The following is a 115,166-nucleotide window of genomic DNA, read 5'->3' as shown; positions in this document are numbered from 1 at the left end:
GCAGGAGTTCAGCCCTGTTGAGCTGACTGCCTATCAGAAAAAGTACAGGCAGGCGAAGATAATATACCTAGAGCGGAGGCTCTTTGAACTGAAAAAGGAAGCCGCTTAGGGGAGTTATATAGAAGTTGGTGGTAATACTAAAAAATGATAAAGCTCTTTATACTTTTATTCATTACTCTTTTTGGGTTTGAACCCGACACACCTAAGGTAAAGACTAAGGAAATAAGGAATTACTATCTGGAGAACGGCAAGAAAAACCTATCAGCCATCACTAAAGAGGAGTACAACAGTAATGGTGACCTTGAATACTACAGTATCTTTAAAACATCAAACAGTAGGTTAACCGAGGTATTCGTTCTGAACAGTTATGATTCCTTGAAAAGGAAGGTTAGCGTCAGGGAATATGCAATAGAGTTAAGAGATACGATTTGGACAGGAAGCAAAAAAATAGAATACTTCCCTAACCACACAGTGGAGAAAGCCTATGATGGGAACGGCAAACTTCTGTCTAGGCAAGAAAAGTTCTTCTCTGATTCTACTTCCTTACTGATTGCGAAAATCAGTTTTTCATTAGTACCTATTGAGCCTTGGAACACGGAATGGATGGAAAGTGAGAAGTATTATTACGATTCCCTAAAAAGACTAGCAAGGATTTCCCGAATAAACACCTTTGGTGCGGACAGCAAAGAGCTGGAATACGAATACACTGACGAGGCAACAACTATTTGTAGGCAGTACAGCAACAACGGAAAATTGGAAGCGGTTACAACTACATTGAAGACATTAAGGCAAAAGCTGGAGTTGTCAAAAGTCTTTTCCGACGGTGATACTCTTAAAGCTGGAACAAGAACAACCTATAACAAACATGGATTAATTGAATTCTCCCATAATTACCCAGACATTAACAAAGGTTTTTATGCAGAGTATTCCTATAAGTACAAAAAATAAAGTACTACCACCAACAAGGTGCATAAACCATTCTTCGGCCGACGGCCTTGCACGTCTCATGCACTAGACGTTGTATGGCATTTTAAAAATGAAAAATTTAGGCTTAGATAGCAGATAGCGCACTCACCGATAAACAAGCGAAAGTTAATTCAAGATGTTCCATATTGTTATTCATTGTCGGCCCAAAAAAGAAAACGAAGAGTTCTTTGGAAAAGTGATTGGAGCCTATGCTTCAATCTTACTTGACTTTAAAGACTATGATGGCGCTATGGTACTTTCAAAATATTATGTAGAAGAGAATGGGTGGGAGATTTTAGATATAGATGATGAATATTTTACATTCGACACCAAAGAAGATTTACCTGATGACTATCAACAATATTTCGATGAATTAGGTGAGTATGGATATTCTATAATATTTAATGCCTATGAGAAAGAAGAATAAAACAGCACCCGACTTTGACCACAAAGTGTTGCAGAAGTAAAAAATTAGAAAAAGAGGACGGACGGAAAAGTTGAGATTCTCCGGGAGCTGTTTTCGGGCTACTTTCCGCAAAACAGGCCAGAAACAAAAAAAACAATGCGCGTGGCAACCGCTAAAGAACAACACCATACAACAAGGTATAAACTGCACCTCGGCCGACGGCCTTCGGCGTCGTTTATACCAACCGTTAGGCAAAATAAGAATTAATGGAAATCCATAAAGGCTTCAAAATTGACTCTCCAGACTTATTCATCAATTGGGGAATAAAAAAAGCAGACTTTATCAGCTTATTCCCGGAGAGCAAGTTGAAAAAAGTGACAGGCGACTATTACACAGCCGAATGCATTTCTTTGGGCGGGCTTTCCTGTAATATTGGGTTCCACTTCGACGGGAACATCTGGGGCAAGAAATTAAAAGAGCTGGAATTTTTTAGAAACGACTATTCCAACCAAAGACAATCCTTCTATGAATTTCAGAAATACTTTGAGACCGCCTTTGGACAACCGACCACAACAACACAAGGAACAGAAGGATTCCCAAATCATAATTGGAACTTAGAATCTGGGGTGCAAATCGTCCATTACATCTTTGACCGTTTTGGGCCAGAAGAGCACATGAGAATAAGAAAGATTTAAAATAAATTACTTTGCCTAACGGACTGGTATAAAAATCATGCTACGGCCGACGGCCTAGCACGTTTTTTATACCAGTCCGTTAGTGCTAATTATAAAAATAAAATGAAGCGATACTTAACTTTTTTTCTTTTAGTCATTGGTTTGTCCGCATGCGACAAAGCGACTCAAGAAAAGAAAGTCGTTTATCATGTAATTAAAAAACCTATTGTTGATTCGACTGGCTCTACTCCACCACCACCGCCTACTTTATTTTACGGACACCACAATTTTATTGTCTCTTCAAATGGGAAAACATATTACTATTATCACAATATGCATATTTGGCCGTGTGGGAATGGAATAGACTTTTCAAGACCTGAGTTCCTCAAATTAAGACCAACCGACCTTGTTGTATTAATAGATGAAACAGTTGGTAATTTTGCAAATAATATTATTCAAGACACAAGTAGTATAGGAAAAAAAGTATTTGTATCAATTTCATCACCCAGCGACTCGATTTATAATAACCAATTTGAAATAATTCATAATATAATAGAACAAAAGAAACTGAGATACTACACAATTAGAAAAACCACCGAAGAAGAGTTAGCTGTTCTTGATGCAAAAATTAATAACAAAGAATATAATTCGGATTCAGTTGACTGGAAAGAAGGATTTGGAGGTATCCAATTTTTCCCACCAAAAGAAAAAATAACTAAGCACTAACACTGTATAAAAATCATGCTACGGCCGACGGCCTCGCTCGTTGTTTATACTAACCGTTAGCTGGAATTAAATTATGAAAGCATCATTTCCTGTTGATATTAACAGCACTAACAAAAGAATTGAGAGGCTATATATGGTGCTTTTGGGCATAGTACTTTGTAGTTGCGTGTTTTTCTATTTCATAGAACCCATATTACTACTTAACATACCATATAATTCTCCCATTTTTATCAACTCCTCTCTTGTTGTTTTTGCTATTGGCGGCTTAGCCTTAGGCTTAATGGTGATTAGTAGAAGAAATAGAAGCGCCATACTAAACATATATGGTGATTATATAGCAATCGTTTCAAAATCTAACCAAATTAAAATATTCTTTAGCGATTTGAAGAGGATTTCGTTCATTGTTCGCACATTAACTCTAAAGCCCTACAGGATTGAGTTCATATATCCAGACTTTCAACTCACCCGTTTACGATTAAAGACACAGGAGGACTTCTATGAGCTTATGGATAAAATTTATAGTATCACTCCTGAATCACTTGAAAAAAATGTAAGTCAGGTTGAGTCAAATGATTAAAAAAAACCAGCCGCTACCATTGTGCATAAGCCATGCGTCGGCCGACGGCCTCGCACGCTGTTTACACGAGACCGTTCTGTGCAATATTAAAGACTCCCTTGAAAAAACTGCTTCTGATATTCAATTTTTTTATTTCCGTTGGAAATGAGCCGATATAAGATTTTGTTTTTTTTGCGGGTTATAGCGGAGCTACGATCAGCTGGGAGGTAATTCACTTTTCAATTGACCTTAAGATGAATTTTTAAAAAATTTGGTTTATTAAATTTAAAATCGTGACGTTAAAACAATCAATTATATATTCCCTAGTCATTTTACTCTCATTCGCATTTCTTGGCTGCGATAATAATGCAATAGAACCAGACACTCAGCGAAACACCTCAGGTGCATATATGGCAGGTTATGAAATTAATTCAAGCGGAATAGCCATAGCTAAGTACTGGAAAGATGGTGTACCAACAGCCCTTAGCAATGGTACAAAAGATGCTTTTGCTACGTCTATTAATGTGTCAGGTGACGACGTATATGTGGCAGGGTATGAAATGAATGAACGTGGATATTGGGTGGCAAAATATTGGGAAAATGGCATTTCAACTGCTCTTACCGATGGAACAAAATTTGCTTACACTAATTCCATTTTTGTATCAGGTAGCGATGTGTATGTGGCAGGAAATGAATATGAAGCGAGCGGGCAAGTTGCTAAATATTGGAAAAATGGCATTGCGGTAAATCTTAATAAAGGAAATACCAATGCTGCTAAAGCAACATCCATTTATGTATCGGGCAGTGATGTGTATGTGGCAGGTTCTATTTGGGGACGTGCAATATATTGGAAAAATGGCATTGCGACAACTCTTACAGACGCCTCAAGAGAAGCTTATGCAAATTCTATTTTCGTATCAGGCAATGATGTATATGTAACAGGATATCAAGAGAATTTCAATGGAAATCAATTTGTCAAATACTGGAAAAACGGGACTGAAGTAAAGCTCACAGATGGAACAACGAAAGCCTATGCTCATTCCATTTATGTATCAGATAATAATGTGTATGTAACAGGAAACGAAGTCAATGGAAGCGGGAAAAATGCGGCTAAATATTGGAAAAATGGGGTTGGTATTAACCTTACTGATGGATCACATATAGCTAACGCTACTTCCATTTTTGTATCAGGTGACGAGGTATATATATCAGGTTACGAAGTTAATTCAAGCGGAAAATATGTGGCTAAATATTGGAAAAATGGAATTGCATTTAACCTTACCGATGGAACTAGGAACGCCGGCATCACTTCTATTTATGTAAAATATTAGTTATAAGCTAAGTGACAGGACTTGAAGTGGATACGGCAGAAAGTCGCCGAGAATGAATATTTTGGTTAATGGAACGTGCAAGAGGGAAGAATTAGCGGAATTAGAGTTTTAAGTTTTGCCAGCAGCACAATAATTTATGGAATTAAGCACTCTCAAGACGATTTATTAACGTTTAGACCAATTTCATGATACTCTAGCACAAACAAAATTTATTAAGAAGCTTAACCTTGGCTCCAAAGTAATGTTAATAACCATTCCAGCGGGAAATTGACCAGGTAGAGATTCTGTTTTATGATGGAACATGGCAAGAAACTACAATCAACTGAGGGCCTTGTTTCTTATTATTGGTAATGGAACGTCCAAACACAAATCCCATTTCATCAATAAGGGAAATAGATGCTGCACACAACATTGTATAATCACCATACCACGGCCGACGGCCTTGCACGGTTTTTATACTAGACGTTAGGCAATCAAAATACGATAGAAGTAAGAACACCTATGAAGAAGTACTTTATTCTGTTTTTGCTAACAGCTATTAGTTGGCAGCTATCTGCACAGAAAATCCAATTCGACATTTTTGGCCACCTGCAATATGAATCGAAAGAACAACGCTACAAAGCCTACTTGAAGAAAGACATTTTCAGCAATCTCATCTTCTCAGACAATCACAACAATGAGCTTACTTTCACCAAGAAGTACCTTGATTTGAAGCACCATGACTTGCTGGCGGAGGAGGAATCCCAGATAGACTTTTTCCGGAATGTAATTCGAAAATACAAATCAGACATAGGGTATAAGGCAAAATTTGAGGTGGATATATTTGAAAAGGTGGTCATGGAAGATAACCGGAACAACAAAGTGGAGATAGGGACAGACATCTTCGGCAATACTACTTATGAAGAAAAAAGAAATACTGAGAGACTCTCTATGAAAAGAGACCTTTCTGGCAATCTGGAATTCAGGTCAGGGAAAGAGCAGGCTTTTCTAAAAAGGGATATTTTCAACCGTTGGAGTTACAGCGATAGCAGTGGCAATAAGTTTGAATTCAGTGATAAAACCTGGAAGAGGCTAACCCAGGAACATGTAACCGAGGAGGATATTCTCTATTTCCTGGTGAATAGATTCCTTCACTTTTAGCCACCGCGCTTCCTTTATTACAAGGGCATTGCTGCCTCCTGCTGGGGTACACCCAGTTTATGCCTCTCTACATATAACAAGCCTCTCTTTACGCGCAGTGACACCATGTAGGGCATTCATATTAGGCGAAGCGTAAATTACATCTTCATCATTCCACCAGCACTTAGAAGCAAAGCTCGTACTTCCTCTGACATTACCGCAAAACCCGATTGCGGCCAGCAATAATCCCCACCCGCCACTTCAGCTAATACCACCCGGGCAAAAAGATTTCTCCCAACTTTGCTTAGGTTTAAGAACCCACTTTAGACACACCATGACTTTCAATTCCCAACTTGTGTTAGAGAACGAAAAAGTAATCCTTTATCCCCTGCAGGAAGTCGATTTTGAAGCCTTGTATGCGATGGCCTCAGATCCCAAGGTATGGGAACAGCACCCCAATAAAGACCGATGGAAGAAAGACGTTTTCCGCACCTATTTTGAGGGGGCCCTGCAAGGCAAAGGTGCCTTTAAGATCATTGATAAATCTACGGGGAGCGTGGCGGGCAGTACCCGCATCTATGATTACCAGGAGGAAGACAAGAGTGTCTTGATAGGGTATACGTTCTTCGGGACTGCCTACTGGGGCAAAGGGGTTAACCCCTCTGTGAAAGCTCTGATGCTGGACTACCTTTTTGGGTTTGTTTCCCGGGTGTTTTTCCATATTGGCGCCGTGAACGTCCGGTCTCAAATTGCTATTGGTCGCTTGGGCGCCAGGAAGGTGGGCGAACAGGAAGTAGCCTACTTTGGTGAACTGCCTAAACTGAATTACATCTACGTGATTGAACAAGAAGAATGGCTGGCAAACAGAAAACAGCAGCCTGACCAGCAGGTTTAAGTTGATCCTTCTAAAAAAGAACTAAAACGCGAGGTTCCTTAATTAGGCTATTCTCCAAGGGGTTTACCAATACAAGCTGTACACTTGTCTTCCAGGAAGACCTTATCTTTACCCAAGGCTGACGGCCCCTTGTGGCTCACGAATATGCCGCACTCCCTTAACAAAACATTCAAATAAAACAGAAATGACCGGCCCAGATAAGGACATCCGTTTCCCCTTGGAGCATTACAACAGGCTTTGTTTCTTGAAGAACATCATCACAAAGCCAAACATTATGGTAGGTGATTATACCTATTATGATGATTTTGAAGACGTTCACAACTTTGAGAAAAACGTCAAGTACCATTTTGACTTCGTTGGTGACAAGCTGGTCATCGGGAAGTTCTGCATGATTGCCTCCGGGGTGTCCTTTATCATGAACGGGGCCAACCACTTGACAGACGCTATCTCTGCGTACCCTTTTGCCATCTTCGGCCATGGGTGGCAAGAAGCCATGCAAGGAAAATCTTACCCCAGCAAAGGAGACACCATAGTAGGGAACGACGTCTGGATCGGGCACCAGGCCACCATCATGCCCGGGATGAAGATTGGGGACGGGGCCATTATAGCCGCGCATTCTGTGGTCACGAAAGACGTGGCGCCTTACACCATAGTAGGTGGAAACCCGGCCAAACCCATCAGGAAACGCTTTCCGGAGGAGCACATTCAAAAGCTGCTGGAACTGCAATGGTGGAACTGGGACCTAGAGAAGATAACCGCTCATGTCCATCTCCTCACAGGCGCCAACGTGGAGTCATTACCCCATTAGTAATACCCTGACTTACCTGGTACGCTCCCAACCCTCAGGCTCCTGGTTAAGCCAAAGCACCTCACCTGAATTTCCTGTTTCTTGGCTAGCTTTGCCAAACGAAGCGGTAATCGCTACCCTTCCCCACCATACCCAGAGAAGATTCTCCACTCATTTATGACGTTTTTACAAGTAGCGGGCATTCACAAACAAGGCGAGAAAGAGGAAGTTCTGAAAGATATCAGCTTTACCCAGCGGGAGTTCCAGAAGATGGCCATTGCCGGGGAAACAGGCTCAGGGAAAAGCACCTTGCTCAAGATCATCGCGGGCCTGATCCAACCCACATCGGGCATCGTCGTTTTTGAGGGCGATCGGGTCAGAGGCCCAGAGGAGAAATTGGTAGCGGGGCATCCGGGCATCGCGTATCTATCGCAGCAATATGAGCTGCCGGAGTTTCTGCGGGTGGAACAGGTTTTGCGGTATGCCAATTCCCTTACCCAGGATGAGGCCGAAGCCCTGTATGCCGTCTGCCAGATCAGCCACCTGCTTTCCCGCAGAACCGACCAACTCTCAGGCGGAGAAAGGCAACGCATCGCCCTGGCCCGCCTGCTCCTGACTTCGCCCAGGCTGCTGTTACTGGACGAGCCTTATTCCAACCTGGACACCGGCCACAAAAGCCTCCTGAAAACCGTGATCCAGGACATCAGTGATGAGCTGGACATCACCTGCCTCCTGATCTCGCATGACCCGCTGGACAGCCTTTCCTGGGCCGAGGAGATTCTGGTGCTGCAAGCGGGGCAGGTCTTACAGCAGGGCACCCCGCAAGAGATTTACCAAAAACCTGCCACTGAGTACGTAGCAGGCCTGTTCGGGAAGTATGACCTGCTTTCCCCAGCCCAGGCCAGGGCCTTCCCGGGCATTGCAGAAGATAACCTAGCAGGTAAAATGGTTCTGGTACGGCCGGAAAACTTTCAGTTAGGACGGGAAAGCCATCATGCCGTGGGCGGAAAAATACAACGGGTGACCTTCTTTGGCAGCCACTATGAAGTGGAAGTACTTTTGCCTACCGGATCCATCACCGCCAGAACCACCCTATCCCACTTCAAAAAAGAAGAAACCACCTTTGTTACCCTGGCCCCCGAAAAGGTGTGGTTTCTGTAAAAGAGCTTACCTAACAGCTGAACCGCTTCTCTTAAAAAAAACCACCAGGGGCAAAAAAGGCGTTCCAGGCCTGTTTTCTAAAAAACAGACCTGGAACGCCTTTCTATACCGCAAGCCGCAAGGAGCCTCCTTAGGGGAATAAGGTTACAGGGCCGCTACCTTGAAGGGTTTGATGTCCACCTTCTCCCACACCTTCTGTAGCAGATACGGCTCCTCGGCCAGCCATTGCTGGATGGCCTCTTCGCCCTCAAACTCCACCACCAGGGTAGAGCCAATCATCTTCTCTTCGGGGCTCAACATGGCGCCGCCTAAAATGAGGTTGCCAGACGCCTTCATCTTTTTGGCTAATTCCAGGTGGAAAGGCCGAGCCGCCATGCGTCTCTCCAGGGCTTGGGCATCAGTATAATCTAGGGCAGTAATCAAAAACTGTGGCACGTTGAATGGGTTTTGGTTCTACTGCGGAAGGTACAGAAAATAGCCTAACCTACCATAGGAACCAAGCAAACGTCAGCTGCTATTTAAAGGAAAGGCTTCTCCCGTTTCTTAATCCATCACTCAATTTGGAATGGTTAGTAGGGCCACCGCCGTTGGTTGAATCCAATTTTAGTTAGCCCTCAAATAGAGGCTTCCTGCCTTCTACCTTACTTTAAAAAAAAACCTTTTTAGTAAAGGCAAACCAAAGTACTCTAGCCCTTGCTGCGTGTGTTCACCAGCAAGGGCTGGGGTGCCTGCGTCTGGATTGTTAGTGAAAACACCAACAATGATACAGGACAGTGAAAACAGATAGACTGTCTTATGTCTTACTTTTTAAAAAAATTTAAAGATATACTAGGTGGGTTTGGGTTATCTATGGGCATTTGCAGATATTAGCCATCCAATACTTTCTCCTTTTAGTGTATGAAAAAAACTTCCCTCCTGCTACTGGTGCTTTGCACATGGCTAAGTGCCTGGCACACCGTGGCGGCCCAATCCTTCAAATTCGCCTTTGTCACCGATACCCACATTGGCTCCGCTACCGGCGGGGCCGAGGAAGACCTGGAACGCACCATTGCTGACATCAACAGCCAACCGGGCATTGACTTCGTGCTGCTTACCGGCGACATCACCGAGATGGGCACCGACGAAGAATTGAAAAAGGCGAAGCAGATCATCAGTCAGCTCAAAGTGCCTTACTACATTGTGCCCGGAAACCATGACACCGGCTGGTCAGAATCTGGGGGCGTGAGCTTTATCCGGGAGTTTGGGTCAGACAAGTTCGTGTTTGAGCACAAAGGCCTCAAGTTCATCGGGTGCGCCTCTGGCCCGTACGTGCGCATGTCAGATGGCCACATTCCCCGTGACGCCACCGTTTGGTTGGACAGTGTGTTGGCCAAAACACCCAAGAATCAGCCTATCGTGTTCATCAACCACTACCCGCTGGACAATGGCCTGGACAACTGGTATGACGCCATTGACCGGCTCAAAAAACACAACACCCAGTTCTCTATCTGCGGCCACGGCCACCAGAACCGCGTGGCAGACTCTGAAGGTTTACTGGGTACCATGGGCCGTTCCAACCTGCGCGCCAAAGCCGACATTGGCGGCTATAACCTGGTAGAGATGCGCCAGGACTCCGCTCTTTTTGCGGAGAGAACCCCGGGCGTAGGCACCAAACCGGTGTGGCGCAGAATTGCCTTGGGGTCCCGCTCCTACCAAGACGGCAAAACCTATCCGCGTCCGTCGTTTGCGGTGAATGACCAATATGCCACTACCAAAAAAGCCTGGAGCTACCACTCAGACGCCAACGTGATCTCTACTCCGGTGAGCAGCCAAGGCCTGGTGATCTTTGGGAACAGCGTGGGCAAGGTGGAGGCTTTACGCGAGAAAGACGGCCAGAAAGCGTGGTCGTTCCAGACTGGCGGGGGAGTATTCTCTTCGCCGGCGGCCTATAAAGACAAGGTGATCTTTGGCTCCGGCGACGGGCACATTTACGCCCTGAAGGCCAAAACCGGAAAACTAGCCTGGAAAACCAAAACCGATGCCTCGGTGCTGGGCTCACCGCTGGTGGAGAAAGGCATAGTGTACATTGGCGGCAGCGATGGCAAGTTCAGGGCTCTGGAAGCCGCCACGGGCAAGCAGCTCTGGGAGTTTACGGGGGTAGAAGGCGCCATTGTCAGCACGCCGCTGGCCTATGAAGGCAAGATCATCTTTGGCGCCTGGGACCGCCATCTGTACGCCCTGAACCAGAAAGACGGCACCCTGGCCTGGAAATGGAACAACGGCTCAGGTAACCGCATGTTCTCCCCGGCCATGGTGGTACCGGTGGCGCACGACGGCGTGGTCTATATTGTGGCCCCAGACCGCTTTATCACCGCCCTGGACAGCAAAACCGGGCAGGCCCTGTGGCGCAGCAAAGAAGCCACCGTGCGGGAATCCATTGGTATTTCAGCGGATAAAAAACTGGTTTATGGCAAAACCATGCAAGACGACGTGGTGGCGTTTGAAACGAACAAGACAGCGCCTAAGCTGGCCTGGCGCCTGAAAGCCGGTTTTGGCTACGAGCACATACCCTCTATGCTAATTGAAAAAGACGGCGCGGTGTTCTTCGGGACCAAGAGCGGCGTGGTCTACAGCATCAACCCCAAAACGCAGCAGGTGAACTGGGCCCACAAGATTGATAATTCCATGGTGAACACGGTAAACGTGCTGCCCAAGCGCCGCCTTTTGGCCGCCACCATGGACGGAAAAGTAGAGATGCTCACCTATTAAGGAGAATAGTTCTGGCCCTCGTTAAGCGCTCTTCTTTAAAAAAGGAGCCTGAAACCAGAAGCCTTTACAATCAGAAAATCCCTTCCTTTTTAGGAGGGGATTTTTTTGACCCAGCTAATTGATTTGGCGCCCTTTTTACCAAAACACCAGGAAAACTACCAGAAAAGAAACCTTGAATCCTCTGTTTTTCCCCAGCCAGGACCTGGTAAGCCAGGTGCGGTTCTTCAAGGCACTTTTTCTTCTAAGCTGTCAGCTAGACTTTCTGAGTCAATGGATTAAACCATTCGGCTTGGCGGGTGTCAAAGGAGCTCCGTCGGCCAGAGGAAAGAGAAGGAGAAATAGGGAATCACTGGTGTATGGTCTACCAATTGCTTTATTTAGTTCCTTGCCCGCCTTTTCAGTATGGCTAGAAGAAACCTGCTTTTTCTCCAATGCACCCTCGTGTCCCTCCTTCTGGCAGGGTCTCTCCTGCTTTCTTCCGGTTCGGCCGGGGCCGCTCCTGCTATCTCCAGCATGTGGCAAACAGGCGGGGTACTGGTGACCGGCACCGTGGTAGATGCGGCCTCTAAAGCGCCGGTAGACTTTGCCACCGTGGCGCTGCAAGACCAGGAAGGCAAACCCATTACGGGCGTTCCCTGTGATGCCCACGGCACGTTCACGTTGCCCAAAGTAGGCCCCGGTTCCTATATTCTGGCCATCAGTTTCATTGGGTATAAAACCAAGCTGCACCCCATTACCGTGCCGACGGGTACGGCTCCGGTACAATTGGGGCAGATTCTGCTGGAGTCTGACAGCAAGGCCCTGGAGGAAGTGGTGGTCACCGGCGAGAAAGACCTGATTCAGCAAACCGACGACGGCATGGTCTACAACGCGGAGAACGACATTACCAACATTGGCGGCACCGCCGCCGATGTGCTCAAGAAAGTGCCTTCGCTGGCCATGGACATAGACGGGAACGTGGAAATGCGGGGCAGCACCAAGGTCAAGATCCTGATCAACGGCAAACCCTCTACCATGCTCGCAGATAACCTGGCCGAGGCGCTGCAGCAGATCCCGGCTGACCTGATCAAAAGCGTGGAGGTGATCACGAGCCCCTCGGCTAAATATGATGCCGAAGGCACCGCCGGGGTCATCAACATCATCACCAAGCAAAGCTCCATGGAAGGCATGACCGGCCAGGTGACCGCCACCGCCGGAAACCGCTCCAACAACCTTAACACCAACCTGAACCTGCGCAGGAAGAAGTTCGGGCTTCGGGGCAGCGTGGGCGGCAACTTCAACGACCGGGTGGGTGATGCAGAATCTGACCAGGTGTATTTCAGGGAAGAGAACCTGATTCAGACGCCCACCAAACTCATTCAGCAGAGCAGCACCTTTGAAAACAACGGCCGTTCTCTTTTCACGCAACTGGGCGGCGACTATGATTTCAACGAGCAGAACAACCTCAGCGCCACTGTGCGCCTCAACCGTTCCCGCAACCTAAGTGACCGCACCCTTTCCACGTCCCAGTTCACGCCCGCGGGCGAGGAGCAGGTGCAGAATTACCGGTTCCGGGACATTGACAACCTAAACCACCACCACGGGGTTGAGACCAACCTACACTATAAGAGGCGCTTCCAGAAGAAAGGGCAGGAACTGGCCGTCATGGCTATTTTCAACCAGAACGGGAGCGAAAGCGAGTATTCCCTCACCGAGGAGAACAATACCCAGGCCATTACACGGCTGGAACAGAGCGACAACCACAGCACCAACCGGGAACTCACCTTCCAGGCGGATTACGCGCACCCCCTGGAGAAACTGGGCCATCTGGAAGGCGGGGTGCGGGCCGTGTTGCGCCACGCCGGCAGCGACTATGATTTCCTGTTCTCCCGCTCTGCCCAGGCACCTTTGGTGGAAGACCCCGCGCGCTCTAACCTGTTCACCTATGACCAGGATGTGTATTCCTCTTATCTGTCGTACACCTACCGCTGGAAGAAAACCTATACCCTGCGCGTGGGCGGGCGCTATGAATACACGGCCGTGACCGGCCACTTTACCACCAACCACGTGGAAACCGACCTGGAAAAGCCTTTCCATAACTTCATGCCCAATATCATGCTCATGAAGCGTTTTAAGAACGACCAGCGCCTGCGGTTCAGCTATTCCACGCGCATCCAGCGGCCGGGCATGCAACAGCTGAACCCGTACCGCAATGAGAGCAACCAACTCAACATCCGCTACGGCAATCCCAACCTGGACGCGGAGATCACCCACAACGCAGAGCTGAACTACAGCTGGCTTCTGAAGACCACTAATTTCAATGCCTCTGCCTACTGGCGGCAAACGAACAATGACATCTCGCAGTACCAATTTCCCATCAAAGAAAACAACGACACCCTGCACACCACCTTCGCCAATCTGGGCAAAAACGCCACCTACGGCTCCAGCCTCTCGGTCTCTTCCCGCTTCTGGCAGAAAGGGCAGGCCGGCCTCAACCTGAACCTATTCTACAACGACCTCACCAGTTTCAGGGGCCGCGAGGTCATCCAGCGGGCGGGGTTCATGTATAACCTGAGCGGAAACGTCTCTTACCGGTTCGTGAATGATTTCAGCGTGCAGACGGCTGGTTCCTTCAACTCGCCGCGGCTGTCCTTGCAGAGCCGAAGCACCTATACCTACTCTTACAGCCTGGGCCTGCGCAAGGAATTCTGGAAGCGCAAAGGCGGCCTGAGTTTGAACGTAGAGAACTTCCTGTTCAGCAACAACGCCATCAGAACCACGGTCAACAACACCAACTCCTACAATCACAACCAGAACAACAACTACAACCGCGTGGTGCGGGTGAGCTTCAACTACCGTTTCGGGAAAATGGAGTTTAAACGCGACAAGGCGCTGGAGCGGTTGACCGGCGAAGGCGGGAAAAAGAAAGGGTAACTGGCGTAAAAACTACACCATGCACTCCCGCGCATGCTCGTGCCGGTTTAGGAAAAAGAAAGGTTAACTGGGGTAAAAACCAGGCACCGCCTTGTCTCTTACTAGTCCTCCGGCAGTACCAAAGTTATAGCCCATATATAAAAATCGAGATTGACACTCAAACAAGAATATAGACAATTCCTTGAAGAGAATTTCAGAGGTTTGAAAATCAAAGCACCCTTGTTCTTCAACTGGGGCAATGCCTTGAGGTTTGACCTCCAGGTGGGTGAAACGAACACGGATGAATACTTTCAAGAAGTGGAGCGACGGGCAATAGCCTTGTTTGAGGCTGCTTTCAAGCTAAACGATAGAATTTACCTTGTTCTGCAGGAGCGCACTGACAAACGCGGGAAAATAAGGTTCTCCAATTACTGCTTCAAGCAAATCAAAGGGCTGACAAAGGAAGGATTGACGTACTTTAAAGTCCACAGGCTTTATGAGCCAGCCGATAAGACAGACATATGGAATGTTGCAGTCGCTAAACTCACAACTGACAGGGTGGACTACCGCAATATTTTAGCGGCCATTAGTGTTGTGGATTTCCCTCCTCGGCAACCTAGGTTGGATAGCAGGGGTTTTCTCACGCACAAAGAGGTTTTCTTCCTGAACATTGACAGAAAGTTAATCTACTACATGTATGATGACCGTGGGCTGGATATTGTGGCGAAGGACAGGGAAACTCTTTTGCCTATATACCATGAATTCAACGACTGGATTCTGGAATGTAATCGTGAGCAAATTGATAACGCCCTAAAGAAAAACGGGCTATAACAAGGTGCATAAGCCATGCTACGGCCGAGGGCCTGCACGCCTCATGCACGAGATCGATAGTCTGAAAAAGCCTAAGACAGAGGCGCCCTTCATGATTTGTCTCTTCCCCATCAGGTCTCCCGGCCTTATACCCAATCGGGATCATCTTTGCGTTTTTAATTATCCAGAACTGCTGATGACCACAACCATTACTGTTGTTAGCTCGCCCAAGGCACTTATTTTCTTTCTTATGCGCCTGCTTTCCTTCTTCTGCACACAGAAAGATTCCCCCTTTGAAGGGGGCGAAGGGGGAAATTTACTCCTGCCGGTCAAGGCGTTTTCTTTTGGCGAATTTCCCAATCTTTTCCTGCCAAACCAAGGATGGCCGTCGCGTTCTACGGGCGTTTGCCACTTCTCTCCTTGATGCTCAACGGAACCAAAAGAATCAAGAAGTTCCGAACCTCCGCCTCCCTCCAGGTGGCTGCCTTGCCAGAGGAGGCGCGGTTAGGCAGGCCTCGTTAACAAACTGCCTCTCTCCTGTTCCTCCCGTTAAATCAGGCCTATTTAAGGAGGGTGCCATGTAAATCGTTTTGGCCGCACTTTCAGAAAACAGCCCCTAAACCTCCTTCCCTAGTTAAAATCAGGGTCGCCTTCAACAGAGGTACAAGGCCAAAGGGAAGAGGTGAAAGGTTAAAATTTGCATCTCTGGAACATGCTTGCTTTTCTAATGCGTATACGTACTTTCGCGGACAGACAAATACGACAAACTATGACCAACAACGATATCATGAAAAAACTGCGCGTGGCGCTCCAACTCCGGGATGATGACATCGTCGATATCCTGAAGTTGGTGGACTTCAACGTGACCAAAAGTGAACTAGGGGCTATTTTCCGTAAAGAAGACCACCCCAACTACAAGCCCTGTGGTGACCAACTGCTGCGTAACTTCCTGAACGGACTGGTCATTCACATGCGCGGCACTCCGGAGGAAAAGAAACCCGCTGCTACTCCTGCCCCGGCCCGTAAACCCATGGCCTACCCTCCCCGCAAGAAATAGAAAGTAATCCATTTGCATCATGGCCGTTTCAGGGCTGCTTTATAGAAAAGCGCCCTGAAACGGCTTTTTTGTGTCTGTTTAGGGAGGTCCTATTTCCCTGCTGTTTCCTGAAAAGCAGCCAAAAACTTCCACCTTGGGCAGGACTCAAACTTAATTGTTGGTAAATTTTAAGGCAGCCCAAAACCAACCTTCCCATCCTTTTTAATCCTTTAAAAACGAGAGAAACCAAAGTCTGAAAAAAAAATTAACTTAAAGTTAAGTTGCATAACTAAATATTAAGTTATACGTTTAGTCAAGCAAACAACTTCCTCCTTATGAAAGAGTTAACCAAAGCCGAAGAGCAGGTGATGCAGATTCTATGGAGCCTGGGAAAGGGTTTCGTGAAGGATGTGATCGAGCAGTTTCCTGAGCCTAAACCAATCTACAACTCCGTCTCCACCATCATCCGGATCCTGGAAAAGAAAGGCTTTGTAGGCTACACGGCCTACGGGAAAACGCATGAGTATTATCCCCTCATCCAGAAGAGCGACTACCAGCGGTTTTTCCTGAAGAATTTTGTCAGCGGCTATTTTGGCGGCTCTTTTAAGCGCATGGTCTCATTCTTCGCCAAGGAAGAGGAACTAGATGTGAAAGAACTGGAAGACCTGGTACGGTATGTAAAGGATAACACAAAAAAAGACGACCATGCATCATAGCCTTGTTACCTACCTCGCGGAGTCCACGGTTTGCCTGCTGGCCTTTTACTTGCTGTACCTGCTTCTGTTGCGCAATGAGGCGTGCTTCCGGTACAACCGCTTCTATTTACTGGGTGCCACCGTGGTTTCTTTTCTGCTTCCTTTTATGGAAGTACCTTCTTTTCAGGAGGTAGCTGTCATTCCACCTTTAGTGCCTTCTCTCACGCCCTATGTAGTAAAGGTAGCGGTTGAAGGAGAACCTATCTCAAGTAGCACTATGGTAGGCTGGGATTCTGTTCTGCTGCTTCTCTATGGAATAGGGGTGGGCGTATTTGCTTTCCGATTCGTGCGGCAGTTGTACCACCTGTACAATTATATCCAGAAGCAAAAAGGGCGGGAAGAGAAGGTGCACAGCCTCACTGTTATTCCCACCCACGGAGAATGGCCCACGTTTTCTTTCTTCCGGTACATCTTCTGGGACAACTCACAACCGCTGACTCAGGAAGAACAGGCCCGCATTCTGCAGCATGAACGGGTGCACGTGACCCAGGGGCACAGCTATGATCTGGTGTTCCTGGAGCTTTTAGCCATTGTATTCTGGTTTAACCCCCTCCTCTTTCTCTACCGGAAAGCGCTCATGGTAACCCATGAATTCCTGGCTGATGCGCAGGTCATTCAAACCGAGGACAGAACAGGCTACGGACTGCTCCTGGCCAGACAGGTTTTACAAAAGAACAATTTTACCCTAGGGCATCACTTCAATAAATCTCTCACTCTAAAACGACTGAAAATGATTCACGAACCCAACCGCCGAACCTCCAAAGTGAAACAAGTCTTGGCCTTCCCGCTGCTGGGTTTGCTGGCTCTTTCGCTTTCTTCCAATCAATTGGCTACGCAGGAAAATGCCTCCTCTGCTGCCTCCACCCCGGCTGCCTCCACTTCCCCTGCAGAGCCTCAATTTCCCGGCGGAACGCCAGCTCTGGTGAAGTTCCTGGCCAACGAAATGAGGATACCGGCCAGTTCTCAAAAGAACAACGAATACGGAGGAGTATTTGTGCAAGTAACCGTCGCAAAAGATGGTACTCCTGGCAATTTCAAAGTGCTACAGGCCCGCCATGCCTCTTTAGAGCAGGAAGTGTTACGGGTGGTGAAGTTGATGCCCACCTGGGAGGCCCACGGCGCTACTTCCCCGGTGACTTATGTTATTCCTTTTGCCATCATTATTGATGGGTTTAAAAATGACAAGAACGCCATCAAGCAGGAATTTGAGCAAGACTTGACCAAGGTCACCGCACAGTTCCAGGGCAAAGCTTTCAAAATTGCTCCACCCATTTACCTTACCGGATACGGTCCTTTAGAATAATCTAAACGGGACAGGGTCTACCCTTAGTTAAAACACCTAAAAAAGCGCTAGAAATGAATCTAGCGCTTTTTGCTTTTAAGGCGGTTTTACAGAAATCAGGCAGTAAACCTACTCATCCTTTATGATGTTCTGCTTACCCCTGCGCCGCAGAAACCGTTTCCTGCTCTAACTGGCGCTCCCGGGTGTTGCAATGCGTGCAGCCACCAGAGCAGGCGGTTTTATGGGCCTGGTACAGGTTCAGCAGTGGGGTGTGCAAGTGGTAGGCGCTGGTTTTGCGGTAACGGCCTGAGAAATATTCGTGCAGCAGGTGCGTGTCACGGGTGGCTACCACAAACAGGTCTGGGGTGTACAGCTCTGAGAAATCATTGAAGCCCTCTAACAGGTCTTCCTCTTCCTGGCAGACAATGGTCGTGTTGCGGTACGTGAGTTCAGCCCGTAGTTGAGTTGCTGCTTTCTGCAGTTGGCACAGTTGCACTGCCTCTACGTTGCCGTGCAGGTGCAACAGCGTGAGGTGGGCAGAGAAGGTTCGGGCCAGCTTTTGCACCCGCTCCAGCACCCCGGCGTCCAGGTCTGTGAGGTCTACGCTGAGCACTATCTCTTTCAGGGGCTGGAACAGGGCCTGGGGCGGCACCAGCAGCATGGGACAAGACGCGAATTCAGGGAGGGAAAGCACCTGTCCGGGGGCAATGTCCTCCAGCAGCGCCTCCGGATTGGCCACCAGCAAATCTACCCGGTGGTTCTCTACCACCGAAGGCAGGTTCTCGCGCAGAAAGCCGCTCCGTACCACGCAGAAACGGGTGAGGCTTTTAAGGGCCGGGCCCATGTACCTATCCGTGAACGACCCCAGGCGCGACATGAGATGACTTTGGTAGGTGGCGGTCAATTGCGTATCACCGGCACAATGCAGCAGCACAATATCTGCACCGAGGTGGGCGGCCAACTGGCTGGCATATTGTAAGGCGGCCACGCAGGCATCTGTAAAATTAAAGGGCAGCAGGATTCTTGGGTTCGGCTTCATGAAGGTAAGGTTATAACGAACTATCGGGTTAGGGAACATGGCACACCGGGGCGGCCTGTTCAGTGGAAACTAGTTTGGGGCTCAGGTAGGGCACGCCCAGGTTCAGGCCCCGCAGAATGAACAAGACCGCCAGGCAGGCCGCTACGTAAGGCACGGCATTCCGCATGAGCGCCCGCCACCTGGGCTGGACCAGGCGGCCCGACAGTGATACGAGCCACATGAGCGGCAGCGTGCCCAGCCCGAACAGGGCCATGTAGAGCATGGCCCCGCCCACCCCCGGCGCACTCACGGCTCCGGCCAAGGCAAAGTAGACCATGCCGCAGGGCAAGAGTCCGTTCAACACCCCCACCATGAACAAAGCCCCCACTGATGGATTCTGAAACCGTTTGCCCATGGCCTTTCGCACCGCATTCCACCAACGGTGGGTGCCCAGCCACTGGCCGGCGTTTTCGGCGGGTATTTTAGGAAGGAGCACCAAAAGGAGCATGAGCAGGCCAGAGGCGATGGAGAGGACTTGTTGCCAGCCGGCCAGTTGCAGGGTACGGCCCAACAGTCCGGCGGCCAGGCCCAGGGTGGTGTAAGTAGTCACGCGGCCCAGGTTGTACAGGAGCCGGCCTCCCACAAAGGAAACGCCGGATCCCCTGCCAACGGGCAGCGCCATGGCAATGGGGCCGCACATCCCCACGCAATGGAAACTACTAATAAAGCCAATGATCAACCCTGCCCACCACATGCCCTATAGCGTAACCTCCTGCACGTGGTAATACTCTTTGCCGTCTTTCTGGACCATCAGCTGCACCCGCCACCGCCCTTTCTTCAGCGTAGCGGTAGACAAGAGCTGAAGCCCCTCGGCGTTCAGTTGAAGCGGCACAATCACGTCTAGCTTGCCGTCTGATGGCCGGAAGAGGTGTACCGTACCAGTGGCGTTGGCTAACTCCACCGGAAACCGGATAACCAATTGCTCTGCGGCCGGCACCGGCATAACATGGATGGGCTGTTCCAGCGCCCGGGCCTGGGTCATCTGTTGCATGCGTTGGGCATAGGCCAGTTCCTCAGCGTAATACTCCTGGCTCACCAGGTTCACATCACTCTGCATGGCACTGTACACCATAAACCCGATGTAGCTCGCGAAAAAGACAAAAACCATAATGATGAGGTAAGGCAGCAAAGAGCGCTGCTTGGTCTGGATAAAGGTGGTAGGGGTAGCCATAGTTGTTTCTGATAGTCAGTTTTTGGATGTTTAAAGGAAAAGGCAAGGAAAACGCTTCTTCCTTTTATTCTTTGTGCGAGGTTCTGTATATGCTGATCTGCTTGCCAGCTCTTGGATCCCGGCAGATCTGGAGACTCGCGTCCTCCTCAATCACAAGATTGTAGTCCCGCGCCAAAGGACCTTTTTCCATCCGCAAATTTTCAAATCTTCAAATTTTCAAATCCTATAGCACATTGAGCAATTAGCACATTACCTCCCCGGTCCCAGGAACTTGGTTTTTTCGGTGGCGATAAGTTTGTCGCCGCTGTACACCCCTATCTCAATCTTAGACGAGGCAGATTCCAGGCTGTTTTCAGGGATTTCGGCAAAAAACACCCCTTCCACCAGCCCTTGCCGGGGCAATACCAACTCATTGCGCACCACTTGGATTGATCCTTCGGAAGACAGCACTTTTAGGATGATGGGCAGTTCCTGGTCGGTTTTGTTGATGAGGGTGATGTTGTAGAGGTTGGTGACGGTGCCGTGGTCTGTTTGCTGGTAGAGCATGCCCGGCGTGCGCAAAATGGTGGCCTCAATGTTGGTGCGGGTAATGAGCAGCACAACGAACGCGCCTACCAACAGCACCAAAACCGCGGTGTAGGCTTTCATGCGGGCGGTGAACCTCCAGGGCATCTTCTCCGCGATGCTCTCTTCTGAGGCCACCCGAATAAGGCCTTGCGGTTTGTTTACCAGGTCCATGATAGAGTTGCAGACATCAATGCAGGCGGTACAGTTGATACACTCCATCTGCTGCGCGCCGTTTCGGATGTCTATTCCCGTGGGGCACACCTGCACGCACTGGTGACAGTCAATACAGTCGCCCTGGGTGCGCACCTGGTTTTTGCGGAGTTTCCCGCGGGGCTCACCACGCTCGAAGTCATAGGCTACCGTCAGGGATTTCTTATCCAGCATGACGCCCTGCAACCGGCCGTACGGGCACACAATGGTACATACCTGCTCCCGGAACTTGGCAAACACAAAGTAGAACACGCCCGTGAACAGTACCAGGGAAAACAAGCCGCCCACGTGGGCGCCAAGCCCATCAGTCATGATTTTCTGCAGTTGCTCTACCCCAATGATGTACGCCAGAAAGGTGTGGGCAATGAAGAAAGACACCAGCACGAACAAGGTGTGCTTGGCGGTTTTCTTCCAGACTTTCTCGGTGGTCCAGGGCGCTTTGTCCAAGGCTTTCTGTTTTGGGGCATCTCCTTCTATCCAGTACTCTATGCGGCGGAACACCATCTCCATGAATATGGTCTGGGGACACACCCAACCGCACCACACCCTGCCGTACACCACCGTGAACAGAATGATGAACAGGATGAAGGCCATGAAACCCACCAGCAGAATGAAGAAGTCCTGGGGCCAGAAGATCATGCCAAAGAGGACGAACTTGCGGGCCGGGATATTGAACAGCAGGAAGGGCAAGCCGCTCACTTTCAGGAACGGCCCCGAAAACAACAGCGTCAGGAGCGCGTAGCTCACGTACTTGCGGTACTGGTACAGTTTGCCGCAGGGCTTTTTAGGGTACAGCCACACCAGTTTCCCGTCTTTGCCTACCGTGGAGATGGTGTCACGGTAGGTTTCTGGATCTGTTACGGTTATACTCATGGTCTCTTACCGGTTGTGCGCCCGGCAGCGAGGAGGGGGTGTTGTTTTACTCTGCTTTGCTCAGGCGTTTGTTCCTTTATAGCATGGTGTAAAAGTACCGGGACCGGTAGCTGATTCCCATTTCAGGCGTCATTGAAGGATATGATCTTCGTCATGTTTTGAGGGAGAAGCTTTGTTTTAGAAGAAATTTTAGGAAAATAGGCTGGAAAGGAACGCCTCTTTTTAGGAGATGGCCGGGACCGCAGGTTGCCTATAACCATTGGCATGTGTATATAAGTTTGGAGCATGCAGTATGTAGTTCCCTTGGCTTTTCCGCTTCTAGCGTTGATCCATGAGCGGCTCTTTGCATTGCCGCCGCTAAGCGCTCACGGCCGCGAGGCCCCGCCTTCCGCCCTCGCGCTGTGCCCTCTACTCCGCCCACCTCGCTTCGCTCAGGGTCGGTCGAGTGCTAGGCGCTCAAGCGAAAGGCTGGAACATGGCTATGCGTAGGGAATGGTGGTAGAACTTGCGTCAGGAATGGTGGTAGAACTTGCGTCAGGAATGGTGGTAGACCTCACAGGTTTTCAAAACCTGTGAGGTCTTGGCTCCCTACGGTTCAGGTTTTCTCCTCCATGAGGAGGAGTTCCTTAAAGTATTCCTATCCTTCAACCTGAACTTACGCATCCTTCCTCCTCATTCACGCATTGCCTATTCCAGTCTTTCCCGAGCGCGCCTCGCTTTTGGCCCTAGATAAGCAGCAGCTAAGAGAGAGGAACGGTTAAGGCCGAAAGGGCAGTGCGAGAGGGGAAGACGGGGCCTCGCGGCCGTGAGCGCACGAAGGGTTACTATGCAAAGAGCTGCATAAGGGCCTTCGCCAACAGCCGCCGCTACGCTAGCCATGGCAAAAGGCATGCACAAGAAAGCATGGAAAGAGGATCAACAAGTGTCAATATCCCCCTTCGCCCCCTTCAAAGGGGGAGTTTCAGCCAAAAGAGAAACTACCAGTGAAAGCCACCATTAACCTCTCCACCAACTTTTAAAAACCAAAAGGCCTCTACCAGATAGTAGAGGCCACGGTGAAACTAAGCGAATAAAGGGTGTCATGTACTTTACTTCTTAGGCACGTATTTCTCGCCCTGTGGGGCTTTGGCGTTAGCCGGGTTGCTGCCCTGAATGCTGAGGATGTAGCTAGACACTTCCAGTATCTGGTCATTGCTGAGCTTTTTCTGCCAGGCCACCATGCCTTTGCTGGTCACACCGTATTTGATGGTTTTGTAGATGGCGTTCACGTCGCCGCCGTGGAGCCAGAACTCGTCGGTGAGGTTGGGACCTACGGTGCCCTGGCCTTCCTGGCCGTGACAGGCGGCGCAGTTCTGAATGAAGGCGGCCTTGCCGGCTTCCAGTTTAGGCGCCTCGGTGAGCGGCTGGAAGTTTGTTACCTCGTTCACGTTGCCTTCGTCGCTGCCGGCGGGGTTCAGGAGAGAAGCCTGTTGCACCTCGGCCTGGTACTCAGCAATCTGTAAATTCCCGCTCTGGAACACGTGGTAATGCAGCAGGTACCCAATCCCAAACACGATGGTGGCGTAGAACATGTACTTCCACCAGGGCGGCAGGTCGTTGTCAAACTCAAAGATGCCGTCATAGGTGTGGTCTTCCATGAGGATGTCTTTGTGCGTGCCGGTAATGGTAGAAGTATCGCCGCGCAGCAGGGCCACCAGGCGAGCCATGGGCGTGTGGCGCAGTTGGGGTTTGTCATATAGTTGCCCCAGCAGCGGCAGTGCTTGGAAGAAGGTCATGCCCAGCACCACCAACACTAGGAGCACCAGAAACCCGATGAGGGCCACCAATACCTGCGTAGTGGGCGGCAAGGCTCTCCAACTAAAGGTAGCCGCTGGAGCGATCCCGGTTCCTTTGCTGCCATCGCCGGTTGGCGCTACCTCTGGGGTTTTGGCTTCCGCGGGCTTTTCGCTTTCCTCTTTCACGTAGGCAATCACGTCTTTGATGTCGCCATCTGAGAGGGAGCCTTCAAAGCTGGTCATGGGCACCTTCCCGAATTTCTCATACACCTCCAGGGCCTGTTTGTCACCGCTGGCAATGACTTTAGTGGAGTTTTTCACGAAGGCCGTGATCCATTTCTCCTCCTTTCGCTTGTGTAGATCTTTGAGGGCCGGCCCCACCACCTGCTCTTGCACGGCATGGCAGGCGGCGCAGTTGGCGTAAAAGATCGCTTTGCCTTTTACGGCGTCCTGCGCAGCGGCAGGCGTCACGCTTCCCCCCGCTACGGTGAGCGCAAGGGCAAATAAGGGTATCAATCGTTTCATGACCGCAGGTCTAGAGGGTGGGTAGTTCCGTTCTCATTGGCCAGCGGCATTTCTTTCATGCTCTGGATGTATTCTTTCTTCACCACCACCACGTAGGCCAGCAAGCCCAGGAAAAAGGCGAAGAAAATGACGAAGGAGACAATAGGATAGATCTCTATGCCGTCTATGGATTGTAAAACACTTTTGTACATGGCTCTTTATTTTGGGACGTAAGACACAAGACATAAGATTTTTCAATCTTATTTTGGCTCGTCTTGTATCTTAAATCTTGCGTCTTATATCTTGTGTCTTGTGTCTCTTCTCTACTTCTCTTCTTGCACTTTGATATCAGTACCCAGGCGTTGTAGGTAGGCAATGAGGGCTACGATCTCTTTCTCGGGCTTTACCTCAATGTTCTCCTTTTTAAGATCAGCGGCGATCTCACGAGCTTGGCGCATCAGGTCTTCGTTCGCTCTTTCGGCGTAGCCGGGAGCGTACGGGGTACCCAGGTTGGTCAGCACCTCAATCTTGGCCTGGGTGTCTGAGGTGTCCAGGTCTTTCTCAAACAGCCAGGGGTAAGCCGGCATAATAGACCCCGGAGACATAGACGTGGGGTCCAGCATGTGGTGGTAGTGCCAGGAGTTAGGGTACTTCCCCCCTACCCGGTGCAAGTCGGGCCCGGTGCGCTTAGAACCCCACAGGAACGGACGGTCATACACGAACTCACCGGCTTTGGAGTACTCCCCGTAGCGCTCGGTCTCTGAGCGGAACGGCCGCACCATCTGGGAGTGGCAGTTCACGCAGCCTTCTTTGATGTAAACATCGCGGCCCTGTAACTCCAGCGAGGTATAAGGCTTCACCGAGGCAATGGTAGGCACGTTAGATTCTACCAGGAACGTAGGGATCATCTCTACCAGACCCCCAATCAAGATGGCCACGGTAGCCCACACGGCCATTTGTACCGGTCTGCGCTCAATCATGCGGTGCCAGTGGCCCCCTTGGTGCGTTTCGCCGGCTTTGATCACGGCGGCAGGCATCAACGGAGCGGCCTGGGCTTCCTCGTTGGCCAAAAGGTTACCGGCTTTCACGGTTTTGATGACGTTGTAGATCATCAGGAACACGCCGCTCAGGTACAGCACGCCGCCAATACCGCGCAGGTAGTACATGGGCACAATCTGCAGCACGGTCTCCAGGAAGTTAGAGTACTGGAGCATGCCTTCGTTGTTGAACTGTTTCCACATCAGGCCCTGGATAAACCCGGCCCAATACATAGGCACGGCGTAGAACAGGATGCCCAGCGTGCCCAACCAGAAGTGCCAGTTGGCCAGTTTCTTTGAATACAGTTGGGTTCTGAAAATGCGCGGCAGCAACCAGTACAGAATACCGAAGGTGAGGAAACCGTTCCAGCCCAGGGCGCCTACGTGCACGTGGGCTACTATCCAGTCGGTGTAGTGGGCAATGGCGTTCACGTTCTTCAGCGACATGAGCGGGCCTTCAAAGGTAGCCATGCCGTAGGCCGTGATGGCCACTACCATGAACTTGAGCACCGGCTCTTCTTTCACTTTATCCCAGGCGCCGCGCAGGGTTAAGAGCCCGTTGATCATCCCGCCCCAACTGGGTGCAATCAGCATCACCGAGAACACTACCCCCAGTGACTGCGCCCAGTCGGGTAAGGCGGTATACAGCAAGTGGTGCGGACCGGCCCAGATGTAGATGAAGATCAGAGACCAGAAGTGGATGATAGACAGGCGGTACGAGTACACCGGACGGTTGGCGGCCTTCGGTAGGAAGTAGTACATCATGCCCAGGTACGGGGTAGTTAAAAAGAACGCGACCGCGTTGTGGCCATACCACCACTGCACCAGCGCATCTTGCACCCCGGCGTAGCCAGAATAGCTTTTCATGAACGTCACCGGAATCTCATAGGAGTTCACAATGTGCAGCACCGCCACGGTTAAGAAGGTGGCAATGTAGAACCAGATGCCCACGTACATGTGGCGCTCGCAGCGTTTGATGATGGTCCCGAACATGTTCCAGCCAAACACCACCCACACCACGGTAATGGCCAGGTCAATGGGCCACTCCAATTCTGCGTACTCTTTAGAGGTGGTGTAGCCTAAGGGCAGCGTGATTACCGCAGACAGGATCACCAATTGCCAGGCCCAGAAATGGATCTTGCTCAGCACGTCTGAGTACATGCGGGCTTTACACAAGCGCTGCAACGAGTAGTACACACCCATGAAAATACCGTTGCCCACAAAGGCGAAGATCACGGCGTTGGTGTGCAGGGGCCGCACCCGCCCGAAGGTGGTGTACTCGGTGCCCATGTTGAGTTCAGGGCGCGCCAACTGAAATGCGATGATCACCCCTATGAGCATGCCGGCCACGCCCCAGAACAGGGTGGCATAGGCGAAATCACGGACAATCTTGTTGTCATAATAGAATGTCTCAACGGTGCGGACGCTGTTTTTGAGCGCCCCGCCCGGTGCTTTTAGAACCTCAGCTAACATGTGCGGTGTCCTCCATAGGTTTAGTAGAAATAGAAGTAATAGGCTGTTTTTTGGTTAATTCATTGTCAAAGAGAATGCGCACCGAAGGCGTATAGTCGTCTTCATATTGGCCCGAACGCACCGCCCATAGGAAGGCCCCCAGGAACAGGATGGCCACCAGAAGACTGATGCAGATTAAAAGGAAAATGATGTTCATGGCGCTGCCGGTGTATCTCTCCTGAAACAGGTGGCAGCGGTAAAGAAGTGAATGTGTCCGCTTCGGCGCTTACCTGGCCCTTTCAGTTGTGACAAAGGTCAGATGTAGGCCGAGGGAAAAAGATGATGGGCGTCAGTTTAGGCGGTGATTGATGTCAGAGGGGAGAACATGAGAAAGAATAATCCTATATTTAGGTCTATTATTAAAAAATTGTATAAACAGATATAAATTAAATAAAAATCGCTCCCTCCCTTAGAGGAAAGCTCTAGGCTCTATAACATCTTATGCATAGTAACATTTTTCCTGTCGATATTACCTTTGAAGATTTTCAGATTCAAAGAATACCTTTTAGTGAAGGACTAATCGAAGTTCTGAGAAACGAGCACAATAGCACTCATTCATTCTTTAGAAATGGCAATTGGATCTACATTTCACCTGGTGAAAATGATGCAATAGAAATTGGTGAGACCGTTACATTAAATATACAAGAGAATATCCTTTTAGTAGGATCTTTAATAAAGCATATCTTCTTCAGAGCTTTCATAAAAACATTTCCAAAAAGGTTACCTGGGTTTGATCCATTTATCTTACCTTCTCAAAATGAGAAAGACAATTTATTAACTTCTATAATTTCTACTCCAATACCAGAACTATCATTCAAGAAGGTGATTGAAATATCATTTAGACCAGTGAACCTAAATGGAAAATTTCAATACGGAATGGTTGTCAATACTTTTTACAAGTGGTTCCTAGATAAAAACTGCTTAGAACTAACAAAAAGTGGCTTTGATTTACTTAATCTTGAAGTAAATATCTTATCTAATAGTGATGCATCCAAAGGAGTAGTGGCTCCAGAAGAACAATCACTGGGAAGAGTAATAGGAATAAGGAACGGGAAAGCCTTCGTTGATACAAATTTTGGAAAGAATGAATACCCACTAAGTGACTTATATTTAAATCGCTCTACAGAAAACGTAAAAATATATTTATCTCACAAAATCGGAGAAAGAAAAAGTGAACAAATAGTTTCTTCACTGAAAGAAAAGAAAAAACTCTTAAATAACCCTACCAACGCCTATAAAGAGATAACACAAATAGCTAATAAAATCATCAACTTAGAATTTAAGAATTCTGATGGATTTGTATTTAATATTAAAAACACAAACCAATTACCACATAATGGCTTTCAATTAGTTAAACCTGAATATATTTTTAACTCATCAATGACTAGGGTACATAAATCCCCCAGTCAAGGCTTGAGTATGTTCGGTCCTTATGATTATGGTATCCGTGCTGAGTTAAGTTCTCCCAAAATCCTTGTAATCTGTCACGAAATAAATAGAGGTGGGTTTGAAACATTTTTGGCTCAGCTTAGAAATGGAGTTCTTAACTCAGACTATTTTCCAAATGGGATGACTGGAAAATATAAAATGAGGACTATAGAATATGTACTATACGAAATTAAAGAATACACAACAGAGTCCTATTTAGAACAATTTTCAAAATTTATTAGAAACAATAACAATTTAAATCCAGATATAGCTATAGTAGAAACCAGAGAAGAATTTTCAAGCAGACCTACACAAAGCAATCCTTATTACACTATTAAGGCACATCTCTATGCATTAGGCATTCCTGTTCAATTTATAAAAGCCGAAAATGCGAGAAAACCAGACTACATTATAGACTCCTTTGCTCTTCAACTATATTCTAAATTAGGAGGCACACCATGGACTATGCCATCTAACCAAACTGTAGATAGAGAACTAATTATAGGCATTGGCAGCTCCTTAATAAGGGAATCTAAATATAGTGGAACTCAAAAATCAAGAGTTGTAGGAATCTCAACCTTTTTCTCTGCAGACGGACAATACATATTTAGCAATAAATCACAAGATGTTAATTATGAAGACTATTTTAATGAGCTTTTACAAAGTTTAAAATACTCCCTTGAATTGATTGCCAAGGAATACGGATGGAGCGAAGGCGATAATGTTAGAATTATCTTTCACGTTTTCAAACCAATGAAAAATCTAGAAATTGATGTTGTGTCCTTATTAGTGGAACAAATAAGCAAATATAACATCAGGTTTTCATTTGTAACTTTTTCTCAAAAACATCCATTTTTACTTTTTGATTTAAATCAACCTGGATTACAAACTAAATATGGAGGCAAAAAGGGAACTTTAGTACCACAAAGAGGTGAAAACTTTGTTTTAGATAATAGATCATGCCTTTTCCAAACAAAAGGCCCAAGTGATGTTAAATCAGATAAGCAAGGCATCAGTTCCCCTTTGCTTATCAAAATTCACGAAAAATCGACATTTAAAGATTTAGAGTACATTGTTCAACAATCTTATAGGCTTATGAATATGTCTTTTAGAACTTTCATGCCTTCAAACTTACCTGCTACTTTACTTTACTCTACTCTAATAGCAAAACAACTTCATCAATTAAGATCATTACCAGGATGGAATCCCTTAGTTGTAACAACACATCTAAAATTTAAAAAGTGGTTTTTATGATGACTATCTCTAAAATATTAGAAAGAGTTAGTTCTCAACCTCTTCTTAAAGAGCTTTACGATTATGTATTTCATGGCCATGTCAAAAGCATCTTAAAGGCAGATTATTCTTCAATACCTCAAGCAAAACAAGCTATGCTATATAGCTTAGGCAATAATAATTCAGAAGAAGCTTCTAATATTTACTATACTTTATGTCAAAGGGTCCCAGAAAAAGATAGCACTTGGATCTATGATGACATTTTAGTTTTTTTAGTTACCTGTACTGTTGCTAAGTTCCATTTAAATAAAGATTGGATTCTAAAAATTCTTGACTTTTGGAAGCAAACAATTGATGAGGAGAGGAATCTATTATCAACCACATGTAGAAACTTTTTAGAAGGCCATAGTGATCTTACTAATACATATGCACCTTTGTTACTATTATTAGTAGACATCCGAGGAGACAAGGATATTAAACCATCACTAATACTTAAGGCTTTCCAAGAAGGATGGAGATCAGAACCAACATTTAATTTGGAAGTATTAAATCTAGCTCATATTAGAGGAACTGAACTAAGCATTTTATACTCAGATATAAATAATTATGAACACAACCGAAATATAAGATTGTTTGAAAATAATTTTATAAATAGAATTGAAAAACTATCCAAATTTTTAAGCCTGTTTGTTCATTTTATCATCACAATTATTGCTTACATTATCTTCATCAAATTCCCTTTGATCAAAGATTACTTTGGAATAAAAAAGATATTAGAGTTCTTAATTAGCGGTGGCATTGGAATCAGTTCCCTGTATTTTTTCAAAGATCGACTTGAAAATTATATAAGAAAAATTTTATATAATGCTTTAGGTTATATTAAAAGTTAATTTACGAACACATTTCCATTAACATCAAAGCACCATAGATATAGAGAATTAAAAAGTATAGGATACCAGATAGTTATCCAAGTATTACCAACAGTATTCTCAAAACCACTTGAGTGGAAAATGTGTTTCCAACCTATTTTCCAGAAACTAAGCCCTAAACGTCAAAGCCCATGTGGACCTGTCCCACCTGCACGCAAGCCTTCCTACGCGCCAACCAGACCCATTCCTGTCTGGAGAAAACCGAGGCTGATTTTCTGCGCGGCAAGTCTGACGTGACCATTGGGCTGTACCATCATTTTCTGGAACAGTACCGTACCATTGGGGATTTCAGGATTCACCCATCCAAGTCTATGCTCTCCTTGGCCAAGAACACCCGCTTCTGCATGATCTACAAACTGGGGAGAAACTTCATAGACATTTATATTCCGCTGAGCAAGGTGTATGCTGATACGCTGTGCTTCCATAAAATTGGACAGATAGGCGAAAAGCAAACCAATCACTGGCTAAGGCTTTATGAGCCCGAGGACATTAATGAGGAAGTGCTACACTACATGCGCCTGGCATATGAGGCTGATGCGGAGAAAGGAACACCGTCTTCACAAGGCCGAGGCAGCCATCCTAACCAAAAGAAAACAAGACCATGATGCAAGTTGATTTTGCAGAAAAAGCCAGAAAGATTCTGGCAGTTGATTCAAACGTGATCGGGCTAGCGGTGGGCGGTTCCTGGCTTACCAACGAGCTAGACGAATTCTCTGACCTGGACCTCGTTCTGGTCACCAAAGAAAAGGTGTCAGGCAGCAAAGACCACATGCTGGCGTACGCCCAAAAGCTAGGCAACCTGTTATCTGGCTTCACGGGAGAACACGTGGGCGAGCCAAGGGTCTTGATTTGCCTCTATGACAAGCCCCTGCTGCACGTAGATATAAAATTCCTGACCCTGGATGAATTTCAAACCCGGGTGGAAACTCCCACCCTCTTACTTGATCCCCAAGGGCAACTTCAGGAGGTCTTGAATAACTCCACCGCCCAGTTTCCCTACCCAGATTATCAATGGATAGAAGACCGGTTTTGGATTTGGGTCCATTACGCCTTGCTGAAGATTGGCCGGGGTGAAAACCTGGAGGCCTATGATTTTTTCGGATTCCTCCGGATGGTGGTGTTTGGCCCCTTGCTGCACATCAAAAACGGAAACCTGCCCAGAGGCGTCAGAAAAGTAGAACGCCACCTGCACCAGCAAGACCTGGCCCTCCTGCAACAAACCATTCCGCAGTATAACCGGCAAGCCCTGTTAGACAGCCTACACCATGCCGTTGACCTGTACAGAAAGCTAAGGACCGCGCTCTATGAAAACATCCACCTTCAAAAAGAGACAGAAGAAAAGGTGATGCGCTACTTTGAGGAAATGCAGGCCCAGAAAAAGTAGAAAGCCGCCGCGGAAGCAATGTTGTTTTAGCCGTACTTTCACGAAAACCGCCGGTAAACAAATGGCAGAAATCAAACGGTACGCTTTCAAAGCCGGGCTTCCCGTGGAGTTTGAGATCATGGGCATGCGCGACCTGTTTGAAGGCAACAAAAGCATCTTAGCCAACATCCACCGCACCGGCTTTTACCACATTCTCTGGTTCCAGCAGGGCGCACCCACGCACCTGGTAGATTTTAAGCCCGTCCCCATTACCCCAGAGACCATCCTGTTCCTGAACAAAGACCTGGTGCAGCGGTTTGATGGGCGGGGCGGCTTTGACGGGAAGATCATGGTGTTCACTGACAGCTTCTTTATAAGAACTGAGGCAGATGCCACTTACCTGAGAAGCAGCCCCCTGTTCCATGACCTGTTCTCCCCCTCCCTGCTACGCTTGCCCCAGGGGTCGCCCCTGCTCCGGGAGTACCTTGCCTTGATGGAAGCTGAACTAACCCACCCCCAAGATAGCGTTCAGCCCTTGGTTTTGAAAAACCTGCTCCACACCTTTCTGCTGCTGGCTGAACGGGAAAGAGAAAGCCAAGCTATGACGCAGGTACGGCCCTCTGTAGAGCTGGATTCCCTCTTGCTGTTCAGAGACCTGTTAGAGCAGAAGTTCCGCCGCCAGAAGCAGGTAGGGCTCTACGCCGAACAGTTGGGCATGACAGAGAAAAAGCTAAACCAGGCCACCTCCAAAGTACTGGGCAAGTCGGCTAAGCAGATGATTGATGACCGGGTTATGCTGGAGGCGAAGCGGCTTTTGGCGCACACTCCTGAAAGTATCAAAGAGATTGGCTTTGCGCTGGGCTTTGAGGAACCCACCAATTTCATCAAGTATTTCCGCCGTCACCAAGGCTCTACCCCCGCCGAGTTCCGTGGGCAAGCCGGGTTGGCGTAAAAGTATCATCTTTCCGCGCGTTCCTACCTTTCTGTTGGCCTGTCTTCGCCGGACCTTTGTGTTGTCTTCCATGGCAACCGCAAGGCCCCTGGCTGCACCCAAGCATTGGCCTGGGGTGCTACGGCGGTGGGTTCTCTCCAAAGAATGTTTTGGCAAGCCCAAACCACCTTCGCCAGCCCTTGCCCGTATCCATTTGATAGACAGCATAGATAACCTTAAAACCAAAAACCATGAACAAAATAGCCATTACCGGTGCCACCGGTCAGCTGGGCCGACTGGTCATAGAGAAATTACAGGAAAAAGGCGCCGCAGCTAACGTGGTGGCGCTGGTACGGTCGCCGCAGAAAGCAACTGACCTGGGCGTGGAGGTGCGGGAAGCGGATTATGAACAGCCGCAAACCCTGGGGCCCGCTTTGCAAGGCATAGATACCCTGCTCCTGATCTCTGGCAGCGAAGTAGGCAAACGGGCCGCGCAGCACCAGAACGTGATAGAGGCAGCCAAGAAAGCCGGCGTGAAATGGATTGTTTACACCAGCCTCCTGCACGCCGATACCTCCACCCTCAGCCTGGCGGGAGAACACCGCGCCACGGAAACCACCTTGAAAAACGCCGGTATTCCGTACACGCTGCTGCGCAACGGCTGGTACACCGAGAATTACACCGGTTCTATTGCGGGTGCCTTGGCCGGGGGTGCGTTCATAGGTAGTGCCGGCGACGGTAAAATCTCCTCGGCGCCCCGCGCTGATTTTGCCGAGGCAGCCGTAGTCGTGCTCACAAGCCAGGGCCACGAAGGCAAGGTCTACGAACTAGCCGGAGATGAAGCCTATACGCTGAGAGAGTTAGCCGCAGAGATCTCGCGCCAGACCGGAAAAGAGATCCCGTACAAGAACTTACCCGAAGCGGATTACGCCGCCGCCCTCCTTGGTTTCGGCTTGCCCGAAGGGTTTGCGCAGGCCATAGCCAACTGGGATGTTTCTGCCTCACAGGGCGCCTTGTTTGATGACAGCCGCCAGCTGTCTTCCCTGCTTGGGCGGCCTACTACCCCCATGGCTGTTACCGTGGCTGAGGCCTGCCGCTCTGTATCTGGCGTCTAACCAAAGCGGACTAAGGCTAAGATTACCAGATTAAATGACATTTCTCTCCTGGGTCTTAAAGCAAGAAAGGTGGGCTAGATGCCCACCTTTCTTGCTTTAAGACCCAGGAAAAAACGTTACGCGCCCGTTCTCTCCTGCAGCACTCCTAAAATACGGTTCAGTTCTTCTTCGTTTTGGTCCAGATCCCTTAAGCCAGTACGCGCTTCATCAATCTTTCCTAATTTATAAAGATTCACCAGCCCCTTTGCCTTGCTGGTGATGGCAAGGTTCTGTTTCTCGATTTCCCTTACTTCTGGAACAGTACCGTATTTCTTTAAAGCATCATTATAGAGCCACTGGCCCAGAGCGTTCTCCCGTGCAGAAAGAATGGATTCATCCATTCCCCCGCCGTACAAAATGGCCCGCAGCTTTGACTTGAATAAAATAAATTTGATTCTAGCTTGCTGGATATCAAACCGGTCTAGGTTCACCTGGTTATAAAGCATAGGGGACTAAAAGTAGTGGGATGGTACCCGTATTGGCGAACAAAGTTATTGGGCTGATTGGTTTCCATTTTTCTGTAAAGTTCGCTTTGCTTCTACAAGTTCTGTTACCTCAAAGGCGAAGGTAATGATACCCACTATCTTACCTTCTTCTCTGAAGGCCTGGTACACGAAATTGTAGTAGGTATCTATGAACTGCCCATTGCCATACCGATCTATTTTTGCCGGCAATTCATTTCCTACGTAAGGCTCTCCGGTGGTGTACACCTGGTCAAGCAAATCAAAGAAGCCTTGTTCTTTCAGTTCTGGCCAGGCGTCTGCTACTTTCTGGCCAATGAAATTCCGGCCGGGGGCTAACTTCTGGTAATTTGGGTTAACCATCTCGTACACATGCTCTGGTCCCCGTTGGATAGCAATCAGGGCCGGGGCCTGCATGAAGATATCGTGCAGCATCTGGCGCTGGTTTTCCACCTTCAAGGAGGCCGCTACCTCACGGTCAAAGGAAGCCGCCAGTTCTTCATTGGTGGAAACCAATTCCTCTACCAGGCCTTTCTGCTCATGGTAGTCGGTGGTGCTACCTACCCACATGATCACCTCGTTCTTTTCATTGAACCGCGGAAGTCCTTTGGTCAGGTGCCACCGGAACTTGCCATCGGCGCGCCTAACCCGGTACTCCACCTGGTAGTCTTCTTTGTTCTCTACCGCTTGCAACCAGGCAGCACTCGCCTTGTCTCTATCGTCGGGGTGCACGGTTTCCAGCCAACCATACCCATACAATTGCTCCAGGGACATTCCGGTGTATTCTACCCATTTCTGGTTATAGTAGTCACAGTACCCATCTGCCCGGGTGGTCCAGAACATCTGGGGCAAAGATTCCGCCATGAACCGAAACTTGTCTTCGCTGTCGCGCAAAGCCTTTTCCGCTTCTTTTTCCTCAGTCAGGTCTTTTACTTCAATCACGGTGGCCACGGGTACACCATTCTCAAAGATGGGGCTAGCCGCACAACTCACCGGGAAATAGGTGCCGTCTTTCCGGATGAAGACATCCTGGTGGGCCCGTACATTATTGTTGGTGGGAAGCGCCCGGTCAATGGGGCAGTCTTCCATGGGGTAAGGTGAACCGTCTGGGTGGTGGTGGTGAATGACGTAATGCAGGGGTTTTTCCTGCACCTCGGCAAACGTAAACCCGGTCATCTTTTCAGCGGCGGGGTTCATAAAGGTGCAGTACCCCTTGTCATTCATCATGAAAAGGGCCACCGTGGCGTTGTCTGTAATGGTATTGGTTATTTTCAGCTGATTCTCAAGGGCTTTCTCAATCTCTTTGAACGGTGTGCTTTCCTTAGATATCGACATAGGGGGTGCTTGTTTGATAGAGCTTACTGTTTCTTATTTGGTAAAGTTACTTCATTTTCCTTCCTCCGCCGCCGTTTTTATTTCCGCGCTCTTCGGCTCTTTTTACGCCTGCCCTCCAGCAAAGGGAAACTACCTGCCACGCGCCCTTCTAACCTGCTTTATTCCCTGATTTCTTTCCTTACCGTTAGGCAGTTGGGCGGCAGGAAACCCCCGTCGCAGGGGCAGTCTTTACCTTATTTTAACGATTTTTCCCATGAGCCTTTCAGAACCTGGCAATCAGTTCCTGCCGTCTATTTCTTCTGGCGGGGTTTCTTATTTTCTGGTTTGTTTCTATCTTCCTAGGAACAAGCCTGAAACAGCTTGCCTCCGTTGCCAGATACGGGTAGCTGGTCTTGGGCAGAAATACCTACCCAACCCCAGATTACCCGTACTACCCAGGAAAGTACCTGGCAGGCGGTTCCCTGTGGAAGGTTTTTTTTTGACACCCCGGCGGGGAGCTTCAGCCCGTGCCTATTGGCACCTGCTAAATGGCTCCTGTAAATTGACGTTTGTACCGTTCACCACCACTTCTTTCCACTCCTTCATCTTATGGAAGCACTCAGCACTGACATTACCGATGACATCAGAAGCCTTAACCTAAAATTCATCACGGCTTTCAACCACGGCGATGCCGCGGGCGTGGCCGCCCTCTACACCATCACTGCCTTGTTGCTCCCCGCCGGCAGCTATACGGTGAAAGGCAGAGAAGCCATTGGGCAGTATTGGCAATCAGAGATGAACCGGGGCGTGAAAGAAATGACCTTAGAAACCGTAGACGTGGAACTGCTGGAGCAGACGGCCATTGAACTGGGGAAGTACTCCCTTAAAGCCGAGGGCGGCCAGCCTCTGGATACGGGCAAATACATGGTGGTCTGGAAAAAAGAGAACGGCGCCTGGAAAATGCAGAAAGACATCTGGAACAGCAACCAGCCCCAACCAGATTAACCTTACGTGGAGAAATCCCAGCTATGCCCTGAAACCTGCCCCATAAAGCACGGTTTCAGGGCCTTTTTTTGGAAGTAGCCCTAAAACGCTATGCCAGTAAACCATACCTTCTCCCTACCGTCTTTCCTTGACAGCACATCCAGCGGGCCGCAATAAATCCAAGTAAATATAGTTTTATTCTATATGTACCTATTTTGGTTTAACCGCAGCTGCCATGGCCTTACCCTTCTGGAATTCTAAAAAGAAAGCACCCGCTCCCAGGCCAAAAAAATCTGCCCTGCGTGAATGGGCCGACGCCATGGTGTTTGCCGTGGTGTGCGCCACTTTTATCCGGTGGCTGACCTTTGAGGCTTTCGCCATTCCCAGTTCCTCTATGGAGAAATCGGTGCTCACGGGAGACTACATCTTGGTGAGCAAGCTCCACTACGGCTCCCGCACGCCCATCACCCCGTTGCAGGTACCGCTCACCCACCAAACCCTCTGGGGCACCCAACTCCCCTCCTTTTCAGACCTGGTGCAGCTGCCGTACCACCGGCTGCCCGGCTTCTCTGAGATACAGCGAAATGATGCGGTCGTGTTCAACCACCCAGAGGAAACCACGCGTCCCATTGACCTGAAAACCTACCTGATCAAACTCTGCATTGGCCTGCCCGGTGACTCCCTGGCCATCAGGAACAAACAGGTCTACCTCAACGGAACCCCGGCCCCACGGGGTGCTAATTTTCAATTCAGTTATTATATCAAAACCGATGGATACGTGCAGGAGAAGTTCTTCCGGAAGCAAGGCATCACCGAGGTGTACCCGGCCCAAGGCGGGTATTACCTGCATACCCTGCCCCAGACCGCCGACCAACTCCGCACCTTTGATTTCATCAAAGAGGTGGTCCTTTTAGAGGCTTTGCCGGGCGAGGCAGACCCGCGGGTTTTCCCCCAGGCCCCGGCTACCTATGCCTGGAACCAGGATAACCTTGGCCCGCTCTACATTCCGCGGGCCGGCGCCACGGTCGCCATCACGCCCCGTACCTTGCCCCTGTACGAGAAGGTGATCAGGGTGTATGAGCACAACCCAGACCTGGAGGTAAAAAACGGCCGGCTGTACCGGCAGGGAAAAGAGATCACCCGCTACACCTTCCAGCAGAACTACTACTTCATGATGGGCGACAACCGCGACAATTCCCATGACTCCCGCTTCTGGGGTTTCGTGCCGGAGGAATACGTGGTGGGCAAGGCCATGCTGGTCTGGCTGTCTACTGATTCCAGCACCCACTTCCTGGATAAGATCAGGTGGCAGCGACTGTTCAGCCGGGTCCACTAGCTGGGTCCCTTTCTGCCTTCTTTTCATAGTCCTGCCTCAACACTCCTGGTAAAGCCTGACTGCACCTTGTTGGGCAAAGAAATGGCTTATTGTTTTCTGCCTTTTTTTAGAGAAAAAACCTGAAAACATTAACGTCTGTGGCGGACCTTAAGTCTTCCCCAAATCCTCTTACCTACAAGGGTAGTTCTTTAAAGGGGACCTTCAGGTAAGGCGGTTAAGGTTTAAACCCTGAAGGAGCGTCTCGCTAGCTATTATATTAAACCAAAACTATATAGAAAAGGGGTCGTAAACAAAAGAGACACGTTCATTCTCAAAGGTTTACCTAAAAGGCATTTCATTAATAGTCCAAGGTTATGGAAAGAATCATAGGCAAGTATTCCCCTGTTTTTTACGCGCTTCTCCGCATTGTGGCGGGGCTGATGTTCGCCATGCACGGCACCCAGAAACTGTTTGGGTGGCCCGGCGGCAGTGATCCTATGCCGTTGGCCTCGTTGATGGGCGTGGCCGGAATCATTGAACTGGTGGCAGGCCTCTTGATTGCCCTTGGCTTGTTCACCAGTTGGGCAGCCTTTATTGCCAGTGGCATGATGGCGGTGGCCTATTTCATGGCCCACGCTTCTCAGGGTTGGGCACCCCTCTTGAACCAGGGCGAACTGGCGCTGCTCTACTGTTTTCTGTTTCTGTATATGGCGGCGCAGGGCTCCGGAATCTGGAGCGTGGACAACAGCCGCAGAAGTGGCTCCCGCACCACCTTTGCCCGGTAACTCAGCAGCTGACTACCAGGCAGAAAGAAGAAGAAGAAAGCCTCCGTTGGGTAAATCCTGCGGAGGCTTTTTTATGGGTTGAGCTCTTTGCTGTTGCTCTTTTTACTATTGCTAGTGGCCTTCTAGCTGGTTTGTTTCTGAAAGACTTCCCGCTAAAGTTCCTGGCCCTTGGGCGTATGGCTTTCTTGATTGACCTGTATGCTGCCGCGGGTGTATAGGCCGGTTGAGACGAAAGGGTCACGGAAGTTGGAAACTTCCGGATAAGGGTAGGTCCAAGTTGAAAACTTGAACCAGAGGAACTACTGATCAGGGTGATTACTAATCTGGGTGACTGCTAATCAGGGTGATTACTGAAGATTATAATACAAGATGACTTCTTAGGATGAAACACCATTCACACCTTTATGGGTGAAGGAATTAACTATTGGGGGAGGAATCACCCATATCCAGGAAAGGGTTCGGTCTAAACGTACCTCCTTATACCCAATTAAAATGAATTTTATAGGTTCATCAGCAGTCACAGGTGAAATCACGGCTGCTGAAGTTACTGGAGGCTACATCACCCACCTTCACCAATTGGTCAAAAGGAATCTCCTGGCCGGTGACTAGTTCCAGGTAATGCACGCCCCCTTTTTCCTCCACTTTCTTGATCATAGAGGTGACCGTCAAAAACTCGTTCAAATCGGTGCGGTACTGTATTTTCAGGAACTTCCGTTTGGCGGCGGCCTCGGTGACCGCCTGCATTAAAGGCTCATCCATGGTCTTAGATTTACTCGGTTTACTCTAAAGTATACGGTTGGCGCAGGGAATCAGCCCTAAAACAATCGAGGCGATTGTACTGCCCGGTTCCTGCTTCCGCTGTTAGGGGATGGGCTTACCGTTCCTCCTCCGGCCTGGCTGCAGGCATTTTACTTGTAGCATCTACCAGTTGCTGCAGGACCTCTACCACCCCGTTCTGGCTGTTGCTTTTGGCTCTGAACCGGGCTGCGGCTTTGATGTCTGGGTGGGCGTTTTCCATGGCGTAGCTGTAGTAGGCTTTCTGCACCATTTTAAGGTCGTTGAGGTAATCACCGAACACCATGGTCTCTTCCGGCGTGATGTTGAATTTCTCCTGGATCACCTCCATGGCCCGGCCTTTGTTTGCGTGTTTATGGCAGAGGTCCAGCCAGATCTTTCCGGAGACGGTCACCTGCAGGTGCTCCCTTTCTGCCTGGAAGTAGGTGTTGCTGTTGGCTTCGGCCCCGGCCAGGTCACAGATGGCGATTTTCAAGAAGGCATCATCTGTTACCTGTAACAGGTCTTCCACCACCTCCACCTTATCATAATACAGGTCTACCTGCTCCATGAACGCCGGGTCAGTGTTTTGGACATAGGCCGTTTTCTTTCCGCAAAGCACTACCTGCACCCCCGGTATCGTTTTGGCTTTCTGCAGAAGTTGCCGGACCATGGAGGGGTCCAGGGCCTGCACTAACAATTCCTGGCCCTGGTAAACGACATAGCTGCCGTTTTCGGCCAGGAAGATGATCTCGTCTTTGATGGGCTCAAACAGGTTGGCCAGGTTGTAGTACTGCCGCCCACTGGCGGCCGCGAACAAGATGCCCTGCTCTTTCAGGGCCTGGTAGACCGGGTAGAACGAATCGCTTAAGGTATGTTGGGGATCCAGCAGGGTGCCATCCATGTCGGTGGCCACTAGTTTGATGGTGGTGTTTGAAAAATCCATAAGGGTACTTCTTTTGCTTTCCCCCGGGCAAGGCAGGTAAAAACCGGTCCTGGCACCTGGAGGTACTTTCTTTTACATTAGCCTGTTTAGGGCGGTTTAATCAGAAAACGGCCGGAAAACGGATTTATTGGTACCAACTGAGGTGGCCCTACGGCAAGGCTTTGCTGCCTGGCTCTCCCCGCTCAAGGAGCGGGCCAGGCCAATCCCCAGGTGCACCCTACACGTTTTGGTCCTTTCTTCGAAAAAATGGCCCAGAAACACGCTTATCTCTGGCGTACAGCTTTTAAACCGATTTCTGCTGCAGGGCTGCCCGCATTTCCTCCCCCAGAGGGGAGATGGCCGGGCCGAAGTAGTGGGTGAGTACCCCGTTCTCATCCAGCAGGTATTTGCTGAAGTTCCAGTCTGGTTCGTGCTGGTTCCAGCCGTTCTGGCGGGCATCTGAAAGCCATTGGTAGACGGCGTTCTGGTTTTGGTTTTTCACCACCACGCTCTTCTTGGCCAGCGGAAACGTGACCCCGAAGTTCACTTGGCAGAACTGGGCAATCTGCTGGTCCTCGTCTTTCTCCTGCTCCTTAAAATCGTTGGCCGGGAACCCGATGATGACCATTTCGTCTTTCTTCTGCTCATACAGCTCCTGCAGTTCCTGGTACTGGCCGGTATAGCCGCAGTTAGAGGCGGTGTTCACCAGCAACACCTTCTTGTTCCGGAACTGGCTGAACTCCAGCGGCGCCCCATTGTTCAAAACGGTAGCTAACTCATAGAAGGATTGGGCCGGCCGCACCTTTTTCTCGTTCTGTAACACCTTCCCCTTACTAGTTGATTTGGTCAACTTCATGATCAGGGGGTACAGCACCTTCATTATCTTTTTTCTCAATTCCATGGTATCACTTGAAAGCTTCCTTCTTTTCTGATGCACCGGCAGTCCACCCCTGCAACGGCGGCGTACCTGAGGCAGTGCAAAACAAACTATTCTTTACGCAAGAACCCGGTTAAGAACCAATTTCTTCAAAACAAGCCTGAAACGTGGCGCACCCGCTTCCTCTTTTCTGACAATTCAAGAGGCGCATTCATTGGCAAAAGAAAGATATCTAAACCTTAAAATGCAACTATCGCTTGGCTTATCCGTTTTTAAGCCCAACCATAAGGTTCATTAGAAACAGACACAGACATGAAAAAGTTAGCATTCATAGCCGCCATTGGAGTAGCCACTTTCTTACAGGCCGCTCCTGCCCAAGCTTCCCTTGTTCCACAAGGGCAAGACACCACGCAAGTGAGAACCAACAAGGAAAGAGCCAAAGAAGGAACGCACAAAGTGGGCCACGGAGCCAAGGAAGTAGGCAAAGGCACTAAGGACCTGGCCGTGAGCGGCGCCAAGGCCACAGGCAAAGGGGCCAAGAAAGTAGGCAAAGCGGTTGGCAACGGCGCTAAAAAAGGCGGCAAGGCCGTTAAGAACACCACCAAGAAAGGCGTAGAGAAAGTAGATCAGAAAATAGACTAACCTCTCCTCCTTTCCAGCAAATAAGAAAGCCTTCTGGTGGAAACCAGAAGGCTTTCTTATGCCCGGTATTTCCTGGCTCCAGAAAAGCAGGCCTTGACTTATTTGAAACCCATAAACTCCCTCGTTCACCGTTGGCCTTCTGGTTCCCGGCTTCTGGTCTACGGGCTGCAAAAAAGGTACTGTATCCTTTAGAGTGGCTTCCTTAAAAACACGCCTGAAACCGGGTTTGGCCGGAACTGTTTCAGGCGTGTTTTCTGGTTATTGCTGTTCAGGAATGGTGCGCACCGGCATGATTACGAACTCCTGGATGCGCCAGTGCAGGTCTTCTACCTCCTGGGCCAGCTTCTCAATGCGCGGCACCAAGTCTTCCGCATCAGTGGGTACCACAAAGCCTTCCCCCAGGTACACGTGGCCTTCCTCGCGCATTCTGAAGGCGTGTTCCTTTACCCAAGGTTGCTTTTCAATGAGGGCGTTCACCTTTTGCAGCAAAGGATCGTCTTCCTGGTCTTCCACCTTCTTGGGGCGCTCGTCCATCAAATCAAACACGGCCTGCTTCAGGTTGGTGTATCCGTCTTTGATGATGTCCAGGGAGATGATGATGGCGGCCGCGGAATCTGCCCACCACCAACCCATTCCAATGCCGGCAATACCCAGAATGGCGGCGGCGGCCGTCATCCAGTCGGCTTTGTTCATGGCGGCATCAGTGAATAGGTTTTTCTCGTGCAGCTTCTTCGCCAGGGGCAGCTTCATGCGGCCCAGAATGATGGCCGGGACCGTGCCATATACCATGACCGCCATCATGAGGTACCCCAACCAGATCTCGTGCCCAAAGATGACTTTGATGCCGATGGTGGGGTGCTCCTGTTTGATCAGGGTCATAGAAGAGTCAAAGATGAGGAAGGCCCCTACGGCAAACAAGGCCACGGCACTGCACAGATAGGCGATGCTCACCACCCGGTGGTACCCGTACGGGAAGTCTTTGTTGGGCGCCTTGTGGAACACCCGCGATGCGATCAGGAACGAGACGGCGGGCGTGAGGCTGAGCAGGTCTTCAAACCAGGCGGTTTTCATGGCCTGGGAATTGCCCATGGTCATGAACACCAGAAAGGCGGTGGAAATCAGGTAACCGATGGAGATCCATTCCAGCCGTTTGGCTTTCTTGAACACCTCTTGTAAGTCCGGGGGATATTCAAAGTGGTTGATTGCTTTCATGGCTGCACTTGTTTTTCAAGGGAAGATGCCTGCTGGTGCAGGAAAGACTCTAATTTGGTGATGAAGGCGTTTTCACCCATGACCACGGCCATGACATGCTTCTTCTTGCCCAGCTCCACGAACGGACGGGTAAAAGAGACATTCTTGGACCAGGGACTGTCATCGGTGAGGCCTGCAATCACCACCTGCAACTGCTTTTCTTCCAGGGCCTCCAGCAGGTTCTGCTCCGTGTCATTGTGCCATTGGATCTGGGCCCCAATGCTCTGCGCGAAGGCCTTGATCAGGTCAGCCTCTATTCCGGTGGGCGCGGCGGCGCCTTTCACCACCCAGGGTGGATTTTCAGAATAGCCCACGTGCAGGGTACCGTTAGAAACTTTCTCCAGGGTCTTCTCTGGGTCTTTGGGGTAGTTGGAACAACCAGCCCCTACCAGCCATAGCAGCAACAGCGGAAAAACAACGCACCATTTGCCACGCATCGTTTGTATCATAAGAACAGGTTTAGGGAACATGAAAGCGTGGAGCACCTACCCCAGTCAGGCAAAAGCTCCACGCAAAGTGCTGATACTACGCGCCCTCCCGCAATAGGTTAGGAAACCACCCCTACCCGCCGCTATCCCGCCTAAGATTTCATTTTTATTCCAAACCAGTCCTCAAAAAGTTGCATTCTTCCGCTCCAGGCGCCGCCCTATAAAGACGAATATAATCCTCCCGAGAAAGTGCGTTTTTGCCTGCCAAGGTAGTTGGTCAGAGCCTTTTCCTAGGGAAACATTATTTATGCTTTAGGCGTTGTTTGTCAAAAATAACTAAGAAAAGAAGCAATTACCGTGGGTTGAATAGCAGATGGGATCTGCTGAAATTTATATTTAAAAACTGCATGACAGCAAGGACAGGATTTCCCTTTTTGCCAGGAAAATGAAGGGTGAGTAAGGATGACTTATCAGGGTTCTTTCTGTTCATCTGAATTTGCAAAATCCCAGTTTTGCTGCAGACCGGCGGGGAAAGTCACAGACTTCGTTAGGTGGTAGGTCCAAGTTGAAAACTTGAACCAGATATTTATCGGTTGAAGAAGTAAATCTGCGCCCTCCTTCGCCCCCTCATGGGGAAGTATGGATTTTCAGCGGTAATACATTTTCAGGCTCCCTTCTGTAACCCAGGCCCAAAATGCAATACCGCGGTTCCTTCGCCCTCTGGGAGAAGGTTAGGATGAGGGGGAGTAGGTTCCTAACTGGAGAAGCCTTTGCTTTGAACTGCCGCTGCCCCTCACCCTAGCCCTCTCCCCCAGGGAGAGGGAATTCCACTTATCACGCCTTTTCTCGGAGACCCTCCTCTGCCTTGAGCCCTTTCTTAAGCTTTATACCCTAGTCACCAAAGTACCTCCGCGTCCTAGAAGGAAACCTTGCACCTTGGAAAGCCAAGACCTCACAGGTTTCCAAAACCTGTGAGGTCTACTGCACCATTACCCCACGCATACCCTATTCCAGCCTTTCGCTTGAGCTCCTAGGCCTCGACCGCCCCTGAGCGAGAGCGAGGCGGGCGGAGTAGAGGGCACAGCGCGAGGGCGGAAGGCGGGGCCCCGCGGCCGTGAGCGCTTAGCGGAAGCTATGAAACAGCAAAGTGTGTGGATCAACGCTGGAAGCGGAAATGCCAAGGGAACTGCAGAAGGCATGCACCAAACTGACACACACGCACCAAACCAACACACATGCCAAACCTCACCTTTCTTCAAAAACCTTCTCAAAACCCGGCCCGTTTCGCGGCTACTTTCACCGCCAGAACCGCAAAAGAAATCACACTCAGGGTACTCACCGGCATGAGAATGGCAGAGACAATAGGCGTGAACTCTCCCATCACGGCCATGGTCAGGCCAATGATGTTATAGACGAACGACACCCCAAAGGCCGCCAGGATCAGCCGCAGACTGGTCTGGGAGAACCGGAGGTAGCGGGCCAATTGCGGAAGTTGGCGGGCATCCAAGATACCGTCACAAGAAGGCGAAAAGCCGGTCACGTTGTCGGTGAGGGCCAAGCCCACATCGCTTTGGCGCAGAGCGCCGGCGTCATTGAGGCCATCGCCCACCATGATAGGCGACCGGCCCTGCTCTTTCAGGCTTTTGATGTATTCCAGTTTCTGCAACGGCGATTGGTTGAAGCGCAGTTCCGCCGTAGGCCCGAAGAGGGCGCGCAACCGGGGGGCCTCGCTGTCATTGTCGCCGGAGAGAACAGCCAGTTGCTTGGTTTTGGCCAGTTCCTGCACCAATTCAGATACTCCCTGGCGGTACACGTTCTGGAACATGAAGTACCCCCGCACCTGTCCGTTCAGAGAAAGATAGACCCTGGTCTGCCGGTTATCGCCTTCCTGTTCATAGGAGGCATTCACCCACGGTGCAGAACCTATCTTTATAGGGCAATCGGCTACCACCCCCTGCAGTCCGGCCCCTGGCTTTTCCAGGAAATCCAATACCGGCTGCGGCTTTCCTGCCAGGTGACGGTACAGCCGCTGGCTGAGCGGGTGGGTAGAGTGCTTCAGGACGGAGCGCACCAACTGCGCCTCATCAGAGGTCAAGGCATGGCCCACAAAGGAAATGGCGGCGGCGCTGGGTTCCGTTAACGTGCCGGTTTTGTCAAAGACCACCATATCGGCCTTGGCCATGGCTTCTACCACGGCGCTGTTCTTGAGGTACAGCTTCTGCCGCCCGAAGATGCGCAGAGTAGCCCCCAACGTAAAGGGCGTAGCCAAGGACAAGGCGCACGGACAGGCAATGACCAGCACCGAGGTAAAGGCTTTCACGGCCATGTCAGTGTCACGCGGCACCCAGTACCCGAGCGCCCCGGCGGCAATGAGCAGCGTCACGCTCAGGAAGTATTTGCCCACCGCGTTGGCGTAATTCTCTACCGTCTGCTTTTCTTCTTTTTTGAAGTTCACGTGGTTCCAGAGCTGGGTGAGGTACCCTTGGGAGACTTCTTTCACCACCTCCAGTTCAATGCCTTCGCCCAACTGCCGCCCGCCCGCGTAAATCACCTCGCCGGCCACGCGCGCCACGGGCACGGCTTCTCCGGTCACAAAGCTGTAGTCAATGTTGGCGGTGCCGCGCAGCAGAATAGAGTCGGCAGGAATGAGTTCGTGGTTGCGCACCAGAATCCGGTTCCCTTTCTGCAGCTCTTTCACCGACGTAGGCGTTTCCTGCCCGTTTTTCAGAACCGACACCGAAATGGGGAAATAAGACGTGTACTCCCGGTCAAAAGCCAGGGAGTCATAGGTGCGGCGCTGCATATATTTTCCAATGAGCATGAAGAACACCAGGCCCGTAAACGAATCCAGGAAACCGGGCCCTCGGCCCGTGCTGATGTCATAGAGGCTCACGCAGAACAAAGAAAGTAACCCGATGGCAATGGGCAGGTCCAGGTTGATCATGCGCTGTTGCAGGCCTTGCCAGGCGCTGGTGAAGAACCCGCGCGCACTGTAAAGGAATACCGGCAAGGCCAGCAGCACGTTGAGCCAGCCAAAGAACCGCCCGAACTGGTGCTGCAAGCCCCCAAAGTACTCCGGCAAACTCAGCAACATCACGTTCCCGAAACAGAAGCCCGCCAAACCCAGCTTGTAGTAGATAGACCGGTCTTTCTTAGGCGCGGGTGCCTCCATGTCTGCCAGGGTGATCTGCGGCTCATAGCCGATATGGGCCATCAGCTCTACTACCTGCGCCAGCGTGGTGGTACCATGCTCAAAGGTCACGGCGGCCTCTTTGCGCAGGAAATTCACGTGCACATCGGTGACGCCGGCATTGAGGCGGTTCAGGTTCTCCAGGAGCCAGATGCAGGAACTGCAGTGCATCTGCGGAATATGGAAGGTGATCTTGCTCACGGCCTCGTTCTGAAAATCCAGCAGTTGCTGCTGCACCTTGGCATCTTGGAGGTACGCGAACCTAGCAGAGGCAATAGGGTCTTTGACCGAAATGCCGGGCCGCTGGTCTAAGGTATAATAGGTGCAGAGATCGTTCTCCGCCAGTAGTTCATACACCACCTTGCAGCCTTCGCAGCAGAACTCCTTCTCATCAAAGGCAATGGGCTGGCCGGTGCATGCGTCGCCGCAGTGGTAACAGGTGTGGACGTGGGTCTCTAGAGGTGCGGTCTGGAGCATACCTTTCTCATGTTAGTCTTCGGCAAAAGTACGCCCCGCCCCTGCCGCAGAACATGACATACATCACCGCCTTTCATGACGCTTCTCATGCCGGTTGCCGCCTTGATTGCGGAGTTTTGTTCCGTCAACAGGTTGGTGGAGGCGGCGGCGGCGGTTAGTCCTTTTTTAGTCCTGAGTTCTGAGTCTTGAGTCCTGAGTTTGCAGGAGTTAGGCTTTAAAAACGCAGGCAGAAAGGTAGTTCTCTTTTAAGGCTTCTTTTATAAAAAACTGCCGAAAACAGAACAACCTCTAATCCAACTCAGGACTCAGAACTCAAGACTCAGAACTATTTTAATACCATGCGCTCCCATACTTTCACCTTCGTCACGCTGGCTGCCCTGTTTCTGTGGGCCGGCCTGATCATTGGCATCTCGTTTATTGAAGCTCCCATCAAGTTCACGGCGCCGGGCATTACGCTGGCCCTGGGATTGGGCATTGGCCGCCTGGTGTTCGGGGTTATGAACAAGGTGGAAATTGCCTTCTGTGCCCTGGCCGTTTTAGGTCTGCTTTTCAACCATGCCACCATAAAAGAATGGGGCCTGCTGAGCCTTATTGCCGGGTTACTGGTGCTGCAAACCTTCTGGCTGCTGCCCGCCCTGGACGTTAGGGCAGTGGCCATCATAGACGGTCAATCTCCGCCGGCCAGTGTGCTGCATTTTGTGTACGTGGCCTTTGAATTCCTGAAGTTCAGGCTCCTGCTCTTTACCGCAGGCATGGTACACAAAAGCACCGTGCAGGTAAAGCACGCCGAACGGCTGCGGATCCACCGGCTCCAGGAACTGGTTTCCTGAGCCTTTCCCTGTTCCTCTTTCACTAACCCTTTGACCCATGCAACCTACTTCTTCTCCAGCAGAAACACCTTCGGCAGAATCTTCTACTCCGGTTACCTCTTCTACGCCCCAGCCGGTGCTGCAGCGGACATTGCCTGACCTAGCTAGCCAGGTTTCCTACTCAGCTGAGCGGTTCCAGAGCAAGATGGTGCTGGACCGCGCCGGGCAGAATAGCCTTGTGTTCGCCTTTGCCCAGGGCCAGGAACTAAAGCGCCATACCACGCCCCAGGAGGCGTTGCTGGTGGTGCTGGAAGGAGAAGCATCCTTCCAACTCCCAGACGAAGGAAGCGCCCAGACCCTAAAAGCTGAACAGGTCATTCAGATTCCGGCCCACGTGCCGCACGCCCTGGTGGCGCTCACCAACTTTAAAATGGTGCTGGTCAAGTAAAGGCCACCCTTGCTCAACAGAAGGGTAAAGCTCGTTTCAATCTCTTTTCGGGGGAAACGGGTGCGAAACGGCTTTACTTCTTCTCCCCTTCCTTCCCCTCAGAAAGCCTGCTCTCCCTGGCAGGCTATCTGAGGGGGATTCTTTTTATAGTACTGTCCTTTGGTAGCTAGCCCTACCAACAAACCGCAGCTTTGACAGATAAATACCTAAAAATCAAGCATTCACAAACCCCTCTCTTAGGTAAGCGTTACTTCATTAGCCAGTTCCCACGGCGCTAGAAGTCACCAAAAGCAGCAAGAGATGAAAAAAGCAGGAAAGATCATACTATTGGTGCTGTTGGTACTGATAGTGGTTGGAGGGGTGATCATTGCCACCACGCCAACCAAGAAGCTACTCTCCTTTCTGGCCCCGGAAATCGACAACATCCGGGTCACCGATACGCGCATTGGCGAGGAAACCGCTACCATGCAGGTGCTCATGGACGTGAAACCCTCGCTGGTTTCCACCTTCGTAGACAGCGTAGCGTATCAATTCAAACTCTACAACACCACGGTGGCCCAGGGGCAGAAAAGCTTTGAGCGTGACGCGCAGCAGCAGCAACAGACCATCAAGTTCCCCATGACCATGAACCACAACACCACCCGGGAACTGGTGCGGCGCCAGGTGAAGGAGGGGGAAAAGGTACAGGCCCACTTTGAGGCTTACGCCGATGTCCCGTTCTTTGGGAGGCAGAAGTTTGACATAGACGAAGACCTGGACATTCTTATTCCGGCCTTACCCGGAGCCACCGTCTCTAACCTGAAAATCTCTGATTTTGGGCTGGATGAGATGGAGATGGTCATGACCATGAACCTGGACAACCCCAACGCCTTTGACTTCTACATCAAAGACATGAAGATGACGCTCAATTTCCCGGGGAAGATGAGTTCTGTGGGTGGCACCGTCAAAGATTACCTGGTCAAGGCCCGCAGCGTGACCCCCATCCATATCCCGGCGGTTGCAGACGTAAAGAATCCGGTCAAAACCACCGTTAAAACACTCACCGGCGACCAGGTGTGGCCCTACCACATGACTACCACTATGGTGCTGGAACCCAAGAGCAAGGTTGTAGGCACCATTCACCTAGATGCCGTGAAAACCGGGGAGGTCAACGTGGTGCAGCAGGTAAAGAACATCCTAGAAACCAAAAAGGAGGAGAAGAAAGCGGAGAAGCAGGAGAAAAAAGAGGAACGCCAACGGCGGAAAGAAGAGAAGAAGGTAAGTTGAGGTTTAGGAACTGTAGAAAGGTTCTACTGGCTTAATAAAGGAGATCTAGTGCATGCCTTTTGCCATGGCTGGCATAGTGGCTGGTTCTTACGAGGCCCTTAGGCGGGGCTGTTGCATCGCTGCCCTACGTGCGCTCACGGCCGCGAGGCCCCGTCTTCCCCTCTCGCACTGCCCTTTCGGCCTGAACTGTCTATTTTTCTTAGTACTCGCCTATCTAAGGCCAAAAGCGAGGCGCGCTCGGGAAAGACTGGAACACCCTGTAGAGACAACGGCACCGCCTTGTCTCTCACGCATTGCCATCTATTGCTCCCCCACCTTCCAGATATTCCCCCTTTGAAGGGGGCGAAGGGGGATGTTTACCGCCGCAGATCACAACCATTCCCATCTCCTTTTCCCTGGAGAACTTCCTTCCTGCTTTTCGCCTGCCGTTCCCAAAACACCCTCTAAACCGCTACTCCGCTACTTCCAGTTTATAGCCCCTGCCGTGCACGGTGGTGATCTTGAGGGTAGAATCTGGCTGCAGGTACTTGCGCAGGCGGGAAATGAACACGTCCAGGCTGCGGCCCACAAAATAACCGTCATCTTGCCAGAGACGCTGCAGAATCTCCTCGCGCCGAAGCAACTGGTGCGGGTGCTGCGCAAACAACCGCAGCAGTTCCGCTTCCCGGTGGGTGAGCGTATGGGTACGGCCGCCTACCTGCAACTGTAGATTTCTGAAATCCAGCTGGGAGGCCCCAAAAGCGATGATCTCCGGCAAGGCGTGGTTTGGCTCCGAGGGAACAGCGGCCGCCGTGGGGGCCGAGCGGCGCAGGATGGCTTTCACGCGGTACACCAGTTCCTCCAGCCCGAAAGGCTTGGTAAGGTAATCATCGCAGCCAAGTTCAAACCCCTGCAGGCGGTCGGCTTTCAGGGTTTTGGCCGTCAGGAACATGAAAGGAAGCGTGGCGTTTCTCTGCCGTAATTCCTGGGCCAGGGAGAAACCATCCAGTTTGGGCAACATCACGTCCAGCACGCACAGGTCGAAGGGGGTTTGGGCCAAGGCAATTAAACCTGCCTCGCCATCGGGGCAAAGGGTGACGGCGTACCCCGCACTTTCCAGGCTGTCCTGCAACAGGAAACCCAAATTAGGATCATCTTCTACCACCAGGATATGGGCCATATTGCTACGGGACGAGGGTGAAATCTGCCATTTCCCTTTCCTGCCCGTTCACAATCACAGACACCCGGTGGGGGCCCAAATGAAACGTACGGGTAGAAATGGGCTTGAAACTCTGGCGGCGGATAATACAGGCTTCCTCTTCGGGGGCAAATTCCCGCTCGCTGATCTTGAAGACCTTGCGGGCCAGGGATTGGTTGGCTTTCTGGTAATACAGCCCGTATTCCAGCCGCACCTTCTGCGGAAAACCGCTTGTATTTTTCAAAACGAAGGAAAACCGCAGTTCCTGCCCTACCCGCACCTGCGAAGTCAATACCTGAAAATCACGCAGCGCCAGCGGTACGTCTCTCTCATAGCCAAAGAAGCGCAGCGCTTCGGGGTGCCCTTGCTTGAGCAAGGTGCGGCAGCCGTGTTTCAGGATCCAATGGGTGAGCGGGTTTTGCCCTTTCCACTGGGTCAGCAAGTGCAGCACCACCGCGGGGTGGTCTTTGGAAATGTCATTGAGGTGATTGGCCACGCTTCGGCGCACGAAGTCAGAGGGATCTGCCTTGAGGTTCTCCAGGATGGGCAAAAGCGGCGCGGGGTCCCGCTTCAGGAAGGGCAAGGCCACCGCCCACGGCAACCGGGGCCTGCTGCCTTCGCTGGCCAGACGCCGCACTGCCGGGTGCTCATGCAGCGACCACGCCTGCATCTGCGCCAACACCTGCGTGGGGTATTGGAGCAGGAACGGCCGTATGGCAAACTCGCAGCTAATGAACTGGGTCATCACCTCCATGGCCTGCAGCGAGAGGTCCAGGTCCTGCTGGCCGTAGACTTCAAGGTAATCTGGCAGGAACATGAACTCCACGTGCTGCACCGGAAAGTTGTCTTCCTGTAAACGTTCTATGGTATGCAGCAGAACGGGCACCGCCTGGCCAAACGCCGAGGGCAGGAAAAGGTGCAGCACCTGGGCCGTATGCCGCATACGTTCCTTCAGTTCCTTCTTTTCCCACCCCTCCGCGAAGATGTGGCTCAGGAACTCCTCCGGGGAGAAAGACGGCAGCACCGTTTGCAGCACCTGCGTGAAGCGGTCATAGAACGAAAAGGAATACACGTCTTTGAGGGGCGTAGGCATGCGGGAAGTCAGCTGGGGTTTCAGGGCCAATTTCAGGAAAAGAGGCGGAAAAGGCTAACCCGCTTCCGCAATTATCGCCCCGCGGGCCATTCCCAGACCTCAAAACCTCAGGCTTCCCCTTTCCCTTCCGCCTATTTGTTCAAAGACTGAATCCAGGGCAGGGCGTCCAGAAACATGGGTTCAATACTGGTGCGGTGCATGCCGCCCGGTATGGGAATCAAGGTCACGTTGGTTGCCCCTGCCGCCCTGAACTGGTTGTAGGTGGTCACCGAGGTTTGGTAGAACACGGCTTCGTCATTGGTGCCATGGTAGAGCCGGGTAGGCGCCCGGGGTACCCAGTCCAGCAGGCTGTTGTTGGCCACGGCCTGTTTCAGGACCAGTTCCCCAGAAGGGTTCCTTAAGTTGGCGTAAAAAGTAGGGTTGAACAGGGCCGCCATAGAAGTGGTTAACTCGCGGTTGATTTCTTCCCGGTCTTTGGTACCATCCAGCAGCCCGGGTATTTTGGCGGCATAGGGTGCCTGGAAAAAGTCAGTGTAAGGACGGTTCCAGCCGTAGGTGACGTTGTAGCCATGCAAGATGAGGGGCAGAAAAGAGGGCTCCGCGTAGGTAGGCACGGTGGCAATGGTGTTCAGCATGGTGGTTATGTCATAACCGCCGGCCCCGGCCGCCACGGCCGTGAGGTCCAGGTCATGCGACTGGTTGGCCTCTATTTCCTTTTGCGCCGCCAGCGTGGCATAGCCTCCTTCAGAATACCCTACCAGAAACAGATTGTCATTGGTGGCAATGTTTTCCCGGTCCAGGTAGAACCTGACGGCCTTGAGCATGTCCACTACCGCCAGGGCCGTGTGGGTCTCATCATAATACGGGTGCACAATGTCTTTTGAGACCCCATAGCCAATGTAATCTGGAATGGCGGTGATGTACCCCACCGCCCCAAACAACTCAAACCCTGAGAAGCCTTCGGGAAAAGCCGAGGGCGCGTCATCATCCTCGAAAATAGTGCCGTGCTGGGCACTGATGAGGGCAGGGGGTGCGGGCGTGTTCTTGGGGATACACAGCAACCCTGAGGCCTGGATAGGACTGCCCTTGTAGGTGGTGTTGTACACGATCCGGAAAAACTCCACGTCATAGTTGATGAAAGAGACGAAGTTGGAGAACCCGGCCGCCGTGGCATAAATCTGCAACGCCGCCTTGGGTGCCGTATTCAAAGAGGTGGCAGAGACAAAATAGGGGTTCTTGTCTGGTTGCGGATCATCGTCTGAGAAATCGCAACCGGTAAATACAAATAGCGTCAGCACCGCCCAACGCCAGACGCGTAAGTTCTTTTTCATAGCCTTCCCGTTAAATTGCTGCCATACCTATTTTGGCAATTAACTTAAAGATCAGGCTAATCATTAACTTTTTCAATAATAAACATGATTTTATTTATCAGAATCTCAAATCCTCTTTCCTTCAGAAGCATGACGTTCCCTCACGGCCCGAATGTCTTCTCCAAGCCCCTCTCTTTTCCTGGTGATTTCTAGAAAATGGGGCCAAAACCTGTCTGCCCTTACCTGAGAGGCACGCAGAGAAGCCTCCGGTAGGGGTATCAAAGCAGACGGCCCACGAAAAGACACAGGCCTACCTAGCCTTGGGCGGTGGCTTCCCCGGTCGGGGGCAGGGGCGCGGTTTTGGTTCGGCCTGCTTTAGGCCGGGCGGGTGAGGCTTCAGCCGCTGGCACCGGGTTACCTGCTGGGGCCGGGGCCTGAGGAGGCTCCTGCTGGGTAGAGGAAACAGGCTTCTGGGACGGCGCCTCCGGCTGGTTCTCCTGAGGGGAGCCCGGACTTGGCAATGGCCCATTTGCCAGAGCGGCAAAGGCTTTTTTGGCTTCTTTGTCAATGGCCTTCTTCGCTATTTTGGCCTCTTTCTCAATCCTGGCCTTGGCCTCCTTCAATTCCCCGTCCTTCACCAGGGAATGAAGCAGGGCCTGTACTTTTTCTGAGGTGGCCTCTGGCCCGAAGTGGTTCAACGCTTTCTTCAGCGGCTTGCGCAGTTGCCGTAAGATTTTTTCCTCCTCCGTTTCTTTGGGAGAGGTGTTCTTGTCTTTGCCGTCCTTTTTGCCCATGGTGTTGAGTAGTTAGGGTTCTTATTTCTCATACCCGGCCCACCCATATTTTGTTCTACCCTTCCCTGGTAAACACCTCATCCCTAACTCTATACAGGTAACAATAAGATAACATTAGCGGCCGAAAGCATAACAATTCCTTCACTTAAGAACCTGGAAAAGAAGGTAGCTTACTTCTTTAAAAACAAGGAGATGAAAATAGTCCGGCTGAATACGTTATTGACGGACCTGGCGCCCCTCATGCAGGAGGTGCAGGTGATCACGGACGGGTACCTAACCGACGTAAAGACGATCCATTGCCAACGCCTGGAGCAGGTGGGCACTTCGCCGGGACACCAGCCCCTGCTGTTTTACGTGAACGAGCAAGACCACGTCATCGCCCTGCATTACGCCCGCCGCCTGGATCTGCGCAAATCCATCTGCGCCATTGACTATTTCCCAGAACATGGTCCCCAAGAATTAGGCAAAGTCTCCGCCAAGATTCAGAAAGCCTTACGAAAATAGCCTCCTTCCTTGAAAACGGGACTAAAACGCTCCCTTTGCCACCGGCAGCACCAACCGGAAACAGGTGCCCTGCTGCTCGGTGCTCTCTACCGTCACCTGCCCGTGGTGGGCCTCCATGATGGTCTTCACGTAACTCAGTCCCAGCCCGAAGCCTCTCACGTTATGCACGTTGCCGTTGGGCACGCGGTAAAACTTATCAAACAGGAACTTCTGGCATTCCTGCCGGATGCCGATGCCCCGGTCCCGGATACTGATCTGGATCCCTTGCTCGGTGTCCTGGGTGCTCACGTCAATCTCAGGGGCCTGGGTGGAGTACTTCTCGGCATTGTCCAGCAGGCTGTACAGGGCGTTGGCCACGTGCAGCCCATCGGCGTGCACCAGCGGGTTGGTGGCCTGCAAGTTTAACCGCAGGTGGCCGGCCCGTTCCTGCAAACGCGGTTGAAGGTTCTGGCCCGTCTCCTGCAACAGGGCGTGCAGGTCTACGGTTTCTTTCCTGAGGGCCAGGTCCCGGTTCTCCAGGGTGGCCATCTGCAGGACGCGTTCCACCTGGGCGCGCAGCCGCTCGTTCTCCGCGTAGATCAGGTCATGGTAGCGGGTGAGGCGGTCCGGGGAAAGGGTTTCGGCTCGTTTCCGGAGCACATCGCTGGCCAGCCCTATGTTGGTGATGGGCGTCTGCAGCTCGTGGGTGAGGTTGTTGATGAAATCGGTTTTGAGTTCTGTGAGCCGTTTCTCGCGCAGGATCTGCACCAGGGTATAGGTAAAGAACAGCACCACCACCAGCAGCGCACCGGTAGAGTACCACCAGAACTCCATCTCTCTCAGAATAAAGGCGGTCTTGCCCGGAAACACCACCGCCAGGTTATACAGCGGCACCGCCCCTGCCCTCTCATGCCGGATGATCTGCTCCGGCGCCGGGTTGGCCGCCTGCTGCGGGGCCGCGATGTATTGCCCAAACATGAGCGTGTCATCCAGGCTGTTGTACAACCCGAACTCATAACGCTCCTGTAACTGCCGTTTGGCCAGTTCCTGCCGCAACAGCTGGCTAGCCTGGGCCGGGTCCACGGGCGCATTGAGTTCGGCCAGAAAGAAGTTGGAGGCCACCTGCTGGATCGGTTTGGCTGGGGTGAGCTGGGGCTTTCCGGTTTGGGCCAGCAACTGGTCAGACACGCTGGTGAGCGCAATCTGTACGCTATGATTGAAGGCGCGCTCCTGGGCATTGTAGGCTTTTTGCAGCCACACCAGTTGCACGCTCAGCAGGGCCACCAGCGCTCCGCAGGCCAGTACCAGGATAACTTGGATCTTTTGACGGCTCATGGCTCTAAAGTACGGGTTTTCTCCATGCCCTTCAGCTCATTAACATGTCGTTAACATCTTTTTACAATCCGTTAACCTAGGGGCATGGCAGGGGCCAGTATGTTTGCAGGGCACACCAAAACGCCTTCCCCATGAGTTTGAAAACCTTGCCTCCCACTTCCGGGCCTCTGGCGGCCTCCCCTGCCCAGGCCCCTGTTTTCCTGTTCAAGAAACGGCAGTTCCTTCCGCTTTTGGGGGACATGGCTACCGTAGCCGTGGGGTTTGTCTGCATGGCTTCTGATCCTTCCCCGCAGGGCTACGGGTTACTGGGCCTCACGCTGGGGCCTTTGCTGGTGGTGCTGGGTCTGGTGCTGCCGTTTTTTGGCATTTTCCGGAAAAATAGCCCCCAAACGCCAACCCAACCTCCGCTTTGGCGCACTTTCTCCCGCTGGAACATAGCCTTGGGGTGGCTCACCGGATTCCTGGCCCTGGGGGTGTACGTGCTTACCCTGGAACCTTCCACCAGTTTCTGGGACACCGGTGAATTTATTGCCGCCGCCTACAAGCTGCAGGTGCCGCACCCGCCGGGCGCGCCGCTGTTCCTGCTCATGGGCCGGTTGTTCACGCTGCTGAGCCTGGGCGACACGACCAAGGTAGCCTGGTGGATGAATTTCTTCTCCGCGGTGAGCAGCGCGGGCACCGTCTTGTTTCTGTTCTGGAGCATCACACTGCTGGCCCAGCGGTTGCTGCCCTTGCCCGCTCAAGGTCCGGCTTTAACCCAACGGCTCTTGATTCTGGGCAGCGGCGCGGTGGGCGCCTCGGCCTTCGCGTTTACAGATTCGTTCTGGTTTAGTGCGGTAGAGGCCGAAGTCTATGCGCTGTCTTCATTCTTTACGGCGGCGGTGGTCTGGGCTGCGCTCAGATGGCAGGCCGAGGCTCACACGCCCGAAGCTGACCGCTGGCTCCTGCTGGTGGCGTACCTGGTGGGGCTTTCCATTGGCGTGCATTTGCTTAACCTGGTGGCGCTGCCCGCCCTTGCCCTGCTGGTGTACCTCCGGAAGTGCAAACCCTCCTGGCAAGGGGTTGTGGGAACGTTGCTCCTAGGCGGCTTTTTGGTGCTGGCCATCATGGAAGGCGTGATCACCGGCCTGCCCTCGGTGGCGGGAAGCTGGGAAGTATTCTTCGTCAACACCTTTGGGGTACCGTACGGCAGCGGCGCGGTCCTCTTTTTGCTCGTGCTCACGGCGGGCATAGTCTACGGCTTACGCTGGGCCAAGAGAACGGGCCGGGTGGTATGGCACAACGCGTTGGTGGCCTTCGTGCTGGTGCTGGTAGGGTATTCGGCTTACCTTATGGTGCCCATCCGGTCGGGGTACAACCCGCCCATTGACGAGAACAACCCCGAGAACCTGCTGTCTTTTGTGAGTTACCTCAAGCGGGAACAGTACGGCAGCCGGCCCCTGCTTTATGGACCGCAATTCCACTCGCAGGCGCAGCAGATAGAGAAAGGCGCGGCGGTTTATGCCCCGCAGAACGGTAGATACGCCGTAGTAGACACCAAATACGAAGCCATTTACGCAGCCCAGGACAAGACCCTGCTCCCCCGCCTGTACTCCGACCAACCCGTGCACCTGCGGGCCTACCAGAATTGGGTAGACGTGCAACCGGGCCAGAAGCCCACCTGGGGCCAGAACCTGCGCTTTCTGTGGCACTACCAACTGAACCACATGTATTGGCGGTACTTCGGGTGGAATTTCATTGGGCGCCAGGGCGATGGGCTGCATGCCGGGGTCTTGTGGCCGTGGGAGAAGAAAACAGATGTTCCCGCCCCTCTTGCCCAAAGCAAAGCCCGGAACCAGTTTTTCCTGTTGCCGCTGCTCTTGGGCGTTTTAGGGCTGTTTTTTCAATTCCGGCGGAAATCTGCGGATGCCTGGGTAGTGCTGTTGCTGTTCATTTTCGCGGGCGTGGCCATTGTGCTGTACCTGAACCAGCCTCCCGTAGAACCCCGCGAGCGCGACTACACCTTCGCCGGTTCGTATTACGCCTTCAGCATCTGGCTAGGGTTGGGCGTGCTGGCCTTGGGGGAGTTTCTGCGCCGTTTCTTGAAAAACGAACTTTGGGCGGCGGCGGGAGCCATGGTATTGGCGCTCACGGTGCCCGCCCTGCTCCTGGCCGAAGGCTATGATGACCACGACCGGTCCCGCCGCTTCCACGCCCTTGACTCGGCGAAGAACCTGCTGAGCTCCGTGGCCCCCAACGCCATCCTGTTCACCAACGGCGACAATGACACCTTCCCGCTGTGGTATGCCCAGGAAGTGGAAGGCTTTAGGACCGATGTGCGCGTGCTGGTCATGACCTACCTCAACACCGATTGGTACCTGGAGCAGGCGCGCCGACAGCCCAATGCCTCGGCCCCGTTGCCAGGTTTCCTGCCCCTGGCGCAGTATGCCTTCAGCACGAACAACTACCTTCCGTTCATGCCCAACCCCAGCGTGCAGCAATCCGGCATGGATTTGCGCCAGTACCTGCACCTCCTGGCCCAGCAGCACCCCGCGCTCCAGGTCCAGACCCAGGATGGCCGCACCTTGAACGTCTTACCCACCAAACACCTGAGTCTGCCGGTAGACCGGAACGCGGTGCTGCAAAACGGTACGGTGTCAGAGGAGCGTGCTGACCAGGTAGCACCAGCAATGGCGTGGGAACTGCAGGCCGAGGCGCTGGAGAAAAAACACCTGTTCCTGCTAGATGTGATAGCCGCCAACCAGTGGCAACGGCCTATCTATTTCTCCAGCACCGGATCTGAAACGGCGGAGCTTGGTTTGGAGCCGTACCTGCAACTGGAAGGCATGGCCCTGCGCCTTGTTCCCGCCCGAAACCCTGCCCCGGCGGCTGGCCCCTACGTAGACCGCGGCCGTACCCAGGAAAACTTGCTCCGTGCGTTCAACTACCGGGGCCTGGACCGGGCAGACCGCCTTTTTGAGGAAAACTTCGTGACGCAGGTGGTGCCCGCCTACCGTCGCAACTTTGCCGCCTTGGCCATGGCCCATCTGCAAGCCGGTGACGGAGACCAAGCCAGCCACGTGTTGACCGCCTGCCTTACCTTCCTGCCAGATGCCGGGGTACCGCATACCTATGAAAGCGCAGATTTGGTGTTGCCCCTGGCGCAGGCGGGCCTACTTAAAGAGGCCCAGGCGCTGGTGCAACTGCTGGCTCATCGTTTCTCCACCCATTTCACTTACTACCAGTCACAGCCAGCCTATTTTGAACGGGAACGGCAACTAAACCTGTACGGCTTGCAAAACCTGGCAAGGGCGGCCCAGGAAGCCAACCTACCAGAGGCGAAGGAAGTAGAGACGCTGTTTTTACGGCATTATGAGAGATTGAAGGAGTGAATGATTGAGAGATTGAATGATTGAGAGAATGAGAGATGGAATGATTGAGAGATTGAGTGAGTGATGAAGGAGTGAGTGAGTAATGGAGGAAATGCTGGAATTAAGAGAGGTTTGTGGTAAACCCATTTTAGAGTTTCGGCCGAAGCCGCTCTCTTAGGTCCCGTTGTTGGTGTTATCACTCACCACCGCGCTTCCCATGCTTTTTACAGAAAATAGGCTATAAATAGAGCGGGTATGGTCTGTGCTATAGCAGGTTAGCCTTTTCCCTGGGAGACGTGGTCTTGGTTGTTGGTGAGAACACCAATAATGGCACTGAACGGCATTGAATGCCTTGATAGGTCACGGTAGTAAAAGTTAGCACCAATCGTCAGAAGGGAAACTCCCAATCTTCATATTTCCCAATCTCTAAACCTAACCTTCTCCCCTCACTCAATCACCCATTCACTTCATCTCTCACTCATTCATTCTCTCAATCACTCAATCATTCCATCTCTAATAAGGGATCTGCAAGGCCTGGAGCAGGCGTTCTTCCAGTTCAGGGAGTTCGCAGAACCCGCGCGATATGAGGCGGGGGCCCTGGGCATGGTCTAGGTACACGCTGGGCAGGGTGCTCACGCCCATCTGCTCCACCAGCTGGAACTCTTCCTGGGTTTGGCGGTAGATCTCATCGGTCTCAAAAACGGCCAGGAACAGGTTCTCCGGTATCCCGAAGGGCCGCAGCACCTCTACCAATACGCGGGTATTGGAAAGGTCCAGGCCATCGGCGAAAAAGGCCGAGTGCAGGGCCCGCAGCACCTCCAGACTAAGACCAGGCCTCAGGTGGCGCACGGTGAGCAAGGCCCGGCAAGCGGGCTCAGTGTCATATTGGGCGTCTTTTTGCAAAAAGAAGCTGTAATCAAAGGGCAACAATGATTTCCGCTGCGACCTGTGCCAATTCACCGCCAGTTTATCTCTCTCTGGCGCAGACAAAGGATCATGGGCGTAGGGGTTGAGGCCTCCTACCAGCACCTGCACCGTGAGCCGCCCAAACCAGAGTGCGTTCAACCTTCTGATCACGGGCGTAAACCCGTAACACCAGGCACACATGGGGTCTGTGACGTACAACAACAGCGGATTTCCGGGCAGCAAGGACATAGGCTAGGGGCAATGGTTCTCTTTCTTTTACTCCTCCCCAACCGGAAGGGTTCCTCCCCAGGGGGCTGAAGAAAGCCAACCAGGGTAATTTCAGGTCAGTTCTGCAAAAATAAGGGTGAAACCGAAGGGTTATTCATGGTACATCATTTTCACGGTCATGCCGCCGTCAATGGTGAGGCTTTGGCCCGTGATAAACCCGGCTTTGTCTGAACAAAGGAAAAGAGCGGCTTCGGCAATGTCTTCGGGGGTGCCTACCCGCCCTACCGGGTGCTGTTCCTGGTCTTGCGGACTGTGCTGCGGCGCCACCTTCCGGCTTTCTTTCTGCCAGGGGCCGGTCTCAATCCAGCCGGGGCTGATGGCGTTCACCCTGATCTGCTGAGGAGCCAGACTCACGGCCAGTGCATGGGTAAGGGCTTCCAGCCCGCCTTTGGCGGCGGTGTACCCAAAAGTGTTGGGCTCAGACATGAAGGCCCGGGTAGAGGTGATGTTCAAAATGGTGGGGTGGGTTCCTTTCTCCAGGAGTGGCAGGGCGTACTTCGCGCACAGGAGCGGTCCCCGCAGGTTCACCGTGATCACCTGGTCAAACTCCTCTACGGGCAGAGAAGCCAGCGGCTTACGGGCCGGGTTAGCAATGCCCGCATTGTTGATGAGCACGTCTAGCCGGCCATGCTGCTGCCTCACCTTGTTCATGAGTTGTTGCACCTGTTCTTCCTTGCTCACGTCACAAGGCATGAATTCCACCGCCAGGTTCTGTTTCCGTAGCCAGGCCATGGCTTCGGCCCCCGCCTCCCAATCAAGGTCAGTGATGACGACATAGGCCTTTTCCAGTGCGAACGCCTGGGCCAACCCAAGGCCAATGCCCTGGGCGCCGCCCGTAATCAAGACAATCTTGGAGGTATAGTAATTCTGCATCTGGTCTGGATAGTAGTGCCTGGGTATTCGGGGAATGGCAGGAGAAGGTTGGACAATGTACTTTTTCCTCCCGTAAATTTACTTACCAGGAACCAAACATGGCTACCTTTTCTGCTGGGGCGCCTTAAAAACAGAACGCTGGCCTTCTCAACACAGGGAAAAGCACCCCATAGCGGAAAACCTATCCCTGGCGCAAGGCCCCGAACCTAGGAATAACCCCAGGTGGAAGCGAGACCTTATAGCTGAGGAGGTGGTGTTTTGAGGAAATTCACCTGCATTCTCACGGCCCCACTGCTGTCCGCGACCGGCAAAACGTAGTGCCGCTGGGAGCCCGCCCCACTCTGCCTGGTTATCCCGGCTTTTCCCCAAAAGCGTTGAGTTTAGAGTGGATTTCACTGAAAACACGCCTTAAACACCTATTCTCCCTGAGAACAAACGGTTACAACAGCGTGTAGCGGACTCCCAGGAATACCCGGGTGCCTTGCAAGGGGGCGTAGTTGTAACTGGGGTCAAAGGTGTAGCCGTGGGGATTGGTGACAGGATCATCTGCGGTGCGGTCAAAGGGATCAAAGGAGCGCAGGATGGGATTTTGGGGCACGAAGTTGAGCAGGTTCTTCACCCCGCCATACAGGTCCCAGGTGCGGCCCACCTTCTTGGTAACCTGCACGTTCACCAGGCTGAACCAGGGCGAGTATTCGGGCCGGAAATCATGGGGCACCACGGGAAGGCGCATGGGGCCGCTCCAGGTACCGGTGAGGTCTACCGTATAGTTTCTATGGAAGGTATAGCTGGCCAGGAAGTTGCCCGCCCACTCTGGGGCATGCAGTTGCACCGTCTTCTGCAGCTGGCCTTCGGCATCCGCCTCTTTCTGGTACACCTTCAGGTACGTGACGCCGGCCATGAGTTTGAGCGGGTTGTAAAAAGAAAGCTCCAGGTTGAGGGTAGCGCCCCTGGACACAGCATGGCCCCGAAGGTTGTCATAGATGATCTTCTGCGGATCAGTGTCAAAGTCGCCTATAATCTTGTTGCTGAAGCGGGAATAGAAGCCGGTCAAATCCAGGGTGAGCAGGTAGTGCTGGGCGGGCACCTGGAACACGTAGTTCAGGTTGCTGTTGATGGATTCCTCGGGTTGCAGGGCCTCGGCAATCACTACCTCGCGGGCGCCGGTGAGAGCGGCATGGTCTTCGGTGAAGAGGCTGACCACCCGGTATCCTGTCCCGAAACTGGCCCTCAGGGTATGTTTGGGGTCTGGCGCCCATTTGTAGGCCACCCGCGGCGACTGGATGTGGCCGTGCCGCCGGTCATAGTCATACCGGTAGCCCAGCAGCAGTTTGTGTTTCTCGGTGAGGGTCCACTCATCCTGCACAAAAACGCCGGGCAGCGGGGTGACCATGGGCTGGTTCTGGGGTATGGAAGCATTCCCGGTAGCCGTGGCAGGGGTATTGTCGTCATAGTGGGTGTACCGCAGGGCGGCCCCGGCCAGCAGGCTGTGCCGGAGGCCTAGTTGTTTGTCCCAGTAGAGTTGCCCAAAGGCCACCCGCTGGTTTGCGTGGAAAGGCGTGCTGCCGTAGAACGAGTTCTGGTGGTGCCCGTTGAAAGAAACCTGCGCCATCACTTTCTCCCGGACTGGCAACTGGTACAAACCCAGGACTTCCCAGCGTTTGGTGTAGATGCTCTCGCCGTAGAGTTCCTGCCCGCCGCGGTGTTGTCTGGTCCAGCCCATCTGACCGCCCCAGCGGTCTTCATACACGTACCGCACGGCCATGCTGGCCTGGCGGTTTTCGGCTCGGGCGAAGTCCCATTTGTTGAACAGCGAGATGCGTTGCTGTAAGGTCACATCGGTGAAACCGTCTTCATTTTTGTCTTCGGGGTTCTGGTACCGGAAGTAGTTCACGCCCAGTAAACTGGTGGCCTCCCCCACTTTGAATTTCACCGAGGCATCTGTGTTGTATTCCCGCCAGGAGGTGCCGAACACGTCTACGCTCACCCGCGGCGCTTTGAGCGGGCTTTTGGTGATCACGTTGATGATGCCGCCCATGGCCTCTGACCCGTACAGCGCGCCCGCCGGGCCTTTGACCACCTCTAGCCGCTCTACCAGGCTGTTGGGGATGCCGTTTAGGCCGTACACCGTGGACAGGCTACTCACTATGGGCATGCCGTCAATCAGGATCATGGTGTAGGCGCCCTCCATGCCATTGATGTGGATGTCGCCGGTATTGCAGACGTTGCAGTTGAGTTGCGGCCGCACGCCGTTCACCAGCCCCACCGCCTCAAACAAACTGGGCGTGGGGTTCTTCCGGAAAAAGCCGGGCGTATAGACCTCCACCGGCACCGGGCTTTCCAGGCGGCTCATCTCTTTCATGGTGCCCGTGACCACTACTTCATTCAGCTTTCCGGCCGAAGGTTTCAGGTTCACCTGGTATTGGGTTTTCCCGGCTTTCAGCGGCAGGGTGTCGTTCTGATACCCCAAAAAAGAGACCACCAACCGGGCATTGGCATAATCGGGAGCCAAGGAAAGCTTGAACCTGCCCTTCTCATCGGTCATGGTGCCGATGGTGGTGTTCAGCACACTGATGTTGCAGAACCCCAGCGGCTCCCGGGTCTGCGCGTCTTCCACCGCTCCGGTAACCACAGTCTGCTGGGCAGTGGCGGTGAGGGAAATAAAACAGGTGAATAAGAGAAGTAGTTGATGCCGCATATCTGAAGTTGAAAAGCCTGAGAATTAAATTTAGGTGAATCTAAAATTAAAATACGGCTTGTCAACTTATTTGTTTAGACATTGTTTATCAACCTCAACCCTAGAGGGTAAGAAGGCTTGGAAGGATGGGATGAAGGCGGGAGTTGGAGTAATGAAGAGACGACTGCGGGACTTGAAATGCTACAAGGTCATTTGAGTGGCAGGGCTGTGGTGGGAAAGGTAGAGATTTAACCTTCAGCCATTCTAGTAGGAGTTAGTAAATTAGATGTTTTGAGTTTACTAGGTTATCTGGATAGGTGAGGCGGCAACAAGACAAATTCTAATTAGAGTGTTAGCCTCATTGAGGCTAACAGGACAAGCTTTTTCTCTTCGTATAAATATACTTACCAGAAAATTCTATAAGGTATGGTTTCTTACCAGCATTTGTAAAAGGAACCGGTAAATTAGGAGACAGTTTTTTGCTTTTAGATGTATTTAAAAAATAAGAATAAAACGGGCATAGAAATTTATATAATTTAAATTTATACATTATATTCGATCACTAAAGTCCACATAGCTGTTTTTAATTACTTAAAAAGACCAGTCTTGGTGTAAAAATTAATAAGCATTTTACGCTGATAATGTAAAAACTTCACTATTATCACTTAATAACAACTAAGATCTTATGTTATTAAATATTTAATATAATATATTATGAGAAAGAAAAAAGTATATAACAGAATAAAATTATCATCTGCTAAAATAAAAAATATTTATGAAAAATGGCTTGAATTAACTCCAGATGATTTAGAAATTAAAAACAATGAGAAAACTATTGATTTTGGAGATGAGACTTGGACTTATGATAATGATTCTGAATTTTTTTCAGATTTCTCAAAGGACTATTATAGAGCAGAATTTTTTAAAACCAAATTCAATGACAAAGTCAAATACCAATTGATATTCTCTTCTACTCCAGAAAATATTACCTATTTAGCAATTGAAGCCCCATCAAGAGCAGAGATCGAAGAAGTTTTTTTTGTTATAGATAAAGATTGGAAGGAATATAGATTACCAGAACCAGAAATAAAAAAAGAAGATGGACCAAAAATTTTTATTGGGCATGGAAGAAACTTTCAGTGGAGGGATTTAAAAGACCATTTAACAGATAAACATGGTCTTTCAGTAATAGCTTATGAAACCGGAGCGAGAGCAGGTCATACAATTAGGGATATTCTAGATGATATGTTAGCAAAATCATCATTTGCAATATTAGTAATGACAGGAGAAGATGAAATGGTGGATGGAAAAATAACGGCAAGACCAAACGTAATTCATGAAACTGGTCTTTTCCAAGGAAAGCTAGGTTTCAGCCGAGCAATTGTGCTCTTAGAAGAGGGAACTGAAGAATTCTCGAACTTATACGGGATCCAACAAATACGATTTAGTAAAGGCAAAATTCGAGAAACATTCGGAGATGTGCTCTCAACCATAAAAAGAGAATTCAAATAAAACTCTTTCCTACAATTAGTACCGAAAGGGAAAAATTTAATAAGATAAAATACAGTTGTAATTAAAAACTTTATGTAAAGTATACAAAGAAGTCGCTTTTACAGCAAGCCTTCTCAAAATTAGCTAATTCATTCACCATTACTGCCTTCAATGAAACCCCTCCTCCTCACCCTCTTCCTCCTAACTACCATCCCCTTCGGCTTTAGCCAAGGGCTCACCAGCTCGCAAATAGACGAATTGGCGCAGCGCACCATGCAGGCGTTCAAAGTGCCGGGTATTTCGGTGGGCGTGGTGAAAGACGGGAAAGTAGTGCACGCCCAGGGGTATGGGGTACGGTCGTTGAACAGCGGGGAGAAAACCGATGCCCACACGCGCTTCGGGATTGCCTCTAACACCAAGGCCTTTACCGCCACGGCGCTGGGGCTGCTGGTAGATGCCGGTAAACTGAACTGGGACGACAAGGTGCAGGACTATATACCCGAGTTCAAGCTGTACAACCCTTACGTGACCGAGGAATTCACCATCCGGGATCTGCTCACCCACCGCAGCGGTCTGGGCTTGGGGGCCGGCGACTTAATGCTTTGGCCGGATTCCAACAACTTCACGCTCAAAGACATCATCTACAACCTGCGCCACCTCAAGCCTACCTCGTCTTTCCGAAGCAAGTATGACTATGACAACAACCTCTACATTGTGGCCGGTGAGGTGGTGGCCCGCGTGAGCGGAAAAAGCTGGGATGCCTTTGTGGAAGAGCGTATTCTGCAACCCCTGGGCATGACCGAGTCAGCGGCCACGTATGAGCGGCTGAAAGACCTAGGCAACGTAATAGACGGCCACGCGGTGGTAGACGGCAAGGTGCGCGTGATCCAGCGCCACCGCTCCGAGGTAGACCACGCCGCGGCCAGCATCTACGCCAGCGTAGCAGATCTGAACAAATGGGTACTGCTGCAGCTCAACCGCGGCCAATACGGCAACGGTCAGCGGCTGTTCTCAGAGGCGGTGAGTAAAGAACTCTGGACGCCCCAAACACTGGTGCCGGTGCGCAGTCCGGGCCCGTACAACACCCAATTCGCCGCCTATGGCCTGGGCTTCCACATCACCGATGTGAAAGGCTACAAGCAGCTGCACCACACCGGCGGCTTGGAAGGCATGGTGACCCAGATCACCATGATCCCGGAGCTGAACCTGGGCATCATTGTCCTGACGAACCAGCAGGAAGGCGGCGCGTTCCGGGCCATCACCGACCAGATCAAAGACGGCTACCTGCAGCTCACCGGCACCGACCGCGTGGCTCAGTACGCCAAAACGCGCCAAGAATCCCTGGCCAAGGCCGGAAACGTCACCGATGCCATCTGGAAACACGTGGCCACCGTGCAGAAGCAGCAGAAAAAGAACCCTGACTACAGCGCTTACCTGGGCACTTACCGCGACCCTTGGCTAGGCGAGGTGGTGATTTCCCGGAAGAACGGCTTGCTCTGGTTTGAAGCCAAACGGTCGCCCAAGCTTTCTGGTCAGATGTTCGCCTACAAAGGCACCAGCTTCGTGGTGAAATGGAAAGAACGCAGCATGGACGCTGATGCCTTCGTGAACTTCGCCCTGGACACCGAAGGCCGCGCCACCGGCATGACCATGAAGCCCATCTCCCCGCTCACTGATTTCAGCTACGACTTCCAAGACCTGAACTTCACCAGACTACCAGATGCTAAACAAGGATTGTAGGGGACAAGAGGCTGTTTAGCGCTCTTTTCTGCAAAACAGCCGCAAAATGGAGGAAGCTTTGAGGCACCTTCTTTGAAGGTTGGCCCGGCAACTTCCTGTTAAAGGTAATTCCTGCTGGTCTCTACCTGTTTACAGCCTGTTTCTCTTAAAACGGGCTGTTAACAGAAGACGCTTCAATGCCCGATTAACTTCCAAAAGCTTCTCCCACCTCTGCATCAGGTACTTCTTTTGTCCCCCTTTGAAGGCCTAGGATGACAAAGGCCTCTGAAGAACCAGCTAACCTCCTAGAAGTAAGGCATAACGATTCTCGGGAATGCCTGATCTGCAGGAGTAAATCCGCGCCATAGTTGAAGCGTGATCCTCGGGAACGCGATGATCAGCACGAGAAATCATCCCCCTTCCCCCTTCAAAAGGGGACGGGATGCGTGCGTTGTCTAGTAGTGGCAGGAAAGTCAGCAAAAGGCAATTTGAGGCTTTCGCCTCACGGAAGTTGCAAACTTCCGGCTATGGTAGGTCCAAGTTGAAAACTTGAACCAGGTTTTTAGGGGATGGATCAGGCTTGCCTTTAAAGGGGAAAGCGACCTTGCCTAATGTTCCTTTGCTAGAGTAGGTGGGGCTTAATGGAAACCAGAACTTGAAGGAAACCAGAAAGAGCATTCATAGAAACTCAGTAGAAGGAAGGGTTGGTGAGGAAAGGGTTGAAGGCCCATAAATAGTCAGAAACATGATTGCCTGCCCATAAAAAAGCGGTGCGCCGTTTAGGGCCTGTTTCTTCTATAACAGGTCCTAAACGGCGCACCGCTGCAGTTTTTAAAAGCTATTTTTTCTTGGGCTTCTTCTTTTTCTTAGTGGCTTCCTCAAAGTCATGGATTTCCTTCATCAGAGACTTCAGGTCAGGTTTTACCTCAGCGGAGAAGTCAATGGTGGCGGTGTAGTCCTGCTTTTCAATGTCCAGCACTTTGATGGGCTTGCCCAGGTATTTCTCAATCTCGTCCAGGATCGGTTTCTCTTCGGGGCTGCAGAACGACACGGACTTTCCTTTCTGGGTTCCGCGGCCGGTACGGCCTACGCGGTGCACGTAGTTTTCCGGCACATCTGGTAAGTCATAGTTCACCACGTACTCCACGCTGGGGATGTCAATACCCCGGGAACTCACATCCGTAGCGATCAGAACTTTCACCTCGCCTTTCTTGAAGCGGTTCAGGGCAGTGAGGCGGTCTTTCTGGTCTTTGTCGCCGTGCAGGGTGTCTGCTTTGATCTCTACGCGCTCCATGGCGGCGTGCACCCGTTCCGCCCGCACCTTGGTGCGTACGAACACCAGGATCTTGCTGCCTTCGTTCTCCTTGATCACGCGCTCCAGGAAGAACCGCTTGTCGTCCATGCCAATGTAGGCCACCGAGTGGTCCACGTTCTTGGAAACCGGGTCTTTAGGCGAAATCTGGATGCGGATGGGCTTGGTCACCAGTGAATACGCCAAGTCTTTGATGTACTCATTAATGGTGGCCGAGAAAAACAGGGTCTGCCGCTTGCGGGGCAGGTGGCGCAGCACGTCCCGGATGTCTTTGATGAAGCCCAGGTCCAGCATGTGGTCGGCCTCGTCCAGGATCAGGACCTCTACGCGTTCCAGCCTAATGTGGCCTTGGCTCACCAGGTCGAACATACGACCGGGGGTGGCCACCAAAATATCCACGCCGTCTTCCAGCTTGGAGATCTGGGGCGCTTGCTCTACCCCGCCGTACACCGTCAAGGTATTAACGCGGGTGTGCTTGCCCAGGGTCTGGAACACCTCGGTGATCTGGATGGCCAGTTCGCGGGTGGGCACCATCACCAGGCATTTGATGCCGTCCTGGCGGGCGTACTGCTTGCGTTCATGCAACATGTGCAGCACCGGAATGGCAAAAGCCGCCGTCTTGCCCGTTCCCGTCTGCGCGATAGCCAGCACATCTTCCCCTTTCAGGATAGGCGGAATGGCTTTGAATTGGATATCAGTGGGTTTCTTGAAGCCCAGTTTCTCCAGGCTTTTCTTGATGGCGGGGTTGATATGGTAATCTTCGAATTTCATGGTCAGCGGTGTTTCGGCCGGGGCCGAGGTGATAATCCATTTCTCCTTTGTACGAGTAGCACAAGCAGAAACAGTTTGCAAAGGTGCGATTTCTTTCTGGCTTTTACCGAATAGCCCCTTCGCCCGCCCCTAATTTGAGGAACAATACACTCTTTTATAGGTAGGTGCCCACTAAGGTTGTAGGCGGAGCCGGTTTTGGCACCCTTTCTCCAAAAACGGCCTGAAAACCCGAAACCTCCCTGCGCCTCATTCCTCTCCAAAGACTTTGGGGACACCAAGGCATGTCCTCCTGGAAACACCTCAACCCGAAAAGTCTACTCGGCCTACAAATGGCAAAACCCACCCATCCCCAACCGCCAGGAGGAATTGCGCTAAAAGGGCTTCCCTCTTTCCAGAAAACACCCTTTCCTCCAAAAAGGGCCAGGAAACACAGCTGAGGAAGGTATTTACTAACGGGTTCATTTGTCAGAAAAATACTACTTAAGTCACTGTGCATTAGCAGTATTGCTTTTCCTGTTAAGTTTAGTATTTTGGGGCCACTTTCCCTAAACCGCCGCCAAAACAACTATCTACCCTATGAAAAAAATCGCCTCCCATGGCTTGATCCTCCTCTTTGCCTTGTCTGTTGTGTTCCATGTGCTCGTGCTATGCTCGGTAATCCCGTTTACCATAGTGGGCGGTGGGCGCATCACCACCCAGGAGGAAATGTATGGCGTGGAAACCACCGTACTGGCCCTGAACCTGTTGTTCCTGCTAATCTCTTTACTGGTGACCGGTTATATCAAATGGAAGTTCTCGCCCAGAATCTTGACCGCCGCCCTTTGGGTGATGGTGGTGGTGTTTCTACTGAACACGGTAGGCAATTTCTTTTCCAACAGCTATCTTGAGAAACTCATCTTCACCCCTATCACCCTGGTGTTAGCCGTTTTCGCGGCCATTCTGGCCTTAGACAGAAACAGCCAGCAACCGGAGAAAACAAACCAGCTGAAGTTTTCTCACCGTCAGATAAAGCGCTAATATTGCGCATACGCCAGGTCTCTCAAGCCCAGGCAGCAGGAAACACGGGGCTTTTAGACGGCCTTCTGTTCCTCGGTTTAGCACCTAGAAGTGACTTAATCACCACCCAGCCTTGACCCTGACTTTTACCTTCCAGCTTACCTGCCCTACGCTCCTGCTCTGCTTCCTGCTGCTGGTAGGGTGCGCCAATGATCATAAGAAGCCCGCTCCCCTCTTCGGAAGCAGCAAAAGCAGCGCGAATCACCCGGCCGTTCCTCTCTTGAATTACAGTGTGGTAAAGGCCTATCCGCATGACACCACCGTTTTTACCCAAGGCTTGCTGGTGCATGAGGGCCATCTGTATGAAAGCACCGGCTCCCCCGAGTACCTGCCGCATTCCCGTTCTATGATAGGGGTCGTGAACCTGGAAACCGGCACCCTAGAAGTGAAAGCAGAACTGGACCGGCAAACGTATTTCGGCGAAGGCATTGCGGTGCTACACGGCAAGATGTACCAGCTCACTTACCTGACCAACGCCGGTTTCGTGTATGATTTGCCCAGCTTCAAGAAAACGGGGCAGTTCACTTTCCCCAGCAAGGAAGGCTGGGGTATGACCACTGATGGCACCCACCTGATCATGAGCGACGGCACCAACCGGCTGACCTACCTGAACCCCACCACCTTTAAAGCAGAAAAATACCTGGCGGTCACCGAAGGAACGAATGCTTTGGAGAACCTCAATGAGTTGGAGTACATCAATGGCTACCTGTATGCCAACGTCTACACCACCAACACCATTGTCAAGATTGACCCGGCCACTGGCAAAGTGGTGGCCAAGCTAGACCTCTCCTCCCTGAAAAAAGATGCCAAAGCCAAGCAGCCCCGCGCCCTGGAACTAAACGGCATTGCCTATGACGACGCCACTGATAAAATCTATGTGACCGGCAAACTGTGGCCCCACCTGTATGAGATTAAATTCCCCCACTAAACCCTTCCTGAAAACGCGGCACGCACCATGTGTCTCTCCCTTGTTTTCCCTCTCCATAAACCAGGATTTATTCACATAAACCTAAACCTCTCTGCGCTTCTGTTTGTTTCTTAGGTAGACAAGCCGAAGAAGATGGAAAACACAGATTTCAATGCTGGCCAACCTGGTGACACCAGAAAAAGAATAGTTCAGGCCTTTGTAGAGCACGTGCTGCAGACCGGTCGCCCCCCCGCCTCCGTGTTTAAGTTCGCCCAAGACCTGGGAATTTCAGAAGAGGAGTTCTACCGCTATTTCACCTCGTTCCAAGGCGTGAAAAGCGACGTATGGGACCAGATCTTTGACGAGACCTTCGCCATGATGCACGCCCAGGAAGTCTACCAGTCCTACTCTGCCAAAGAGAAGCTCCTGTCCTTTTATTACACCTGGGTGGAAGTGCTCAAGAAACACCGAAGCTACCTGCTGGCCCTGTATGAGGGACACCCCAACCTGCATAAGATCACGCCCCAGGAGGTAAGAAGCTTCCGGGAGAAATTCAAGGAGTTTGCCAAAGGCCTCATCCAGGAAGGCAAAGCCGAAGGCGAGATCGTAGACCGCAAATATATCTCTGACAAGTATGACGACGCTTTGTGGCTTAAAACGCTGTTCCTCTTTCAGTTCTGGCTTAAAGACACCTCGGTGTCCTTTGAGAAGACCGATGTGGCCATTGAGAAGACCGTCACCCTCGCGTTTGATCTGATAGGAAGAACCGCTCTGGACTCTTTCGTGGATCTGGCCAAATTCCTTTACCAGTCTAAATAACCCTTCATGAGCAGTACCCAACCAGAACAAGACCATATTCCTACCTCCAAAGTACAGCGGGCCTCTAAATTCATTGGGGCCGGCGCCAAAGTAGGCGGAAACTACATCAAGCACTACGCCAAGAAGATGGTGAACCCTTCTTTAAGCAAAGAGGAACTACACGCCAGCAACGCCGAAGACATTTACGCCTCCCTGAGTGAGCTCAAAGGCAGTGCCCTCAAAGTGGCGCAGATGATGTCTATGGACAAGAACCTTCTGCCGCGCGCTTACCAGGACAAATTCACCATGGCCCAGTACAGCGCGCCGCCCCTCTCCTATCCGCTGGTGGTGAGGACCTTCCAGAAAGCCTTTGGGGTAGCGCCCGAGGTTCTATTTGACACTTTCACCACCTCGGCGGTGAACGCCGCCTCCATTGGGCAGGTGCACCAGGCCACCAAAAACGGCCAGACCTTCGCGGTGAAGGTGCAGTACCCCGGCGTGGCCGACAGCGTGACCTCAGACCTGCGCATGGTGAAACCGTTCGCCCATCGGTTGCTCAACATGAACGAGAAGGAGATAAACCACTACATGGAAGAAGTAGAGGAGAAACTGCTGGAGGAAACGGATTACAAGTTGGAGGTACAACGGTCCACGGAGATTTCCCAGGCCTGTCACCATATCCCGCACCTGAACTTCCCCACCTATTACCCGGCCCTCAGCAGCGCGCGCATCATCACCATGGACTGGCTGGAAGGCGACCATCTCAAAGAATGGCTCCAGACTAACCCCTCCCAGGAAGACCGGAACAAGATTGGGCAGGCCCTCTGGGACTTCTACCACCACCAGGTGCACCTCTTGAAGAAAGTACACGCTGATCCGCACCCGGGCAACTTTATTGTGCAGCAGGGCGTGACCTTGGGCGTGATTGATTTCGGGTGCGTCAAAGTGATTCCAGAGGATTTCTACAGAGGCTATTTCTCGCTGATCAAAAAGGATTCTTTGCTGAACGAAACCCAACTGAACCAGATTTTCTTTGACCTGGACTTTATCAGCAGCCTGGATTCCCCTGAGGAGCAAGCCTATTTCAAGGGTGTTTTTAAGGAAATGATCGCTTTGCTGGGCAAACCTTTCCATGCCGCCACTTTTGACTTCGCTGATGACGCGTACTTCAGCCAGATTTTCGCGCTGGGTGACCGGGTAGCCCGGGACAAGATGTTCCGGAACTCAAGGCAGGCCCGCGGCTCCCGCCACGGCTTGTTCATCAACAGAACCTACTTCGGGCTTTACAGTCTCTTGAACCAACTCAAGGCCCATATCACCACCACCAAACCAGAATGGCTGCAGTAATCGCAGCCATTCTGGTTTTAGGCCATTCCATGAGGCTAACATGAAAACTGAAGTCCAAGCAAGAGCGGAGATTCAATATATCTCTTTGCTGTGCACGCATTCCGTCCCCCTTTGAAGGGGGTTGGGGGATGAAAAGGCCGTTTGAAGAAGTAAAAGCAGTTATTTGAAGTAACCTGCTTAGGAGAGCTACAAAACCAAAAGGTAAGATTGAAGCAAGGGGAGTAAAATTACCCGGCAGCTGGTTTTAAGGATAAAACCAACAGCTACGAACCTTATAAAAGATGAAGCCAGTGCTGTTTGGGATTTACCAATCCCGAACCATTCTGTCGGGGATTTTTAAATCCCCAGTACACGAGATGCACAAAAACGGGGATTGATAAATCCCCAGCAGGTGACATCCAGATTTATAAATCCGGATGGGCAAAAAAGACTACAAAGATGATCCTCTGGAATGCCTGAGCAGCACGAGCATCATCCCCCTACCCCCTTCAAAGGGGGACGAAATGCGAGGAAGCTGTTTCTAGGCTTGTTCCTTAAAGGCCAACCCTGTGGGGCTAGCCGTCCTTTTGCCCCTCTTGGGACAGTTCCAAGGCAGATCTCGGAGAAAAAACAGGACTGTTTCACCTGGACCTGGTTCAAGTTTTCAACTTGGACTTAAAATGACCGGAAGTTTGAAACTTCCGTGAGGCGAAAGCCTCAAAAACGTGTGCTGAACTAGCAGCAGTAACCAGTATATCAGAATGCCTTAACCTTATCTATTTCTAAAAAGGAGGCGAAACGTGAGGAACCCAATGGTTTAGGTGGCATTTCCCGAAAACTAACAGGAAACCCTTGCTCAAACCGTCTTCCTTTTACACTAAAATCAGAACCTGGAGGAGCATTATTATCAGCGAGAAAAACTTTAGATACCCATAAACGAAATATTTATAACAATTTCAGTTATAAATATAAATTTACCGTAGTAGGCTATAAACCAAACACTTCCAAACCTATGACAACAAAAACTGCCTCTCTTCTTATTGGGTTTACTTTCTTAGCGGTGGGTTTATTAGGATTTGTGCCTAACCCCCTCATAGGCGATACCCATAATGCCATTTTCCATACCGATGCGGTGCATAACCTGGTGCACATCATCAGTGGAGCCTTGTTTGTTTTGGTAGCCCTGGCAGCCCCAGAACGGGCGGCAACCTTTCTTAAGGTATTTGGGGCAGTGTACTTTCTGTTAGGTGTGATTGGATTGGTGACCATTGGGTCGGAGGGCATGACCATGCTACTGGGCTTCCTGGCCATCAATGGCGCAGACAATTACCTGCACCTGGGCCTGGGCATTGGGATATTTCTGGCAAGCATGCTACCCAGAAGAAGGATTGCCGGCATTGGGTCAAGAATCTAAACTCCGCGTCTCCTATTGAAAGAAAGCGTTTGAGGCCTGTTTCTGAAGAAATAGGCCCCAAACGCTTTCTTTTTTATACACCTCCGGGATTTGTACTCCCAAGGGCCAATTTTTTAATTCAAGCTCAGCACCAGGTCATCCGCTGACACCAAAGTACCATCCAGGAGGTGCACATCAGCGATGACCATGTCATCTGGGGCGGTCACGGTGGTTTCCATCTTCATGGCTTCAATGATGAACAAGGGCGTGTTCTTCTTCACCATCTGGTCTTTCTGCACCAGCACTTTGGAGAGCAGGCCTTGCAGCGGGGCACCCAACTGCTTAGCGTTCCCCGCCTCCACTTTGCGGTGCGACACTTTCTCCACCTTCACGGTTTTGTCGCGCACCTCTATGTTGCGGGTCTGGCCGTTTAGTTTGAAGAACACCGTGCGGTTGCCGTCCTCGTCGGGCTCGGTCATGGACATATACTGCACAATGATGGATTTGCCGCGGGCCATGTCAATGATGTATTCCTCGCCTTGCCGCATGCCGTAGAAGAAAATGCGGGTCGGGATTTTAGAGACATCCCCGAACTGGATCTGGTGCTGGCGATACTCTTCCCACACTTTGGGGTACAGCTGGTAAGACAGGAAATCGGTGAAGGGGCGATTTAGGCCGTGTTTTTTCTGAAAGGCGGCAAAACCACCTTCCAGGTCAATGGGCGGCAGGTGCTCGTTCGGCTTATCGGTGTAAGGTTGTTCTTCCTTGAGCACCAGTTTCTGCAACTTCTTCGGGAAACCGCCCTCGGGTTGGCCTATGTCGCCTCTGAAGAAACTCTGCACGCTCTCCGGGAATGAGATCTGTTCGCCACGCTCCAGCACATCCACGGTGGTGAGGTTATTAGACACCAGGTACAGGGCCATATCACCCACCACTTTGGAGCTGGGGGTCACCTTGATCACATCCCCGAAGAGTTGGTTCACGTCCGTATACGTCTGCTTGATCTGCTCCCACTTGTCGCCTAGCCCCAAGGCCTGCGCCTGTGGCCGAAGGTTCGAATACTGGCCACCCGGGATCTCGTGTTGGTAGACTTCGGCGGTGCCGGCTTTCAGGCCACTTTCAAACGGATAATAGTACTCGCGCACGGTTTCCCAGTAGTTGGAGAACTCGTTCAGGCTGGGCATGTCAAAGGCCTGGTGCCGCTCCTGGAACCGCATCATCTCCACCACCGCGTTGAAATTGGGCTGCGACGTGAGCCCCGACATAGAACCCAGGCAGACATCCACCACGTCTACGCCCGCTTCAATGGCTTTGAGGTACGTAGCCGCCTGCACCGAGGCCGTATCATGGGTATGCAGGTGGATGGGCAGTTTCACGGTATCCCGCAGGGCCTCTACCAGTACCTGGGCCGCGTATGGTTTCAGCAGCCCGGCCATGTCTTTGATGGCGATGAGGTGCGCACCCGCGTCTTCCAGCTGTTTGCCCAGCCGCAGGTAATAGTCCAGCGTGTACTTGGTTTTGGCGGGGTCCAGAATGTCACCGGTGTAGCAGATGGAGCCTTCGGCCAGGCCGCCGGTTCGTTTGCGCACGAAGTTGAGGCAGGAATCCATGCCCTTCATCCAGTTGAGCGAATCGAAGATGCGGAAAATATCCACGCCGGTCTCCCAGGATTTCTCCACGAAGGCTTCAATCAGGTTGTCTGGGTACGCTTTGTAGCCCACGCCATTGGAGCCCCTGATGAGCATCTGCAGCAGAATGTTGGGGATGGCCTGCCGCAGCTGCGCCAGCCGATCCCAGGGGTCTTCGTGCAGAAAACGCAGGCAGACGTCAAAGGTGGCTCCGCCCCATACTTCCATGCTGAAGGTCTGCGGGTGCATTTTGGCGTATCCTTCGGCCACTTTCAATAAATCAAAGGTACGCATGCGGGTGGCCAGCAGACTTTGGTGCGCGTCGCGGAAGGTGGTATCAGTGTAGTGGATTTTCTTTTCCTGGCGGAGCCACTGCGAAAAGCCGTCGGGGCCAAGCTCCGTGAGCAGATCTTTGGTGCCTTTGGGGTAAGACGTGCTTTTAGGGAATTCAGGAATGTGTGGTTTCTCCAGCGCCCGGTAAGGGCCTTTCACCTTGATGTCGGGGTTGCCGTTCACCATGATCTCCGCAATGAAGTTGAGGATGCGGGTGGCCCGGTCTTTCCGTTTCTGGAAGAAGAACAGCTCGGGATGGTCTTTCACGAAGTCAACGGTGGCGTTGCCTTTGATGAACTCGGGGTGGGACACGATGTTGTGCAGGAACGGCATGTTGTGGCGTACCCCGCGCAAGCGGAACTCATCCAGGGTGCGCTGCATCTTGATGGCCGCGCCCTGCAACGTATTGTCGTGCGCCAGCACTTTCACCAGCAGCGAATCAAAGAAGGGGCTCACCTTGGCGCCCTGGTACACGCTGCCCTGGTCTAACCTGATCCCGAAACCGCCCGCACTGCGGTAGGCGATGATGGTGCCGTAGTCGGGCTTGAAGTCGTTCTCGGGATCTTCGGTGGTCACGCGGCACTGGATGGCAAACCCCGTGGGGATGATGTGGCGGTCGGGGCCCAAGTTGATCTCCGGTGCAGACAGCGGATAGCCGGCGGCAATGTAGATCTGGGTTTTGATGAGGTCTACGCCCGTTACCATCTCCGTGACCGTGTGTTCCACCTGAATGCGCGGGTTCACCTCAATAAAGAAGATCTCCTCGGTGTGCGGGTTCACCAGGAATTCCACGGTGCCCACGTTGTTGTAGTTCACGGCCCGGCAAATGCGAAGCGCATACTCATACAATTCCTCGCGCAGGCGGTCTGACAGTCCCATGGCCGGGGCCACCTCCACCACTTTCTGGAACCGCCGCTGCACTGAGCAGTCGCGTTCAAACAGATGCGTGATGTTGCCGTGGTTGTCGGCCACTACCTGCACCTCAATGTGCTTGGGCCGCTCCACGAATTTCTCCAGGAACAGGGTATCATCGCCGAAGGCTTTGGCAGCCTCGTTCTTCGCCTCAAAGAAGCCTTTCTCCAGTTGCTCATCGTCCCGGATGATGCGCATGCCCCGGCCTCCGCCCCCGGCGGCCGCTTTGAGCATGATGGGGTACCCGATCCGGTTGGCCTCAGACAGGGCGATGTCCATATTGGTTAAATCACCGCGGTTGCTTTGGATGAGCGGCACGTTGTTTTCCAGCGCCACTTTCTTGGCCGCGATCTTATCGCCCAGGGCGGCCATGGCGGCAGGCTTGGGCCCGATGAAGAGAATCCCGTTGTCGGCGCAGGCCTGGGAAAAGTCTTTGTTCTCAGACAGGAACCCGTAACCCGGATGGATGGCGTCTACGTCGTTGTCCTTCGCGATCTGGATAATCTCATCAATGTTGAGGTAGGGTTGCAGGGGCTGGGTGTCTTTGCCTACCTGATAGGCTTCATCTGCCTTGTAGCGGTGCAGGCTGTAGCGGTCTTCATAGGTGTAGATGGCCACGGTTTTGATGCCCAACTCATTGCAGGCCCGCAATACCCGAATCGCGATTTCGCCCCGATTGGCGACGAGGAGTTTTTTGATGTTCATGCAGCAAGGATTAGAAGTGAAGACGCGAAATCTGGCCAGACCTTTCCTTTCTCTTCTTTTCACCCACCACGCCTAGCTAACGTCTGTTAGTTACAAAAATTTCTTTTAAAAGTCCAGACTCAGCCAGGTTATTTTTACCGCTCACCCATCTGTATATGAGTTGCTTATCAGCTATTTTACCAAAAACAGCCATTAAACGCGGTTAGTTAGTTTAAGTAGCACTTTCTCCTGGCATGAACCTCCACCTGCCCCTCTATCCTACTTTATTTTAGGCCTCATTTTTCAAAAAGAATCCCTAAACGGAAGATGGAACCAAGAAGAATTTCCAGCTTTGGAGAAGAACTTGGGAAGTAGATTCCAACCTACTTATTAAAAAGACTTAAGGAAAATACCTTCGGTCATGCGCATTATGTTCACCAATAAGGGAAAAAGCTTTTCCGAACGAGGAGGAAACAGCACCAGAATGGTTTTCCAACTGCAGGAACAATGGTAGAACTTTCGCTTCTTTACCTATTATAACTGCCATTAGAAAACCCATGATTTTTAGAGAAGCCACTGTTTCAGATATTCCGCAAATGCAGGTAGTACGGCACGCCGTGAAGGAGAACGTGCTATCCAACCCGGCGCTGGTCACCGATGCCAAGGTAGAAGAATACATCACCCGCCGGGGCAAAGGTTGGGTTTGTGAAGTAGACGGCACGGTGGTGGCCTTTGCCATCGCAGATCTGGAAGACCATAGCATCTGGGCCTTGTTTGTAGACCCAGCCTTCGAGAAGAAAGGCATTGGGCGCACTTTGCACACCTTGATGCTGGATTGGTACTTCAAGCAAACGCAACAGAACGTGTGGCTAAGCACCAGCCCGGGCACCCGGGCCGAAACCTTCTACCAAACCGCCGGCTGGGATAACGTGGGCACCCAGGGAAAAGGCGAGATCAGGCTGGAGATGTCGTTTGAGAGATGGGTCCAAAGAAAGCCTGCGGCCCCATTTCATTAAAAAACTGGCCTTAAGGTAAAGCACCAAAGCCTGTAGAACCACCCTTCTTCCAAGGCAACCTAGTTGCGGTTTGGGCAACCAACTCCACACGGTTTAGGCTCGCAGACGTAAGCAAAAGAAGAATTAAGTATATAGGTTTTCGCCCCCCACGCGTTTAATGCTTACTTTTGGCATTCTTTTTTCTATTCAACCCAGAAAGAAAGCCTTCATTACCTTTTAACAGAAGAATGATTACTAAAACCCTCTGCGTATTCGCAACTATGGCTATCGGACTATTAAGCACTGAACAGGCGGCAGGTCAGGCCAAAGACAAAACCAACCCCCTTTTAGAGAAGTACAACACCCCGCACCAGGTGCCGCCCTTTCACCTGATCAAGGATGAGCATTTCAAACCGGCCTTGCAGGAAGGCATCCGGCAGCACCAGCGCGAGATTGATGCGATTGTCAGCAACGCCAAACCGGCCACGTTTGACAACACCATCCTGGCCATGGAGAATGCCGGCCAGCTGTTAGGCCGCGTGTCTACGGTTTTCTACAACCTCAACTCGGCCAACACCAATGAGCAGATCCAGAAAATCGCCCGTGAGATAGCGCCGGAACTGTCGGCCCACAGTGACAACATCATCCTGAACCAGAAATTGTTTGATCGCGTGAAAACGGTCTATTCTGCCAGAAAAGACCTCAAACTGACTCCTGAGCAGCAGAAACTACTGGAGGAAACCTACAAATCATTCGTGCGCAGCGGCGCCAACCTCAAGGACGCAGACAAAGAGAAGCTGAAGAAAATCAACGGCGAATTGTCCTTGCTGAGCCTGCAGTACGGGCAGAACATCCTGGCGGAGACCAATGCCTACCAATTAGTCATTGATAATAAGAAAGACCTGGCCGGGTTGCCCGAGGGCGTAGTGGCCGCCGCCGCTGACGCCGCTAAGGCCGCCGGAAAGCCGGGCAAATGGGTATTCACCCTGCAAAACCCCAGCGTGATGCCGTTCCTGCAGTACGCCGACAACCGCGACCTGCGCAAGCAGATCTGGGAAGCCTACTCCCTGCGGGGCAATAACAACAATGCCCAGGACAACAAAGAAGTTCTGCGCAAGATTGTGAACCTGCGCCGCGAGAAAGCGCAGTTGCTGGGCTACAAAACCCACGCCCATTACGTGCTGGAAGAAAGCATGGCCAAAACCCCGGAGAACGTGAACAAGCTGCTGGATCAACTATGGGCCCCGGCCCTGGCTGTAGCCAAGCAGGAAGAGCAGGACATCCAGAAAATGGTAGACGCCTCGGGTGCCAAATTCAAAGTAGCCCCGTATGACTGGCGGTATTACACCGAAAAGATCCGGAAAGAGCGTTTTGACCTGGACGAGCAGGACCTGCAACCCTACTTCAGCCTGGACAACATCAGAAAAGGCGTGTTCACGGTGACGGAGAAACTGTACGGCCTTAAATTCAAGGCCTTGCCTAACCTGCCCAAGTACCACCAAGACGTAACCGCATATGAAGTGACCGAGGCCGATGGCAAACTGGTAGGGATCCTGTACATGGACTTCTTCCCGCGGGCCTCTAAAAGAAGCGGTGCCTGGATGACCTCTTACCGCGCCCAGAAAACCGAGAAAGGCAAGCGCCTGGCCCCGGTGATCTCCATTGTGTGTAACTTCACAAAGCCTACCGGCGATGCCCCGGCCCTGCTCACCTTTGATGAGGTGACCACCTACTTCCACGAGTTCGGCCACGCGCTGCATGGCTTGCTGTCTAACGTGACCTATCAAAGCATGGCGGGTACCTCCGTACCACGTGATTTTGTGGAGTTGCCTTCGCAGATCATGGAGAACTGGGCCGCTGAGCCCGAGGTGCTGAAAATGTACGGCACACACTACAAAACCGGTCAGGTGATTCCCGACGCGCTTCTCCAGAAAATGAAGAAAGCCGGCACCTTCAACCAGGGCTTTGAAACGACTGAGTACCTGGCGGCCTCTTTACTTGATCTGGCCTATCACACCCAAACTCAGAACCTGGAGGGCGATATCAATCAGTTCGAGAAAACGGCCATGCAGAAGGTGGGCTTGCCCGAACAGATCATTCCTCGCTACAGAAGCACCTACTTCAGCCACATCTTCTCTGGAGGCTATTCAGCGGGCTATTACAGCTACATCTGGTCTGGCGTGCTGGACACGGATGCGTTCCAGGTGTTCAAAGAGAACGGCCTGTTCAACCAGGAGAAAGCCAAATCTTTCCGGAAGAACATTCTGGAGAAAGGCGGCACCGAAGACCCTATGGAACTCTACAAGAAGTTCAGAGGCGCCGAGCCCGGCATTCAGCCCCTGCTCAAGAAACGCGGTCTGACCCCGGTGAGTTTGTAATTTCAGGTTATAGGTTTGAGGTGAACAGCTAGACCCTCCTGCCTTTGCAGTCTACGAAACGGCCCCTTCAGGTAAAACTGAAAGGGGCCGTTTCCTTTGTAAGGAATCAGGGGAGTAAGGAGGCGCTTTCCGGAAAGGGAGGTTTGCGCAGCGTTTTGGGGTTGTGTTAGGGAAAAAAGGGCGGTAAACGGTAATGGCAGAGACACTCGTAGGAGCTGCGCACACTACGAGGTCTTTAGAACACGCGCTGATGCGTAACCGCGAAACCTGTGAGGTCTCCAAGACCTCACAGGTTTAAAACCGCCTGACGCGAGACTACAGCCTCATAATTGAGGATGCAGCAAGTCTCCAGACTCGCCGGGAACCAGCGGCTGGATGGTATATGACTTATGGGCGGCGTTCTCCCTTACTGCCTTCCAAAGGCCTCCTCCCCACCCTCTTTCCACCCTCTTTGTCATCCTGAAAGAATCTTGGCGGCGAACGGTAAAAATGTTCTTTCAGCGACTTTCTAGTTCGCTCACAAGATCCTTCCAGGATGACAGAAAAGAGGAATCTAGGGTGGAAATTACTTATTGTTAACCTGATGGGTCTCCTATTTTAGGCCTGTTTTGAACAAAACAGGCCCAGAACAGGATTACCAGGCCCTTTCTGCCTTGTGCTTGCAACTCCCTACCTCAGCTCTACATAAAATTCCTTCGCCCGCAGAGCTTCCTGTTTGGCCTCTGCTGGCTTTCCTAAACGCTTCAGCAAAGTGGCGCGGTGACGGTGGCAAGCAGCAGCCAGGTAAGAATCTGGGAAGGAACGGACCGAGCGGGAAAAGAGCTCATAGGCCTGCTGCTGGCTGGCGGCGTCTTTGCTTTTCATCAATGCCAACCCTTGCTGGTAATCCTGCTTCCAGCGTTTGGCAGTGGCTCCCATGCGCTCTGCCTCTACGGCGGCTTTGAACGGTGGCAAGGTGTGCAAGGAGTTCTTGGGAAGGATCTTTTGGGGCTCTTTTCCGAAAAACGCCTCCAAAGCGGCCACAAGGGCTAAGGCCTCCTGGTGGTTGTAGGCAGGGTCTTTCAGGCGGGCTTCCTCGGGGGCATTGGTGAAGAAAGAGGCCTCGGCAATGACCGCCGGAATGCCGTAGGTATCGCGGAGCACTTTGGCCCCGGCCGTGGGGAAGATGGTATGGTCTGAGGCAATGGTCACCGGCACCTTGGCCTGATAAAGGTGTTTCACCAAGGCCTGCGCTACCTTTTTGGCAAGCGTCACGCTGGCTACATTCTCAGAGGCGTACCCGTGGTAGTAGATAATGGGGAAGTTCGCGCTGGAGTCGGCGGTGGCGTTGTGGTGGATAGACAGGAACACCTGGGCTTTGTTTTGAACGGCCAATTTCACCCGGTCGTCAAAAGAGATGTTGTCGTCTGCCGTGCGGGTCATGAGCACGGTGGCGCCTTTCTCCTCCAATAGCTTCTGCAGGTGCAGCGCCACCCGCAGGTTGATCCATTCTTCACGCTCCCCGGTGGGACCTACCCGGTAGTGGTCGGTTTGGGCAGTGCCGCCGTGACCCGCGTCCAGGCAAATCACCTTGCCCGCCAGTGGGCTGGCCTTTTTCTGCGCGGGGGCCACTAACGTTGAGAGACAGAAACCAAGAAGGAGCGAGACAAGGAAACGGAGGGGCATATGTACGGCAGAGGAAAGTTACTTGATTAGTTTAGGGTCTACGTAGGTGCCGTAGCGGGTGGCATTGCCCAGCCGCCAGAAATACTGGTAGAGCACAGCAGATACCTCTTCCATGGTACGGTCAGGCTGACCTGGCACTTTGTAGTTCTCCATCATGGCTACGGCGTAAGGTCTTTCGGGCAGGAGCACCAGGGCCCACTCCGTGGAAACGCCATTCAGGATACCGGGCTTGAAGGCAAGCGGCACGTGGGCCGGTAGACCGGAAGTCAGTCGGCTGGCCTCACGGTTAGTCTTCTGCAGGATGGAAACGATCTCGGCGGACGCCGCTTTGTTCAGGAACTGCCCTTTGTAGAGCATCTGCAGGATCTGGGCGGCCTCAGCAGGCGTGGAGATATTCTCCTCGCCCCTACCCGAGGCGGCCCCCTGGATCATTTTGCGCTGCACACGGGTCTGTTTCAGGCCCAGGCTTTGCAGGGTGGCGTTGATGTTGGCCAGGCCTACCAAATCAATCAGGGCGTTGGTGGCGGTATTGTCGCTGAGGGTGATCATCAAAACGGCCAGGTTCCTGATACTGAAGGCGGTGCTGTCGGGGAGGTCTTTGATGATGCCCGTTCCGCCTACCACTTGGGCGGGCGCAATGTTATGCAGGTGGTGAAGCGCGAATTTTCCGTTTTGGGCTTGTTTATAGACTTCCAGCAGGATAGGGATTTTTATGGCACTGGCTTGCGTGAACACCTGGTCCTGGTTAAACCGGAAAGCCTCGCCGGAGGTAAGGTCTATAGCCACCAGCCCGGTCACAGCCGGTGATTTCTCCAGGAGGTCACGCAACTGCCGCTCGGTTTTCTGCCGCAGCAATTCTTTAGGTTCTGGTTGACCCATAGCGTCATTGGCCATATGGAACAGGAAGAAAGGGAAGAAAAGGGCAAAAAGTATTTTCATACAGGGCGGCGGCAAATGGTAAATCCAGGAACTTGGCCTTCCAAGGTAACCGTTCCGGGGTATACTTCAAAAAACGGCCCTTAAACAGCCCCTCCCGCCCACACCGGGTTACATAGGCGCCCCAATGATGGAAAGCACCCCGTTGGCCAGGCAGTCTTTCCAGTAGGTGAGGAAAGAACGCTCAGGGCGGCGCTTCACCTGGATAGCACCCTCCCGGGGGGCTTTCCCGTCTTCCTCGCTCTCAGACTTCAGCACCAGCTTGTTGGCCACCAAAGACTTGATCTTGTTGCCCAACGACTGCTTTTCCTCTTTTTCCTTGTTCAGCAGATCAATCTTGAAGTCATCATACTGCAGTTGCATGTGGCCCGTGGCCGAAGTTTTAGTTAACTCCACTTTAAAAGAGCCTCTTTGCAAAAAACCGCTTTTCACGCGCACGAACATGCTAGGCTCTACCATGGGGTTCAAAATGGCGGGGTAGCCTTTACCGATGGTGCCTTCTATGGAATGGTAGCCGTTGGGGTCCAGCAGGGCCAGGCGCACCGTGGCTTGCATAAGGGCCTTGCCCATCAGATAGCCGCTCCCTTTCAGAATGGCCGGTCTTTTGGCGGAGATCAGGTTCTTGTCATTGGTGAGGTTGGTGAGCGTGAGGTCAATGTTGCTGCCCGTAACATAGCCGGTTTTGAACGCCTTCTCAGACAGCTCCTCATACCTGACATACATATCCCGCACCTTGGCCGTACGCACGTTCAGGCCGAACGGGAGTTGCTGGACCACGTCATGCGGCATCAGGCCTTTGCCCTTGGTCCGGTAATGCTTGCTGTCTTTGTAGGCGTTTACCTGAGGTTTCTGGGCCACCAAAGACCCTATCACTACGTTGGAATGCCGGAACATGGTCCCAAATTCCACCTGGCCCAAACGCACTTCCGGTACCTGCACCCTGAACCTGGTAACGGCCTGCCCCGCTTTCCTGGACATCTCGCCGGCGCTACGCAATGGCAGGAGCCTAAGCCGGGCAAAGGCTAGTTCCTTTTTTTCCGTGGAGGCTTTCACCGGTCCGCTTTTGACCTGGTAATCGCCTCCAGGCAGGAAAAACGATGCTTCCTGCAAAGAAGCTGAGATCTCCTGGCTGTAAAATGCGCGGGAGGGATCATGGTAGGAAGAACTGTCCAGGCGTACACCCTTGGCCAGCACCTCTACGCCTTTGACCCAGTAAAGGGCCGTCTTAGTGTCTGGATTGTTTTTAAACCGGAAGCCCCCCTTCTCTATCTTGATTTCCCGGATGGCCAACTTCCGGAATTTTTCCCCCAGGGTTTCGTGCAAGGGCTGTGAGGTGGTGTCTTTCTTCATTTGCCGCAGGGTCCAATCTGGGCTATGGAGGTGGAGCGCGCTGACCTGAATGTCTCCCCCGAAAAGGATTTTCAGAAACGGGATGCCCCGCACCTGCACCTTGGCGGCAGCCACCTCTGACAGGCTGGCTGGGGCCTGCGCCGGCGTTTTTTGCTGTAACTGCTTCCAGACGGTGTCATTGGGAGCCAACCGGAGAGAATCAAGGCTCACGGAGCCGGCTAAGAGAGAGATATCTACCTTTGCCAGGGTCAGCGAATACAGTCCTTTTGATTGGGTGGCTACCTGCTTTTTCAGCTTCTGTTCCGCCCAGGCGTCTAGCCGTTGCAGGGCCACCAGCAATAGCACCAAAACGGTTAACAGCACGGCGCCGCCTACCGCCAGGTACTTCTTCTTCCTTGACACACGGGTTACTTCCTCTTCCACGGGTTACGGTTCATCATCTAACTGAACGCCTTGTACGCAGCTAGCCAGGAAGTATCTGTTATTTACGCCTTCTTTTTCAGAAAACACCGCTCAATCAGAGGCCTGGGCTTGCTATGGGTTGCTTCGGGTCTGACCCAGCCGTTGGCCCTATCTCACTTAGGATTACTTACCCCCGTTTACAGGCTTTTTCTTTGAAAACAGCCTAAAAACGGATATGGAGAATTGCCTTCAGGTTCCCTCGCCAATTCTGTGGACGGAAATCCCCATGCCGTTGAAGGGGTATTATTTTGGAAATAGAACCCTTCCCACCCAAGAATTAAGCAGGGTCTTGTACCTTTGCAGGTGAATTTACCCTAAGCACCTGTTATGTCACCACGCCCCCAAGCCCCAGATAAGGAAGAATACGAAGACTATTACCGGGCCTATTTTGGGAACGACGCGGACTACTATTTAGACAAACTGGAGAAATACCAGGCGGGCACCAAGATCACGTTCAATATCGCGGCCTTCTTCTTCGGGATTTTCTGGATGCTGTACCGCCGAATGTACCGGCAAGGCTTGCTGGTCATGGTCGCCCTCACGGCCGAGTCGTACCTGCTGGGCATTGTCATTCAACAGTATGGTATTTCAGATAGCAACGCGAAACTGCTCAACAATATCTCTACCATTGCCTGGAGCGTGCTAGTAGGCTTTCTGGGCAATTGGCTTTACCTGCGCCAGGCCCAGGCCAAAGTAGCCCAGGCACTGGAGGAAGAAGATTCTGAACAGGAGGCCGTGAACCGACTTAACGCCCAGGGGAGCATTACCCTGATCCCGCATATCATTGTGGCGGGCCTTATTCTGTTGCTGGTGCTGCTGTATCAGGCCAACCTTATCAAGTAGCAGCCAAAACCTTTCCCTGCGATAAACTTTTCCGCCCCTGGCGCCTACCTATCAGCGGCCATAAGCAAAAAACAACCAGGCCTGCTCCTCTCTGTCTCATAAGGGCAGGTAGAAGCAGGCCTGGTTGTTAAGCACTGTTTCGTTGGTTTAGGGCGTTTTTTCTGAAAATGGCTCCTAAACCAAGTTTAAGGTCATCCTTCACTAGGCACGGTTGGGCTGTATTGGAAGACAATATCTTGCTGAGTTTGCCTGTCAGGTGCGCCAGGTACCCTAGCCAAGTGGTCAAACCCTTCTAATTCCTTACAGGTGAAAAGGGGCCGGCCTTTTACTTCCTCATAGATGCGGCCTATGTACTCACCCAAAATCCCCACGCTGATCAGCTGCACGGCCCCCAGAAAAAAGACGGCGATCAAAATGGTCGCAAAGCCCGTGAACTGGGAGTCCGGTTGAAAAAGCCGCCAGTAAAGGATCAGAATGGCCATGGCCAGGGCCACGGTAGCCGATAGGAATCCTAAATAGGTGGATATTTTAAGTGGGGCCCTTGAGAAGGAAAAGATGCCGTTCAACCCTAAGCCAATCAGCTTCCGCAAAGTATATTTCCGTTCGCCGGCAAAACGGGGGTCGCGTTCAAAGGGTACTGCCACTTGCCTGAACCCCACCCAGGTACGCAAGCCCCTGATGTACCGGTTCCGCTCCGGCATGGCGTTCAAGACCTCCACTACTTTACGGTCTAAAAGGCAGAAATCACCCGTATCTGTGGGAATGGTAATATCAGAGAGCCGTTGCAATATTCGGTAATACAGGTAGGCACCCACCCGCTTGAAAAGAACCTCTTTGTGGCGAATGGTTCTCTTGGCGTACACCACCTGGAACCCCTCCTTCCATCTGGCAATAAGGTTAGGAATCACTTCAGGAGGATCCTGTAAATCTGCGTCTAGAATAACCACCGCCTGTCCCTTGGCATAGTGCAGGCCCGCTGTCACGGCAATCTGATGGCCGAAATTGCGGGCCAGGCTGATATAGGCAATCCGGCTGTCGGCCTGGTGCAATTCCCTGATGATTTTAAGCGATTTATCTTTGCTCCCGTCATCCACGAAAATCAATTCTACCGGGCCATCTAACCTTGCCATCAATCTATTGAGCCGGTCATACAAGGCATATAGAATTTCCTCTTCGTTGTAAATAGGAATAACTAAGGAATAGGTGGGTGCCATAAAAACAGGTAGAAATGCAGTTTGGGAGACCTTCCTTTACCTGACCAGGTAGATTTTAAGGGCTATTAGAGGTAATCCTCACCAGGTCACAGTGCTAAGGGTATCTAAAAATACAGGTCTTACCCCACAATAACAATTTAATATGCACTTTTTCAATAATTAATTTACCTTTACAACTTAAATAGCTTTATATTGGCTAGTTCATATAAGGTAAAATGCACAACCGGTTGAGGGTATTCTGAACCTTAGATATTTCCAGGCGTGCCTTTTTATTGAAGTTTCGGCCGCGCCTTATTGGATGGCCATGGGGGCAACAGGAAAGGAGACAGTAAATAAACCGCTTTTGGCTGCTCGGTAGGGGAAACTGAAGCGCCTTCCGGGAGAAATTGTCCTGGGTTAGTGAGCGGAGGAAAAAGTAAGGCTATTTTACTGTATACTGGCTGTTTTCTCCAAAAGAAGGCAAAAATCATCTTCTTTGAAAACTAAGCGGGAGTACGCTCATAGGATAAAAACCTTATGCTACGCATTGGCTTTGCCATACTTAAATAAATTGCTATCAACCCTAATTATACTACATGGTCTTTCTAAAAGGGCTGCCGCTGGCACGCCAAAAAACGCAGACACTGGAGAGTTCTCCCATCAAAAACACGCTTATCAGGGACTGTATTTTCTTGGGTGCCGTGGTATTGGTGGTGCAGGGCCTTGTAGTACACAAACTAGGTTTTTACAGTGACGACTGGGCCTTTCTCTCCATTTTTCATCATACGGCAGATAAATCATGGCTTAACCTCATCCAGAGCTTTTTCAGCCAAGACCAGGTGGCCAGAATGCGGCCCATCCAGATCGTCAATCTGGCTACCCTGTACTGGATGTTCGGAACGGACCCGCTGGGATACCATATTGCCAATTCATTTTTCCTCCTGCTGGTCATTCTGCTTTTCTATTTGAGCCTTAGGGCACTTTCTCTACCGCACCTGTTATCAGTTAGCATCCCCTTGGTGTTTGCCCTGTTACCCAATTACTCTACGGATCGTATCTGGCTGGCTACCTTCCAGACAAACATCAGCATCGCCTTTTTCTTCCTCAATTTTCTGGCCCTTACCCAGGTAGTGAAGGAAGACGGAAACCGGGTATGGCGGTGGGGTATCCTGGCAACCTTCAGCGTGGTCATAAGCCTACTGGCGTATGAGATCATCTTGCCTATGTTTCTCATCAATTTCTCTCTCCTGGCCTGGGACCGAAAAAGGGGCCTACACATACTTCAAACTGGCTTTTCTTCCCGCCAGAGGCTTATCCTGCTTCTGAATGTTTTAGCCTTTGGGTTGTGCATTATTTATAAATCAATCATTTCAGTTAGAACAGGTGGGTTTCACTCCAGTTATTGGGAGCATATCCTGTACGTGTATGATGCTGGAATGCGAAATGATTTTATTGCTTATGGCTTGAAGCTGCCAAAGGTTATTTGGAAGATATTCTCCACTTATCTCCAGCCCTCTTTACTGGTCATCGGCCTCCTCTTGGGTATGCTCATCTTCCTCTATCTCAGGAGAACCAGAGAGGTAACGTATGGTGCTTCAGACTGGCTGAAGGTTTTGGTGGCTGGCATGATCGTGTATTGGATGGGCTATCTTATTTTCCTGACTACCAGCCAATTCATGGTACACCCTACCGGGTTAGCCAACAGGGTCACCATGGCGGCCTCCATAGGAATTGCCATCACCTTCATCGGCTTTTCTGGCTTCCTTTCCTGCTGGATTCCTTCTGCTAACATCAGGAGAAACTTCTTACCATTGGCAGTTGCGGGCATCGCCTTTTGTGGGTTTATAATCAATTGTACCATTGCTACTTTTTACCACCAGGCATTCCCCGTGCAACTAAAGGTGCTTACAGATTTGCGGACCGCCGTTCCCTCTCTCTCAAATAATTCAGTAGTTCTCATAGATGGGGTTTGCCCCTATGTGGGGCCCGCGCCTGTTCTTGAATGCCATTGGGATGTAACCGGGATTTTAAGGATTTTCTATGATCTTGAGAACGTGCAAGGCGATTTCAGGAACAAGAACTTCAGGCATAATTCCCAGGGCGTGACGACTTCTATCTATGGCGAGGAAAGGTTTTACCCCTATCATGAGAACCTGATCATTTATAACCACCAGACAAACCAAAAGACTGTTTTGAAGAATGCAACGGTAGCAGAGGCATACTTCAAAAATTCAACCTTCAACAGTTCAAACAGTTGCCCTGTTGGGGAAGAGGGGTATGGGGTGAACATATTTTAAGCATTTTTTTCTTCTCCATTCTTCGGCTACTTTCTTTCTTCCTCCTCAACAGCCTGGCTGGGAAATAGAATGCCTGCCTTCTCCCCAATAGACCACCCATCTCTTTCTAATTATGTATCTCCAAAATAGTTTGCCCCTGCAGAATGACGAGAGTAGATAAATGCAGGAGTACTTTTCCTAACCGATTTTTAAGTTAGTAGAAGCCTTACAACCACGGTAAACAACCCTACGCAGGAGAGTCAGGAAACCAATAAAATTACCCTCACAAGGTTTAGGGGAAGCAATTTATTGGCGTTTCTTTTCCTCTTTTAGGGAGGCTTTCCGGAAATCTTTGATTTGTATGGCCCTTTCTTATATCTAAGGATGCCAATTCCTTACCTAGCCATTTCTTCTGTCTTCACTCCCAGCAAAAAGCCCCTAACACTAAGGTAGACGTGACAGCTTCCCTATAACTTTAAGGGCCTTTCTTTTGGTCTCTCTGCCTTTGTTGGCTCTGCCTTAGGTTGAGAATCATTTCCCGTAAAAGCACCCTAACTTAAATCATAAGATACCCCCTGCTCCCTGATCTAAGCCTGTTTGACGGCAGAAATCATAAATCTTTAACTATAGGAAAATTTAATCCACCTAAAAAACAATTAATTGAATAAATTTTATATTAAATTGCAGAGTATAATAAAATAGTATTAATTTTTAACATTACCTTTATAGAATAATAAACCCTATCCTGCACCTTTCACCTATTTCTTATAGCTTTTCCTTAATGGACCGGACGCAGGTAGAAGAAAGCAATTTTTTGGGTTGTAGCCTTCAATACTAAATGAACGAGACCATGGCTGGAGAAGACAAGAATCGGGAAACGGGTGAGATGCCATTCCATTGATAAAGTTTTAGAGAAGATTAGAAGTGTGGGCTGACTCCATAAAATGATAGAAGACTCACACCTGTTGGCCCACACGGCAAACACCCACTTTGCAAGCAACCTAGGCTCCTGAGCATCTTAAGAAAGAAGTCTTTGGTTCTTTTATCCTAATACCTGCTTCCCCCTCATCAGATGAAACATTAGAACGACATTCTTATAAACGCTTAAAAGGCATGGATAACACCACACCTACACCGCCTACCAATAGCTTGGCAGAAGGGACAGAGAAACCAAGTATTCTATATATAGATGATGAAGAAGACAATTTAGTAGTCTTTAAGTCTACATTCAGGAAGTTCTTCAAGGTTTTCACCGCTATGTCGGGAGACGAAGGGTTGAAGATTTTGGCGGCAGAGCCCATTTCCATTTTGATCGTGGACCAACGCATGCCTAAAATGACGGGGGTCCAGTTTTTGAAAAATCTGCCTGAAAACCATGACTTGATCAGGATCATCCTCACCAGCTACAGTGATTCAGAATCCATCTTAGACGCCATGAACAGCGGAAAAGTGTACCGGTATATCATGAAGCCCTGGGACAGAGAAAGCCTTAGGCGGCTTATGGAAAATGCCATTGATGAACTAAATGCCCGAAAAGCCCACCAAAAACTGGTAGAGGAGTTGAAAGCGGCAAAAGAGAACCTGGAAAAGAAAGTAGCCGAACTCACGAGGGAGGTAAACAGCCAGCATTCCAAAACAGATGACAGCTCTAGCGTAGAAGATCCCACCAAAAAAGACCCCCAGAACCAAGAGAAATAAGTTTCCCATTGCTTGCCGCTTTTTTCATTTTCGGATTACCTCCCTATACTAGTTCTCTAAGGAATTGGAGGTTATTGGGCAGATTCACCGTTTCGTTTTACTTATCATGCAACACCCTGCGCAGCCCATGCACCCTGCATCAAACACCCGCATTGTCTCTCAGCGTCAAGTGAAAGGATTCCTACTTTTCTTAGCGGTGGGCAATTTGTTTTTCCTTGCTGCTACCTGGGGTTTTATGACCTATTACCAATACACTTTCAAAGGGCAGCCAGAAGAGGTAGTGCTTCCGCATCTGTCTCTGGGTGCCAAAGCACTTTATTACACCCTGGCCCAAGGCAACCTGGCGGTAGAGAATGTATTTGCCACCTGGTATTCCTCTATTTTGCTTTTGATGGTATCCTGTATGTGTCTGGTTTGTTTTGCCACAGATAGAATACGTCTTCCCCAATGGCGTGACCAAATCCTTAGTTATGGCTGGTTGGGACTGAGCCTCATCTTTGCCGCTCTCTCCTTTGATGAGATCGGATCTTTCCATGAGACCATGGGTGACTTCTTCGCCTCTTCGGGCATAAGCACCGCCGCCGGATGGAACCTCTTCTACTTTCTTATAGGGCTAGTGGTTCTTTATATGGGATTCTTTGGGTTCGTACGGTTCAAAGACAGTAAATGGGCCTTGGCCTTGGCAGCCACCGGCATCTTTCTCTTCGCCAGCATTCCTTTTCAGGAGTTTTTAGAAATCAATGCCTTAAACGCAGTTGACTCATCTGGAATGTGGCAGCGGCCTATCTCCTTACTTCTTTTGGAGGAAGGATCTGAGCTCTTTGGCTCCTGGTGCTTCCTTCTTTCCACCGTGCTTTATGTCTCCACGTCCAAGGCGAGGGACTCTTCTTCAGCCATGGCTACGCCCTTAAATCAATTCAGCCTCCCTGCCCTTATAAGAAGCATTCTGTACTACTTTACCAGCATCATATGCGGGCTGGGGCTTACCATGGCTATTTTGATGAATTCTTTTGACGGGCTCTACCAAGCCGAGGCAGGGATTCCGGAAAACTGGTTTCCTAGCGCCCTTGCTTTCAGTGCCTTTATAGCCAGTTGGGCCTACAGCCAACATGCCTCAGGGCAGAAATATGGCTACCTGTCCCTGGCTGCTATTTGCCTCCTTTTGTCTATCTTTTTTGCCTGCAATGTGTATGGGTATTACTTTTTTTCCTTTTCAGGGTCTCTTTCTGGCCTTTTCATTAAAGGACTTCTAATTTTCTCTGTCTTAATCCTGGCGGTGTTTGTAAGCTTTAGGGGAAAAAGCAGGTACCACTCCCTTGGAACTCTTGCGTGGGCACTCTCCTTGACAATTGGCCTTATAATAGGCGGCGGTACCCTGGTGGCCTTGGGCTCCTTTTCTTTTGTATTACTGCTATTCTCCCTTCTATCAGCCAAGGCGCAGCCAGCCCCTGTGTTCGCCTAATCCCCTCAACAGCCAACAACCACACCTCTGCCTTCTGCCTCTTATCAATTGATTATCAGTGACTAGCTTGGCATTGCCAAGCCCTCTGTGTACTGTATTCCCTAATTATATCACTAGGCATTACTTCCAGAGGACACTCTACTTCACCCAAAGTACGGGTTATAAAAAATGCATTTATATCATTGATTTACTATACTTTATTCAAAGAATTTGCATAATTATAAACTTTACAATATTTATTTTACTATTTTGTATGATATTAAAATCATCATAGGTATATTTAAACCATCAATTTTTATATTAAAATCATAAGTTATATAGTTAACTCATATATAATTTACCTTTTCCACTACTTCGCCATTTATGATTAACAGTACACCAAAAAACGATTGGGAATGGGAGATCACTGCCAAGACCAAGTGGGGGATGGATTTCAAGGAGCTGTGGTATTATCGTCATTTAGCCTCGAGCTTAGTTCGCAAAGACTTTCTATTAAACTACCAGCAAACCATATTAGGCCCTATCTGGCTTCTCCTACAACCCCTGCTGACGCTTCTAACCTATATTCTGGTCTTTAACAAACTGATTGGGGTTTCTACAGGAGCCTTACCCCCAGTGCTTTTCTACCTATCTGGTATTGTGATCTGGAATTTCTTCCATGATACCTTCATAGGCACTTCCTTCATCTTCAGGGAAAATGCCCAGATTTTCAATAAAGTATATTTCCCGAGGCTTATCATACCCTTTTCCCAACTGGGAACCCAGATGTTCCGGTTTGCCATTCAGTTCGCTATGCTGGCGGCCATGATGGCCTATTACGTCATCTTCAAAGACTACACCCTGCCATTCAACTACCTGACCTTTACCTTGCCTTTTGTGATCCTGTTGGTGGGTTTGACGGGTTTGGCGATGGGGCTTATTTTCTCGGTGATCACCGCCAAATACAGAGACATGGTCCACTTGGTTTCCTTCGGGGTCCGGTTATTGATGTTTTTCACTCCGGTGCTTTATCCCGTTGATTATGTGCCCGAGAAAGTGAGGTGGATTGTCCAATTCAATCCCTTGACTTCCTTTTTTGAATTGTTCCGGTTAGCGTTGCTGGGTGAAGGAACGACCACTGCCTGGAGTTTAGGCTACAGCGTAGGCTTGTCCTTGCTCCTGTTAGGGTGTTCTCTTCTCTTTTTCAACAAACAAGGCGACAAACTAATAGACGTAGTGTAGCACCTATGGGAGATGTAATCATACAAGTAGAAGAATTATCAAAGGCTTTCCAACTGGGTACCATTGGCACAGGATCTCTCAGCCAGGATATTAACCGTTGGTGGGCTACCTCTGTCCTCAAAAAAGAAGACCCCTTCTATAGTCCGCATTCAGCAGGAAAAACAGGCTCCTCTAAAAACCATAAAACCTTCTGGGCTTTGCAAGACCTAACCTTTGATATCAAACAAGGGGAAGTGTGGGGAATCATTGGGAACAACGGGGCGGGTAAATCAACGCTGCTGAAAATCATTTCCAGAATTGTGAAGCCCACCAAAGGAGTGGTGCGGGGCAACGGAAAAATCAGCAGCCTTCTGGAAGTAGGCACCGGGTTCAACCAGGAACTCAGCGGCCGGGAGAACATATTCCTGAGCGGGTATATCCTGGGCATGACCAAAAGGGAGATCAAAGCAAAATTTGACGAAATCGTGGATTTCTCTGGCATTGAGAAATTCCTGGATACCCCGGTTAAACGCTACTCGTCTGGTATGTATGTAAGGCTGGCCTTTGCGGTAGCAGCCCACCTGGAGCCGGATATTCTAATCATAGATGAGGTGTTGGCCGTTGGCGATGCCGAATTCCAGAAGAAATGCCTGGGTAAAGTCAAAGATGTCTCACAAAGCGAAGGACGTACCATTCTCTTTGTGAGCCACAGTATGCAAGCGGTCAGCAATCTCTGCGACCATGCGCTCTGGCTCCAGAAAGGCCGGTTGATGGAAACCGGCCCAGCCTCTACGGTGATTAACAACTATATCAAAGGAATTCGCAAATTCCAGCTCCACCATACCTGGGACAACATGGTGGAAGCCCCAGGGAATGAGATCATCCGCTTCAAGAGCGTTCGGTTGATCCCTCAGTTCAACGATTTAGATTCCCCCTTAGACATCAGGGTTCCCCTTACAGTTAAATTCCAGTTCTGGAATCTAGGCGGTGAGCAAAACCTGAGCGTGGGTCTGCACCTGTTTTCATATGGTGGTGACTGCATTTTTGATATACCCTCCCCGTCTGTCCCTTGTCAAAAAGGACTGGTAGAGGGAGAGTGTACCATTCCTGGAAACTTCCTGAATGATGGCTCTTATTACATGTCTTTGATTGTGGTCAAGGACACGTCCGTGAATCTGTTCTACTATGAAGAGTGCCTCTCTTTTGAGATAGACGATTACCGCGGTGATATCAAATGGTTTGGCAAATGGATGGGGGCAGTTCGCCCAACGTTCCCCTTCCATATAGGACAAAAAGAGCTGGTGACCCAGGCTTAGACTTTTACTTACCATGGAAACTCAAGTTTCTTTCCATATCACGCACGTTTACCTAAACCAGCGCTTGCTTAAGATGCCGGACCTTACAGAAAACCAGGGCCATTACCTGGTATTCTGGTGGCACCAAGTGGCCTTGGGGCATCTTTTCCTGGAGGCAGGCACTCCGTTGAAGCCCGAAGAGTACGAACAGGAAGTCATGGCGGCTGTGGCCCCGGCTTTAGCGCAGTATGCCAGGTCCCTTAACATTGAAGGAGAATGGCGTAAAAAGGTAAGAGATGAGAAGGAGTGGGCCCTGTGGATGGACAACCTCATGGCAGAGTACACCACCTTCCCTATTCCGGAAAGCGTGGAAGTCTCTGTGGTAATATGCACCCGCAACAGATCCTCCCAATTACAGCGCTGCTTAGAGATGTTACAGGCGCTAGAGTGCACCCCTACTGAGATCATTGTCATTGACAATGCGCCAGAAGACACCAGCACCTTTGACGTAGCCAGGCAAGTAGATGGGGTTACGTATGTTAAAGAGCCCCGCCCGGGCTTAGATATAGCCAGAAATACCGGAATTCACCAAGCCCGGTGCCCGGTGGTAGCCTTTGTAGATGATGATGTGGTGGTACATCCGCAGTGGGTATTCCATATTTGGGAAACCTTCCAAGATCCTGAGATTGCGGCTATGACCGGTTTAGTCATCGCCAAGGAACTAATGACGGAAGCACAGGTAATCTTTGAAAAACATTGGAGCTTTAACCGGGGCTACCAGAGTAAACGGTTTGATACCCGCTTCTTCCAGGATAACATTGCCTTTGGCCCACCCGTCTGGGAAATTGGAGCCGGCGCCAACATGGCTTTCCGCAAAGAAATTTTTGAGAAGACCGGGTATTTTGATGAGATTCTGGATGTAGGAGCGGCTGGCTGCAACGGGGATTCAGAAATGTGGCATAGAATCCTTGCGCATGGTTTGGTTATTCGGTACAACCCCAGGGCCATCGTGTTCCATGAACATAGAAGAGACCTCCAAAGCCTCAGGAGACAGATTTACTTTTACATGCGGGGATTCATCACCGCAGCTCTTCTTCAACAGCACAGGCATTCCAATTATAATAGGCTCTTACACCGGGAATTCCCAAAATACTACCTGCAGTTAGCCATCAAATGCTTTCCTAAGTACCAAAGCCGGGGCCGAACCATTATAGCTGAAATCAAAGGTATTCTCTCTGGGTATGCCTTCTACTTTAGAAACCGGAAACGTTCCACCAAGTACCCTCTCCCCCTGGTAGCGCACCGGAATTTACAAGAGGTAAAAAATTAACGGTTGCCAGACAGCAAAGAAAAACAGGATTTCTATGATCCATGCCCTTCCATCAGTTCCTAAAGAACAGCCTTCCGTAGAAGAGAAGGCGCTTACAGGTACGCCTTTGGTTTCGGTGATCATACCTTGCTATAATCATGGGAAATACCTGGTAGATGCTTTTGAGAGTGTTTGGAAACAAGAGTACCCAGCCATTGAGGTGATTGTGGTAGATGACGGTTCCTCTGATGACACACGCTCCATATCTGAAGGAACGGAAGGCGTTTTCTATGTTTACCAGAAAAACCAAGGTCTTTCTGCCGCCAGAAACACCGGCATTGACCACGCAAAAGGCCAGCTTCTGGTTTTTCTGGACGCTGATGACTGGCTGCTTCCGGGAGCTATTGCCACTAACGTGCACTACCTGCAACAAGACCCCAAGTTGGCATTTGTATCTGGGGCCCATGACAAGGTTTTTGAACAGGAAGGGATTTGTCAGGAAATAATCCGGGAGGTTTCAGCCAACCATTACCAGGAGCTGTTACAGGGTAATTATATTGGAATGCATGGTACCGTTATGTACAGACGGTGGGTGTTTGAGGAGTATCGCTATGACACCTCCTTGCGGAGTTGTGAAGACTATGACCTTTACCTGAGAATATCCCGCAAATACCCGGTTGCCCACCACACCACTAAGATTGCGGCCTATCGGTTTCATACCACCAACATGTCCGGTAACATTCCCCAGATGCTGGAATCGGTTCTTCAGGTACTGAACTCGCAATCTCCCGTATTGAAAGGCCCTGCAGAAAAAGCTGCCTTTTCCCGGGGGAAACAGATTTGGCAAGACTATTACTGCACCCAGGCCTATGAAAAGAGCACAAAATGCAGTTCTCCTCCGCCAACTCAGCATCTCCTTCTCCTCCTGCGGTACAAACCAAGCCTGTTCATAAGATTCTATTTAAGAAAAGCTGCTATGATTAAATCCTTGATAAAAAAAACAACCCCGGCTTTCGGACTGAGATGGCTGTATAAAATGGGCCTCTACCAAAGCCACTTACCGGCTGCAGGCAAGGTTTCTTTAGGCGATTTTGACCGTACGGTGCCTTTCAGCCGTGAATTCGGGTATGACCGTGGGGGGCCTATAGACAGATACTACATTGAAAACTTCCTGCAACAAGAAGCGCCCAGTATAAAGGGAAGAGTCCTGGAGATTGGGGACAATGAGTACACCCTGAAGTTTGGCGGCAAGAAGGTGGTCAAAAGTGAAATCCTGCATGTGAATGACAATAACCCCGCCGCCACCATCATTGGTGACATAAGCCACGCCCCGCACATTCCGGATAATACCTTTGACTGCATTGTCTTAACGCAAACGCTGCACCTCATCTATGATTTCAAAGGCGCCCTGGCTACTTGCCACCGAATCTTGAGACCTGGCGGCACGCTGTTATTAACCGTTCCCTACATCACCTCCATTGACAAAGATGAGTGGGGTGAAACCTGGTTCTGGGCATTTACTGACAAAGTCCTGCGCAAGATCATGGCTGAAACGTTTCCCTCTGGGGAGGTGGCAGTAGGTTCCCACGGAAATGTCCTGGCTGCCACGGCTTTCCTGTACGGCATGGGCAGGTCAGAAATAACCAAAGGCCAGTTAGACCAATATGATCCGCAATTCCAGGTGATCAACACAGTGAAAGCCGTTAAAGCCTGATTTCTTGAAAACACAGGTAAAACTCTTTTTGAAGAAACTGGTAGGCCGTAAGGCGGTAGTACTCATGTACCACCGCATAGCGGAACCTAAATCCAATGTTTGGGACATTGCCGTGAGCCCGGCCCATTTTGAGGCGCACCTGCGGCTTCTCAAGAAATTAGGCACGGTGGTCCCACTGCGGGAATTGGCTGAGAAAGCCAGAAACCAGCAGATAAAGGGAATTCCCATTGCCATTACCTTTGATGACGGGTATCTTGACAATTATGCCGTGGCCAAACCTCTGCTGGAGAAATACCAGTTACCGGCCACCTTCTTTGTTTCCACCGGAAACATAGACGCGCAAAAGGAGTTTTGGTGGGATGAACTGGAAGAGCTGATCCTGTTTTCTGAAACGCTTCCTTCCACCGCTGATTTTGAGTTCAGAAACGAGCGTATTGCCATAGACCTAACCAATGAGAAGACGTTAACCCCAGAAACTTTCCAGACACACTGCCAGTGGAACGCTTGCCTTGACGCCCCACCCACCCAACGAAGCAAACTTTTCTTTGATCTTTGGCAGAACCTGAAGCCCCTGCCCTATCCTGAACAGCAAGAATATCTGGGCCTAATAAGAAGGTGGGCAAATGCCCCGGCAAAGGTACGGCCAGATTTCACCAGCATGTCAATAGACCAGGTAAAGGACTTGGGCAGCAGCCCCTATTTTGACCTTGGCGCACACACGGTGTCACATCCCGCTTTGGCCTTTCATTCCAAAGCCTTTCAGAAGCAGGAGATCCAGGAGAATGTACAGCAGCTACAGAAACTTACCCAAAGTAAAATCGACTTATTGGCCTACCCTTACGGGATATTCAACCAAGACACAGAAGAAGTAGCCAAGGAACTAGGATTCAAGGCGGCTTTTACCACAGAAGAACGAACCGTAACAAACCAATCATTGCCCTATCAAATGAGCCGGTACCAAGTGGCCAACTGGGGAAAAGAAGAGTTTGCAAAGAAACTGGTTCAATGGATTTATTAATGACCCGCCTATGAAGAACATGCACCATGACAACCCACTTGTTTCTGTGATCATCGCCTTTTTGAACGAGGAGCGTTTTCTAACAGAGGCAATCAACAGTGTGCTTCAACAGGAATACAGCCATTGGGAGCTACTTCTGGTAGATGATGGGTCAACGGATAGAAGCACGACCATTGCCAAGGATTTTGCGGCTCAATTCAAGGGAAAGGTTATTTACCTGGAGCATTTGCACCACCAGAACAAAGGCTTGAGCTCTAGCAGGAACTATGGACTGGCACAGGCCAAGGGAATGTACGTAGCCATCTTAGATGCGGATGATGTCTGGCTTCCAAATAAACTGGCCAACCAGGTGGCCATCTTCCACCAGCACCCAGAAGTGTCTATGATCATGGAGGCTTCAGACTATTGGTATACCTGGGATGATCCCCAGAAAGAAAACGTGACGATTCCTATAGGCGCTCCCCAGGATAAAGTATTTCCTCCACCCCAGCTCTTGCATCACCTCTACCCCCTGGGGGAAGGGGCTGCTCCGGTACCTTCAGGCTTGATCATAGAAACCCAAGCTTTTAGAGAACTAGGTGGTTTTGAGGATTCTTTCAAAAAAGAGTACGGTTTATATGAAGACCAAGCCTTCCTGAGTAAAATTTACCTGCGGGAGAAAGTGTACGTGTCATCTGCCAGCAACAACCTTTACCGGCAACGCCCAGAGTCAATTGTTGCCAGCGTGCATGCAGATGGGAAATACCACGCGGTGAGACGCTATTTCTTACTTTGGTTCAAAGATTATCTGCGAAAAGAAGGTATAGAGGACAAAAAAATTCAGGCACTCCTGCAGAAGGCCCTGTTTCAGTATGAGTACCCCCGCTTGTATTCTTTCTCTAACAGGTTCTTAAAAAGAATAAAAAGCTGGTAAACCCTGACCTATAAAACCCGAATGCTTTATGCCCGCCCTTACTGTATTGATGCCCGTTTATAATTCTGAAAAGTATTTGGCAGAGGCTATGGATAGCATCTTGGGGCAGACGTTCCAGGACTTTGAGTTTCTCATTATTGATGACGGCTCCAGTGACCAGAGCCAGGCCATCATCCATTCGTACCAGGACCCTAGGATCAGGTTTTACCAAAACGAGCAAAACCTTGGCATCTCACAAACCCTGAACAAAGGGATAAAGCTAGCCAATGCCTCCTTAATTGCGCGCATGGATGCCGATGATATCAGTTATCCTCTCCGGCTGGAGAAACAATACGCCTACATGCAGGAAAATCCTTCCTGCGCCATGGTTTCCTGCTTAGTGAAGGTGATCACAGAAAACGGGGAACTGGTAAGAATGGATGACTTCAAAAGTGCCTATTTCTACTACAACCTTACCTTTATATGCTGGATTTACCATCCTACGGTACTATACCGCAAAGAAGCTGTAGAAGCGGTGGGCGAGTACTCTGTCTCTTATGCCGAAGACTTTGACTTGTTCTGGAAGATCTCCAGGAGGTATAAAATCCATAACCTGCCAGAGGTTCTGCTGGACTACCGCACAACCAGCCAAAGTTTACACCAGGTTCTTAAAAAGAAGGAGTACGAAGCGGCACAGAAACAGCAAATACTTAGAAACCTCAGGTACTATGCCGGGGAAGAATACCACGTATCAGACAAGTTCATTGACTGTTTCCAGCATGATTTCACGAAAATACTAAAAGAACAGGAGGTAGACAGTCTGGTAGAATGTATACAGGAGCTGGATTACGTAAATGCCAGGATATTTGAAAAAGCCAACGTAAACTTAGACCTGCCGGCTACCAAAGAGGCCGCTTTCTACAAAAAGGAATTCATAGTGTCTGCGTTAGCCAGGAAACTTCCCCGTAAAACAGCCATCCTCTTTCTGTTGAAGCTAGGAAGGCTGCAACTCTTAGCCCATATTTGCCTTACCCATTTGACCCGGTTAATAACCAATAAGCTCTTTCCCACCCAAACACACCCCCAGGCATAGGCTCACCTTATGGGCCATTTCATTCCTTTTGTTTCTTGCACCCGTTTTATGGCTACTATTTTAGAAACACCCCCTAAAATACTTCCTTATCAGGGAGACCCTCACAGTAGGCCGTTGTGGTCCGTGATGATCCCCGTTTATAATTGCGCCAACTTCTTACCTGAAACCTTGTATAGTGTGCTTCAGCATGATATTCCTGAAAACACCATGCAAATAGAGGTCGTTGATGATGCCAGCCAAGACGCTGATGTGGAGGAAATAGTCAACAGAATTGGGAGAGGCCGGGTAAAATATTTCCGGCAGGAACAGAACGTAGGGAGCCTAAGGAACTTTGAAACCTGCATCAACCGCTCAAAAGGCAAATTTGTGCATTTATTGCATGGAGATGATCGGGTACTTCCGGGGTTCTATCAAACCATGGGGAACCTGTTCTATCAATACCCCAAGGCGGGTGCCGCTATCTGTAGATTCAGGTATATTAATGAGGCGGGAAAAAGACTCTATGACCAACACGTGGAAATGAAGTCTGAGGGGATTCTGGATAACTGGCTGGAGCGGGTGGCGGTTAAAAACCCTTCGCAGTATGCCGCTACAGCCGTGAGGCGGGAAGTGTATGAGCACCTGGGGGGCTTTTACGGGATCACCTATGGCGAAGATTGGGAAATGTGGGTAAGAATTGCCAAGCATTACCCCGTGGCCTATACACCTAAGGTCCTTGCCGATTATCGAATGCATTCCACCTCCATCTCCAGCGCTAAATTTCTGACTGGCCAGAATCACAAGGACCTTTTAAGAGTCATGGACATGATCCAAGACCACCTGCCCCATGACCAGAGAAAGAAGGTATTGAAGAAGTCTAAAAAATTCTATGCCCATTATGGCATAAGTGTGGCAAACCAGGTTTGGCATTCATCACAGCACAAAGAAGGGGTAAAAACGCAGATCAAGCATGCGTTTGACCTGCACTTTGACCCCAAGCTCTTATTCTCTACAGCCAAAGTCTATATTAAAATGGTATTCAACATTACTTAATTTGGAGCAACAGGTGGCACCTATTTGCCTTACCCACCTTGCTATAAAACCTGCACCTCGTACTTAGGTACTTATTTTTCTTAACATCAAATAAAGTTCTTTCAACTGAAGGACTGCACCTTCTTAATGGCAATCCTTAGAGGGTGCAGCTGTCAGCAGCCCATTAAAAACACGGATTCCGTATTTAATGAGGTCCACTTGTTCTACCTATTAATAGGTAGAGTATTTTTCCTCCATGTTGTCTTCTTAGGGCAACCACCCATTCTCAGGCTGATCATCACTCTTTTCTCTCAAAGATAGGCTGTTTTATGCCTTTGCCAGTTCTTTGATTACTCTCTTGTTCCTTCCTTGACAGCCTCTCTTTTCCTTTATACTCAAGAAACAATCTAACTGTCTTGAACCGCCCTTTTTCTCTCACTTTTAGAGCATAAGACACCATTCTTACCCTATTTTGGTAATATCTGGGCGTTAAACCCTTAGATTCCTGGCAAGCCCACCTTGCTATGGCGTATCAGATTTGTTTGGGTTAACTACCACTCTGACAACTCTCTTTCACCTTTCTTCCGAATTTCTAGCCCTGCCGGGTAGGGGTCGCTATCCATTAGTGTTTCCCCATTGGTTAATTTTTTGGCTCTTTTTTAAAAACAAGAAGAGAATCGCAAAAATTCTGCTGTATAACCCGCTAGCAAAACTAGTGATGGCTTCAACTACCACAGGCAAGGCTAGAATCACCATCACGCGACCTTCCATAAAACTACTGGCCTTCAATGCATTAATAGAATTATTTCATTAATACAGGGGAGTTACGAGACCTCGGCTATACTGGACAAACCTCTCACTTTATGGGGAGCCTTTCCTTTGCAAGCTAACGCGAGCGTACCCTTAAATGAAATTCATTGGAGCAACATCTGCACTTTACAAGTCTTTAAAGGGGGAGATATAATTGGACAACAAGAATAATCACTTCGGTAAATGCCTTGACCACTACCGATTTACCCTCCTACCTATAAAACAATTCTTTCCTTTCCTTAACCTTTACCATCCCAAACACTAAACAGAAGGTGATACATAATTATAATATTAATGCTATTTCATATTCTAGATGTTATTTTTTGAAACCCGATATAATCATTTTAATTAAGTATGATATTATTCCATATTAGATTAAAAAATTAAAATATAAAATAGCATCCTTTAGGTCAGCAAAAAGCATTTATTATCCGTAAAAAAGCAGATCGAAATATTTTTTAGTTTATCGATTTCATCCTATTTACAGAATTAAAACTACACGTCCTAATTGGACAAAATAGGCTAAATTATGATTAAGGAATTTTAACTTTTTATTAAATAGTCCTATTAAAATCGATCAAACGTCCTGTTTATATTAGTTTTATATTATTTCCACCTTGTTACTTGGTTTTTATTAATTAGGTTTTAATTTCGCCAAAAAATTAAATCCACCAACATGACATAAAGCAAGACCTTAACTCAGACTGACTGCTAATCCTATCTAGTTCTCCCCCAAACTTACTTAGCAGCAACAACCACCTTTGATTGCTTCAGAAAGTAATTAAAGCCACCTACCTGACCCAAATTACTGCACTAACCCTTTAAACATGTTTAAGCAACGATTACTAATTCTTCTTTTCTTTACATTGATAGGCCAAACAGGCCATTCAAAGGATAAAATCAGGACTAATTCATCATCCCTATCTGGCCACTTTCACAAAGAGCAGGCTTTACTATCAAAGCGGACCGGGAGTCTCAACCACCTTATTCAAAACTTATGGCCTTCTGGAAACTTAGTTTTCTCAAAAGGGAATACTGCTTTTGAAGAAACTGGCGAGGCAAACACATCCACTGAAAGTAGCAGCAGCAGCATTGCTACGTATGCTGATCTACTAAATCAATTCATGGCTTTTGCCACGCACCAACCACTGCCGGGTTTGATCCAGGCAGAAAGCTATGACGCCATGAGCGGCATGCAGAAAGAGAACACGAATGATACTGGTGGAGGGCAACAGTTAGGCAATGTCAAGCATAATGGTTGGGCCGACTACAAGGTAAATGTGGCCTTTGCCGGAAAATATACCTTCAGTTTCAGGGTCTCTTCTCCTAGCGGATCAGGCAGCATAGAAATACGCTCAGCCTCTGGCACAACCCTAGCCGCCTTACCCGTGCCAGCCACTGGCGGTTGGAATTCTTACGCCACCGTGCGCACCACGGCAAACTTGACAGCCGGAGAGCAGACCCTACGGATCTTTGCTCCTAAAAGCGGCTGGAACCTTAACTGGTTTGAGGCGACTGCCACTGCCCCAGTTACCCTGCCCCAAGCGTCTATCACCTTTGGTGCCCTGCCTGGAAAAACCGTAGGCGACGCGCCTTTTGACCTGACTGCCTCCAGCACCAATACCGGCACGCCCGTCACCTTCGCCTCCTCTAACCCAGCTGTTGTGGCCGTGTCTAACGCCACCGGCAAGTGGGTAGCAACCGTGGCTGGACCCGGCTCTGCCACCATCACGGCCTCCCAGGCTGCAGGCTCTGGCTTTACCGCTGCTAACAGCGTGAGCCAATCCCTTACCGTGGCAGCTGCCCCGGCACCAGCACCCATAACGCCTCCTAAGCCTATTCCCGGCCTTATCCAAGCAGAAGCCTACGACGCCATGAGCGGCGTGCAGCGCGAGACGACCGGTGACATGGGCGGCGGCCAAAACTTAAGCTACATAGACAACGGCGACTGGATGGACTACCGGGTAAACGTTACCTCGGCCGGGGCCTATAGCCTGGCTCTGCGCGTGGCCTCTCCTGGTGGCGGAAGCGTGGAAGTGCGCTCCTCCTCCGGGGCAGTATTAACCACGGTGTCCGTTCCTATGACCGGCGGCTGGCACATCTATACTACCGTACAGACGACAGTGAGCTTGCCGGCTGGTGAGCAAACCCTGCGCTTCTTCGCCACCAGGGGCGGCTGGAACTTCAACTGGTTTGAGGCTTCCGCGGCTACCGCTAGCCTGCCCCAGGCAGTCATCACCTTTGGCGGCCTCCCTGGCAAAACCGTAGGCGACGCAGCCTTTGACTTAGTGGCCTCCAGCACCAACGCTGCCACAGCCATCACCTTCGCTTCCTCAAACCCAGCCGTGGTATCTGTGTCCAATGCAACCGGTAAGTGGTTAGCTACGGTTCATGCCGCAGGAACGGCCGTCATCACTGCCTCTCAGGCGGCTGGTACAGGCTTCACCGCCGCCAACAATGTGAGCCAGACTCAGAGCGTGGCAGCTGCTCCGGCACCGGCGCTGGTACCCTCTCTTATCACATTTGCTGCATTGCCAGGTAAAACAGTGGGTGATGCGGCCTTTGACTTGGTGGCATCCAGCAATAACACTGCTTCTCCTATCACGTTCACCTCTTCTAACCCTTCTGTTGTCTCTGTCTCTAACGCGACTGGGAAGTGGAGAGCCACGGTATTGGCCGCTGGAACAGCAACAATCACTGCTTCCCAAGCTGCCAGCGCTGGTTATACCGCCGCCAACAGCGTAAGCCAGGTGCAGACTGTGGCAGGGGCCCCTACTCCAATGCCAAGCCCCACGCCTTCTGCTTCTAAACCCATTCCCGGCCTGATTCAGGCAGAAAGCTATGACGCTTTCTCTGGCACCATCCAAAAAGAGACCACCGGTGACACGGGCGGAGGAGAGAACTTAGGCTACATCAGTGACAACAATTGGTTAGACTACAAAGTAAATGTGACCGCGGCAGGTACTTACTCCTTAGGTTTCCGGGTGGCTTCACCTAGCAGCACCGGGTTCATTGAGGTAAGAGCAGCCAACGGAACCGTGTTGGGCTCTACTGACGTCCCCAACACCGGCGGCTGGCAAACATATGCCACCACTGAGGCGGTTGTGAATCTTCTGGCTGGTGAGCAGACCCTGCGCCTTCAGATAGTCAAAGGAGGCTTTAACCTGAACTGGATAGAGACGGCTAAGAGTTTACCCCAAGCGGTCATCACCTTCCATTCCCTGGGTGGGAAAGTACTCGGCGATGCCCCATTTGAATTGGTTGCCTCCAGCACCAACACCTCCACGCCTATCATCTTTTCCTCTTCTAACACCTCTGTGGTTTCAGTCTCTAACTCCACTGGAAAATGGTTAGCCAAAGTGGTGGGTACTGGCACCACCAGCATCACCGCCTCACAGGCTGGTAGCAGCACGTACAAGGCAGCCACCAGTGTAGCACGGAGCTTATCGGTTACGTCTACCAACGCGGGCGGTCTTGCCTCCAATGATGACGAGGACCCTGCCTTGAAAAAGGGCAACGAGGCCAACCGCGTAACCGGGATTGTACCCATAGAGAAATACGATGTATACAACCTGAACAACACCCGCTACCTGGATGCCTTGGTAGACAAAAACACGGACTGGGTGGAATATGGCCACGGGATGCTGCTTGAAGTGGCAGAAACCTATTTTGACGTGAGAGATTACCATGTGAAACTTTCCCAGCTGCAAATCTTCAACAACAGCTTTGGGGACTACGGCACGGCAGACGCTGAATGGTATTACGTTCCCAAGGGAAAATTCCCTAAAGACCGGGTATTGCTGGGCAAACACAGAGGAAAGCCTTACCTGCAGTACTCCAACTTCCCGACTACGCCATTGGATGAGCCCGTTGAAATCAGCTGGATTATCAGAAAAGGGCCTACGTACATGCCTAGGGAGGTATCCATTGTAGGGTCTTATATTCCTAAACCGGCCAAAGTTTTTGAATCTGTGCCAAAAAAGCCCTTCAAGAACCACTTGGGCAACAACAGCTTTGTATGGGACTTCACAGACCCTAACTCCCAGAGCACGGTAGTTCCCTCTAAACTGGAAGCTGCTAAACCGTTCATTGGAGGCTTCCGCTTTTACATGGATGCTACCACTTTTGAGGCAAGCCGCGAGGTGTACACGTTCAACCCAACCTCTGCTGGCTGGTGGAATTACGACATCCTCTTCTCTACCCTGAAAGACCACAACCTTCCGGTATTGGCTTGTATAAGAGGTCAATCTGGCCCTATGCTGCAATCTTACCCGTCTGGGGAGCGTGACATGGAAAAAGTGCCGGTCTATTACGGCGCCAACTTTGAAGACCCGGCTTCTTATAAAGAGAACGCCCAGTTAGGTTTCCAGACGGCAGCCCGCTATGGCACCGGTAGAAACGCTGACGGCTCCAGCAGAACAGAGTACCTGCTCACCAAAGCCAAAGTCCAAAGCTCTAGATACACCTCCTCCAACGGCGAGACGTCCTCTTCTATCAATAACCTGAAGGTAGGATTGGGCACGTTAACCTACATCCAGCACGACAATGAGCGCGACAAGTGGTGGAAAGGCAGACAAGGCTACCAGACAGGCCGTGAGTATGCCGCCAACATGAGTGCCTTCTATGACGGCCACAAAGGGGCCTTAGGACCAGGAGTAGGCGTCAAAGATGCAGACCCCAATATGAAAGTGGTCACCACCGGTATCGCCTTGGCCAATACCTACTACTTCCAGGGAATGCTGGACTGGTGCAGAGAGTTCAGAGGATACAAGAAAGACAGCAATGGCAACCTGTTGCTGGACAAGAACGGAGCCGCCATTGTAGACTTCCCGGCAGACATCATCGCCTTCCACAACTACCTCAACAATGGCGGCCAGCAACACAGCGGCTCCAGAGGGGTAGCACCTGAGTTGGGCGGCATTGAGGAAATTGCGGGTCGGTTTGTGAAATTCGCCAAGGAAAAGCTCCCAGGTGTGGAAGTATGGCAAACGGAGACAGGCTATGACACCCGCTCTACCTCCTCTCAGGCGGCCATAGCCATAGGATCTAAAAGCCAGGACATCACCCAGGCTGATTGGAACCTACGCATTGCCTTGTTGAACTGGAAGGTAGGCGTAGACAGAACCATGTATTACATGCTGTATGACACCCCACTCAACACCTCGTGGGACTTATACACTCGTTCAGGTTTCATCAACAACGACCAGACGAGACGGCCAGCGGCAGACTTCTTCAAGCAAGCCGGTGATCTGATGGGATCTTATATCTACAACAGAACCTTGAGTACTGACCCGTATATCTTGGAAGGCACCAACGGCTCTGACAAAGTGTATGCCTGCTGGATTCCGGATGAGAAAGGTAGAACAGCGACGTATACCCTGGATTTAGGCAGCGCAGCTTACGCCTACATCTACACGCCAAGAGCCGGCAGCGACCAGATGACCATGCAGCGAGTGCCTACCTCTGGGGGCAAAGTGAACATCAGCGTGACAGAGACTCCGATCTTTGTCAAGACCTCCGCCTCAGTGAGCGCTACTTCTTCCAGCATGGCAAAAGTTGATACGGGTCTGGGCACGGTGAACCTGTACCCTAACCCTACCTCTGAGTCCATCAACATTGACCTGCAGAGCGAGGATGTGACGAACAAAGTGGAGGTGAAAATCACCAGCATGACCTCTGGCAAACTTTACCAGACGCTGGAATTTGAGAAAACCACTCCTGCTTTCCACCAGAACCTCAACCTGAAAGCGTTACCAGTTGGTGGTTACGTGATTGAGATCACCCAAGGAAGCAGAAAAGATGTGAAGAAATTCTTTAAAGTTCAGTAACAGTCCTTAGCCGTCACCCACTCTTATAACGGTGACTCATTCTCTCAAAAAGGAGCCTTTCAAGGAAGGCTCCTTTTTTATTGTCACAACTCGCGTTTGCCCTTCCTCTTGTGTGTTTACTAGTTTATTTCCTTACGGCTAAGTTAACCTGCTGATGAAAGCAGGCCACAGCCCCACCCAACTTCGGCCACCACCCTGTTACAGGGAGTACCACCTCACAAAAACCAGAGTTTTCCGACTGGAACCAAGTAGGGCGGTGGGCTTGGGCATTATTTTAATTGGGTGACACGTCATATACAGACACCACCGCCCCAATGGCATTGAACCCCTGAGACAACTTCTTGCCCAATGTTTCAAACGCAGGCTCCAGCATCTTACCAGGCACCGATTGGAAGTACCACGTGGGCTGCCCCACAAATTGCCCAATATCGCTTTTGATGTACTCATTATACAGAAACAGCACCCGCTTATGGCTTTTTACCTGCTGAAAATCGGGCTCTAGGTTCTTGAGGTAATCAGTTTGGGTAGCAGATGCGTTTTTCACGTCTTTTCCCTGAATCACCGGAAAAGTAAGTTGATAAGCCTCCTGATAATACGCATACGCTTGCCGCATATTCCAGTACACGTACACTACATCTCCCCGTTGGTAATTCTTTTGGATAAAGAGCAAGGCTTCACGGCTGGCTTCCTTTCGGGTAAACAGGCGCGGGTTGTAGACCTCCCAAACAGTATTCCAGACGGCAGGTGTCAGCAGCAAGCAACCCAGGACCAATGGCATTTTCTGGCGTTTCCCCCAAAAGGAGTTCAGCGCCTGGGCACCATAACAGGTGAGCAGGGTAAACATGGGGAACAAGAACAGCAGGAAGCGCTCATGGAAAGGATAAAGCTTGAGGCCTGAGGCAAAGAGCACCAGTAGAACAGGCATCACCAGCACCAGAAACCGTTCTCTGTTCTTTTTAGCCAGCAGCAAGGCCCCACCTACCATAAGAAGGAAAGGAACTACCCGCAAATGCTCCAGAACATATGCATAGGGCCAATGCAAGTGCAGCGCATTCTGACCCATCGGGTTTTTCAGAAGGGAGAGAGCCTTGGCAGGAAACCACTTCAGATCATTAAGCGACGTAGGAAGCAGCGGCAGAAAAGCATCATAGTAATGCTGGAAGAAATGGATCAGCCAGGCCGAATCTTTGGTCTTGCCCAAAAACAGCCCATAAATGACACCAAAGCTAAGGAGCCAAGGCACAAAAGCCCACCCGTATCTGAACAGCCTACCCCACTTCCTTTTCAATATTTTGTCTAAGCTGACAGTTATGGCCAAACTCGCCAGCACGAAGATGACCGAGTACGAGAACCATAGCAAGACGGCTCCAGCCACTCCCCATTTCAACAGAGGGCCTATCTCAGTTTGCCGGTGGTACCGCAGGTAAAAGAAGAGGGCGAGCACCGAAGCCAATAATTCTGTGGCATATTGTTTGGCCTCTACAGAGTGGTACACCACCGGGGTTGCCAAGGCCAGAAGGGCCAGCGCCACCAGCGCCGCCCAAGGCTTCAGGAAATATCGGGCCACGGGTACAAAGACAAATAAGGTGGCAATGCCCGACAGCAAGGAGAATAAGCGCAAGGCCATCTCGCCTTTGCCAAACAACAACACGCAGAATTTCACGGTCCATAGATAGCCTAAAGGAGCTTTCTGCTCATAGGCCAACGGCTGAGTAGCTAATTCCCAGAAATCCATTTTTATCAGGCTTATCCCCAGGTACAATTCATCTAGCCACAGCGACCGGTTATCCAGGTAATGGAACAGCCGGAGTAAAATCCCAGCCATGATGATAAACACCATATAGAGGTCCCGCATGGTAGTGGATTTGCTGTTTCCATAACGCAGGACAGATTCAGGGCGTTTGGTAAGAATTGGCGCTACCACCTTAGAGAGAAGATACATAGGTCATTGGTCTGTTTGGTGTATAGTGATGCGGTTATAAGCTACTTTATAGAGAATAAGGCAAAAACAGAACCTCCTCCCCAAGGGCTTAGCATACCAACTTCATTTTAGGCGCGTTTTCAGGAAAACACGCCTTAAACCAATCCTTAGCAGGAGCAGGATACGCGCTAGGCCATCAAAAAAGAGCTGGGATAAAGGTTCTCTGCCGCCCTTCTCCCCTCTCCATTATTAATACCCAGGCACTTTAAGTCAAAGCAAACTATACTTGAGGGCACTTATAAAGCGATAGATGCTTATTTACTTTTACCTGGTTATAGCTAAGCCGTGAGTTCGCCGGAGACGTCTAAACTATCATTTAAGCCTGGGGAGAGCAGAACGAGGATTGCACCTACTCCTCCCGCAGCTCATACAAACTGACGTTCAGGTATTGGGTATCAAAAGATTCCACCTGCTGGCCCAGCCCCTGTAGCTTCATATGAAGTTTCTGCGCCTCTAGCACCTCCTGCACATACCAACCTGAGTTGTTCTCAAACTCCCCTATATTCATGCTCAGCCTTTTACTGTAGAGGACCCAAAGCCTCTTATTTTTATTAAGGCTTTTAATTTCAGCAGCTACCTTCGTGAGGTAATCGTTGGCACCTTCTGAGACATTCCTGAAATCGCTTCCCTCAAAGCCTTTGAATTTGAGCCCGAGTACATCTTTATAGTATAAGTAGGGCGTCTGGATATTCCAGTAGATATAGACCTGGTCCCCAGCCTGGTAGTGTTTGTCTATCTCCAGCAGCGCCTCTCTGAAAAATGACTTTTTATACTCCCCAAAACTCTGGGGCATGAGCACCTGTTTCAATGACGTATAGAAAGGAGCCGCTAAAAGCAGCAGCACCAAATAGAAACCTAGGCGGCGGTCAAACTGCCGGGAGAAATAAGCCAGGCGTTCACAGCCTACCGCAATGATCAGAATCAAAAGGGGCGCCAGAAACACCGTCAACCGCTCCCAAACAGGATAGACCTCCAGCGCTGAAGCAATCAGGAGCAGCAAAAAGGGGAACCCCAAAACCAGCAGAAGTTTCTTGTCTCTTTTGAAAATCAAGAGAACCCCAAAGACGGAACAGGTAACGGCAAAAATCGGACGTCTTAAAACATACTGCAGCACCTCGTTCTCAATAGAAGACACATCCCACAATAACCCCAATGGGTAATGCAGCAACCGGGTACCCAGGTACTGGAAGGGCCAGACCACGTCACTAAAAGAAGAGGGAGGAAACGGCATAAAGGAGTTCCTTATCTTAAAATAATGGACCAGCCAGGCGGCATCTGTCAGTTTTGAAGTGAACAGACAGTAGTTGATGACAAAACTGATCAACCATAAACTGAACGGAAGCACCATCCTGAACACGGTCCCCCATTCCTTCCTAAGCAGGTGGTAGAGGGTAACCCCCATGGCCATACCAGCCAAAATGAAGATAGAGGTAAAAGAAAACCAAATAATGGCCGCCCCATATACTCCCCACATCATGAGGGAAGAGAGCAGCCTTTTTCTGTGGTAATGGGTGTATAAATAGAGGCACAGAATAGTAGCCAATAGCTCAGCGCTGTATTGCTTTATCTCTACGCTGTGGTAAACTATGGGCGGGGCGAATGCCATTATGCCTACTGCCACTGCTCCACCCAAAGGGTTTAGGAAATGACGGGCTACCGGTACAAAAAGGAATAAAGAAGCAATACCACAGATCAAGGGGAATAACCGGAGAGCCATTTCACTGTTCCCAAACAAGAGCACGGCTATCTTACTCATCCAAAGAAAACCTACGGGAGCTTTCTGCTCATATTCCAGATAAGAAAAGGTGAGTTCCCATAGATCCATTTTAACAAGGCTGGAAGCCAGATAAATCTCATCTAGCCAAAGTGACCTGTTATCCAGGAAATGAAACAACCGTATCAAGATGCCCAAGGCAAGCAAAACCCAAGTCAGCTTTACCCAGCCAAAACTTTTGGGTGTGCTGGCAATAGCGACAGGGCTTTTTTCATTCTTATGAACTAGTACAGGGGCAGCTTTATAATATATTTCCATAAAACAGATCAATTACGGTTTCCTTCACCTTTCGTGGAGTTTCATTACTGATGATCCAGGTTGGGTGATGTAGTAAGATTGAAGCCTTGCCGTCTCCACATGGTACCATCTCTTCAAGCTGCCGAATTGAAAACAAATACAATACCAAAATTTTTATAATTACTATTAGCAACATCCAAATGTAATAACTACTTTTGTACTCTAACCATATAAACTTTAACCAAACAGATGATATTTTAAAAAATGATGTAACTTATTTGTATCCAACACTTTAGGTAAATGGAAAATTTTTGTTGTTGCCTCCTTGTTTTGGAGTTTGGTTTAAACGAAAGGTTTTCCCCTGTAGGAGTTTGCTTCTCGCCACTGAATTGTAGCACATAGGCGGTAAGTGAGATTTACCTGCCCCTTATAAAGTCATGAACCATAACATCAGGATTTTAGAAAATACCTTTAGAAAAACCAGGATTACGCTCAATAAAAGCAGCACTAGGGTATGCTATTTTCCACACAGTCACTCGTTTATTAAATCAAAAAGGGCTGTTTCTTTTTCGGGAACAGAAAGTGTTACCTGCTTTACCAGGAGGTTAGACTTCCTGCACGCCATGACGTTCTTTAGAGGAACTTACTTTTAATTGCAGCAGATACCGAGTTAAGATCTTTCCGGTTTTATCATGAATTTTAAAAACTAATCGCAAAACCCTATCAACATCCTTATTTACAAAGGTTGCCATTCCACATTGACCGTTTATGTTAGCAGAGCAAATAGCCGGAAAAGGCAGAATATCAGAGTTAGAAGACTTCTCGGGAAAGATTGATTGGCAGAGAATTAAGGTGGTCATTTTTGACGTAGATGGCACCTTATATTCCCAATCCATTCTTAGAAAAAAGATGCTGTTTTGTTTGTTAAAGCACTATTCACAAAGACCTTGGAAATGGAAAGACCTCTTAATCCTCCACCATTTCAGAGCGGAACGGGAAAGAAAAGCAGGGACCACTATTCCCAACCTAGAAGGCGCTCAATATGAATGGTGTGCCGCCAAAGGCGACTTTTCCCTCCCCCGAATAAAGGCAGTAGTAGATTACTGGATGTTTCGTTATCCTAATAAATACCTGTTAGACTGTCTCTATCCGGGCGTTCAGGCCTTTATGGACACCCTAAGGCAGCGAGGGCTTCTCATTGGCATTTATTCTGATTATAAGGCAGAGGACAAACTAAGGGCAATGGGTCTTTCAGCAGATATAGTAGTTTGCTCC

88 protein-coding genes (1 of these 88 running past the window's edge) are annotated in these 115,166 nt (G+C 50.5%); 55 read left to right on the top strand and 33 right to left on the bottom strand.

Features of this window, described 5'->3' with window-relative positions; genetic code table 11:
* The first annotated feature begins 144 nt into the window (after positions 1 to 144).
* From FOE74_RS04870 to FOE74_RS04825, 10 genes are all read left to right on the top strand, one after another.
* A complete protein-coding gene (locus FOE74_RS04870; RefSeq protein ID WP_149097456.1) occupies positions 145 to 948 on the top strand; it encodes a hypothetical protein in 804 nt (267 codons plus the stop codon).
* Positions 949 to 1,102: 154 nt separating this feature from the next.
* Positions 1,103 to 1,393 (top strand): hypothetical protein, encoded by a 291-nt coding sequence (locus tag FOE74_RS04865; protein WP_149097455.1) that lies wholly within the window; start codon positions 1,103 to 1,105, stop codon positions 1,391 to 1,393.
* A gap of 245 nt (positions 1,394 to 1,638) precedes the next feature.
* Positions 1,639 to 2,067 (top strand): hypothetical protein, encoded by a 429-nt coding sequence (locus tag FOE74_RS04860; RefSeq protein WP_149097454.1) that lies wholly within the window; start codon positions 1,639 to 1,641, stop codon positions 2,065 to 2,067.
* A 102-nt stretch (positions 2,068 to 2,169) separates the two neighbouring features.
* Complete coding sequence (locus FOE74_RS04855) at positions 2,170 to 2,772, top strand: hypothetical protein (RefSeq protein ID WP_149097453.1); 603 nt, start codon at positions 2,170 to 2,172, stop codon at positions 2,770 to 2,772.
* Positions 2,773 to 2,845: 73 nt separating this feature from the next.
* Entirely contained in the window at positions 2,846 to 3,349 is a 504-nt protein-coding gene (locus FOE74_RS04850) for a hypothetical protein (protein ID WP_149097452.1), read from the top strand.
* Positions 3,350 to 3,621: 272 nt separating this feature from the next.
* Positions 3,622 to 4,659: a hypothetical protein gene (locus FOE74_RS04845; protein WP_149097451.1), complete on the top strand. Its 1,038-nt coding sequence runs from the start codon at positions 3,622 to 3,624 to the stop codon at positions 4,657 to 4,659.
* A gap of 501 nt (positions 4,660 to 5,160) precedes the next feature.
* Positions 5,161 to 5,799 carry a hypothetical protein gene (locus FOE74_RS04840; RefSeq protein ID WP_149097450.1) on the top strand — a complete coding sequence of 213 codons (639 nt, stop codon included), beginning with the start codon at positions 5,161 to 5,163 and terminating at the stop codon, positions 5,797 to 5,799.
* Between the two features lie 313 nt (positions 5,800 to 6,112).
* The gene (locus FOE74_RS04835) at positions 6,113 to 6,673 is read left to right on the top strand and encodes a GNAT family N-acetyltransferase (RefSeq protein ID WP_149097449.1); all 561 of its coding nucleotides are present in this window, start codon (positions 6,113 to 6,115) and stop codon (positions 6,671 to 6,673) included.
* A gap of 184 nt (positions 6,674 to 6,857) precedes the next feature.
* The gene (locus tag FOE74_RS04830; RefSeq protein ID WP_149097448.1) at positions 6,858 to 7,481 is read left to right on the top strand and encodes a CatB-related O-acetyltransferase; all 624 of its coding nucleotides are present in this window, start codon (positions 6,858 to 6,860) and stop codon (positions 7,479 to 7,481) included.
* Positions 7,482 to 7,637: 156 nt separating this feature from the next.
* Positions 7,638 to 8,621 (top strand): ABC transporter ATP-binding protein, encoded by a 984-nt coding sequence (locus tag FOE74_RS04825; RefSeq protein WP_149097447.1) that lies wholly within the window; start codon positions 7,638 to 7,640, stop codon positions 8,619 to 8,621.
* A gap of 144 nt (positions 8,622 to 8,765) precedes the next feature.
* Here the strand turns inward: FOE74_RS04825 and FOE74_RS04820 are convergent, their stop codons facing one another.
* A complete protein-coding gene (locus FOE74_RS04820) occupies positions 8,766 to 9,056 on the bottom strand; it encodes a YciI family protein (protein ID WP_149097446.1) in 291 nt (96 codons plus the stop codon).
* Between the two features lie 462 nt (positions 9,057 to 9,518).
* Between FOE74_RS04820 and FOE74_RS04815 the strand changes: the two genes are divergently transcribed.
* The 7 genes from FOE74_RS04815 to FOE74_RS04785 all read left to right on the top strand — a co-directional run bounded on the left by FOE74_RS04815 (position 9,519) and on the right by FOE74_RS04785 (position 18,165).
* A complete protein-coding gene (locus FOE74_RS04815) occupies positions 9,519 to 11,369 on the top strand; it encodes an outer membrane protein assembly factor BamB family protein (protein WP_149097445.1) in 1,851 nt (616 codons plus the stop codon).
* Positions 11,370 to 11,771: 402 nt separating this feature from the next.
* A complete protein-coding gene (locus tag FOE74_RS04810) occupies positions 11,772 to 14,282 on the top strand; it encodes a TonB-dependent receptor domain-containing protein (protein WP_149097444.1) in 2,511 nt (836 codons plus the stop codon).
* A gap of 150 nt (positions 14,283 to 14,432) precedes the next feature.
* Positions 14,433 to 15,092, top strand: coding sequence for a DUF3885 domain-containing protein (locus FOE74_RS04805; RefSeq protein ID WP_149097443.1), 660 nt, complete (start codon positions 14,433 to 14,435; stop codon positions 15,090 to 15,092).
* A 43-nt stretch (positions 15,093 to 15,135) separates the two neighbouring features.
* Positions 15,136 to 15,495, top strand: a complete 360-nt coding sequence (locus FOE74_RS21155; protein ID WP_192576591.1) for a hypothetical protein — start codon at positions 15,136 to 15,138, stop codon at positions 15,493 to 15,495.
* Positions 15,496 to 15,840: 345 nt separating this feature from the next.
* Positions 15,841 to 16,128 carry a DUF1456 family protein gene (locus FOE74_RS04795; protein ID WP_149097441.1) on the top strand — a complete coding sequence of 96 codons (288 nt, stop codon included), beginning with the start codon at positions 15,841 to 15,843 and terminating at the stop codon, positions 16,126 to 16,128.
* Between the two features lie 314 nt (positions 16,129 to 16,442).
* The gene (locus tag FOE74_RS04790) at positions 16,443 to 16,823 is read left to right on the top strand and encodes a BlaI/MecI/CopY family transcriptional regulator (RefSeq protein WP_149097440.1); all 381 of its coding nucleotides are present in this window, start codon (positions 16,443 to 16,445) and stop codon (positions 16,821 to 16,823) included.
* Complete coding sequence (locus FOE74_RS04785; RefSeq protein ID WP_149097439.1) at positions 16,813 to 18,165, top strand: M56 family metallopeptidase; 1,353 nt, start codon at positions 16,813 to 16,815, stop codon at positions 18,163 to 18,165. Before FOE74_RS04790 ends, FOE74_RS04785 begins: the two co-directional genes overlap by 11 nt.
* A 133-nt stretch (positions 18,166 to 18,298) precedes the next feature.
* Here the strand turns inward: FOE74_RS04785 and FOE74_RS04780 are convergent, their stop codons facing one another.
* From FOE74_RS04780 to ccoS, 8 genes are all read right to left on the bottom strand, one after another.
* Positions 18,299 to 19,183 carry a universal stress protein gene (locus FOE74_RS04780; RefSeq protein WP_188686242.1) on the bottom strand — a complete coding sequence of 295 codons (885 nt, stop codon included), beginning with the start codon at positions 19,181 to 19,183 and terminating at the stop codon, positions 18,299 to 18,301.
* 28 nt (positions 19,184 to 19,211) lie between these two features.
* Positions 19,212 to 19,916 (bottom strand): sulfite exporter TauE/SafE family protein, encoded by a 705-nt coding sequence (locus FOE74_RS04775; RefSeq protein WP_149097437.1) that lies wholly within the window; start codon positions 19,914 to 19,916, stop codon positions 19,212 to 19,214.
* A 3-nt stretch (positions 19,917 to 19,919) separates the two neighbouring features.
* Positions 19,920 to 20,393, bottom strand: a complete 474-nt coding sequence (locus FOE74_RS04770; protein WP_149097436.1) for a FixH family protein — start codon at positions 20,391 to 20,393, stop codon at positions 19,920 to 19,922.
* 249 nt (positions 20,394 to 20,642) lie between these two features.
* The gene (ccoG, locus tag FOE74_RS04765; protein ID WP_149097435.1) at positions 20,643 to 22,043 is read right to left on the bottom strand and encodes a cytochrome c oxidase accessory protein CcoG; all 1,401 of its coding nucleotides are present in this window, start codon (positions 22,041 to 22,043) and stop codon (positions 20,643 to 20,645) included.
* A gap of 1,088 nt (positions 22,044 to 23,131) precedes the next feature.
* Positions 23,132 to 24,343 (bottom strand): c-type cytochrome, encoded by a 1,212-nt coding sequence (locus FOE74_RS04760; RefSeq protein ID WP_149097434.1) that lies wholly within the window; start codon positions 24,341 to 24,343, stop codon positions 23,132 to 23,134.
* A complete protein-coding gene (locus FOE74_RS04755; protein ID WP_149097433.1) occupies positions 24,340 to 24,534 on the bottom strand; it encodes a hypothetical protein in 195 nt (64 codons plus the stop codon). The genes FOE74_RS04760 and FOE74_RS04755 overlap by 4 nt, the downstream gene beginning before the upstream one ends.
* A gap of 111 nt (positions 24,535 to 24,645) precedes the next feature.
* The gene (gene ccoN / locus FOE74_RS04750) at positions 24,646 to 26,832 is read right to left on the bottom strand and encodes a cytochrome-c oxidase, cbb3-type subunit I (RefSeq protein WP_149097432.1); all 2,187 of its coding nucleotides are present in this window, start codon (positions 26,830 to 26,832) and stop codon (positions 24,646 to 24,648) included.
* Complete coding sequence (ccoS, locus tag FOE74_RS04745; protein WP_149097431.1) at positions 26,822 to 27,028, bottom strand: cbb3-type cytochrome oxidase assembly protein CcoS; 207 nt, start codon at positions 27,026 to 27,028, stop codon at positions 26,822 to 26,824. The genes ccoN and ccoS overlap by 11 nt, the downstream gene beginning before the upstream one ends.
* 284 nt (positions 27,029 to 27,312) lie before the next feature.
* Here ccoS and FOE74_RS04740 point away from each other — a divergent pair, with 284 nt between their 5' ends.
* From FOE74_RS04740 to FOE74_RS04715, 6 genes are all read left to right on the top strand, one after another.
* Positions 27,313 to 29,553 (top strand): Piwi domain-containing protein, encoded by a 2,241-nt coding sequence (locus tag FOE74_RS04740; protein ID WP_149097430.1) that lies wholly within the window; start codon positions 27,313 to 27,315, stop codon positions 29,551 to 29,553.
* Positions 29,550 to 30,422 (top strand): hypothetical protein, encoded by an 873-nt coding sequence (locus FOE74_RS04735; protein WP_149097429.1) that lies wholly within the window; start codon positions 29,550 to 29,552, stop codon positions 30,420 to 30,422. The genes FOE74_RS04740 and FOE74_RS04735 overlap by 4 nt, the downstream gene beginning before the upstream one ends.
* A 170-nt stretch (positions 30,423 to 30,592) precedes the next feature.
* Positions 30,593 to 31,066 carry a DUF5655 domain-containing protein gene (locus FOE74_RS04730; protein WP_149097428.1) on the top strand — a complete coding sequence of 158 codons (474 nt, stop codon included), beginning with the start codon at positions 30,593 to 30,595 and terminating at the stop codon, positions 31,064 to 31,066.
* Positions 31,063 to 31,845, top strand: a complete 783-nt coding sequence (locus FOE74_RS04725; RefSeq protein WP_149097427.1) for an aminoglycoside 6-adenylyltransferase — start codon at positions 31,063 to 31,065, stop codon at positions 31,843 to 31,845. The genes FOE74_RS04730 and FOE74_RS04725 overlap by 4 nt, the downstream gene beginning before the upstream one ends.
* Before the next feature lie 61 nt (positions 31,846 to 31,906).
* A complete protein-coding gene (locus FOE74_RS04720) occupies positions 31,907 to 32,776 on the top strand; it encodes an AraC family transcriptional regulator (RefSeq protein ID WP_149097426.1) in 870 nt (289 codons plus the stop codon).
* A 230-nt stretch (positions 32,777 to 33,006) separates the two neighbouring features.
* Positions 33,007 to 33,870 carry an SDR family oxidoreductase gene (locus FOE74_RS04715; protein WP_149097425.1) on the top strand — a complete coding sequence of 288 codons (864 nt, stop codon included), beginning with the start codon at positions 33,007 to 33,009 and terminating at the stop codon, positions 33,868 to 33,870.
* Between the two features lie 116 nt (positions 33,871 to 33,986).
* Here the strand turns inward: FOE74_RS04715 and FOE74_RS04710 are convergent, their stop codons facing one another.
* Positions 33,987 to 34,355: a CZB domain-containing protein gene (locus FOE74_RS04710; protein ID WP_149097424.1), complete on the bottom strand. Its 369-nt coding sequence runs from the start codon at positions 34,353 to 34,355 to the stop codon at positions 33,987 to 33,989.
* A gap of 45 nt (positions 34,356 to 34,400) precedes the next feature.
* Positions 34,401 to 35,705, bottom strand: coding sequence for a PAS domain-containing protein (locus FOE74_RS04705; protein ID WP_149097423.1), 1,305 nt, complete (start codon positions 35,703 to 35,705; stop codon positions 34,401 to 34,403).
* A gap of 588 nt (positions 35,706 to 36,293) precedes the next feature.
* Here FOE74_RS04705 and FOE74_RS04700 point away from each other — a divergent pair.
* The 3 genes from FOE74_RS04700 to FOE74_RS04690 all read left to right on the top strand — a co-directional run bounded on the left by FOE74_RS04700 (position 36,294) and on the right by FOE74_RS04690 (position 38,768).
* Positions 36,294 to 36,689, top strand: a complete 396-nt coding sequence (locus tag FOE74_RS04700; RefSeq protein ID WP_149097422.1) for a YybH family protein — start codon at positions 36,294 to 36,296, stop codon at positions 36,687 to 36,689.
* Positions 36,690 to 36,903: 214 nt separating this feature from the next.
* Positions 36,904 to 38,004: a signal peptidase I gene (lepB, locus tag FOE74_RS04695; RefSeq protein ID WP_149097421.1), complete on the top strand. Its 1,101-nt coding sequence runs from the start codon at positions 36,904 to 36,906 to the stop codon at positions 38,002 to 38,004.
* Positions 38,005 to 38,357: 353 nt separating this feature from the next.
* A complete protein-coding gene (locus FOE74_RS04690; protein ID WP_149097420.1) occupies positions 38,358 to 38,768 on the top strand; it encodes a DoxX family protein in 411 nt (136 codons plus the stop codon).
* 510 nt (positions 38,769 to 39,278) lie between these two features.
* Here the strand turns inward: FOE74_RS04690 and FOE74_RS04685 are convergent.
* From FOE74_RS04685 to FOE74_RS04675, 3 genes are all read right to left on the bottom strand, one after another.
* On the bottom strand, positions 39,279 to 39,527 hold the full coding sequence (locus tag FOE74_RS04685) for a hypothetical protein (protein ID WP_149097419.1): 249 nt from the start codon (positions 39,525 to 39,527) through the stop codon (positions 39,279 to 39,281).
* A gap of 115 nt (positions 39,528 to 39,642) precedes the next feature.
* Positions 39,643 to 40,488 carry a Cof-type HAD-IIB family hydrolase gene (locus tag FOE74_RS04680; protein ID WP_149097418.1) on the bottom strand — a complete coding sequence of 282 codons (846 nt, stop codon included), beginning with the start codon at positions 40,486 to 40,488 and terminating at the stop codon, positions 39,643 to 39,645.
* A 283-nt stretch (positions 40,489 to 40,771) separates the two neighbouring features.
* Entirely contained in the window at positions 40,772 to 41,368 is a 597-nt protein-coding gene (locus tag FOE74_RS04675) for a glutathione peroxidase (RefSeq protein WP_149097417.1), read from the bottom strand.
* Between the two features lie 288 nt (positions 41,369 to 41,656).
* Between FOE74_RS04675 and FOE74_RS04670 the strand changes: the two genes are divergently transcribed.
* Positions 41,657 to 41,986 carry a hypothetical protein gene (locus tag FOE74_RS04670; RefSeq protein ID WP_149097416.1) on the top strand — a complete coding sequence of 110 codons (330 nt, stop codon included), beginning with the start codon at positions 41,657 to 41,659 and terminating at the stop codon, positions 41,984 to 41,986.
* Between the two features lie 258 nt (positions 41,987 to 42,244).
* On the opposite strand, the gene FOE74_RS04665 is transcribed toward FOE74_RS04670, so the two are convergent.
* The 3 genes from FOE74_RS04665 to FOE74_RS04655 form a co-directional block, all read right to left on the bottom strand.
* Complete coding sequence (locus FOE74_RS04665) at positions 42,245 to 43,198, bottom strand: cation diffusion facilitator family transporter (protein WP_149097415.1); 954 nt, start codon at positions 43,196 to 43,198, stop codon at positions 42,245 to 42,247.
* Entirely contained in the window at positions 43,195 to 43,686 is a 492-nt protein-coding gene (locus FOE74_RS04660; RefSeq protein ID WP_188686245.1) for a transporter substrate-binding domain-containing protein, read from the bottom strand. Before FOE74_RS04660 ends, FOE74_RS04665 begins: the two co-directional genes overlap by 4 nt.
* A gap of 1,246 nt (positions 43,687 to 44,932) precedes the next feature.
* Entirely contained in the window at positions 44,933 to 47,332 is a 2,400-nt protein-coding gene (locus FOE74_RS04655; protein ID WP_149097413.1) for a heavy metal translocating P-type ATPase, read from the bottom strand.
* A 338-nt stretch (positions 47,333 to 47,670) separates the two neighbouring features.
* On the opposite strand from FOE74_RS04655, the gene FOE74_RS04650 reads away from it, so the two are divergent.
* The 3 genes from FOE74_RS04650 (at position 47,671) to FOE74_RS04640 (ending at position 49,855) form a co-directional block, all read left to right on the top strand.
* Complete coding sequence (locus FOE74_RS04650; RefSeq protein ID WP_188686248.1) at positions 47,671 to 48,162, top strand: hypothetical protein; 492 nt, start codon at positions 47,671 to 47,673, stop codon at positions 48,160 to 48,162.
* 37 nt (positions 48,163 to 48,199) lie between these two features.
* Complete coding sequence (locus tag FOE74_RS04645) at positions 48,200 to 48,589, top strand: cupin domain-containing protein (protein WP_149097412.1); 390 nt, start codon at positions 48,200 to 48,202, stop codon at positions 48,587 to 48,589.
* A 300-nt stretch (positions 48,590 to 48,889) separates the two neighbouring features.
* On the top strand, positions 48,890 to 49,855 hold the full coding sequence (locus FOE74_RS04640) for a hypothetical protein (protein ID WP_149097411.1): 966 nt from the start codon (positions 48,890 to 48,892) through the stop codon (positions 49,853 to 49,855).
* 451 nt (positions 49,856 to 50,306) lie between these two features.
* Here the strand turns inward: FOE74_RS04640 and FOE74_RS04635 are convergent, their stop codons facing one another.
* From FOE74_RS04635 to FOE74_RS04620, 4 genes are all read right to left on the bottom strand, one after another.
* Positions 50,307 to 51,014 (bottom strand): response regulator transcription factor, encoded by a 708-nt coding sequence (locus FOE74_RS04635; protein ID WP_149097410.1) that lies wholly within the window; start codon positions 51,012 to 51,014, stop codon positions 50,307 to 50,309.
* A gap of 4 nt (positions 51,015 to 51,018) precedes the next feature.
* Entirely contained in the window at positions 51,019 to 52,125 is a 1,107-nt protein-coding gene (locus FOE74_RS04630) for a DNA alkylation repair protein (RefSeq protein ID WP_149097409.1), read from the bottom strand.
* A gap of 131 nt (positions 52,126 to 52,256) precedes the next feature.
* Positions 52,257 to 53,456: an alpha/beta hydrolase family protein gene (locus FOE74_RS04625; RefSeq protein ID WP_149097408.1), complete on the bottom strand. Its 1,200-nt coding sequence runs from the start codon at positions 53,454 to 53,456 to the stop codon at positions 52,257 to 52,259.
* Between the two features lie 293 nt (positions 53,457 to 53,749).
* Entirely contained in the window at positions 53,750 to 54,229 is a 480-nt protein-coding gene (locus tag FOE74_RS04620) for a hypothetical protein (RefSeq protein WP_149097407.1), read from the bottom strand.
* A gap of 192 nt (positions 54,230 to 54,421) precedes the next feature.
* Here FOE74_RS04620 and FOE74_RS04615 point away from each other — a divergent pair, with 192 nt between their 5' ends.
* Positions 54,422 to 54,733: a hypothetical protein gene (locus FOE74_RS04615; protein ID WP_149097406.1), complete on the top strand. Its 312-nt coding sequence runs from the start codon at positions 54,422 to 54,424 to the stop codon at positions 54,731 to 54,733.
* A 21-nt stretch (positions 54,734 to 54,754) separates the two neighbouring features.
* Here the strand turns inward: FOE74_RS04615 and FOE74_RS04610 are convergent, their stop codons facing one another.
* Entirely contained in the window at positions 54,755 to 56,047 is a 1,293-nt protein-coding gene (locus FOE74_RS04610) for a sensor histidine kinase (RefSeq protein WP_149097405.1), read from the bottom strand.
* A 131-nt stretch (positions 56,048 to 56,178) separates the two neighbouring features.
* Here FOE74_RS04610 and FOE74_RS04605 point away from each other — a divergent pair, with 131 nt between their 5' ends.
* A complete protein-coding gene (locus FOE74_RS04605) occupies positions 56,179 to 59,418 on the top strand; it encodes a glycosyltransferase family 117 protein (RefSeq protein WP_225840640.1) in 3,240 nt (1,079 codons plus the stop codon).
* Positions 59,419 to 59,910: 492 nt separating this feature from the next.
* Here the strand turns inward: FOE74_RS04605 and FOE74_RS04600 are convergent, their stop codons facing one another.
* The 3 genes from FOE74_RS04600 to FOE74_RS21545 form a co-directional block, all read right to left on the bottom strand.
* Positions 59,911 to 60,552, bottom strand: a complete 642-nt coding sequence (locus FOE74_RS04600; protein WP_149097404.1) for a DsbA family protein — start codon at positions 60,550 to 60,552, stop codon at positions 59,911 to 59,913.
* 129 nt (positions 60,553 to 60,681) lie between these two features.
* On the bottom strand, positions 60,682 to 61,464 hold the full coding sequence (locus tag FOE74_RS04595) for an SDR family NAD(P)-dependent oxidoreductase (RefSeq protein WP_149097403.1): 783 nt from the start codon (positions 61,462 to 61,464) through the stop codon (positions 60,682 to 60,684).
* Between the two features lie 439 nt (positions 61,465 to 61,903).
* Positions 61,904 to 64,162 carry a TonB-dependent receptor gene (locus FOE74_RS21545; protein ID WP_149097402.1) on the bottom strand — a complete coding sequence of 753 codons (2,259 nt, stop codon included), beginning with the start codon at positions 64,160 to 64,162 and terminating at the stop codon, positions 61,904 to 61,906.
* Between the two features lie 693 nt (positions 64,163 to 64,855).
* Here FOE74_RS21545 and FOE74_RS04585 point away from each other — a divergent pair.
* Both FOE74_RS04585 and FOE74_RS04580 read left to right on the top strand, forming a co-directional pair.
* Entirely contained in the window at positions 64,856 to 65,653 is a 798-nt protein-coding gene (locus tag FOE74_RS04585; protein WP_149097401.1) for a TIR domain-containing protein, read from the top strand.
* A 150-nt stretch (positions 65,654 to 65,803) separates the two neighbouring features.
* Positions 65,804 to 67,372: a serine hydrolase gene (locus FOE74_RS04580; protein WP_149097400.1), complete on the top strand. Its 1,569-nt coding sequence runs from the start codon at positions 65,804 to 65,806 to the stop codon at positions 67,370 to 67,372.
* 817 nt (positions 67,373 to 68,189) lie between these two features.
* Here FOE74_RS04580 and FOE74_RS04575 read toward each other — a convergent pair.
* Positions 68,190 to 69,434, bottom strand: coding sequence for a DEAD/DEAH box helicase (locus FOE74_RS04575; RefSeq protein ID WP_149097399.1), 1,245 nt, complete (start codon positions 69,432 to 69,434; stop codon positions 68,190 to 68,192).
* Positions 69,435 to 70,010: 576 nt separating this feature from the next.
* Here FOE74_RS04575 and FOE74_RS04570 point away from each other — a divergent pair.
* From FOE74_RS04570 to FOE74_RS04550, 5 genes are all read left to right on the top strand, one after another.
* Positions 70,011 to 70,451 (top strand): hypothetical protein, encoded by a 441-nt coding sequence (locus FOE74_RS04570; RefSeq protein WP_149097398.1) that lies wholly within the window; start codon positions 70,011 to 70,013, stop codon positions 70,449 to 70,451.
* A gap of 112 nt (positions 70,452 to 70,563) precedes the next feature.
* A complete protein-coding gene (locus tag FOE74_RS04565; protein WP_225840639.1) occupies positions 70,564 to 71,418 on the top strand; it encodes a glutaminyl-peptide cyclotransferase in 855 nt (284 codons plus the stop codon).
* 132 nt (positions 71,419 to 71,550) lie between these two features.
* A complete protein-coding gene (locus FOE74_RS04560; RefSeq protein ID WP_149097397.1) occupies positions 71,551 to 72,216 on the top strand; it encodes a TetR/AcrR family transcriptional regulator in 666 nt (221 codons plus the stop codon).
* Positions 72,217 to 72,222: 6 nt separating this feature from the next.
* Positions 72,223 to 73,542: an ABC1 kinase family protein gene (locus FOE74_RS04555; protein ID WP_149097396.1), complete on the top strand. Its 1,320-nt coding sequence runs from the start codon at positions 72,223 to 72,225 to the stop codon at positions 73,540 to 73,542.
* A 991-nt stretch (positions 73,543 to 74,533) separates the two neighbouring features.
* On the top strand, positions 74,534 to 74,935 hold the full coding sequence (locus FOE74_RS04550) for a DUF4383 domain-containing protein (protein ID WP_149097395.1): 402 nt from the start codon (positions 74,534 to 74,536) through the stop codon (positions 74,933 to 74,935).
* 113 nt (positions 74,936 to 75,048) lie between these two features.
* On the opposite strand, the gene FOE74_RS04545 is transcribed toward FOE74_RS04550, so the two are convergent.
* Positions 75,049 to 78,492 carry a pyruvate carboxylase gene (locus tag FOE74_RS04545; protein WP_149097394.1) on the bottom strand — a complete coding sequence of 1,148 codons (3,444 nt, stop codon included), beginning with the start codon at positions 78,490 to 78,492 and terminating at the stop codon, positions 75,049 to 75,051.
* Positions 78,493 to 79,028: 536 nt separating this feature from the next.
* Between FOE74_RS04545 and FOE74_RS04540 the strand changes: the two genes are divergently transcribed.
* Both FOE74_RS04540 and FOE74_RS04535 read left to right on the top strand, forming a co-directional pair.
* Positions 79,029 to 79,487: a GNAT family N-acetyltransferase gene (locus FOE74_RS04540; protein WP_149097393.1), complete on the top strand. Its 459-nt coding sequence runs from the start codon at positions 79,029 to 79,031 to the stop codon at positions 79,485 to 79,487.
* A gap of 260 nt (positions 79,488 to 79,747) precedes the next feature.
* Positions 79,748 to 81,844, top strand: coding sequence for a M3 family metallopeptidase (locus FOE74_RS04535; protein ID WP_188686251.1), 2,097 nt, complete (start codon positions 79,748 to 79,750; stop codon positions 81,842 to 81,844).
* 669 nt (positions 81,845 to 82,513) lie between these two features.
* On the opposite strand, the gene FOE74_RS04530 is transcribed toward FOE74_RS04535, so the two are convergent.
* The 3 genes from FOE74_RS04530 to FOE74_RS04520 all read right to left on the bottom strand — a co-directional run bounded on the left by FOE74_RS04530 (position 82,514) and on the right by FOE74_RS04520 (position 86,218).
* The gene (locus FOE74_RS04530; protein ID WP_149097391.1) at positions 82,514 to 83,509 is read right to left on the bottom strand and encodes an N-acetylmuramoyl-L-alanine amidase family protein; all 996 of its coding nucleotides are present in this window, start codon (positions 83,507 to 83,509) and stop codon (positions 82,514 to 82,516) included.
* 18 nt (positions 83,510 to 83,527) lie between these two features.
* A complete protein-coding gene (locus tag FOE74_RS04525; RefSeq protein WP_149097390.1) occupies positions 83,528 to 84,448 on the bottom strand; it encodes a serine hydrolase in 921 nt (306 codons plus the stop codon).
* Between the two features lie 108 nt (positions 84,449 to 84,556).
* Positions 84,557 to 86,218, bottom strand: a complete 1,662-nt coding sequence (locus tag FOE74_RS04520) for a hypothetical protein (RefSeq protein ID WP_149097389.1) — start codon at positions 86,216 to 86,218, stop codon at positions 84,557 to 84,559.
* Between the two features lie 366 nt (positions 86,219 to 86,584).
* Between FOE74_RS04520 and FOE74_RS04515 the strand changes: the two genes are divergently transcribed.
* Positions 86,585 to 87,100 (top strand): DUF2628 domain-containing protein, encoded by a 516-nt coding sequence (locus FOE74_RS04515; protein WP_149097388.1) that lies wholly within the window; start codon positions 86,585 to 86,587, stop codon positions 87,098 to 87,100.
* 191 nt (positions 87,101 to 87,291) lie between these two features.
* Here the strand turns inward: FOE74_RS04515 and FOE74_RS04510 are convergent, their stop codons facing one another.
* Positions 87,292 to 88,314 (bottom strand): glycosyltransferase family 2 protein, encoded by a 1,023-nt coding sequence (locus FOE74_RS04510; RefSeq protein WP_149097387.1) that lies wholly within the window; start codon positions 88,312 to 88,314, stop codon positions 87,292 to 87,294.
* A gap of 575 nt (positions 88,315 to 88,889) precedes the next feature.
* Here FOE74_RS04510 and FOE74_RS04505 point away from each other — a divergent pair.
* The 12 genes from FOE74_RS04505 to FOE74_RS04450 all read left to right on the top strand — a co-directional run bounded on the left by FOE74_RS04505 (position 88,890) and on the right by FOE74_RS04450 (position 109,899).
* Positions 88,890 to 90,590 (top strand): hypothetical protein, encoded by a 1,701-nt coding sequence (locus tag FOE74_RS04505; protein WP_149097386.1) that lies wholly within the window; start codon positions 88,890 to 88,892, stop codon positions 90,588 to 90,590.
* A 1,092-nt stretch (positions 90,591 to 91,682) separates the two neighbouring features.
* Positions 91,683 to 92,267 carry a response regulator gene (locus FOE74_RS04500; protein ID WP_149097385.1) on the top strand — a complete coding sequence of 195 codons (585 nt, stop codon included), beginning with the start codon at positions 91,683 to 91,685 and terminating at the stop codon, positions 92,265 to 92,267.
* Positions 92,268 to 92,502: 235 nt separating this feature from the next.
* Positions 92,503 to 93,729 (top strand): hypothetical protein, encoded by a 1,227-nt coding sequence (locus tag FOE74_RS04495; RefSeq protein ID WP_149097384.1) that lies wholly within the window; start codon positions 92,503 to 92,505, stop codon positions 93,727 to 93,729.
* Positions 93,730 to 94,092: 363 nt separating this feature from the next.
* On the top strand, positions 94,093 to 94,950 hold the full coding sequence (locus tag FOE74_RS04490; protein WP_188686255.1) for an ABC transporter permease: 858 nt from the start codon (positions 94,093 to 94,095) through the stop codon (positions 94,948 to 94,950).
* Between the two features lie 197 nt (positions 94,951 to 95,147).
* Positions 95,148 to 96,245 (top strand): ABC transporter ATP-binding protein, encoded by a 1,098-nt coding sequence (locus FOE74_RS04485; RefSeq protein ID WP_225840638.1) that lies wholly within the window; start codon positions 95,148 to 95,150, stop codon positions 96,243 to 96,245.
* A gap of 73 nt (positions 96,246 to 96,318) precedes the next feature.
* The gene (locus tag FOE74_RS04480) at positions 96,319 to 97,554 is read left to right on the top strand and encodes a glycosyltransferase family 2 protein (protein WP_192576590.1); all 1,236 of its coding nucleotides are present in this window, start codon (positions 96,319 to 96,321) and stop codon (positions 97,552 to 97,554) included.
* Between the two features lie 34 nt (positions 97,555 to 97,588).
* Positions 97,589 to 99,247 (top strand): glycosyltransferase, encoded by a 1,659-nt coding sequence (locus FOE74_RS04475; protein WP_149097381.1) that lies wholly within the window; start codon positions 97,589 to 97,591, stop codon positions 99,245 to 99,247.
* A gap of 4 nt (positions 99,248 to 99,251) precedes the next feature.
* Positions 99,252 to 100,265 (top strand): polysaccharide deacetylase family protein, encoded by a 1,014-nt coding sequence (locus tag FOE74_RS04470; protein WP_149097380.1) that lies wholly within the window; start codon positions 99,252 to 99,254, stop codon positions 100,263 to 100,265.
* 10 nt (positions 100,266 to 100,275) lie between these two features.
* On the top strand, positions 100,276 to 101,178 hold the full coding sequence (locus FOE74_RS04465; RefSeq protein WP_225840637.1) for a glycosyltransferase family 2 protein: 903 nt from the start codon (positions 100,276 to 100,278) through the stop codon (positions 101,176 to 101,178).
* A gap of 28 nt (positions 101,179 to 101,206) precedes the next feature.
* On the top strand, positions 101,207 to 102,250 hold the full coding sequence (locus FOE74_RS04460) for a glycosyltransferase family 2 protein (protein WP_149097379.1): 1,044 nt from the start codon (positions 101,207 to 101,209) through the stop codon (positions 102,248 to 102,250).
* A gap of 9 nt (positions 102,251 to 102,259) precedes the next feature.
* Positions 102,260 to 103,282, top strand: coding sequence for a glycosyltransferase (locus tag FOE74_RS04455; protein ID WP_317131752.1), 1,023 nt, complete (start codon positions 102,260 to 102,262; stop codon positions 103,280 to 103,282).
* A gap of 1,913 nt (positions 103,283 to 105,195) precedes the next feature.
* Positions 105,196 to 109,899: a carbohydrate-binding protein gene (locus tag FOE74_RS04450; RefSeq protein ID WP_188686257.1), complete on the top strand. Its 4,704-nt coding sequence runs from the start codon at positions 105,196 to 105,198 to the stop codon at positions 109,897 to 109,899.
* Positions 109,900 to 110,173: 274 nt separating this feature from the next.
* Here the strand turns inward: FOE74_RS04450 and FOE74_RS04445 are convergent, their stop codons facing one another.
* Positions 110,174 to 111,841, bottom strand: a complete 1,668-nt coding sequence (locus FOE74_RS04445) for a glycosyltransferase family 39 protein (protein WP_149097376.1) — start codon at positions 111,839 to 111,841, stop codon at positions 110,174 to 110,176.
* Positions 111,842 to 112,229: 388 nt separating this feature from the next.
* On the bottom strand, positions 112,230 to 113,705 hold the full coding sequence (locus FOE74_RS04440) for a glycosyltransferase family 39 protein (protein ID WP_188686260.1): 1,476 nt from the start codon (positions 113,703 to 113,705) through the stop codon (positions 112,230 to 112,232).
* Between the two features lie 954 nt (positions 113,706 to 114,659).
* Between FOE74_RS04440 and FOE74_RS04435 the strand changes: the two genes are divergently transcribed.
* Positions 114,660 to 115,166, top strand: partial view of an HAD family hydrolase gene (locus FOE74_RS04435; protein WP_149097374.1) — the 5' portion only. 225 nt of this gene lie beyond the right edge of the window; 507 of the gene's 732 nt are visible here — the first part of the coding sequence; it begins with the start codon at positions 114,660 to 114,662; the stop codon falls past the right edge of the window.

Origin of the sequence: Rufibacter glacialis (assembly GCF_008271745.1) — a bacterium.
Taxonomy (GTDB): Bacteria; Bacteroidota; Bacteroidia; order Cytophagales; family Hymenobacteraceae; genus Nibribacter; species Nibribacter glacialis.
This window is presented reverse-complemented; position numbering and strand designations above follow the sequence as displayed.

Bases quoted from the DNA above. Each gene is read 5' to 3' on its own strand.
- FOE74_RS04810 (WP_149097444.1), top strand. From the start codon at position 11,772: ATGGCTAGAAGAAACCTGCTTTTTCTCCAATGCACCCTCGTGTCCCTC.
- FOE74_RS04560 (WP_149097397.1), top strand. From the start codon at position 71,551: ATGGAAAACACAGATTTCAATGCTGGCCAACCTGGTGACACCAGAAAA.
- FOE74_RS04835 (WP_149097449.1), top strand. From the start codon at position 6,113: ATGACTTTCAATTCCCAACTTGTGTTAGAGAACGAAAAAGTAATCCTT.
- FOE74_RS04840 (WP_149097450.1), top strand. From the start codon at position 5,161: ATGAAGAAGTACTTTATTCTGTTTTTGCTAACAGCTATTAGTTGGCAG.
- FOE74_RS04790 (WP_149097440.1), top strand. From the start codon at position 16,443: ATGAAAGAGTTAACCAAAGCCGAAGAGCAGGTGATGCAGATTCTATGG.
- ccoN (WP_149097432.1), bottom strand. From the start codon at position 26,832: ATGTTAGCTGAGGTTCTAAAAGCACCGGGCGGGGCGCTCAAAAACAGC.
- FOE74_RS04475 (WP_149097381.1), top strand. From the start codon at position 97,589: ATGATCCATGCCCTTCCATCAGTTCCTAAAGAACAGCCTTCCGTAGAA.
- FOE74_RS04580 (WP_149097400.1), top strand. From the start codon at position 65,804: ATGAAACCCCTCCTCCTCACCCTCTTCCTCCTAACTACCATCCCCTTC.
- FOE74_RS04700 (WP_149097422.1), top strand. From the start codon at position 36,294: ATGGAAGCACTCAGCACTGACATTACCGATGACATCAGAAGCCTTAAC.
- FOE74_RS04830 (WP_149097448.1), top strand. From the start codon at position 6,858: ATGACCGGCCCAGATAAGGACATCCGTTTCCCCTTGGAGCATTACAAC.
- FOE74_RS04595 (WP_149097403.1), bottom strand. From the start codon at position 61,464: ATGCAGAATTACTATACCTCCAAGATTGTCTTGATTACGGGCGGCGCC.
- FOE74_RS04720 (WP_149097426.1), top strand. From the start codon at position 31,907: ATGGCAGAAATCAAACGGTACGCTTTCAAAGCCGGGCTTCCCGTGGAG.
- FOE74_RS04780 (WP_188686242.1), bottom strand. From the start codon at position 19,183: ATGAAGCCGAACCCAAGAATCCTGCTGCCCTTTAATTTTACAGATGCC.
- FOE74_RS04690 (WP_149097420.1), top strand. From the start codon at position 38,358: ATGGAAAGAATCATAGGCAAGTATTCCCCTGTTTTTTACGCGCTTCTC.
- FOE74_RS04815 (WP_149097445.1), top strand. From the start codon at position 9,519: ATGAAAAAAACTTCCCTCCTGCTACTGGTGCTTTGCACATGGCTAAGT.
- FOE74_RS04870 (WP_149097456.1), top strand. From the start codon at position 145: ATGATAAAGCTCTTTATACTTTTATTCATTACTCTTTTTGGGTTTGAA.
- FOE74_RS04650 (WP_188686248.1), top strand. From the start codon at position 47,671: ATGCGCTCCCATACTTTCACCTTCGTCACGCTGGCTGCCCTGTTTCTG.
- FOE74_RS04860 (WP_149097454.1), top strand. From the start codon at position 1,639: ATGGAAATCCATAAAGGCTTCAAAATTGACTCTCCAGACTTATTCATC.
- FOE74_RS04545 (WP_149097394.1), bottom strand. From the start codon at position 78,492: ATGAACATCAAAAAACTCCTCGTCGCCAATCGGGGCGAAATCGCGATT.
- FOE74_RS04450 (WP_188686257.1), top strand. From the start codon at position 105,196: ATGGCTTTTGCCACGCACCAACCACTGCCGGGTTTGATCCAGGCAGAA.
- FOE74_RS21545 (WP_149097402.1), bottom strand. From the start codon at position 64,162: ATGCGGCATCAACTACTTCTCTTATTCACCTGTTTTATTTCCCTCACC.
- FOE74_RS04445 (WP_149097376.1), bottom strand. From the start codon at position 111,841: ATGTATCTTCTCTCTAAGGTGGTAGCGCCAATTCTTACCAAACGCCCT.
- FOE74_RS04455 (WP_317131752.1), top strand. From the start codon at position 102,260: ATGGGCCATTTCATTCCTTTTGTTTCTTGCACCCGTTTTATGGCTACT.
- FOE74_RS04855 (WP_149097453.1), top strand. From the start codon at position 2,170: ATGAAGCGATACTTAACTTTTTTTCTTTTAGTCATTGGTTTGTCCGCA.
- FOE74_RS04615 (WP_149097406.1), top strand. From the start codon at position 54,422: ATGAAAATAGTCCGGCTGAATACGTTATTGACGGACCTGGCGCCCCTC.
- FOE74_RS04440 (WP_188686260.1), bottom strand. From the start codon at position 113,705: ATGGATCTATGGGAACTCACCTTTTCTTATCTGGAATATGAGCAGAAA.
- FOE74_RS04660 (WP_188686245.1), bottom strand. From the start codon at position 43,686: ATGATACAAACGATGCGTGGCAAATGGTGCGTTGTTTTTCCGCTGTTG.
- FOE74_RS04620 (WP_149097407.1), bottom strand. From the start codon at position 54,229: ATGGGCAAAAAGGACGGCAAAGACAAGAACACCTCTCCCAAAGAAACG.
- FOE74_RS04625 (WP_149097408.1), bottom strand. From the start codon at position 53,456: ATGAAAAAGAACTTACGCGTCTGGCGTTGGGCGGTGCTGACGCTATTT.
- FOE74_RS04730 (WP_149097428.1), top strand. From the start codon at position 30,593: ATGTGGACCTGTCCCACCTGCACGCAAGCCTTCCTACGCGCCAACCAG.
- FOE74_RS04850 (WP_149097452.1), top strand. From the start codon at position 2,846: ATGAAAGCATCATTTCCTGTTGATATTAACAGCACTAACAAAAGAATT.
- FOE74_RS04865 (WP_149097455.1), top strand. From the start codon at position 1,103: ATGTTCCATATTGTTATTCATTGTCGGCCCAAAAAAGAAAACGAAGAG.
- FOE74_RS04775 (WP_149097437.1), bottom strand. From the start codon at position 19,916: ATGTGGTGGGCAGGGTTGATCATTGGCTTTATTAGTAGTTTCCATTGC.
- FOE74_RS04630 (WP_149097409.1), bottom strand. From the start codon at position 52,125: ATGCCTACGCCCCTCAAAGACGTGTATTCCTTTTCGTTCTATGACCGC.
- FOE74_RS04740 (WP_149097430.1), top strand. From the start codon at position 27,313: ATGCATAGTAACATTTTTCCTGTCGATATTACCTTTGAAGATTTTCAG.
- FOE74_RS04760 (WP_149097434.1), bottom strand. From the start codon at position 24,343: ATGAAACGATTGATACCCTTATTTGCCCTTGCGCTCACCGTAGCGGGG.
- FOE74_RS04725 (WP_149097427.1), top strand. From the start codon at position 31,063: ATGATGCAAGTTGATTTTGCAGAAAAAGCCAGAAAGATTCTGGCAGTT.
- FOE74_RS04635 (WP_149097410.1), bottom strand. From the start codon at position 51,014: ATGGCCCATATCCTGGTGGTAGAAGATGATCCTAATTTGGGTTTCCTG.
- FOE74_RS04585 (WP_149097401.1), top strand. From the start codon at position 64,856: ATGAGAAAGAAAAAAGTATATAACAGAATAAAATTATCATCTGCTAAA.
- FOE74_RS04465 (WP_225840637.1), top strand. From the start codon at position 100,276: ATGAAGAACATGCACCATGACAACCCACTTGTTTCTGTGATCATCGCC.
- FOE74_RS04735 (WP_149097429.1), top strand. From the start codon at position 29,550: ATGATGACTATCTCTAAAATATTAGAAAGAGTTAGTTCTCAACCTCTT.
- FOE74_RS04530 (WP_149097391.1), bottom strand. From the start codon at position 83,509: ATGCCCCTCCGTTTCCTTGTCTCGCTCCTTCTTGGTTTCTGTCTCTCA.
- FOE74_RS21155 (WP_192576591.1), top strand. From the start codon at position 15,136: ATGCACGAGATCGATAGTCTGAAAAAGCCTAAGACAGAGGCGCCCTTC.
- FOE74_RS04550 (WP_149097395.1), top strand. From the start codon at position 74,534: ATGACAACAAAAACTGCCTCTCTTCTTATTGGGTTTACTTTCTTAGCG.
- FOE74_RS04610 (WP_149097405.1), bottom strand. From the start codon at position 56,047: ATGAGCCGTCAAAAGATCCAAGTTATCCTGGTACTGGCCTGCGGAGCG.
- FOE74_RS04770 (WP_149097436.1), bottom strand. From the start codon at position 20,393: ATGGCTACCCCTACCACCTTTATCCAGACCAAGCAGCGCTCTTTGCTG.
- FOE74_RS04535 (WP_188686251.1), top strand. From the start codon at position 79,748: ATGGCTATCGGACTATTAAGCACTGAACAGGCGGCAGGTCAGGCCAAA.
- FOE74_RS04785 (WP_149097439.1), top strand. From the start codon at position 16,813: ATGCATCATAGCCTTGTTACCTACCTCGCGGAGTCCACGGTTTGCCTG.
- FOE74_RS04605 (WP_225840640.1), top strand. From the start codon at position 56,179: ATGAGTTTGAAAACCTTGCCTCCCACTTCCGGGCCTCTGGCGGCCTCC.
- FOE74_RS04460 (WP_149097379.1), top strand. From the start codon at position 101,207: ATGCCCGCCCTTACTGTATTGATGCCCGTTTATAATTCTGAAAAGTAT.
- FOE74_RS04665 (WP_149097415.1), bottom strand. From the start codon at position 43,198: ATGAAAGCAATCAACCACTTTGAATATCCCCCGGACTTACAAGAGGTG.
- FOE74_RS04705 (WP_149097423.1), bottom strand. From the start codon at position 35,705: ATGTCGATATCTAAGGAAAGCACACCGTTCAAAGAGATTGAGAAAGCC.
- FOE74_RS04510 (WP_149097387.1), bottom strand. From the start codon at position 88,314: ATGGCACCCACCTATTCCTTAGTTATTCCTATTTACAACGAAGAGGAA.
- FOE74_RS04715 (WP_149097425.1), top strand. From the start codon at position 33,007: ATGAACAAAATAGCCATTACCGGTGCCACCGGTCAGCTGGGCCGACTG.
- FOE74_RS04795 (WP_149097441.1), top strand. From the start codon at position 15,841: ATGACCAACAACGATATCATGAAAAAACTGCGCGTGGCGCTCCAACTC.
- FOE74_RS04655 (WP_149097413.1), bottom strand. From the start codon at position 47,332: ATGCTCCAGACCGCACCTCTAGAGACCCACGTCCACACCTGTTACCAC.
- FOE74_RS04675 (WP_149097417.1), bottom strand. From the start codon at position 41,368: ATGGAATTGAGAAAAAAGATAATGAAGGTGCTGTACCCCCTGATCATG.
- FOE74_RS04525 (WP_149097390.1), bottom strand. From the start codon at position 84,448: ATGAAAATACTTTTTGCCCTTTTCTTCCCTTTCTTCCTGTTCCATATG.
- FOE74_RS04680 (WP_149097418.1), bottom strand. From the start codon at position 40,488: ATGGATTTTTCAAACACCACCATCAAACTAGTGGCCACCGACATGGAT.
- FOE74_RS04515 (WP_149097388.1), top strand. From the start codon at position 86,585: ATGTCACCACGCCCCCAAGCCCCAGATAAGGAAGAATACGAAGACTAT.
- FOE74_RS04825 (WP_149097447.1), top strand. From the start codon at position 7,638: ATGACGTTTTTACAAGTAGCGGGCATTCACAAACAAGGCGAGAAAGAG.
- FOE74_RS04645 (WP_149097412.1), top strand. From the start codon at position 48,200: ATGCAACCTACTTCTTCTCCAGCAGAAACACCTTCGGCAGAATCTTCT.
- FOE74_RS04640 (WP_149097411.1), top strand. From the start codon at position 48,890: ATGAAAAAAGCAGGAAAGATCATACTATTGGTGCTGTTGGTACTGATA.
- ccoG (WP_149097435.1), bottom strand. From the start codon at position 22,043: ATGAGTATAACCGTAACAGATCCAGAAACCTACCGTGACACCATCTCC.
- FOE74_RS04570 (WP_149097398.1), top strand. From the start codon at position 70,011: ATGAAAAAAATCGCCTCCCATGGCTTGATCCTCCTCTTTGCCTTGTCT.
- FOE74_RS04555 (WP_149097396.1), top strand. From the start codon at position 72,223: ATGAGCAGTACCCAACCAGAACAAGACCATATTCCTACCTCCAAAGTA.
- FOE74_RS04685 (WP_149097419.1), bottom strand. From the start codon at position 39,527: ATGGATGAGCCTTTAATGCAGGCGGTCACCGAGGCCGCCGCCAAACGG.
- FOE74_RS04755 (WP_149097433.1), bottom strand. From the start codon at position 24,534: ATGTACAAAAGTGTTTTACAATCCATAGACGGCATAGAGATCTATCCT.
- FOE74_RS04495 (WP_149097384.1), top strand. From the start codon at position 92,503: ATGACCTATTACCAATACACTTTCAAAGGGCAGCCAGAAGAGGTAGTG.
- FOE74_RS04575 (WP_149097399.1), bottom strand. From the start codon at position 69,434: ATGAAATTCGAAGATTACCATATCAACCCCGCCATCAAGAAAAGCCTG.
- FOE74_RS04505 (WP_149097386.1), top strand. From the start codon at position 88,890: ATGGTCTTTCTAAAAGGGCTGCCGCTGGCACGCCAAAAAACGCAGACA.
- FOE74_RS04670 (WP_149097416.1), top strand. From the start codon at position 41,657: ATGAAAAAGTTAGCATTCATAGCCGCCATTGGAGTAGCCACTTTCTTA.
- FOE74_RS04480 (WP_192576590.1), top strand. From the start codon at position 96,319: ATGCCGGACCTTACAGAAAACCAGGGCCATTACCTGGTATTCTGGTGG.
- lepB (WP_149097421.1), top strand. From the start codon at position 36,904: ATGGCCTTACCCTTCTGGAATTCTAAAAAGAAAGCACCCGCTCCCAGG.
- ccoS (WP_149097431.1), bottom strand. From the start codon at position 27,028: ATGAACATCATTTTCCTTTTAATCTGCATCAGTCTTCTGGTGGCCATC.
- FOE74_RS04600 (WP_149097404.1), bottom strand. From the start codon at position 60,552: ATGTCCTTGCTGCCCGGAAATCCGCTGTTGTTGTACGTCACAGACCCC.
- FOE74_RS04540 (WP_149097393.1), top strand. From the start codon at position 79,029: ATGATTTTTAGAGAAGCCACTGTTTCAGATATTCCGCAAATGCAGGTA.
- FOE74_RS04490 (WP_188686255.1), top strand. From the start codon at position 94,093: ATGATTAACAGTACACCAAAAAACGATTGGGAATGGGAGATCACTGCC.
- FOE74_RS04710 (WP_149097424.1), bottom strand. From the start codon at position 34,355: ATGCTTTATAACCAGGTGAACCTAGACCGGTTTGATATCCAGCAAGCT.
- FOE74_RS04500 (WP_149097385.1), top strand. From the start codon at position 91,683: ATGGATAACACCACACCTACACCGCCTACCAATAGCTTGGCAGAAGGG.